109 protein-coding genes (2 of these 109 cut by a window edge) are annotated in these 109,938 nt (G+C 68.9%); 55 read left to right on the top strand and 54 right to left on the bottom strand.

From position 1 onward, the window contains the following. The 9 genes from nosP to FZ029_RS10910 form a co-directional block, all read right to left on the bottom strand. Nucleotides 1–435 carry the start of a nitric oxide-sensing protein NosP gene (gene nosP, locus FZ029_RS10950; protein WP_247892257.1) on the bottom strand. Its footprint begins 726 nt before the window's first position, so only the first 435 of its 1,161 coding nucleotides appear in the window; the start codon lies at nt 433–435; the stop codon falls past the left edge of the window. Between the two features lie 183 nt (nt 436–618). Continuing rightward, complete coding sequence (locus tag FZ029_RS10945; RefSeq protein WP_149198708.1) at nt 619–996, bottom strand: DUF779 domain-containing protein; 378 nt, start codon at nt 994–996, stop codon at nt 619–621. Nucleotides 997–1,088: 92 nt separating this feature from the next. Then, nucleotides 1,089–2,609: an aldehyde dehydrogenase gene (gene adh, locus FZ029_RS10940; protein ID WP_149269266.1), complete on the bottom strand. Its 1,521-nt coding sequence runs from the start codon at nt 2,607–2,609 to the stop codon at nt 1,089–1,091. Between the two features lie 168 nt (nt 2,610–2,777). Continuing rightward, the gene (locus FZ029_RS10935; protein ID WP_149269265.1) at nt 2,778–3,764 is read right to left on the bottom strand and encodes a formate dehydrogenase subunit gamma; all 987 of its coding nucleotides are present in this window, start codon (nt 3,762–3,764) and stop codon (nt 2,778–2,780) included. 178 nt (nt 3,765–3,942) lie between these two features. Continuing rightward, nucleotides 3,943–4,578, bottom strand: a complete 636-nt coding sequence (fdh3B, locus tag FZ029_RS10930) for a formate dehydrogenase FDH3 subunit beta (RefSeq protein WP_149269264.1) — start codon at nt 4,576–4,578, stop codon at nt 3,943–3,945. Between the two features lie 22 nt (nt 4,579–4,600). After that, nucleotides 4,601–7,513, bottom strand: a complete 2,913-nt coding sequence (locus FZ029_RS10925) for a formate dehydrogenase subunit alpha (protein WP_149269263.1) — start codon at nt 7,511–7,513, stop codon at nt 4,601–4,603. A gap of 19 nt (nt 7,514–7,532) precedes the next feature. Beyond that, nucleotides 7,533–7,757, bottom strand: coding sequence for a hypothetical protein (locus FZ029_RS10920; protein WP_149269262.1), 225 nt, complete (start codon nt 7,755–7,757; stop codon nt 7,533–7,535). After that, on the bottom strand, nt 7,754–8,362 hold the full coding sequence (locus tag FZ029_RS10915) for a molecular chaperone TorD family protein (protein ID WP_149269261.1): 609 nt from the start codon (nt 8,360–8,362) through the stop codon (nt 7,754–7,756). The genes FZ029_RS10920 and FZ029_RS10915 overlap by 4 nt, the downstream gene beginning before the upstream one ends. 151 nt (nt 8,363–8,513) lie before the next feature. Next, nucleotides 8,514–8,702 carry a hypothetical protein gene (locus tag FZ029_RS10910; protein ID WP_149269260.1) on the bottom strand — a complete coding sequence of 63 codons (189 nt, stop codon included), beginning with the start codon at nt 8,700–8,702 and terminating at the stop codon, nt 8,514–8,516. Between the two features lie 170 nt (nt 8,703–8,872). Here FZ029_RS10910 and nadA point away from each other — a divergent pair, with 170 nt between their 5' ends. From nadA to nadC, 3 genes are all read left to right on the top strand, one after another. After that, nucleotides 8,873–9,883, top strand: a complete 1,011-nt coding sequence (gene nadA / locus FZ029_RS10905; protein WP_149269330.1) for a quinolinate synthase NadA — start codon at nt 8,873–8,875, stop codon at nt 9,881–9,883. A 181-nt stretch (nt 9,884–10,064) separates the two neighbouring features. Next, nucleotides 10,065–11,726 (top strand): L-aspartate oxidase, encoded by a 1,662-nt coding sequence (locus tag FZ029_RS10900; protein ID WP_149269259.1) that lies wholly within the window; start codon nt 10,065–10,067, stop codon nt 11,724–11,726. Beyond that, nucleotides 11,711–12,544, top strand: coding sequence for a carboxylating nicotinate-nucleotide diphosphorylase (gene nadC, locus FZ029_RS10895; RefSeq protein ID WP_149269258.1), 834 nt, complete (start codon nt 11,711–11,713; stop codon nt 12,542–12,544). The genes FZ029_RS10900 and nadC overlap by 16 nt, the downstream gene beginning before the upstream one ends. Nucleotides 12,545–12,810: 266 nt before the next feature. Here nadC and FZ029_RS10890 read toward each other — a convergent pair whose 3' ends face one another. The 3 genes from FZ029_RS10890 to FZ029_RS10880 form a co-directional block, all read right to left on the bottom strand. After that, entirely contained in the window at nt 12,811–13,365 is a 555-nt protein-coding gene (locus FZ029_RS10890) for a carbonic anhydrase (protein WP_149269257.1), read from the bottom strand. Nucleotides 13,366–13,620: 255 nt separating this feature from the next. Then, nucleotides 13,621–13,800, bottom strand: coding sequence for a hypothetical protein (locus tag FZ029_RS32965; protein ID WP_188051897.1), 180 nt, complete (start codon nt 13,798–13,800; stop codon nt 13,621–13,623). A 133-nt stretch (nt 13,801–13,933) separates the two neighbouring features. Next, a complete protein-coding gene (locus FZ029_RS10880; RefSeq protein ID WP_149269256.1) occupies nt 13,934–15,106 on the bottom strand; it encodes a mandelate racemase/muconate lactonizing enzyme family protein in 1,173 nt (390 codons plus the stop codon). A gap of 179 nt (nt 15,107–15,285) precedes the next feature. Here FZ029_RS10880 and FZ029_RS10875 point away from each other — a divergent pair, with 179 nt between their 5' ends. The 3 genes from FZ029_RS10875 (at nt 15,286) to FZ029_RS10865 (ending at nt 17,337) form a co-directional block, all read left to right on the top strand. Further along, nucleotides 15,286–16,290 (top strand): LysR family transcriptional regulator, encoded by a 1,005-nt coding sequence (locus FZ029_RS10875; RefSeq protein ID WP_149269255.1) that lies wholly within the window; start codon nt 15,286–15,288, stop codon nt 16,288–16,290. Between the two features lie 146 nt (nt 16,291–16,436). Next, complete coding sequence (locus tag FZ029_RS10870; RefSeq protein ID WP_149198721.1) at nt 16,437–16,667, top strand: hypothetical protein; 231 nt, start codon at nt 16,437–16,439, stop codon at nt 16,665–16,667. Nucleotides 16,668–16,782: 115 nt separating this feature from the next. Then, complete coding sequence (locus FZ029_RS10865; protein ID WP_149269254.1) at nt 16,783–17,337, top strand: hypothetical protein; 555 nt, start codon at nt 16,783–16,785, stop codon at nt 17,335–17,337. A 169-nt stretch (nt 17,338–17,506) separates the two neighbouring features. Here the strand turns inward: FZ029_RS10865 and FZ029_RS10860 are convergent, their stop codons facing one another. Next, nucleotides 17,507–17,941, bottom strand: a complete 435-nt coding sequence (locus FZ029_RS10860; RefSeq protein WP_109150424.1) for a flagellar export protein FliJ — start codon at nt 17,939–17,941, stop codon at nt 17,507–17,509. Then, complete coding sequence (gene fliI, locus FZ029_RS10855; protein WP_149269253.1) at nt 17,938–19,275, bottom strand: flagellar protein export ATPase FliI; 1,338 nt, start codon at nt 19,273–19,275, stop codon at nt 17,938–17,940. Before fliI ends, FZ029_RS10860 begins: the two co-directional genes overlap by 4 nt. Nucleotides 19,276–19,529: 254 nt before the next feature. Here fliI and FZ029_RS10850 point away from each other — a divergent pair, with 254 nt between their 5' ends. The 4 genes from FZ029_RS10850 to FZ029_RS10835 all read left to right on the top strand — a co-directional run bounded on the left by FZ029_RS10850 (nt 19,530) and on the right by FZ029_RS10835 (nt 21,357). Beyond that, nucleotides 19,530–20,270: a response regulator transcription factor CtrA gene (locus tag FZ029_RS10850; protein ID WP_109150426.1), complete on the top strand. Its 741-nt coding sequence runs from the start codon at nt 19,530–19,532 to the stop codon at nt 20,268–20,270. Nucleotides 20,271–20,527: 257 nt separating this feature from the next. Beyond that, complete coding sequence (locus tag FZ029_RS10845) at nt 20,528–20,737, top strand: cold-shock protein (RefSeq protein ID WP_012977930.1); 210 nt, start codon at nt 20,528–20,530, stop codon at nt 20,735–20,737. Between the two features lie 113 nt (nt 20,738–20,850). Then, nucleotides 20,851–21,084, top strand: a complete 234-nt coding sequence (locus tag FZ029_RS32960; RefSeq protein WP_188051896.1) for a hypothetical protein — start codon at nt 20,851–20,853, stop codon at nt 21,082–21,084. A gap of 48 nt (nt 21,085–21,132) precedes the next feature. Then, on the top strand, nt 21,133–21,357 hold the full coding sequence (locus FZ029_RS10835) for a hypothetical protein (RefSeq protein WP_149198725.1): 225 nt from the start codon (nt 21,133–21,135) through the stop codon (nt 21,355–21,357). A 130-nt stretch (nt 21,358–21,487) separates the two neighbouring features. Here FZ029_RS10835 and FZ029_RS10830 read toward each other — a convergent pair whose 3' ends face one another. From FZ029_RS10830 to FZ029_RS10810, 5 genes are all read right to left on the bottom strand, one after another. After that, nucleotides 21,488–22,327 (bottom strand): protein-glutamate O-methyltransferase, encoded by an 840-nt coding sequence (locus FZ029_RS10830; protein WP_149198726.1) that lies wholly within the window; start codon nt 22,325–22,327, stop codon nt 21,488–21,490. Beyond that, nucleotides 22,324–23,487, bottom strand: a complete 1,164-nt coding sequence (locus FZ029_RS10825; RefSeq protein ID WP_149198727.1) for a chemotaxis response regulator protein-glutamate methylesterase — start codon at nt 23,485–23,487, stop codon at nt 22,324–22,326. Before FZ029_RS10825 ends, FZ029_RS10830 begins: the two co-directional genes overlap by 4 nt. Nucleotides 23,488–23,576: 89 nt before the next feature. Then, complete coding sequence (locus FZ029_RS10820) at nt 23,577–23,942, bottom strand: response regulator (protein WP_045583532.1); 366 nt, start codon at nt 23,940–23,942, stop codon at nt 23,577–23,579. An 86-nt stretch (nt 23,943–24,028) separates the two neighbouring features. Beyond that, entirely contained in the window at nt 24,029–24,529 is a 501-nt protein-coding gene (locus FZ029_RS10815; RefSeq protein ID WP_109047908.1) for a chemotaxis protein CheW, read from the bottom strand. Beyond that, on the bottom strand, nt 24,526–27,333 hold the full coding sequence (locus FZ029_RS10810) for a chemotaxis protein CheW (protein WP_149269252.1): 2,808 nt from the start codon (nt 27,331–27,333) through the stop codon (nt 24,526–24,528). Before FZ029_RS10810 ends, FZ029_RS10815 begins: the two co-directional genes overlap by 4 nt. A 204-nt stretch (nt 27,334–27,537) precedes the next feature. Between FZ029_RS10810 and FZ029_RS32955 the strand changes: the two genes are divergently transcribed. Further along, nucleotides 27,538–27,711 (top strand): hypothetical protein, encoded by a 174-nt coding sequence (locus FZ029_RS32955; protein WP_174757062.1) that lies wholly within the window; start codon nt 27,538–27,540, stop codon nt 27,709–27,711. A gap of 184 nt (nt 27,712–27,895) precedes the next feature. Here the strand turns inward: FZ029_RS32955 and FZ029_RS10805 are convergent, their stop codons facing one another. Continuing rightward, nucleotides 27,896–28,579, bottom strand: a complete 684-nt coding sequence (locus tag FZ029_RS10805) for a histidine phosphotransferase family protein (RefSeq protein ID WP_149269251.1) — start codon at nt 28,577–28,579, stop codon at nt 27,896–27,898. A gap of 124 nt (nt 28,580–28,703) precedes the next feature. Between FZ029_RS10805 and FZ029_RS10800 the strand changes: the two genes are divergently transcribed. From FZ029_RS10800 to FZ029_RS10795, 3 genes are all read left to right on the top strand, one after another. Continuing rightward, nucleotides 28,704–28,883 carry a DUF3553 domain-containing protein gene (locus FZ029_RS10800; RefSeq protein ID WP_174757102.1) on the top strand — a complete coding sequence of 60 codons (180 nt, stop codon included), beginning with the start codon at nt 28,704–28,706 and terminating at the stop codon, nt 28,881–28,883. A 113-nt stretch (nt 28,884–28,996) separates the two neighbouring features. Further along, nucleotides 28,997–29,119 carry a hypothetical protein gene (locus FZ029_RS33920; protein WP_281399533.1) on the top strand — a complete coding sequence of 41 codons (123 nt, stop codon included), beginning with the start codon at nt 28,997–28,999 and terminating at the stop codon, nt 29,117–29,119. Nucleotides 29,120–29,260: 141 nt separating this feature from the next. Beyond that, nucleotides 29,261–31,057: an ATP-binding protein gene (locus tag FZ029_RS10795; protein ID WP_149269250.1), complete on the top strand. Its 1,797-nt coding sequence runs from the start codon at nt 29,261–29,263 to the stop codon at nt 31,055–31,057. A gap of 6 nt (nt 31,058–31,063) precedes the next feature. Here the strand turns inward: FZ029_RS10795 and FZ029_RS10790 are convergent, their stop codons facing one another. Next, the gene (locus FZ029_RS10790; RefSeq protein ID WP_149269249.1) at nt 31,064–31,987 is read right to left on the bottom strand and encodes a DMT family transporter; all 924 of its coding nucleotides are present in this window, start codon (nt 31,985–31,987) and stop codon (nt 31,064–31,066) included. 104 nt (nt 31,988–32,091) lie between these two features. Next, nucleotides 32,092–33,138 carry an esterase-like activity of phytase family protein gene (locus FZ029_RS10785; protein ID WP_149269248.1) on the bottom strand — a complete coding sequence of 349 codons (1,047 nt, stop codon included), beginning with the start codon at nt 33,136–33,138 and terminating at the stop codon, nt 32,092–32,094. A gap of 221 nt (nt 33,139–33,359) precedes the next feature. Between FZ029_RS10785 and FZ029_RS10780 the strand changes: the two genes are divergently transcribed. Then, on the top strand, nt 33,360–34,085 hold the full coding sequence (locus tag FZ029_RS10780; RefSeq protein WP_149269247.1) for a sensor histidine kinase: 726 nt from the start codon (nt 33,360–33,362) through the stop codon (nt 34,083–34,085). Between the two features lie 173 nt (nt 34,086–34,258). On the opposite strand, the gene FZ029_RS10775 is transcribed toward FZ029_RS10780, so the two are convergent. Next, the gene (locus FZ029_RS10775; RefSeq protein WP_149269246.1) at nt 34,259–34,636 is read right to left on the bottom strand and encodes a NifB/NifX family molybdenum-iron cluster-binding protein; all 378 of its coding nucleotides are present in this window, start codon (nt 34,634–34,636) and stop codon (nt 34,259–34,261) included. 249 nt (nt 34,637–34,885) lie between these two features. Between FZ029_RS10775 and FZ029_RS10770 the strand changes: the two genes are divergently transcribed. The 3 genes from FZ029_RS10770 to phaZ all read left to right on the top strand — a co-directional run bounded on the left by FZ029_RS10770 (nt 34,886) and on the right by phaZ (nt 39,460). Next, nucleotides 34,886–37,174 carry a VTT domain-containing protein gene (locus FZ029_RS10770; RefSeq protein ID WP_149269245.1) on the top strand — a complete coding sequence of 763 codons (2,289 nt, stop codon included), beginning with the start codon at nt 34,886–34,888 and terminating at the stop codon, nt 37,172–37,174. Continuing rightward, nucleotides 37,171–37,980 (top strand): endonuclease/exonuclease/phosphatase family protein, encoded by an 810-nt coding sequence (locus FZ029_RS10765; RefSeq protein WP_149269244.1) that lies wholly within the window; start codon nt 37,171–37,173, stop codon nt 37,978–37,980. The genes FZ029_RS10770 and FZ029_RS10765 overlap by 4 nt, the downstream gene beginning before the upstream one ends. A 253-nt stretch (nt 37,981–38,233) precedes the next feature. Next, on the top strand, nt 38,234–39,460 hold the full coding sequence (phaZ, locus tag FZ029_RS10760; protein WP_149269243.1) for a polyhydroxyalkanoate depolymerase: 1,227 nt from the start codon (nt 38,234–38,236) through the stop codon (nt 39,458–39,460). A gap of 176 nt (nt 39,461–39,636) precedes the next feature. Here phaZ and eat read toward each other — a convergent pair whose 3' ends face one another. From eat to FZ029_RS10745, 3 genes are all read right to left on the bottom strand, one after another. After that, nucleotides 39,637–41,049 carry an ethanolamine permease gene (gene eat / locus FZ029_RS10755; protein WP_149269242.1) on the bottom strand — a complete coding sequence of 471 codons (1,413 nt, stop codon included), beginning with the start codon at nt 41,047–41,049 and terminating at the stop codon, nt 39,637–39,639. A gap of 65 nt (nt 41,050–41,114) precedes the next feature. Beyond that, the gene (eutC, locus tag FZ029_RS10750; RefSeq protein ID WP_149269241.1) at nt 41,115–41,879 is read right to left on the bottom strand and encodes an ethanolamine ammonia-lyase subunit EutC; all 765 of its coding nucleotides are present in this window, start codon (nt 41,877–41,879) and stop codon (nt 41,115–41,117) included. Further along, nucleotides 41,879–43,270, bottom strand: coding sequence for an ethanolamine ammonia-lyase subunit EutB (locus tag FZ029_RS10745; protein WP_149269240.1), 1,392 nt, complete (start codon nt 43,268–43,270; stop codon nt 41,879–41,881). Before FZ029_RS10745 ends, eutC begins: the two co-directional genes overlap by 1 nt. A 497-nt stretch (nt 43,271–43,767) precedes the next feature. Between FZ029_RS10745 and FZ029_RS10740 the strand changes: the two genes are divergently transcribed. Continuing rightward, nucleotides 43,768–43,956: a hypothetical protein gene (locus FZ029_RS10740; protein ID WP_149198742.1), complete on the top strand. Its 189-nt coding sequence runs from the start codon at nt 43,768–43,770 to the stop codon at nt 43,954–43,956. A gap of 27 nt (nt 43,957–43,983) precedes the next feature. Here FZ029_RS10740 and FZ029_RS10735 read toward each other — a convergent pair whose 3' ends face one another. Then, on the bottom strand, nt 43,984–44,652 hold the full coding sequence (locus FZ029_RS10735; protein ID WP_247892256.1) for a DUF1194 domain-containing protein: 669 nt from the start codon (nt 44,650–44,652) through the stop codon (nt 43,984–43,986). Nucleotides 44,653–45,163: 511 nt separating this feature from the next. Between FZ029_RS10735 and FZ029_RS10730 the strand changes: the two genes are divergently transcribed. The 4 genes from FZ029_RS10730 (at nt 45,164) to FZ029_RS10715 (ending at nt 51,412) form a co-directional block, all read left to right on the top strand. Further along, entirely contained in the window at nt 45,164–47,032 is a 1,869-nt protein-coding gene (locus tag FZ029_RS10730) for a hypothetical protein (RefSeq protein WP_247892255.1), read from the top strand. Nucleotides 47,033–47,177: 145 nt separating this feature from the next. Further along, on the top strand, nt 47,178–47,813 hold the full coding sequence (locus tag FZ029_RS10725) for a LysE family transporter (protein WP_149269238.1): 636 nt from the start codon (nt 47,178–47,180) through the stop codon (nt 47,811–47,813). A gap of 500 nt (nt 47,814–48,313) precedes the next feature. Then, entirely contained in the window at nt 48,314–50,380 is a 2,067-nt protein-coding gene (locus FZ029_RS10720) for a GGDEF domain-containing phosphodiesterase (protein ID WP_149269237.1), read from the top strand. A gap of 99 nt (nt 50,381–50,479) precedes the next feature. After that, entirely contained in the window at nt 50,480–51,412 is a 933-nt protein-coding gene (locus FZ029_RS10715) for an EamA family transporter (protein ID WP_149269236.1), read from the top strand. On the opposite strand, the gene FZ029_RS10710 is transcribed toward FZ029_RS10715, so the two are convergent. Then, nucleotides 51,409–52,818: a nucleobase:cation symporter-2 family protein gene (locus FZ029_RS10710; RefSeq protein WP_149269235.1), complete on the bottom strand. Its 1,410-nt coding sequence runs from the start codon at nt 52,816–52,818 to the stop codon at nt 51,409–51,411. The two genes, FZ029_RS10715 and FZ029_RS10710, sit on opposite strands and share 4 nt — an antisense overlap. Before the next feature lie 239 nt (nt 52,819–53,057). Here FZ029_RS10710 and FZ029_RS10705 point away from each other — a divergent pair, with 239 nt between their 5' ends. Next, nucleotides 53,058–53,396: an acyl carrier protein gene (locus FZ029_RS10705; protein WP_085091864.1), complete on the top strand. Its 339-nt coding sequence runs from the start codon at nt 53,058–53,060 to the stop codon at nt 53,394–53,396. Between the two features lie 2 nt (nt 53,397–53,398). Further along, nucleotides 53,399–54,730, top strand: a complete 1,332-nt coding sequence (locus tag FZ029_RS10700) for a GH1 family beta-glucosidase (protein WP_149269234.1) — start codon at nt 53,399–53,401, stop codon at nt 54,728–54,730. Here FZ029_RS10700 and FZ029_RS10695 read toward each other — a convergent pair. The 7 genes from FZ029_RS10695 to FZ029_RS10665 form a co-directional block, all read right to left on the bottom strand. Next, on the bottom strand, nt 54,727–55,311 hold the full coding sequence (locus FZ029_RS10695) for a HutD family protein (RefSeq protein ID WP_149269233.1): 585 nt from the start codon (nt 55,309–55,311) through the stop codon (nt 54,727–54,729). The two genes, FZ029_RS10700 and FZ029_RS10695, sit on opposite strands and share 4 nt — an antisense overlap. Before the next feature lie 58 nt (nt 55,312–55,369). Next, nucleotides 55,370–56,068, bottom strand: a complete 699-nt coding sequence (locus FZ029_RS10690) for a hypothetical protein (protein WP_149269232.1) — start codon at nt 56,066–56,068, stop codon at nt 55,370–55,372. 226 nt (nt 56,069–56,294) lie between these two features. Beyond that, nucleotides 56,295–56,483 carry a hypothetical protein gene (locus FZ029_RS10685; RefSeq protein ID WP_149269231.1) on the bottom strand — a complete coding sequence of 63 codons (189 nt, stop codon included), beginning with the start codon at nt 56,481–56,483 and terminating at the stop codon, nt 56,295–56,297. Nucleotides 56,484–56,759: 276 nt separating this feature from the next. Continuing rightward, on the bottom strand, nt 56,760–57,809 hold the full coding sequence (locus FZ029_RS10680; RefSeq protein ID WP_149269230.1) for a YihY/virulence factor BrkB family protein: 1,050 nt from the start codon (nt 57,807–57,809) through the stop codon (nt 56,760–56,762). Nucleotides 57,810–57,822: 13 nt separating this feature from the next. Next, complete coding sequence (locus FZ029_RS10675; RefSeq protein WP_149269229.1) at nt 57,823–58,692, bottom strand: DUF3618 domain-containing protein; 870 nt, start codon at nt 58,690–58,692, stop codon at nt 57,823–57,825. Nucleotides 58,693–58,790: 98 nt separating this feature from the next. Beyond that, nucleotides 58,791–59,432, bottom strand: a complete 642-nt coding sequence (locus FZ029_RS10670; protein ID WP_149269228.1) for a YjbE family putative metal transport protein — start codon at nt 59,430–59,432, stop codon at nt 58,791–58,793. 219 nt (nt 59,433–59,651) lie between these two features. Further along, nucleotides 59,652–60,266 carry a HupE/UreJ family protein gene (locus tag FZ029_RS10665; protein WP_149269227.1) on the bottom strand — a complete coding sequence of 205 codons (615 nt, stop codon included), beginning with the start codon at nt 60,264–60,266 and terminating at the stop codon, nt 59,652–59,654. Between the two features lie 266 nt (nt 60,267–60,532). On the opposite strand from FZ029_RS10665, the gene FZ029_RS10660 reads away from it, so the two are divergent. The 6 genes from FZ029_RS10660 (at nt 60,533) to FZ029_RS10635 (ending at nt 66,770) form a co-directional block, all read left to right on the top strand. Further along, nucleotides 60,533–61,645, top strand: a complete 1,113-nt coding sequence (locus tag FZ029_RS10660; RefSeq protein WP_247892254.1) for a nickel-dependent hydrogenase large subunit — start codon at nt 60,533–60,535, stop codon at nt 61,643–61,645. An 81-nt stretch (nt 61,646–61,726) separates the two neighbouring features. Further along, on the top strand, nt 61,727–62,716 hold the full coding sequence (gene hypB, locus FZ029_RS10655) for a hydrogenase nickel incorporation protein HypB (protein WP_149269225.1): 990 nt from the start codon (nt 61,727–61,729) through the stop codon (nt 62,714–62,716). A 16-nt stretch (nt 62,717–62,732) separates the two neighbouring features. Further along, on the top strand, nt 62,733–62,957 hold the full coding sequence (locus FZ029_RS10650; RefSeq protein ID WP_136701240.1) for a HypC/HybG/HupF family hydrogenase formation chaperone: 225 nt from the start codon (nt 62,733–62,735) through the stop codon (nt 62,955–62,957). 208 nt (nt 62,958–63,165) lie between these two features. After that, nucleotides 63,166–64,212, top strand: a complete 1,047-nt coding sequence (gene hypE, locus FZ029_RS10645; RefSeq protein WP_149269224.1) for a hydrogenase expression/formation protein HypE — start codon at nt 63,166–63,168, stop codon at nt 64,210–64,212. Nucleotides 64,213–64,345: 133 nt separating this feature from the next. After that, nucleotides 64,346–65,068: a sugar transferase gene (locus FZ029_RS10640; RefSeq protein WP_246457327.1), complete on the top strand. Its 723-nt coding sequence runs from the start codon at nt 64,346–64,348 to the stop codon at nt 65,066–65,068. A gap of 274 nt (nt 65,069–65,342) precedes the next feature. Then, nucleotides 65,343–66,770: a S41 family peptidase gene (locus tag FZ029_RS10635; protein ID WP_149269223.1), complete on the top strand. Its 1,428-nt coding sequence runs from the start codon at nt 65,343–65,345 to the stop codon at nt 66,768–66,770. Between the two features lie 128 nt (nt 66,771–66,898). Here FZ029_RS10635 and FZ029_RS10630 read toward each other — a convergent pair whose 3' ends face one another. After that, nucleotides 66,899–67,693 (bottom strand): 4'-phosphopantetheinyl transferase superfamily protein, encoded by a 795-nt coding sequence (locus FZ029_RS10630; protein ID WP_149269222.1) that lies wholly within the window; start codon nt 67,691–67,693, stop codon nt 66,899–66,901. A 103-nt stretch (nt 67,694–67,796) separates the two neighbouring features. Between FZ029_RS10630 and FZ029_RS10625 the strand changes: the two genes are divergently transcribed. From FZ029_RS10625 to FZ029_RS10610, 4 genes are all read left to right on the top strand, one after another. Beyond that, nucleotides 67,797–68,777, top strand: coding sequence for a phosphoribosylaminoimidazolesuccinocarboxamide synthase (locus FZ029_RS10625; RefSeq protein ID WP_149269221.1), 981 nt, complete (start codon nt 67,797–67,799; stop codon nt 68,775–68,777). A gap of 16 nt (nt 68,778–68,793) precedes the next feature. Further along, complete coding sequence (locus FZ029_RS10620) at nt 68,794–69,747, top strand: D-2-hydroxyacid dehydrogenase family protein (protein ID WP_149269220.1); 954 nt, start codon at nt 68,794–68,796, stop codon at nt 69,745–69,747. A 100-nt stretch (nt 69,748–69,847) separates the two neighbouring features. Continuing rightward, nucleotides 69,848–70,525: a phosphatase PAP2 family protein gene (locus tag FZ029_RS10615; RefSeq protein WP_247892253.1), complete on the top strand. Its 678-nt coding sequence runs from the start codon at nt 69,848–69,850 to the stop codon at nt 70,523–70,525. Between the two features lie 111 nt (nt 70,526–70,636). Then, on the top strand, nt 70,637–71,149 hold the full coding sequence (locus tag FZ029_RS10610; RefSeq protein WP_149269219.1) for a hypothetical protein: 513 nt from the start codon (nt 70,637–70,639) through the stop codon (nt 71,147–71,149). Nucleotides 71,150–71,361: 212 nt separating this feature from the next. Here FZ029_RS10610 and FZ029_RS10605 read toward each other — a convergent pair whose 3' ends face one another. Genes FZ029_RS10605 through exbB form a run of 3 tightly spaced genes read right to left on the bottom strand, consistent with a single transcriptional unit; the run spans nt 71,362 to nt 73,576 of the window. Continuing rightward, nucleotides 71,362–72,231 carry an energy transducer TonB gene (locus tag FZ029_RS10605; protein WP_149269218.1) on the bottom strand — a complete coding sequence of 290 codons (870 nt, stop codon included), beginning with the start codon at nt 72,229–72,231 and terminating at the stop codon, nt 71,362–71,364. After that, nucleotides 72,228–72,659, bottom strand: coding sequence for a TonB system transport protein ExbD (gene exbD / locus FZ029_RS10600; protein WP_149269217.1), 432 nt, complete (start codon nt 72,657–72,659; stop codon nt 72,228–72,230). The genes FZ029_RS10605 and exbD overlap by 4 nt, the downstream gene beginning before the upstream one ends. A 5-nt stretch (nt 72,660–72,664) precedes the next feature. Next, the gene (exbB, locus tag FZ029_RS10595; protein ID WP_247892252.1) at nt 72,665–73,576 is read right to left on the bottom strand and encodes a tonB-system energizer ExbB; all 912 of its coding nucleotides are present in this window, start codon (nt 73,574–73,576) and stop codon (nt 72,665–72,667) included. 381 nt (nt 73,577–73,957) lie between these two features. On the opposite strand from exbB, the gene FZ029_RS10590 reads away from it, so the two are divergent. From FZ029_RS10590 to FZ029_RS10580, 3 genes are all read left to right on the top strand, one after another. After that, nucleotides 73,958–74,161 carry a hypothetical protein gene (locus FZ029_RS10590; RefSeq protein WP_149269216.1) on the top strand — a complete coding sequence of 68 codons (204 nt, stop codon included), beginning with the start codon at nt 73,958–73,960 and terminating at the stop codon, nt 74,159–74,161. Nucleotides 74,162–74,264: 103 nt separating this feature from the next. After that, nucleotides 74,265–75,056 carry an SDR family NAD(P)-dependent oxidoreductase gene (locus FZ029_RS10585; protein ID WP_149269215.1) on the top strand — a complete coding sequence of 264 codons (792 nt, stop codon included), beginning with the start codon at nt 74,265–74,267 and terminating at the stop codon, nt 75,054–75,056. Next, nucleotides 75,053–75,514, top strand: a complete 462-nt coding sequence (locus FZ029_RS10580) for a nuclear transport factor 2 family protein (protein ID WP_149269214.1) — start codon at nt 75,053–75,055, stop codon at nt 75,512–75,514. The genes FZ029_RS10585 and FZ029_RS10580 overlap by 4 nt, the downstream gene beginning before the upstream one ends. Here FZ029_RS10580 and FZ029_RS10575 read toward each other — a convergent pair. The 4 genes from FZ029_RS10575 to FZ029_RS10560 are packed head-to-tail and all read right to left on the bottom strand — an operon-like array spanning nt 75,477 to nt 79,712. Next, nucleotides 75,477–76,019, bottom strand: coding sequence for a DUF3833 domain-containing protein (locus FZ029_RS10575; RefSeq protein WP_149269213.1), 543 nt, complete (start codon nt 76,017–76,019; stop codon nt 75,477–75,479). The genes FZ029_RS10580 and FZ029_RS10575 overlap by 38 nt on opposite strands. A 17-nt stretch (nt 76,020–76,036) precedes the next feature. Continuing rightward, nucleotides 76,037–77,299: a cyclopropane-fatty-acyl-phospholipid synthase family protein gene (locus tag FZ029_RS10570; protein WP_149269212.1), complete on the bottom strand. Its 1,263-nt coding sequence runs from the start codon at nt 77,297–77,299 to the stop codon at nt 76,037–76,039. Beyond that, nucleotides 77,296–78,297 carry a DUF1365 domain-containing protein gene (locus FZ029_RS10565; RefSeq protein ID WP_149269326.1) on the bottom strand — a complete coding sequence of 334 codons (1,002 nt, stop codon included), beginning with the start codon at nt 78,295–78,297 and terminating at the stop codon, nt 77,296–77,298. Before FZ029_RS10565 ends, FZ029_RS10570 begins: the two co-directional genes overlap by 4 nt. Beyond that, nucleotides 78,297–79,712, bottom strand: coding sequence for an FAD-dependent oxidoreductase (locus tag FZ029_RS10560; RefSeq protein WP_149269211.1), 1,416 nt, complete (start codon nt 79,710–79,712; stop codon nt 78,297–78,299). Before FZ029_RS10560 ends, FZ029_RS10565 begins: the two co-directional genes overlap by 1 nt. A 217-nt stretch (nt 79,713–79,929) precedes the next feature. Between FZ029_RS10560 and FZ029_RS10555 the strand changes: the two genes are divergently transcribed. Further along, nucleotides 79,930–80,604, top strand: a complete 675-nt coding sequence (locus FZ029_RS10555) for a sigma-70 family RNA polymerase sigma factor (protein ID WP_149269210.1) — start codon at nt 79,930–79,932, stop codon at nt 80,602–80,604. After that, nucleotides 80,601–81,317 (top strand): ChrR family anti-sigma-E factor, encoded by a 717-nt coding sequence (locus FZ029_RS10550; RefSeq protein WP_149269209.1) that lies wholly within the window; start codon nt 80,601–80,603, stop codon nt 81,315–81,317. The genes FZ029_RS10555 and FZ029_RS10550 overlap by 4 nt, the downstream gene beginning before the upstream one ends. Before the next feature lie 19 nt (nt 81,318–81,336). Here FZ029_RS10550 and FZ029_RS10545 read toward each other — a convergent pair whose 3' ends face one another. Together FZ029_RS10545 and FZ029_RS10540 are read right to left on the bottom strand one after the other, a co-directional pair. Beyond that, complete coding sequence (locus FZ029_RS10545) at nt 81,337–82,047, bottom strand: hypothetical protein (protein WP_149269208.1); 711 nt, start codon at nt 82,045–82,047, stop codon at nt 81,337–81,339. A gap of 134 nt (nt 82,048–82,181) precedes the next feature. Then, on the bottom strand, nt 82,182–83,207 hold the full coding sequence (locus FZ029_RS10540) for a DUF4118 domain-containing protein (protein WP_149269207.1): 1,026 nt from the start codon (nt 83,205–83,207) through the stop codon (nt 82,182–82,184). Nucleotides 83,208–83,513: 306 nt separating this feature from the next. Here FZ029_RS10540 and FZ029_RS10535 point away from each other — a divergent pair, with 306 nt between their 5' ends. From FZ029_RS10535 to FZ029_RS10505, 7 genes are all read left to right on the top strand, one after another. Then, complete coding sequence (locus FZ029_RS10535) at nt 83,514–84,548, top strand: amino acid ABC transporter substrate-binding protein (RefSeq protein WP_149269206.1); 1,035 nt, start codon at nt 83,514–83,516, stop codon at nt 84,546–84,548. Nucleotides 84,549–84,683: 135 nt separating this feature from the next. Next, nucleotides 84,684–85,841, top strand: coding sequence for an amino acid ABC transporter permease (locus tag FZ029_RS10530; RefSeq protein WP_149269205.1), 1,158 nt, complete (start codon nt 84,684–84,686; stop codon nt 85,839–85,841). Then, nucleotides 85,838–87,040: an amino acid ABC transporter permease gene (locus FZ029_RS10525; protein WP_149198782.1), complete on the top strand. Its 1,203-nt coding sequence runs from the start codon at nt 85,838–85,840 to the stop codon at nt 87,038–87,040. Before FZ029_RS10530 ends, FZ029_RS10525 begins: the two co-directional genes overlap by 4 nt. 21 nt (nt 87,041–87,061) lie before the next feature. Next, on the top strand, nt 87,062–87,805 hold the full coding sequence (locus FZ029_RS10520) for an amino acid ABC transporter ATP-binding protein (RefSeq protein WP_085091901.1): 744 nt from the start codon (nt 87,062–87,064) through the stop codon (nt 87,803–87,805). A 46-nt stretch (nt 87,806–87,851) separates the two neighbouring features. After that, nucleotides 87,852–88,559 carry a response regulator gene (locus FZ029_RS10515; RefSeq protein WP_149269204.1) on the top strand — a complete coding sequence of 236 codons (708 nt, stop codon included), beginning with the start codon at nt 87,852–87,854 and terminating at the stop codon, nt 88,557–88,559. A 749-nt stretch (nt 88,560–89,308) separates the two neighbouring features. Then, nucleotides 89,309–91,522 carry a HAMP domain-containing methyl-accepting chemotaxis protein gene (locus FZ029_RS10510; RefSeq protein WP_149269203.1) on the top strand — a complete coding sequence of 738 codons (2,214 nt, stop codon included), beginning with the start codon at nt 89,309–89,311 and terminating at the stop codon, nt 91,520–91,522. A 66-nt stretch (nt 91,523–91,588) separates the two neighbouring features. Beyond that, entirely contained in the window at nt 91,589–92,617 is a 1,029-nt protein-coding gene (locus FZ029_RS10505) for an amino acid ABC transporter substrate-binding protein (RefSeq protein ID WP_247892251.1), read from the top strand. A 153-nt stretch (nt 92,618–92,770) separates the two neighbouring features. Here the strand turns inward: FZ029_RS10505 and FZ029_RS10500 are convergent, their stop codons facing one another. From FZ029_RS10500 to FZ029_RS10480, 5 genes are all read right to left on the bottom strand, one after another. Beyond that, nucleotides 92,771–93,496 carry an ABC transporter ATP-binding protein gene (locus FZ029_RS10500; RefSeq protein WP_149269201.1) on the bottom strand — a complete coding sequence of 242 codons (726 nt, stop codon included), beginning with the start codon at nt 93,494–93,496 and terminating at the stop codon, nt 92,771–92,773. Beyond that, nucleotides 93,486–94,241: an ABC transporter ATP-binding protein gene (locus tag FZ029_RS10495; protein ID WP_149269200.1), complete on the bottom strand. Its 756-nt coding sequence runs from the start codon at nt 94,239–94,241 to the stop codon at nt 93,486–93,488. The genes FZ029_RS10500 and FZ029_RS10495 overlap by 11 nt, the downstream gene beginning before the upstream one ends. Then, a complete protein-coding gene (locus FZ029_RS10490; RefSeq protein WP_149269199.1) occupies nt 94,238–95,260 on the bottom strand; it encodes a branched-chain amino acid ABC transporter permease in 1,023 nt (340 codons plus the stop codon). The genes FZ029_RS10495 and FZ029_RS10490 overlap by 4 nt, the downstream gene beginning before the upstream one ends. Beyond that, entirely contained in the window at nt 95,257–96,126 is an 870-nt protein-coding gene (locus tag FZ029_RS10485) for a branched-chain amino acid ABC transporter permease (protein ID WP_149269198.1), read from the bottom strand. Before FZ029_RS10485 ends, FZ029_RS10490 begins: the two co-directional genes overlap by 4 nt. Before the next feature lie 271 nt (nt 96,127–96,397). After that, nucleotides 96,398–97,582: an ABC transporter substrate-binding protein gene (locus FZ029_RS10480; protein ID WP_149269197.1), complete on the bottom strand. Its 1,185-nt coding sequence runs from the start codon at nt 97,580–97,582 to the stop codon at nt 96,398–96,400. Nucleotides 97,583–97,935: 353 nt separating this feature from the next. On the opposite strand from FZ029_RS10480, the gene FZ029_RS10475 reads away from it, so the two are divergent. From FZ029_RS10475 to pcaG, 8 genes are all read left to right on the top strand, one after another. Continuing rightward, the gene (locus FZ029_RS10475) at nt 97,936–98,796 is read left to right on the top strand and encodes a CoA transferase subunit A (protein WP_149269196.1); all 861 of its coding nucleotides are present in this window, start codon (nt 97,936–97,938) and stop codon (nt 98,794–98,796) included. Next, on the top strand, nt 98,796–99,608 hold the full coding sequence (locus FZ029_RS10470; protein ID WP_149269195.1) for a CoA-transferase subunit beta: 813 nt from the start codon (nt 98,796–98,798) through the stop codon (nt 99,606–99,608). The genes FZ029_RS10475 and FZ029_RS10470 overlap by 1 nt, the downstream gene beginning before the upstream one ends. 4 nt (nt 99,609–99,612) lie before the next feature. Then, nucleotides 99,613–100,812: a 3-oxoadipyl-CoA thiolase gene (gene pcaF, locus FZ029_RS10465; protein WP_149269194.1), complete on the top strand. Its 1,200-nt coding sequence runs from the start codon at nt 99,613–99,615 to the stop codon at nt 100,810–100,812. Nucleotides 100,813–100,968: 156 nt separating this feature from the next. After that, entirely contained in the window at nt 100,969–101,766 is a 798-nt protein-coding gene (gene pcaD / locus FZ029_RS10460; RefSeq protein ID WP_149269193.1) for a 3-oxoadipate enol-lactonase, read from the top strand. A 14-nt stretch (nt 101,767–101,780) separates the two neighbouring features. Further along, nucleotides 101,781–102,179, top strand: coding sequence for a 4-carboxymuconolactone decarboxylase (gene pcaC / locus FZ029_RS10455; protein ID WP_149269325.1), 399 nt, complete (start codon nt 101,781–101,783; stop codon nt 102,177–102,179). Nucleotides 102,180–102,198: 19 nt separating this feature from the next. Next, nucleotides 102,199–103,572, top strand: coding sequence for a 3-carboxy-cis,cis-muconate cycloisomerase (locus FZ029_RS10450; protein WP_149269192.1), 1,374 nt, complete (start codon nt 102,199–102,201; stop codon nt 103,570–103,572). A 25-nt stretch (nt 103,573–103,597) separates the two neighbouring features. Next, nucleotides 103,598–104,320, top strand: coding sequence for a protocatechuate 3,4-dioxygenase subunit beta (gene pcaH, locus FZ029_RS10445; RefSeq protein ID WP_149269191.1), 723 nt, complete (start codon nt 103,598–103,600; stop codon nt 104,318–104,320). A 5-nt stretch (nt 104,321–104,325) separates the two neighbouring features. Then, entirely contained in the window at nt 104,326–104,883 is a 558-nt protein-coding gene (gene pcaG / locus FZ029_RS10440) for a protocatechuate 3,4-dioxygenase subunit alpha (RefSeq protein ID WP_149269190.1), read from the top strand. A gap of 170 nt (nt 104,884–105,053) precedes the next feature. Here the strand turns inward: pcaG and FZ029_RS10435 are convergent, their stop codons facing one another. From FZ029_RS10435 to FZ029_RS10420, 4 genes are all read right to left on the bottom strand, one after another. Then, complete coding sequence (locus tag FZ029_RS10435) at nt 105,054–107,138, bottom strand: methyl-accepting chemotaxis protein (RefSeq protein ID WP_149269189.1); 2,085 nt, start codon at nt 107,136–107,138, stop codon at nt 105,054–105,056. Between the two features lie 293 nt (nt 107,139–107,431). Beyond that, a complete protein-coding gene (locus tag FZ029_RS10430) occupies nt 107,432–108,451 on the bottom strand; it encodes a TRAP transporter substrate-binding protein (RefSeq protein ID WP_149269188.1) in 1,020 nt (339 codons plus the stop codon). Nucleotides 108,452–108,506: 55 nt separating this feature from the next. Continuing rightward, nucleotides 108,507–109,784: a TRAP transporter large permease subunit gene (locus FZ029_RS10425; protein WP_149269187.1), complete on the bottom strand. Its 1,278-nt coding sequence runs from the start codon at nt 109,782–109,784 to the stop codon at nt 108,507–108,509. 39 nt (nt 109,785–109,823) lie between these two features. Then, nucleotides 109,824–109,938, bottom strand: partial view of a TRAP transporter small permease gene (locus FZ029_RS10420; protein ID WP_149269186.1) — the final stretch only. It continues 467 nt past the right edge of the window; 115 of the gene's 582 nt are visible here — the last part of the coding sequence; the start codon falls outside the window, past its right edge; its stop codon occupies nt 109,824–109,826.

Here is a 109,938-nt window from a genome sequence, read left to right as displayed (position 1 = left end):
GATCAGCAGCATGGCGAAGCTGCGGGCATCCTCGCCCAGCGGCACCGGCCGGCTCGCCATCGCCCGGTCGCGGCGCGACAGCAGCGAGCGCGCGATGGCGGTGCTGTCGGCGATCTCGAAGCGGTCGACATGGTCGACCAGCGCGGTGACGATGGTGAAATCCTCGCTCGGGAAGCCCACAGCCACCAGGGCGTTGGTGGTGTAGCCGCCGGGCCCGATCTCCCCCGCCGTGGTGCAGCCGATGACCGGCACCATGCCGAACTCCCGCGCCAGGGCATCGGCCAGGGCGTCGCGGTCATAGCTGGGCGCGCAGAACACCACCACCAGTTCCAGCGCCGCCTCGCCCAGCCCGGCGCGCAGTTCCCTCGCCGCCTCGTCGGGGCGTTCGGCATGGGTCACGGCGCGCGGCATGCCGTCGCCGGACGCGGGTTTCACCGGGCCGTCCGTGGAGGGGCCGTCTGCGGAGATCTCCCGTGTGGACATCGATGCCGCTTGCGCCTCCCTCTCCGTGCGCGGATGCGATCCGGCAAGGGTACTCCAGGGATGGCGGCGGGCAAGACCAATCCGCGGACCGGTGAAGGAGGACATGATGCGGGGCGGCTCCTGAAGATGCTCGGCCTAGATACTCTCTGCCGGCTGCGGATCGGGCAAGCCGGCCAATTCCTCGTCGGTGAACAGACGGGCCTTGGCGGTGAAGCGGACGCCGTCCGGCGCCTCGATCGAAAAGCCGCCGCCGCGCGCCTGGATAACGTCCAGGATGACCTGGGTGTTGCGCCACCATTGGAAGGTGTCGTCGGACATGCAGAAGGGCGCGCCGGCGACCGTGCCGATCCACAGGTCGCGCCCGCCCATGCGGAACTCCCCCTTCGGCAGGCAGAGCGGTGCCGACCCGTCGCAGCAGCCGCCCGACAGATGCAGCATCAGCGGCCCGTGCTTCGCGGCAAGGCGGTCCAGCAGCGCGATGGCTTCAGGGGTGGCGATCACGCGGTCGGTCATGGCGGTCCTTTATCACGAAACCACGCGGAGAAAGAAAAAAGGCCGGGGGACGCGCCCCCGGCCCAGGTTTGCCCGATAGGGAGGAGCAGGGCTCAGAAGAAGCCGAGCGCTTTCGGGCTGTAGCTGACCAGCAGGTTCTTGGTCTGCTGGTAGTGGTCGAGCATCATCTTGTGCGTCTCGCGACCGATGCCGGACTTCTTGTAACCACCGAAGGCGGCGTGCGCCGGATACAGGTGGTAGCAGTTGGTCCACACGCGGCCGGCCTGGATGCCGCGGCCCATGCGGAAGGCGCGGTTGCCGTCACGGGTCCAGACGCCGGCGCCCAGACCGAACTCGCTGTCGTTGGCGATGGCCAGCGCCTCTTCCTCGGTCTCGAAGGTCGTCACGGCGACGACCGGGCCGAAGATCTCCTCCTGGAAGATGCGCATCTTGTTGTGGCCTTCCAGGATGGTCGGCTGGACGTAGTAGCCGCCTTCCAACTCGCCGCCCAGATGGGCGCGCTCGCCGCCGATCAGCACCTTGGCGCCCTCGGCCTTGCCGATCTCGATGTAGGAGAGGATCTTCTCCATCTGCTCCTGCGACGCCTGGGCGCCGATCATCGTGCCGCCGTCCAGCGGATGGCCCTGTGCGATCTTGGCGACGCGCTCGACCGCCAGCTTGATGAAGCGGTCGTAGATCGACTTCTGGATGAGGACGCGGCTCGGGCAGGTGCAGACCTCGCCCTGGTTCAGCGCGAACATCGCGAAGCCTTCCAGCGCCTTGTCCAGGAACTCATCGTCCGAGGCCATGACGTCTTCGAAGAAGATGTTCGGCGACTTGCCGCCCAGCTCGACGGTCGACGGGATGATGTTCTCGGAGGCGTACTGCAGGATCAGGCGGCCGGTCGAGGTCTCGCCGGTGAAGGCGATCTTCGAGATGCGCTTGCTGGTGGCGAGCGGCTTGCCGGCCTCGATGCCGAAGCCGTTGACGACGTTGATGACGCCCGGCGGCAGCAGATCGCCGATCATCTCCATCAGGACCAGGATCGCCATCGGGGTCTGCTCGGCCGGCTTCAGCACGATGCAGTTGCCGGCGGCCAGCGCCGGGGCCAGCTTCCAGGCGGCCATCAGCAGCGGGAAGTTCCAGGGGATGATCTGGCCGACGACGCCCAGCGGCTCATGGAAGTGGTAGGCGTAGGTGGTGTGGTCGATCTCGGCGATCGAGCCTTCCTGGGCGCGGATGCAGCCGGCATAGTAGCGGAAGTGGTCGATGGCGAGCGGAACGTCGGCGGCGCGGGTCTCGCGGATCGGCTTGCCGTTGTCCAGCGTCTCGGCCAGCGCGATGATCTCCAGCCGCTCTTCCATGCGGTCGGCGATCTTCAGCAGGATGTTCGAGCGCTCGGTCGGCGAGGTGCGGCCCCAGGCGTCCTTGGCCTTGTGGGCGGCGTCCAGCGCCAGCTCCACGTCGGCGGCCTGGGAACGGGCGACCTCGCACAGCGGCTTGCCGGTAATCGGGGTCAGGTTGGTGAAGTATTGGCCGTCCACCGGCGCAACCCACTGGCCGCCGATAAAGTTGTCGTAGCGGGGGCGGAGCGCGATCTGCTTCTGGAGCGTTTCGAGAGCCTGGTGGAGCATTTGGGCCGTTCCTCTCAGTGTGGTGAACCGGTCAGGTCTCCGGTCCAACGCGTTTGTCGGGGCCATTCAGCCACTCTGAGAGGGGAAGGGTAAATTGTACTATGGAAGGAGACGGTGCGGGGGTGGGATTGTTCGCATCCCACCCAATGACGGTGGTTGCGGTGAGCCTCACTCCGCCGGCTGGCGCCCTTCGACATAGCCCTTGCGCAGCTGTTCCTGATACCAGCGGCGGTGGTGCTCCATCGCCCAGTTCTCGTCGACCTCGCCGGAGCCCATGGCGTCGAAGGCGCCTTCCATGCCGATGGTGCCGATGTAGATGTGACCGATCACCGCGGCGATCAGCGCCGCCGCCAGCAGCCCGTGGATGACATGGATGGTCTGCATCCCGCCGATCCCGGTGAAGGCGAAGGGCACCATCAGCAGATAGCCGGTGGCCGCCATCACGACACCGCCCAGCACGATGCTCCAGAACACCAGTTTCTGGCCGGCATTGAAGCGCCCGGCTTCCGGATGATGGCCGGCCTTGGAGAAGAGCCCGCCCGCCGACTTGATCCAAATCCAGTCGGCCTTCTCCGGAATATTGTCGCGCAGCCACAACGCCATGATCATCAGCAGCCCGACGACGAAGGGCACGCTGACGAAGTTGTGGATCGACTTCGAATATTCCGCCAGCGGCGTGAAGGCCTGATGGCCGATCAGCGGGATCAGCAGCGGCCGGCCGAAGGTCAGGATCACGCCGGTCAGCGCCATGGTCAGGAAGCTGACCGCCGTCGTCCAATGGGCGAAGCGGTCCAGCCCGTTGAAGCGCAGCACCAGCCGCCCCGCCTTGCCGCCATGGATGCGGATCGTGCCGCGATAGAGGAAGAAGATCGCCAGCACCACCGTCATGCCGATGGCCAGCCCGCCGATGGCCAGCCGCAGCGTGTGGGTGCGCCACTCCCGCCATTCCCGCCCTTCCGGCTGGACCAGCACCGCCAGCTTCTCGTCCGGGATGCTGACGCGGCCGACGACCTTGTCGTCCTGCGGGACGTAGAGCGGCACCTGCTCCTTCGTGGTGGGGGAGTTGGCGCCGGGCACCTGGGTGAGTTGCGCTTGTGCGAAAGTCGGAGCGGCCAGCAGGACGATCAGCAGCAACAGGGCGGAGAGGGGGCGCATGGGTTGGTCTCCCGGTATGGTCTCTCATCTGGGAGGGCGCCGGTCGCCCCCTCCCTAACCCTCCCCCGCTAACGCGGGAGAGGGGACTGCCGCCGCTCCGCGCAAAACTCTGCCAAGCATCCTGCCCCCTCTCCCGCGGAGCGGGGGAGGGATGGGGAGGGGGCGACCGGCGCGACGCTCACGCCCCTCCCGTCCCCGGCGCGCCGGGCGTGAAGGGGGAGCCGCGCTCATTCCGCCCATAGGCGGTGGACCAGCCCGGCGCACCGGAGCCGTAGCCGCGCCGCAGCGACCGTTCCTGATAGATGTCGGCCAGGATGGCGCCGTCGCCGGCCATCAGCGCGCGGGTGGAGCACATCTCCGCGCAGAGCGGCAGCTTGCCCTCGGCCAGCCGGTTGGCGCCGTATTTCTGGTACTCCTCGACGCTGCCGTCCGGTTCGGGACCGCCGGCGCAGAAGGTGCACTTGTCCATCTTGCCGCGGCTGCCGAAGTCGGTGGTGCGCGGGTATTGCGGCGCGCCGAACGGGCAGGCGTAGAAACAATAGCCGCAGCCGATGCACAGATCCTTGCTGTGCAGCACCACGCCGTCGGCGGTCTGCAGGAAGCAGTCGACCGGGCACACCGCGGCGCAGGGCGGGTCGTTGCAATGCATGCAGGCCATGGAGATCGACCGCTCGCCCGGCTTGCCGTCGTTCAGCGTGACCAGCCGGCGGCGGTTGATGCCCCAGGGCACCTCATGCTCGTTCTTGCAGGCGGTGACGCAGGCGTTGCATTCGATGCAGCGTTCCGAATCGCACAGGAACTTCATCCGGGCCATCGTTCTACTCAGCTCCTGCACGTCATGCCGGTTCGACCCGGCAGAGGGTGACCTTGGTTTCCTGCATGAAGGTGACGGGGTCGTAGCCGTAGGTCGTCACCCCGTTGGCCGGCTCGCCCAGCACGATGGGGTCGGTGTCGGGCGGGTAGTTGCCGCGCAAGGACTCGCCCTGCCAGAAGCCGGAGAAGTGGAAGGGCATGAACACCGTGCCGCCGCCGACGCGGTCGGTGACCAGCGCCCGCACCTTGGCCTTGCTGCCGTCCTCCGGCCCATAGACCCAGACCCAGGCGCCGTCCCGGATGCCCAGTTTTTCGGCGTCCCTGGTGTTGATCTCCGCGAACATCGACTGCTGCAGTTCGGCCAGCCAGGGGTTGGACCGGGTTTCCTCGCCGCCGCCCTCATACTCGACCAGCCGGCCGGAGGTCAGGATCATGGGGAAGCGCTGGCGCAGGTCGCTGTCGGCCACCTTGAACTGAAGCGAGCGGGCAAGCTGGACCAGACGGAAGTCGCGCCGGTCCTCGATGGCCGGGAAGTCCTTCACCAGATCGGGGCGCGGGGAATAGATCGGCTCGCGATGGATCGGCACCGGATCGGGCAGGTTCCAGGCGACGGCGCGCGCCTTGGCGTTGCCGTGCGGCACGCAGCCATGCTTCAGCGCCACGCGGATGATGCCCATCGACAGGTCGGTCTGCCAGCTGACATTGTCCACCTCTGCCCCGCCGCCGCCGATGGCCTGGATGACCCGCATCTCGTCGGGCGTCAGATCCTTGTCCCAGCCCAGCTTCTTCAGCACGGCCATGGTGAATTCGGGATAGCCGTCCTCGATCTCCGACCCCTTCGAATAGGAGCCGTCGGCCAGCAGCGAGACGCCGTTGCGCTCCACCCCGAAGCGGGCGCGGAAGACGCCGCCGCCGTCCATCACATGCTTGGAAGTGTCATACAGCACCGCCGATCCGGGATGCCTGATCTCCGGATGGCCCCAGCTGGGCCAGGGCAGGCCGTAATAGTCGCCGGCGCAGGGGCCGGAGGAGGCGCGCATGGTGATCTTGTCGAAATCGGCCTGATGCTTCATGTGCATCTTCAGCCGTTCCGGCGACTGGCCGGTGGCGCCGATGGACAGGCAGCTGCGGTTCATCTCGCGCAGGATGTCCTCCGGCACCGGCCGGGTGTCCTCCACCGTGATGTGCTTGAACATCCGGTCGGCGAAGCCCAGCTTGCGCGCCAGCAGGTACATGATGGTGTAGTCGTCCTTCGATTCGAAGATCGGCTCCACCACCTTTTCCCCCCACTGCATCGAGCGGTTGGAGCAGGTGCGCGACCCGTCGGTCTCGAACTGGCTGCAGGCCGGCAGGATGTAGGTGCCGTTGCGCCGCTCCTTGATGGCGGCGAAGGTGGTCGGGTGCGGGTCGGCGATGACCAGCAGGCTCAGCTTCTCCAGCCCCTTCACCATCTCCGGCATGCGGGTGACGGTGTTGCCGCCATGGCCGAAGCACATCATGGCGCGCAACGGGCTGGGCTGGTCGATGTCGCCCGGCTTGGCCAGCACCGCGTCGAACCAGCGCGTGGTCGGGATGCCCTTGGCCTCCATCAGCTCCTTGGAGGCGAAGCGGCCCTTCAGATAGTCGTATTCGACGTCCCAGGCGCGGGCGAAATGCTTCCACGCCCCTTCGGCCAGCCCGTAATAGGCGGGCAGCGTGCTGACGTCGAGGCCGAAGTCGGTGGCGCCCTGCACGTTGCAGTGGCCGCGATAGATGTTGGCGCCGCCGCCGGCCACGCCGATGTTGCCCAGCGCCAGTTGCAGGATCGACAGCGCGCGGACGTTGGCGGTGCCCACCGTGTGCTGGGTGACGCCCATGCACCAGATCACGGTGCTGGGCTTGTTCTTCGCTATCACCTCCGCCACCCGGCGAAGCTGGGCGCCGGGAACGCCGGTCACCCGTTCGACCTCCTCGGGAGTCCACTTCTTCACCTCGGCGCGGATCTCGTCCATGCCGTAGACGCGCTGGCGGATATAGTCCTTGTCCTCCCAGCCGTTTTCGAAGATGTGCCACAGCAGGCCCCAGGCGATCGGGATGTCGGTGCCGGGACGGATGCGGACATATTCGGTGGCGTGGGCGGCGGTGCGGGTGAAGCGCGGGTCGATGACGATGAAGGGCGCGCGGTTGTGCTCCTTGCCGCGCAGCATGTGCTGCATCGACACCGGGTGCGCCTCCGCCGGGTTGCCGCCGACGATCAGCAGCGCCTTGGAGTTCTGGATGTCGTTGTAGCTGTTGGTCATGGCGCCGTAGCCCCACGTGTTCGCCACCCCGGCGACCGTGGTGGAATGGCAGATGCGCGCCTGATGATCGACGTTGTTGGTGCCCCAGAAGGCCGCCAGCTTGCGGTAGAGATAGGCCCCCTCGTTGGAGAATTTCGCCGAGCCCAGCCAGAACACCGCGTCGGGACCGGACGCCTGCCGGATCTCCAGCAGCTTGTTGCCGATCTCCTCGATCGCCTGGTCCCAGGTGATGCGTTGCCAAACCCCATCCACCAGCTTCAGCGGGTATTTGACCCGGCGGGTGCCCTTGGTCAGTTCGCGCACCGAGGCGCCCTTGGCGCAGTGGGTGCCCTGGTTGATCGGGCTTTCCCAGCCCGGCTCCTGCCCGACCCAGACGCCGTTCTGCACCTCGGCGATCACCGTGCAGCCGACCGAGCAGTGGGTGCAGACGTTCTTGCGCGTCACCACCTCGACATTCGGCAGGATGGGACCGGCCTCCGCCTTGCGGATCATCGCGCCCGGCAGCGCGCCGACCGCGGCGATGCCGCCCGCGGCAAGGCCGGAGCGGCGCAGGAAGCCGCGGCGGCTGACACCCGATTCCAGGCTGTCGGCCAATGCCGCGACCAGTCCCGACCGCTTTGCGCCTGCCGTTTTCGCCGAGCTGCGTTTGACCAGCATGGACTCCCTCCGGATCGCCCTACAGGCGGTTCAGCGCATAGAAGCGCTTGACGTGTTCGGTTTCGCGATAGCGGGTCTTCAGTTGCTCCTGCGGCGATTCCATCGCCTGCGCCGCGTCGCCGGCCGGCAGCACGGCGGCCGCGGCGGCGCCGGCCGCACCCAGGCCCAACGTCTTCAGGATGTCGCGGCGCTGCAGCGGATTGCCGGGCGGGGGATTGCGCGGGGGTTCTGGCGGCGTCTTCATGCGTCGGCCTCCTCCAACTGGTCGGTCTGTCGGTTGAGAGCTACCCGTTCGATCTCCAGGAACAGGCGGCCGATGGTGCCGACCGGGCGGTAGAGGCCGGCCGTCTCGGCCCCTTCCAGATCCTGGAAGAAGCGCCCGGCCCAGGGCATCAGATGGCTGTCCAGCATATGGCGCTGCACCGCCGGGTCGGCCTCCTCGCGGATCAGCACCGCCATCACGTCGCACAGGGCGGCGATGTGGTCCTCCGGCTCCGACACGCCGGGCACGCGCTCCAGCCCCAGCGCCTGAAGGTCGGCGCGCAGGGCCGACAGCGGCCGGTCGGTCAGGAAACCCGTGCGGTAGTAGGAGGCGTAGGGGACCAGCTCGCCCTGGACGACGCCGATGAACAGCGCGTTGAACTCGCGCTCCACCGCTTGGGGGCCGGTGGCACGGGCGCGGGCAGCCAGATCGTCGAAGGCGCGGCCGATCGGCGTCGCATCGCCGGAAAGGCCGCCCAGCAGCGCCAGCAGGTCGGCGCCCGGCGGGGCCGCCAGCGTCAGCGCCAGCAGCCGGTAGACGTCGGCGCGCAAGCCATCCGCGCCGCTTTCCGGATCATGAACCGTCATCACACTCCCGCAAGCCGCTCCGGAACCCTCAACGAAGGCCATGGCTGGCCTGAATAGGAACAACGCCGGGCAGGACCAAAGGTTGCCTTACCCGGTCGGAGCTACCCGGCCGAGGTCATCCCTTATTCCCGCCTTGTTCCCGACTGAGGGGTCATTCCTTGCGGTCGGTCTGCGGTCGGCCGGAGAAGTTGCGGTGCTCGACCGACGCCTCCTCCCCCACCCGCGCGCCCACAGAGGCGAAAGTCTCGTCGGCGCTGCGGGCGAACAAGGTCGGCAGGACCGCCCAGGCGCCACCCGCCAGGACGAGGATGGCGACGAGCGCGGCAAGGAAGGCTTTCATCGGCAAATCTCCGGACAGCGCTGACCGGAACGAAGCCGCGCTGCCGGCTCCGCCCACGTTACGCACAACGCCGCCAAAGCCCGATTGTTTCCGTCCGATCTTTTCCGCTTGATATGCTCTGATCGAGCACATATGGTTTTGCTCAGAACGAGCATAGAGCGGAGCACATGATGCCCGAGGTCGCCGAACTCGCCTACACCCCTGCCGTCGCTGCGGCGACCGCGCCGATCTATGAGCGGATGAAACGCGTCGTGCCGGCCATCGAATGGCCCTTCCACGCGCCGCTGGTCCACGCCATCAACGAGCTGAAGCGCGAGCGCAACGCCGTCATCCTGGCGCACAACTACCAGACGCCGGAGATCTTCCACGGCGTGGCCGACATCGTCGGCGACAGCCTGGCGCTGGCCGCCAAGGCGACGCAGACCGACGCCGACGTCATCGTGCTGGCCGGCGTGCATTTCATGGCGGAGACGGCGAAGCTGCTGAACCCGGCCAAGACGGTGCTGATCCCCAGCCGCAACGCCGGCTGCTCGCTGGCCGACAGCATCACCGCCGCCGACGTCCGGCTCCTGCGCGAGGCGCATCCCGGCGTGCCGGTGGTCGCCTATGTCAACACCTCGGCCGAGGTGAAGGCGGAGGTCGACATCTGCTGCACCTCCGGCAACGCGGTGGAGGTGGTGGAATCGCTCGGCGTCGACCGGGTGATCTTCCTGCCCGACGAGTATCTGGCGAAATACGTCGCCACCCAGACCAAGGTCGAGATCATCGCCTGGAAGGGCCATTGCGAGGTGCATGAGCGCTTCACCGGCGCCGAGATCGAGGAGTTCCGCCGCCGTTTCGACCGGCTGACCGTGATCGCCCATCCCGAATGCCCGCCCGACGTGCTGGACGCGGCCGATTTCGTCGGCTCCACCGCCCGCATGATCGATTTCGTCGGCAACGAGAAGCCGCCGCGGGTGCTGATGGTCACCGAATGCTCGATGAGCGACAACGTCGCCGCCGCCTCGCCCGAGACGGAGTTCGTGCGCCCCTGCAACCTCTGCCCGCACATGAAGACGGTGACCCTGTCGAGCATCCTGGAGTCGCTGCAGACCCTGGAGCCGCGCGTCGAGATCCCCGACGCGCTCGCCGCCCGCGCCCGCCGCTCGGTGGAACGCATGCTGGCGGTGAAGCCGAAGTGAGCGCGTAGAAACGCCCTCTCCCGCCCCGGGAGAGGGAGGGGACCCGCGCCGGGGGCGGGGGGAGGGTGAGGGGCGATCCGGACATGGATCCCTGATCCTCACCTCCCCCCTCACCCTTCCCATGCTGCGCATGGGCCCCTTCCCTCTCCCGGGGCGGGAGAGGGAGAATCAGGAGTCCCCCATGACCTCCAGCACGCCTTACGATGTCCGCGATGCCGAGGTGATCGTCGTCGGTTCCGGTCTTGCCGGGATGACCGCCGCCCTGCAACTCGCCCCGCGCGCCGTCACCCTCATCACCAAGACCACCGGCCTGCCCGGCGGCTCCAGCCTCTACGCCCAGGGCGGAATCGCCGCCGCCGTCGGTCCCGGCGACCGGCCGGAGGACCATGCCGCCGATACCGTCGCCGCCGGGGCCGGGCTGGTCGACGCCGCGATGGCGGCCCTGCTGACCCGCGACGGCGCCGCCCTGGTCCGCCGCCTGCTCGACGACGGCCTGCCCTTCGACCGCGCGCCCGACGGCTCGCCGCTGCTGGGCCGCGAGGCCGCCCATGGCGCCGCCCGCATCGTCCATGCCGGGGGCGACGCCACCGGACGGACGCTGGTCACCGCCCTGGCCGACCGCCTGCGCACCACCCCGTCGGTGCGGGTGGAGACCGACGCCTTCGCCGTCGATCTCGTGCTGCGCAACGGCCGGGTCTGCGGCCTGCTGGCCTGCCATCCGGAGGGTTGGGTGCTGCACCGCGCGCCCCGCGTGATCCTGGCGACCGGCGGCATCGGCGCCACCTTCGCCCGCACCACCAATCCGGCGGAGGCCACCGGCGACGGCCTCGCCATTGCCGCGCGGGCCGGGGCCCGGCTGGCCGACCTGGAGTTCGTGCAGTTCCACCCCACGGCGCTGGCCGTCGACGCCGACCCGGTGCCGCTGCTGACCGAGGCGCTGCGCGGGGCCGGCGCCGTCCTGCTCGACCGCCAGGGCCACCGCTTCATGCCCGACGAGCATCCGCTGGCGGAACTGGCGCCGCGCGACGTGGTCGCCCGCGCCATCGGCCGCCGCGTCTCGGCGGGGGAGCCGGTGTTCCTCGACCTGCGCCCGGCGCTGGCTGCCAAGCCCGACGGCTTCCCCACCGTGCTGGCGCTTTGCGCCGAGCATGGGCTGGATCCCTTCGCCGAGCCGATGCCGGTGGCGCCGGCCGCCCACTATCATATGGGCGGCGTGGTCACCGACGCCGACGGGCGCACCAGCCTGGAGGGGCTGTGGGCCTGCGGCGAGGTCGCCTGCACCGGCGTCCATGGTGCCAACCGTCTGGCGAGCAATTCCCTGCTGGAGGCGCTTGTCTTCGGCGCCCGCGTCGCCCGCGACGTGGCGGAGCGCCCCCTGGCGCCGCTGCCGCCCTTCGCCCTGCCCCGTCCGCCGGCGGTCGCCGCCGATGTGAGCCATATCCTGCTCGACGCCATCGGGGCGGAGGCGCGCACCGCGCTCTATGACGGCGCCGGGCTGGTGCGCGACGGGCTGGGACTGCTGGCCGCCCGGCGCAAGCTCGACCGGTTGGCGGCGGCCCTGGACATGCTCCGGTGCGAGGAGGATGACGCCCACGAAGACGCCAAAGCCCCGCCGGACATCGTCCGCCTGTGGGGCGAGGCGCGCAACCGGCTGCTGGTCGGCCGGCTGGTCGTCCATGCCGCGCTGGCGCGGGAGGAAAGCCGCGGCGCCCATTGCCGCAGCGACCATCCCCTCCCCAACCCCATCCATGGTGATGGGGCAACCACCCGCACCCTGACCCTCAGCGATCTGGCCGGCACCGCCGGTCCCCTGTCCGGAGACGCCGCATGCTGCATCCTCTGACCGTCGAGCCCATCGTCCGCGCCGCCCTGGTGGAGGATCTCGGCCGGGCCGGCGACATCACCACCGACAGCATCATCCCGGCCGACGCGGTGGCGACCGCCCGCATCGCCGCCCGCAAGGACGGCCGCGTCGCCGGGCTGGAAGCGGCGCTGATCGCCTTCCGCCTGCTCGATCCCGACATCGCCGTGGCGCTGGAACGGATCGACGGCGAAGACGTCCCCCCCGGCGGCACCATCGCCACGCTGACCGGCAAGGCCCGCGCCCTGCTGACGGCGGAGCGCACGGCGCTGAACCTGATGGGCCGGCTGTCCGGCATCGCCACCGCCACCCGCGCCCTGGTGCGCGAGGTGGAGGGCACCAATGCCCGCATCGTCTGCACCCGCAAGACCACCCCGGGATTGCGCGTTCTGGAAAAGCATGCGGTGAAGCTGGGCGGCGGCTTCAACCACCGTTTCGGGCTGGATGACGCCGTCCTCATCAAGGACAACCACATCGCCGTTGCCGGCGGCGTGCGCCCGGCGGTGGAGCGCGTCCGCGCCGCCATCGGCCACATGGTGAAGGTGGAGGTGGAGGTCGACACGCTCGACCAGCTGGACGAGCTGATGGGCCTGCCGGTCGATGTCGTCCTGCTCGACAACATGGACCCGGACACGCTGCGCCGCGCCGTGCGGATGGTCGACGGCCGCCTGCTGACCGAGGCGTCGGGCAACGTCACGCTCGCCACCGTCCGCGCCATCGCGGAAACCGGCGTCGACATGATCTCCTGCGGCTGGCTGACCCACAGCGCCCCGAATTTGGATCTGGGGCTGGATATGTGAGGGGGAGACTTGGAAAGGAACTCCTCTCCCCGGGGGGAGAGGCTACGGAATGCACAGATCTCGCGGACCAACAAGGCACTGGACTCAAGAACTTCGTCGGCCGTCATTCCCGCGAAGGCGGGAATCCAGTTGCTTCAGCCGCTTGATTGCGAAGTTTCCTGGATCCCCGCCTTCGCGGGGATGACGCAAAGTCTCTTTGATTCCAAATGAATAACGTCACTTGGCGATCTGTGCATGCCGTTGCGGCGAAAGGGTTTCCTCCCCCCTTACGCCGCCAGCTTCTCGACCTTGCCGTCGAGGCCCATCAGCAGCAGTTCGACCTCGAGGTCCGGGTGGCGTTCCTTGACCATCGCCTTCAGCTTGGTCAGGTACTGGCCATGCACCTCGGCCTCCTTGGCCGGATCGGGCGACAGGTCCATGCCCAGGAAGACCTTGTAGGCGCCGCAGTCGCGGTGATCCATGACGATCACGCGCTTGATGTGGTGCAGTTCCTTGGCGACCGCGACATGGTCCCAGAACGCCTCGCCCCAGGCGGGCTTCTTCTCGGTCAGCGCACCCAGGCTGGCGCCGGCCAGGATGACGTGGTCGTAGTTCGCCTGCATGTTGCGGGCGTTCATGTAGCTGGCGACATGGCCCATCAGGCGATAGTCCATGCAGGACAGCAGAAGCGTGTCGACGCTGCCGGCCAGGGCCGGGCGGCTCATCATCATCGGCGCCATCAGCGTCACGCCGGCACCCAGCGTCGCCAGCTTCAGGAACCCGCGGCGCGAGCTGTGTTCGCCCTGGCAGCAGCCATGGTGATGACCGGTCGAATGATCCATTGTGCCCTCCCAACACGCCCCGAACCCGTATCGGGGGTTTCACGCGCGATGGTGGCAGCTAAGTATTAAAAATTCCAATACATGGGCTTCCACAGTGCGGAAAAGCAACGATCGCTCACCTCTGTGGTATTTTTCGGATAGATCGACCCACAACCCGATTTCATTGCATTTTTAACCGGAAAAGAAAACGGGCCGCCCCGGTTGGGGACGGCCCGTTTCCATGCATGGATGTTCCTGGTCGTCAGCGTTCAGCCATCACCCGCCGCGCGTGGTGCTGGGCGCCGGCGTGCCGGCCGACCCGACGGTGCTGGAGGCCGGCGGCGGCGAGGCGCTTGCGCTGTGGGTGGACGAACAGTCCGCGTTGGCGATCCCCGCCGTCAGGAGAGTGGCGAGACCGAACAATGCGGCGACGACCGGACTGGCTCCATGAGACATTGGATCACCTCCTTTCTGAAACGTTGCGACCACCAACAGATTGCCGCAGCGCGGCACTCGGTCAATGGCCGATTCGAACAATCGCGATGCCGTCTCCCAATGGAACAGGTTCTGATCGTAAGCTTGAGCAGCGTTATCGGGTTTCCAGCAGCCCGCTCATCGTCGCGAACAGCTCCGACTTCGCTTCGAATCCGACGCCCGGCAGGTCGGGCAGGCGCACCCGGCCATCCTCGACCGCGATACCGTCGGCGAAGCCGCAGAAGGGCTTGAAGACGTCGGGGTAGGATTCGTTGCCGCCCAGATGCAGGCCGGCGGCGATGTTCAGCGACATCTGGTGCCCGCCATGCGGAACCACCCGCCGGCTGGACCAGCCATTGTCCTTCAGCATGTCGAGCGTACGCAGATACTCCACCAGCCCATAGCTCAGCGCACAGTCGAACTGCAGCCAGTCGCGGTCGGCCCGCATGCCGCCATGGCGGATCAGGTTGCGGGCGTCCTGGTGGGAGAACAGGTTCTCGCCGGTCGCCATCGGGCGGTCATAGTGGTTGGCGAGTTCGGCCTGCAGCGCATAGTCCAGCGGGTCGCCGGCCTCCTCGTACCAGAACAGGCCGTAGGGCTTCAGCGCCTCCGCATAGTTTATGGCGGTGTCGAGGTCGAAGCGGCCGTTGGCGTCGACGCACAGGTTCTCACCCGACCCGACCACTTCCAGCACCGCGTCGATGCGGCGCAGATCCTCCGCCAGCGGCGCACCGCCGATCTTCATCTTCACGACCTTGTATCCGCGGTCGCGGTAGCTGCGCATCTCGTCCTGAAGCGCCGTCACGTCCTTGCCGGGATAGTAGTAGCCGCCGGCGGCATAGACCCAGACGCTGTCGTCGGCCACCCCGCCACGGAAACGGTCGGCCAACAGGCGGTAGAGCGGCACGCCGGCGATCTTCGCCACGGCATCCCACACCGCCATGTCGATGGTGCCGACGGCGACGGAACGCTCGCCATGACCGCCCGGCTTCTCGTTGGTCATCAACCGCGCCCAGATGCGGAACGGGTCGAGGTTCTCGCCGCTGTCGTCCAGCAGGCTGTCGGGCGCGGCCGACATCAGCCGGGGAATGAAGCGCTCGCGCAGCAGCCCGCCCGCGGCATAGCGGCCGTTCGAATTGAATCCGTAGCCGATCACCGGCTTGCCGTCGCGCACCACGTCGGTGACCACCGCGACGACGCTGCACGTCATCTGGCTGAAATCGATGAAGGCGTTGGCGATGTCGGACTTGATGCCGGCGGTCTGCTCACGGATTTCGACGATGCGCATGGCGGTTCCCCTTGCAACGTGGTGGCGTGTTCGATGCCGGCACTGTAGGGATGAGGCGGGCCGCCGGGCCAATGCCAAGGTCGGAACGCATCATGCGGGTTCGGCATGGGCGCCGGAAAGCCGGCCCGCCAGACGTAACGAAAATCCCGCGACGAAGATTCCGTGACGAAGATTGGGCGATGGAACTCTCCTGGCTCGACGATTTCCTGGCGCTGGTCGATTGCGGCAACTTCTCCCGCGCCGCCGACGCACGCCACCTGACCCAGCCGGCCTTCAGCCGCCGCATCCGCGCGCTGGAGGATTGGGCCGGCACCCCGCTGTTCGACCGCAGCGCCCAGCCGGTGACGCTGACGGAGGCCGGGCGCCGCTTCCGCCCCTTCGCCGACGAGACCGTGCGCCGCCTGCTGCAGGGCCGCGAGGAGGCCCGGCTCGCCGCCCAGTCGGAGGCCGCGACCCTGCGCTTCGCCGCCACCCACGCGCTGTCGCTGACCTTCTTCCCCTCCTGGCTGCGGGCGCTGGAGGCGCGGGCGAGGTTGGGCGCCATCACCCTGTCGTCCGACAGCATGGAGGCCTGCGAGCGGCTGATGCTGGCCGGCCAGGCGCAGTTCCTGCTCTGCCATGCCCACCCGGCGGCGGCCGGCCGGCTGGACGCGGAGTCATTCCGCTCCGTCGTGGTCGGCGGCGACCGTCTGCTGGCGGTGACCGCCCCCGATGCCGCCGGCCGGCCGCGCCATCTGCTGGCGGATGGGGAGAGCAAGCCGCTGCCGCACCTGTCCTACAGCCGCGAATCCGGCATGGGCCGCATCCTGGAGGCGGTACGGGCGGTGCAGCCGCTGACCAATGCGCTCGACACCGTCTTCACCTCCCACCTCGCGGCGGTGCTGCGCACGCTGGCGCGCGACGGGCGCGGGGTGGCATGGCTGCCGGAAAGCCTGATCGCCGAGGATATGGCGCGCGGCACCCTGGTGCGCGCCGGGGTGCCGGCCGGCGACGAGCGCTGGACCGTTCCGGTGCAGATCCGGCTGGTCCGCCCCCGCGCCCGCCAGAGCAAGGCGGCCGAAAGCTTCTGGACGCTCGCGGTCGAAGCCGCCCTGTGGCGCAACGCCGAGTCGCCGACGGAATCAGCCACATCGGTGGCCGCCCCGGTTGCCGGAGCGGAACCGGTCACGGAAAAAGAGTTGTGACCGTTTGACCGCAAGTCACTTTGATCGTTGACATTCTCGACAAAGGCTGTCCAACCGCGCGATTTCGCTGGCGCTAACCCTTCCGATCGGGCAAAATTTGCCTAGTTGGTTTAGGAAGCGTCGCATCAGCGACCGGAGGAACGATCATGGGCGTCAGCAGCATTGGCGGTATCGGCGGCTATCAACAGCAGCCCTACGCCACCCCGCTCAGCAGCGGCCCGGCCGCGGCGCAGCGGTCCACCTCCCCCGTCGAATCCGCGCAGGAAGACCAGACCGAGCGCACCCGCCGCCAGCAGGAGGCGCAGACGGTCCAGAGCGGTTCCAGCGGCGGCAACACCACCCCCACCCGCGGCCAGAATCTCAATATCTCGGTCTGAACCGGATCGGGACGGGTAGCGGGAACGGCTGGGAGAGCGAAGCGGGGCGGCACCCGGCCGGGGGCTGTCTCAACGGCAACGCCTGGAAAGCGGGCAAGAAGCGCGGGAGGCACCGATGGATATCCGTGGCGTTTCCAGCACGACGGCGATCCGACCGACGGCTTTCCAGCCGACGGAGGCTGGGTCCGCTTCGGCATCGCCTGCCGCCGACAGCACCGGCGGCACCGCCGATGGCGGGACGGACAAGGCTTCGGGCCCCGGCTATATCAGCCCCTTCCTGCGCTATGACCAGGGCGCGCGGGTGGCCGTTCTGTATTTCCGCGATTTCGACACCGGCGAAACCCAGGACCAGATCCCCTCCCAGCGCGTGGTCGAGGAATACCGCCGCACCGCCAGCCGCCTTGCCCAGGAGGACGAGCGGAAATCGGCCGCGGCGAAGACGGAAACCAGCGGATCGACGGACGGCTCCAGCAGTGGAACGGCGGTCTCGTCGGGCAGTGCCTATACCCCGGCGGCGAGCGACTCCGGGTCGTCCGGTGCGTCGATCGGCGTTTCGTTCGCAAGTGCTTCGGGCGGCGGCGGGACGGCAGCGGGGACCAGCGCTGCGGCGCCGACAACCGGCGGGCCTAGCGGTGGGTCGCCGGGTGGGCTGGTTTCGGTGACGGTTTGAAGGGCGACGTTGTCGCTCAATGCCCCCTCCCCATCCCTCCCCCGCGTTCCGCGGGAGAGGGGGCAGGATGCTTGTCGGCGTAACTGATTTGGGGTGCGGCGGCAGTCCCCTCTCCCGCGCAGCGGGGGAGGGTTAGGGAGGGGGCAGCAGAACCCCACACTCCCAAACCTCACCCCCCGGCCGCCTCCTCCTCCGCCTGCCGGCGCCTGAACCCGACCAGCGCGGTTTCGTCCAGCATCGCGGCCTCCTTGCGCTTCTGCTTGTCGCGCTCGCGCTTCAGCCGCTCCTCTTCCGCCAGTTCATAGCGCTTCAGTTCCTGGAACGCCTCGGCCATCTCGTCGGTGGCGATGTTGATCTGCGCCTCAACCTGGCCCAGGGATTCGCCAAGCTTGCGGCCGCGCTCCAGCGCCGCCTGGGCGAAGTTGGAATAGGTGAAGGAGACGGAGAAGTCGTCGCGCACCGTTTCCTGTTCGTGCGCGATCTCCTGCTTCACCTTCTCGATCTCGTTGCGCAGCCGGTCGGCCAGCGTGTGGAGTTCCGCCAGGACCCGACGCTTCTCGTCCAGTTGCAGCTTCTGCAGGCGGATGATCGTTTTCAGGCTCATTGCGGCCACTGCACCCCAAAGATTTCAGCGAGCATGGCGTAGCTGGTCTCCAGATCGGTGGCCTCGCGCTTGCCCTGCTTCAGGAAGGCTTCCAGCGCCGGCTGGTAATGGATCGCCTCGTCCACCTGCGGGTCGGTGCCGCGGCGGTAGGCGCCCAGCCGGATCATCTCCTCCATGTTGTCGTAGGAGGACAGCAGGCGCCGGGCATAGCCGACCAGTTCATTCTCGTTCGCCGTGTTGCAACCCGGCATGGTGCGCGACACGCTGCGCAGGATGTTGATGGCGGGGTAGCGCCCGCGCTCGCCGATTTTGCGTTCCATCACGATGTGGCCGTCCAGGATGCCGCGCACGGCGTCGGCGATCGGTTCGTTGTGATCGTCGCCGTCGACCAGCACGGTGAACAGGCCGGTGATGGTGCCCGACCCGACCACCCCCGGCCCGGCGCGCTCCAGCAGGCGCGGCAACTCGGCGAAGACCGTCGGCGGATAGCCCTTGGTCGTCGGCGGCTCGCCGGCGGACAGGCCGATCTCGCGCTGGGCCATGGCGAAGCGGGTGACGCTGTCCATCATGCACAGCACGTCGCGGCCCTGGTCGCGGAAATGCTCGGCCACCGCCAGCGTCATGTAGGCCGCCTGCTTGCGCATCAGCGGCGCCTCGTCCGATGTCGCGCAGACGACCACGCTACGGGCAAGCCCCTCCTCGCCCAGATCCTCGGTGATGAACTCCTGCAATTCGCGTCCGCGCTCGCCGATCAGGCCGATCACCGCGACCTCGGCGGCGGAAAAGCGCGCCAGCATCGACATGACCGACGATTTGCCGACGCCCGATCCGGCGAAGATGCCCATGCGCTGGCCGCGGCAGCAGGTGAGAAAGGCGTTGATGGCGCGGATGCCCAGGTCCAGCTTGCCCCCCACGCGGGCGCGGGAATGGGCGTTGGGCGGGTTGTTGCGGATCGGCGTGCCTTGCGGTCCCTTGGGCAACGGCCCCTTGCCGTCCACCGGTTCGCCCAGCGCGTTGACGACACGGCCGAGCCAGGCGTCGGTCGGGTGGATCATCGCCTGGTCGCCGGCCACCAGCGCGCGGCAGCCCAGGCCCACCCCGTCGAGCGCACCGAAGGGCATGGCGAGCGCCCGCCCCTGCCGGAAGCCGACGACCTCGCACGGAATGCGGCGGCGGTCGCGCGTCTCGACGATGCAGCGGCCACCGACAGACAATTCCTTTTCGATCCCGCCGACCTCGACCATCAGGCCGGACACGGCGGTGACGCGGCCGTAACGGCTGCGGTCGGGAATCTGGTCGATGTCGCGGATCAACTGATCGATATCGAACGGCATGGATCGGATACCGGCGTTCCCAAGACGGAACGCGCTCCTATTAAGTGGTAGTTCTGTGGACGGAGGCGACGTTAACCACCATGATCGCATCTTGCGATGGAAGGATTAACGTTGTGTAAGCGCTTGGCGCTGGCGTTAAGCTGAATCGTCTGTTAACTTGTGTAAACGGGATGGTTGAAATCGATCATCAAGGATCGGGGACCATTACCAGAGTCGGGTAGCGAAAGCGCGCCATCAAACGTCGGGATATCGCCATGAGGGTTCTGCTGGTTGAAGACGATTCCTCCGTCGCCAAAAGCATCGAGTTGATGCTGAACACGGAAGGATTCATCGTCGACTCTACCGACCTGGGTGAAGACGGGCTGGAGATCGGCAAACTCTATGATTACGACATCATCATTCTTGATCTGATGCTGCCGGACATCGACGGGTACGAGGTTCTTCGCCGCCTGCGCGCCGCGCGCGTCACCACCCCGATCCTGATCCTGTCCGGCCTGACCGAGATGGACAACAAGATCAAGGGGCTGGGTTTCGGCGCCGACGATTACCTGACCAAGCCGTTCGACAAGCGCGAGCTGATCGCCCGCATCCAGGCCATCGTCCGCCGGTCGAAGGGCCATTCCGACAGCATCATCCGCACCGGCCGCCTGACCGTCAACCTCGACACCCGCACGGTGGAGGTCGACCAGTCGCCGCTGCACCTGACCGGCAAGGAATACGGCATCCTGGAGTTGTTGAGCCTGCGCAAGGGCACGACGCTGACCAAGGAGATGTTCCTGAACCATCTCTATGGCGGGATGGACGAGCCGGAACTGAAGATCATCGACGTCTTCGTCTGCAAGCTGCGCAAGAAGCTGGCCGCCGCCACCCAGGGCGACAACTACATCGAAACGGTGTGGGGCCGCGGCTATGTGCTGCGCGACCCGCACGAGGAAGTCGCCGAGGGCAATCCCCCGCCGCCGCCGCGCGTGCCGCAGCAGCAGGCCGCCGGCTGACATCAGGCCCGCATTTCTTTTTCGTCCGCCCATCGAACGCCCGGCCGTCTTTCACCTTGAAAGCGGGACCGGGCGTTCCCATGTCTGACTGGTCATTCTGCTTCGGACTGCGGGGCGTTCAAACGCCCCCACGCTCAGCCCCTCTTTTTTCGCCATCGCGATCATGCCTTAGCGGGCATTTGGGGGCCGCCATTCCCACACCCAGTCTGATGCGCCGCACCGGTGGTGCGGCGCCCTTCGCGTTATGGGAGACAGACATGCCCGTCGGCACCGTCAAATGGTTCAACAGCACCAAGGGCTTTGGTTTCATTCAGCCGGAAAGCGGCGGCCCGGATGTGTTCGTTCACATCTCCGCTGTCGAACGCGCCGGGCTGCGCAGCCTGGTCGATGGCCAGAAGATTTCCTACGAGGAGCAGCGCGATCCGAAGCGTGGCAAGACCTCGGCGGAAAATCTGAAGGCGGTCTGACCGCCTGACCGCCGACCTGCGGAAAAAGGGGCATCGGGAAACCGGTGCCCTTTTTCCGTGTTGCACAAGTCCCTGTTGCCCAGACGCAGGGCTCTGCCCAGAGGAGAACCGCTATGGCTTTCAAACCGAATTACAACCAGCAGCGGGCCGAGCGCAACCGGGCCAAGGAACAGAGGAAGCAGGAAAAGCTTCAGCGTCGCGAGGAAGAGGTCGCCGCCCGCCGTGCCGGCAATCAGACCGACGGCGACCAGACCGATGCCGAACAGAGTGGGCAGGACGATGCGGACGCGCAGGATGACGCCGTCCCGACCGATACCGATACCAAGATCGATACCAACAATGCCTGACCGGCCGACCGCAAGCGCGGCCGACCGCGACCATACGGAGGACAGGCCATGGCCCGTCAAAAGAAACAGCCCGTCGACAACGCCTTCGCGCTCTTCGATGTGATCTACCAGGACGGTGCGCGCACCTCGAACCGCAAGGTGCCGACCGCCGACATCGACCAGTTCGATCGCGAGAACTCCATCCGCACCTTCATCGAGCAGCAGGACCGCAAGATCGCGGAAATGTCCGGCAACCCGCGCGGCCCGATCAAGTCGATCACGCCGTCGGCCTGAGAAGCAGTGCCCTTCCTGGCTGGCCGTCATCCCCGCGAAGGCGGGGATCCAGCCATTTCAAGTGCTTAAGCTGAAAGCCTGGATCCCCGCCTTCGCGGGGATGACATCCGTCAGGGCGAAGCCCCAGGGTTCACGCCACCTTGGCGCCGGCGGCGGAGAAGCCGCCCATGCTGTAGAGGCCGCGCTGGCCTTCGACCGGCTTGAACTTGTCGGTGATGCCCAGCACCGTTTCCGCCCCGCCCAGATACAGAACGCCGTCCTGCGGCATCTGGCGGGAAATCGACTCCAGCACCTTCGCCTTCGTCGGCTGGTCGAAATAGATCAGCACGTTGCGGCAGAAGACAATGTCGAACTGGCCCAGCGCCGACAGGTCGCCCAGCAGGTTCCATTCGCGGAACGACACCATCTGGCGCAGCTGCTGGCTGATCTGCCACTTGTCGCCGTTCTGCTTGAAATGCTTCACCAGCATGGTGATCGGCAGGCCGCGCTGCACCTCGAACTGGGTGTAGATGCCGGACTTCGCCCGCTCCACCATTTCCGCCGAGATGTCGGTGCCGACGATCTCGATGCGCCAGCCGGCCAGCTTCGCCGCCTCGTCGTTCAGGATCATCGACAGCGAATAGGCTTCCTGCCCCGACGAACAGGCGGCCGACCAGATGCGCAAGGACCGCTTGGCCGCCCGCGCCTCCATCAGCTTCGGCAGCACCAGCTGGCGGAACTGGTCGAAGGGCTTCTGGTCGCGGAAGAAGGACGACTCGTTGGTCGTCATCGCTTCCGTGATGTCGCGCAGCAACGCCTCGTCCTTGCGGGTGCGGACGGTGGTCGCCAGCTCCTCCAGCCCCTTCATGTTCCACTTGCGCGCCACCGGCATCAGCCGGGATTCGAGCAGGTATGCCTTGTCGCGGGTGAGGACCAGGCCGGAACGCTGCTTGAGCAGCGTGGAGAACATGTCGAAATCTTCGACTCTCATGCTGCCCTCGAAGCGAGCTTGCGGATGTGGGGACCGATTTCCTTGAGCGGCAGGATGGCGTTGCAGATGCCGGCTTGCGCCACGGCACCGGGCATGCCCCAGACCACGCTCGACGCCTCGTCCTGGGCGATCAGGGTGCCGCCGCCGTTGACCACGTCGGTGCAGCCCTTCAGCCCGTCCTGCCCCATGCCGGTCAGGATGCAGGCCAGGATCTTGCGTCCGCCGAAGGCCTTCAGGATCGACCGCATCATCGGATCGACCGCCGGGCGGCAGAAATTCTCGGGCGGATCCTTGCTCAGCGTGATCACGTTGGCCCCGCCGCGCTGCGCCACCAGCATGTGGAAGTCGCCGGGCGCGATATAGCAGCGGTTCTGCACGACCGGTTCGCCGTCCTTGGCCTCGCGCGCGTCTATCCCGCACTGGCGGCTGATGTGCTCGGCCAGGATGGTCGTGAAGGTCGCCGGCATGTGCTGGGTGATCAGGATCGGCTGGCTGACGCCGGTCTTCAGGTGCGACAGCACCTCGAACAGGGCCTGCGGGCCGCCGGTGGAGCTGCCGATGGCGATCACGTCCGGCTTCACCGCGATGCCGGCCGGGGCCGGACGGGTGGTGATCGGCCCGATCTCGCGCTTCAGCAGCCCGACCGGAGCCGCCGGGGTCAGCGGGCGGATCTCGCCGCGGCTTCGCGACCCGGCACGCCGGGCGGCGGCGCCCAGCGCCTTGACCTTGGCGACCAGCTCGCGCTTGAAGTCCTCCGCCCCGCCGATCTCGCGGGTGGAGGTCGGCTTCGGGATGTAATCGGCGGCACCGGCCGACAGGCAGCGCATCGAAACGTCGGCTCCGCGCAGCGTCAGCGTGGAGGCCATGATGATCTTCACCTGCGGCGCCACCGCCAGCAGCTTCGGGATGGCGGTCAGCCCGTCCATCACCGGCATTTCGATGTCCAGCACGATGACATCGATGGAATTGCGCTGCAGCGAATTGACCGCCATCTGCCCGTCGCCGACGGAGGTGACGACGCGGATGTCCGGGTCCCCTTCCAGCGCGCGGGTCAGCAGGCCACGGATGACGGCGGAGTCGTCCACCACCATGACCCGGACGGGATCCGGGTTGGCCGGTCGCGCGGTGGTGAGGGGGCCTCTGCCAAAACTGTCCGACATAACGGCGATTCGCCTTTCAACTCGACATGTTCAACGCGGCTTTTCCCGGGCGGCTTCTCCCGGCACCCGGGCCTGGAATGCGGCCAGGATCAGAGAAGGCCGACCTGCGCGAACTTGGTCTGGATGATGTCGCTGTCGAAGGGCTTCATGATGTACTCGTTGGCCCCGGCGGACAGCGCCTCCTGGATGTGGGCGAGGTCGTTCTCGGTCGTGCAGAACACCACCTTGGGCTGCTCGCCCCCGCTCATCTTGCGCAGCCGGCGCAGGAACTCGATCCCGGTCATCACCGGCATGTTCCAGTCCAGCAGGATGGCATCGGGCATCTGCGCCGCGCAGGCTTCCATCGCCTGCTTGCCGTCCTCCGCCTCGCTGCAGGCGAAGTTCAGCTCTTCCAGGATCTTGCGCGCGACCTTGCGGACAACGCGGCTGTCATCGACCACCAGGCAGGATTTCATTGCGGCAGGGCCTCAGGTCATCTGTTCGTCGGCAATAGCCGGCCGGCGGGACCGGCGCTCTCCATCGCGAAGAGCGCCGCGAGCCGTCAGGCCGTCTCGATGGTTGTGAAGTTGAGCAGACGGGGCACGTCCAGCACAACCATCAACTGGCCGTTCAGCCTATAAATTCCGGTCGAGACCTCCCGCCAACGCGGATCCAGCGTCGCCGGGTTGCGTTCGAAGTCCTCCTTGGTCAGGCTCAGCACCTCGCCGACCGAATCGACCATCAGGCTGTACAGCTCGCCGCGCAGGTCGACGACGATCGACATGCCCGGCTTGTCCTTGGGCCGGCCGGTCAGGCCGAGCCGCAGGCGGACGTCGATGGCGGTGACGATGCGGCCGCGCAGGTTCAGCGATCCGGCGACCTCCGGCGGGGCCAGCGGGATGCGGGTGATCCGCTGATGGCCCAGCACGTCCTGCACCTGAAGGACCGGGATGCCGAACATCTGGTCGGCGATCGTCATGGTCACAAAGTCCTGGTTGCCGGAGACGACGAGATCGTCGCCCCTCGATTTCCGGACGGTGGACGGCAGCTTGGCGTTGCTCATGCGGCACCTTTCTGTTCGGTCAGCGTCTGCTGCAGCGCGAAGAGCAGCGCGTCACGGTCGAACTTGGCGACATAGTCGTTGAAACCGGCGATCCGGCCGCGGTCGAGGTCACGGGCGCTGGCGTGGCTGGACAGCGCCACCATCGGCACACGATGCCAACGGCTGCCGTGGCGCACCGCCTCGGCGAAGTCGAAGCCGCTCATGCCCGGCATCTCGATGTCGGAGACGATGACGTCGAAGTCCTCGCCCGCCTCGCAGAGAGCCAGCGCGTCGCCGGCATTCTCCACCGCCGTCACGTCGTAACCGGCGACCGACAGCAGCGGCGTCAGCAGGTTGCGGAAGAACGGGCTGTCGTCCACCAGCAGCACGCGCTGCAGCTTCTCCTCCTCGAACCCCTCCTGGGTGGAGGAGCCGAACCAGTCCTTGTAGGCCTGGGTCAGGAAGAAGCCGGCGTCGATCACCTCGGTCGCCTTGCCGGCGATGATGGCCGAACCCATCAGGCCGGGACGCTCCGCGGCCAGCTGGACGTTCAGCTTCTCCTCGACGATGTCGACGATCTCGTCGACGATCAGGCCCATCGAGCGGTCGCCGTCGGCGAAGACCAGGACCGGCTGGCGGCCTTCGTTGGCGATGACGAAGTTCGGGTTGATCGGCACCAGCGGCATCAGCTTGCCGCGATACTGGACCACCGGCAGGCCGTTCGACAGCTCGACCGTGGCGAGATCGACGTCCTCCAGGCGGGCGACCAGCGACAGCGGCACCGCCTTGGGCGCGCCCTCGCCGGCGCGGAACAGCAGGAGCGCCATCTTGTCCTCCTGGCGCTGGGTCTGGACCGCGGTGGTCTCCTTCCCGGCGGCCTCGCCCATCGCCATCTCGCCGGTGGCCGACGCGATGCCGTTGGGGTCCAGGATCATGATGACCGAGCCGTCGCCCAGGATGGTGTTGCCCGAGAACATCTCGATGTGGCGCAGGATCGGCGCCACCGGCTTCACCACGATTTCCTCGGTGTCGAACACGCGGTCGACCATGATGCCGAAGGTGTAGGTGCCGACCTGGGTGACGACGATGAAGGTCTCGTCCTCGGTCTTGGCGGCGCCCTCGCTGTCGTCCAGCCGCAGCAGCTGCTGCAGCGACACCAGCGGCAGCAGGCGGTTGCGCAGGCGCAGCACCGGCGTGCCCTTCAGCCGTTCGATGGTGTGCTCGCTGTCCGACGCGGCCCGCACCAGCTCAACCACGCTGATCTGCGGGATGGCGAAGCGTTCGCCGGCGCACTCCACGATCAGGGCCGAGACGATGGCCAGCGTCAGCGGGATCTTGATGACGAAGGTCGAGCCCTTGCCCTGGACCGACTTGATCTCGATCGTGCCGCCGATCTTCTCGATGTTGGTCTTCACCACGTCCATGCCGACGCCGCGGCCCGACACGTTGGTGACCTTGGCGGCGGTGGAGAAGCCCGGCTTCATGATGAACTGGATGATCTGCTGGTCGGTCATCGAGGCCAGCTCGCCTTCCGACGCCATCCCGTTCTGGATCGCCTTCTGCTTGATCCGGTCGATGGCAAGGCCCTTACCGTCGTCCTGGATCTCGATGATGATGTGGCCGCCTTCGTGATAGGCGTTCAGCGTGATGCGGCCGGTCTCCGACTTGCCGGACTTCAGGCGCTCCGCCGGGATCTCCAGGCCATGGTCGGCGCTGTTGCGCACCATGTGGGTCAGCGGGTCCTTGATCAGCTCCAGCACCTGGCGGTCCAGCTCGGTGTCGGCGCCGAGCATCTGGAGGTCGATCTTCTTGTTCAGTTCGTGCGCAAGGTCGCGCACCAGGCGCGGCAGCTTGGCCCAGGCGTTGCCGATGGGCTGCATGCGCGTCTTCATGACGCCTTCCTGCAGCTCCGACGTCACATGGTTCAGGCGCTGCAGCGGGGCGGCGAACTCGCTCTCCTTCTGCGACCGCAGGATCTGCAGCAGCTGGTTGCGGGTCAGCACCAGCTCCGACACCATCGTCATCAGGTTTTCGAGCAGGTCGACGTTGACGCGGATGGTCTGCGCGGCGACCGCCGATTCCTTGGTCGCGGCCTCGGCGCCCGCATCGGCGGCACCGCCGCCGGCCGAACCGCCGCCCGAACCGCCGCCCGAACCGCCGGCGTTCGCCATCGGGGCGACCGGGGCCGGCATCTTGGCGGCCGCCGGCTCGGCGTCGGGCACGACGAGGTCCTGCGACGGGGCCGGCTCCTCGGCCGGCTCGGGCGCGCGGGTGGCGACCGCGGTGCCGGCGGCCGGGGCGGGAATGTCGTTCGGGCCGGGGGTGGAGTTCCACAGCGCCTCCAGCTCGTCCAGCGTCACCGGACGGGACTCCGACGCGGCGACCGCGGGGGCGGTCGGCGGGGGCGGCGGGGGCGGAGCGGCGGCGGCCGGAGCGGGGCCGCCCAGCTTGCCTTCGGCGCACAGGTTCAGCCGCTCGATCAGCGGCAGGTCGTCGCCCGGCGGTTCCGCCTCGGTCGCTTCCAGGACCGCCAGCAGGCTCTTGATGGTGTCCAGAGCCTGCAGGATCAGCGACACCGCTTCCGGGTTGATCGTCAGTTCGCCGTCGCGGAACTTGCCCAGCACGTTCTCGGACGCGTGCGCCACCTTCTCCAGGCGGGGCAGGCCGAGGAAGCCGCAAGTGCCCTTGATGGTGTGAACGAGCCGGAAGATGTTCGACAGCAGTTCCGGATTGTTGGGGTTCTGCTCCAACCGGACCAACTCGACGTCGAGCACCGAGAGGTTTTCGTTGGTTTCCGTCAGAAATTCGGACAGCAGATCATCCATGTCGCATTCCCCAGGCCCAATGTTTATGGTCCGCGCCGGCCTGCGGCTCGAACGGGCGGCTTTGCCGACCGCCGGTTGCGCTCCAGTCCAGGTAGGGTGGGAGCCTGTCAAACACTGATTAAGAGAACCTTACCTCTTCCGATAGGGAGTCCTCCCGGAGCTTCCACCGGTAGGATCGGGGTTCCATTGTCACAGGGAGGATCGATGACCGACGCCGAACTCGCCCAATCCGTGCGCGAAGCCGTGGAACGCCTCAACGCCGCACTGGCGGAGGCCGCGCGCCACAATCTGGCGGTCACGCTGCGCACCACGTCCCACCAGACCACCGGCGGAGTGGAGCAGGTCGTGCTGGAGCCGCGGATCTTCAAACAGCTTTAGGGGCAGCGCTCGAAGGGTCTCAGAACTTGCGATCTCTCATCGGATCTCGCTATGGGCCCCTCTCGGCCGTCATTCCCGCGAAGGCGGGAATCCAGCCGTTTCAGCCGCTTGCTTGCGGAGTTTCCTGGATCCCCGCCTTCGCGGGGAAGACGACCGATAATCGCCCCCATAAACTTACCGTCACTCACCATTCCGCGGTGAAGACCAGCCGCTCGCTGCTTTCGGTGGCGACGGCGATGCGGAAGCCGTCGCTCTCGGCCAGCCGGCCGGCGAGATAGGCGTGGATGGTGCGCGGGGTCAGCGCGTCGGCCCCTGCCGTGCCGGCCAGCGCCGCCGCGGCCTCCGGGTTGAGCGTGCCCGGCCGGCCAGCGGCGGTCACGGTGATGCGGCCGGCGGTCTCGTCGCCGTCGGCGGCGACGGAGACCAGCCCGCCATGGGTCAGCGCCTCGTCCGCCAGCATCACCAGATTCAGCACCAGCTTCACCACGCCGCGGCGCTGGGCGGTCATGTCGTGAGGCACCCGCTCCGGCCAGTCGAGCCGGGTGCGCCCGCCCTCGACATAGCCGGCTGCGGCGGCGCGGGCGTCGCCGAATCCCTTCTGGTCGCGCCCGGCGACCCCATAGGCCAGCCGGAACACCCGGAGCCGGCGGTCGGCCTGACCTGAGGAATGGTCGATCAGCTTCACCGCCTCGCCCAGGAAACCGCCGACCGCCGGGCCGCCTTCCTCTTCCTCCTGCATCTCCTCGATCAGTTCCAGGCCGTTGCGGATGGCGCCGACCGGGCTGACCAGATCGTGGCAGAGCTTCGACGCCAGCAGTTCCAGCACGCGGATGTCGACGCTGACGGGGCGGGAGGACGTTTCGGTCACAGGGCGGACTCCGGGAAAAAAAGGAACGGCGACGGCGCGGTGCCGGAGACTCTATACTCTCCGGGCGCCGCCGCACAGGCGGTCGCATTTCCTATGTAGAATAGCGGCATGGATGGGACGCGACATGGACGATTCGCTGGTGCCCGGCGCCTGGGTGCGCCACCCGGACCGGCCCGACTGGGGACTGGGACAGGTGCAGTCGGCCATCCGCAACCGCATCACGGTGAATTTCGAGCATGCGGGCAAGGTGTTGATCGATTCCGACGTCATCTCGCTGACGGTGGTCGATCCCGACGCGATCTGAGGCCCGGCATTCGAGGGTTTGGGGCTCCGCACTCCGGGAAAGCGCGGATTGCGCGGCACCGGCAGCTTTGCTTTTATGCGAATGATTTCGGACGCCTGTTTGGGAGAGACCACATGAAGGCAATGATCCTCGGCTTCGCCGCCGCGGCGGTGATCGCGCTGGGCACGGCGGCCGTGCTGAATTCCTTCGGCCATTCGACCGCGGAGCGCTATTCCAGCACGTCCGTCCGCCTCTGAAGAGAAAATCGCGCAGGCGAAAATCACGCCGCCCCGTTCCACGAAAAGGCGACTTCCGGCTGCCCGGCGCACGGTGTAGGATCGGTCGATCCATGACCGGACACGGCGGGGCATTGCTTGATCTCGCGTCTCAAAGGGGGAATGGGCGCATTCGGTGTGGCGCTGATCCTTGGCCTGAACGCCATGATCGGTTACGACCTGCTGCACCAGCGTGACCAGACCATCGCCCGGGCGCGCGAGGACACCGCGTCGATGGCGCTGGTGCTGGAACGCCAGGCGAGCGACACCCTGTCCGGCGTGTCGAAGATCCTCGCCGGCGCCGTGGAGGTGCTGGCGGTCAGGACCGACAGCTGGACCCGCGGCGATGCCGACATCCACGCCCTTCTGCGCCGTCAGGCCGCACTGTCGCCGCTGGTCCGCGCCATCCTGGTGGTGTCCGCCGACGGCAGGCTGATCCACGATACCGAAACGCTGGAGCCGGCGAACGTCGACCTGTCGGACCGCGATTACCTGATGGCCCATCGCGACCGGCTGGTTCCCGACGGCGGGATTTTCGTCGGCAATCCCGTGCGCGGCCGGACCTCCGGCACATGGTTCTTCAGCATGAGCCGGCGGCTGGACTCAAGCGACGGCAAATTCGCCGGCGTGGTGGTCGCCGTGCTGGAGCCGATGGCCTTCCGCGGCTTCTACCAGTCGCTTCCCCTCGCCGGCGACGCCGTGGTGACGCTCTATCACGCCGACGGGACGGTGATCGCCCGCTTCCCCGACCATGACGGCTTCATCGGCCGCTCCGCCCAATTCCTGCCGCTGTTCACCGACCTGCTGAAGAAGGCGCGGGCGGGGACCGCCATGCTGGACGGCACCGTCGACGGACCGCGCCGCATCCTCAGCCACCGCGCCTCCGCCGAGATGCCGTTGGTGGTGACGGTGTCCTCGTCGCAGGACGCGGTTCTGGCCCCCTGGTGGTCGAAGGCGATGACGCTGGCGGCGGCCGACCTCGCCGGGACGCTGGTGCTGGCGGCGATGACGCTGGCCCTGCTGCGCGAGGCGGAGCGGCGGGAACGGGCCATCGCCGACCTTCAGAACAGCGAGCAGGCGCTGCGCGTCAGCCAGCAGAGGCTGATCCAGGACATCGCCGCCCGCCACAGGATCGAGGCGGAGCTGATCGCCGCCAAGCAGGTCTCCGACGCCGCCAACCGGGCGAAGACCCAGTTCCTGGCCAACATGAGCCACGAGCTGCGCACGCCGCTGAATGCGGTGATCGGCTTCGCCGAGGCGCTGGAAAGCGGCATCTTCGGCGCGATGTCGGGCAAGCAGACCGAATATGTCGGCGACATCCGCCGATCCGGCCAGCATCTGCTGAGCCTGATCAACGACATCCTCGACACCACCAAGATCGAATCGGGCAAATATGTGCTACACCAGGAGGATCTGGCGGTCGGCGAGCTGATCGGCGAATGCCTGCGCCAGATGGAGCCGCTGGCGGTGGAGAAGGGCGTGACCCTGACGGCGGCCCTGCCTGTCTCCCTGCCCATCCTCCATGCCGACGCCCGCGCGGTGCGGCAGATCCTGCTGAACCTGCTCTCCAACGCGGTGAAGTTCACCCCGCCGGGCGGGCGGATCGCGGTGGAGGCCGACAGGGCGGCGCGCAGCCTGCGCCTGCGGGTCAGCGACACCGGCATCGGCATCCCCGCCGTGGAACTGGAACAGGTGATGGAGCCTTTCCATCAGGTCGACAACTCCCACACCCGCCGCTATGCCGGGACGGGGCTGGGGCTGCCGCTGGTCAAGTCGCTGGTGGAGTTGCAGGACGGCCGCTTCGTGCTGTCCAGCGTTCTCGGGCGCGGCACCACCGCCACCGTGCTGTTCCCGCAGTCGCGGCTGCGCACCTGTCACGACGACCATACGGCCCTTGGGGTGCAGGCCGCCCCGGCGTGAGCGTCTTCAGGCCCGCCGCGCCCTGCCGACGATGACCAGGGCGATGCCGCCCAGCACGGCGACCGACGACAGCGCCAGAACCGGCGTGATCCGCTCGCCCAGCGCCAGCACCGCGGCCAGCGCGGTGATGACCGGGACGCTCAGCTGGACCGAGGCGGCGCGGGCGGCGGTCAGGGCGGGCAGCGCCGCATACCAGATGGAATAGCCGACGCCCGACGCCAGCGCCCCCGACAGTACCGCATAGACCAACCCTCCCTGGTCCCAACGCACGCCACCTCCCATCGGGCCGCCGAACAGCGGACCGGCCAGCGCCGCCAGCAGGGCCAGGACCGCCGCCATCGGCGCGGCGCGCAGGAAGTTGCCGGCGGTGGTGGCGATGGGATCGCGGCTGGTGCGCCCCAGCAGGGAATAGACGCCCCAGGCCGCTCCGGCCGCCAGCATCAGCAGCGCCCCCAGCGGGTCCGGCGTCGACAGGCCGGGCGCCAGCAGCAGCGCCAGCCCGCCGAGCGCCAGCGCCAGCCCGCCCCATTGCAGCGGCACCAGCTTTTCACCGCGATAGAGCCCGACCAGGATCATGGTCGCCTGCACCGCTCCGAACAGCAGCAGCGCCCCGGTCCCCGCCGTCATGGTCAGATAGGCGAAGGAGAAGGCGGCGGCATAGGCCAGCAGCGCCGCCGCCCCGCGCCAGCTGCCGGCACCCGCTTTCGCATGGCCGGTGGCGCGGGCGATCAGCCACAGGCTGGCGGCCCCGGACGCGATGCGCACCAGGGTGAAGCCGGCCGGGTCGATGTCGGTCTGGGTCAGCGCCAGCCGGCACAGGATGGAGTTCGCGGCGAAGGCCAGCATCGCCAGCAGGGTCAGCAGCGCCGCACGTCCGGCGCTCGGCACCGTCGGTGCCGGAACGGCTCCCACCTTATCGCTCGCCGCCATGATTGTTTTCCCTGCAACCATTTCACGCCAGCTAGCCGCAGGGCCGCCGCCCTGTCAAATGCCCAGCGCCGCCGCTCCCGTCCGACTTTGGTCGGAAAGCGGGATCACGAGGACGGGGCGTGCAGGGCGAACAGCAGCAGGTAGGTGCGCTGGAGCGAGCTGAAATTGTTGTCGGAGATCAGATAGACCAGCGTTTCCCCCGCCGGCCCCGGCCGGGTGGCTAGGCCTTCGAAATTGTCGTTCACCAGCGGCGGCTCCAGCCGCCCAAGCTCCTCCCCCTCCACCACGGCGCCGGCGGTCAGCTGCCGCGGCGCCACGCGGACCAGCCGCGACGACCAGCCGCCCAGCAGCGACACCCAGCGTTCCAGCACCACAACGCCGCCGTCCGGCAGCGGGGCGACGGCGGTCGGGCGGTAGCGCGGCGCGGCAAGATAGGTGAAGGGCTGCCAGTCGGCGGCACTGCGCGGAACCCCGTCTCCCGTAACTCCCAGCTTGGTGATCCCCAACTTGGTGATCCAGGCGCGGCGTTCCCGGCGGCCGTCGTCCTTCCCCTCCTCCATGGCGAGCAGCCGTCCGTCGGGAAGGCGGGTCAGCGCCTCCAGCCCGCCATTCTCCGGCGCGCTGTCCATGCCCGGCGGCAGTGGGATCGGCGTCGGCGTACCCTCCGGCCCGCGGTCGCCGCCCTTGTAACGCAGGATTCGGTGGTCACGCTCCAGCGAGACCAGCCAGCCGCCGTCGGGCAGCCGTGTCAGATCCTCCGCATCGGTGCGGCGCTTGCTGTGGGAGGTTCCCTCCTCCACCGTCAGCGGTCGGGCATGGACATCGGACAGGCCGGTCAGCCGCCCCGCGGCATCGGTCTGCAGCCGGCCATCCGCCACCAGCCCGGTGTCGCCGATGGCGACGAAGCGGTCGCCGGCCGGGTCCACCCACAGGCCGGACAGCCCGCCGACCCGGTCGCCCCCGGCGATGTCCAGCCCGCCCAGGAAGCGCAGCGGCCCGACCGCCAGCTTGCCCGGCCGCCCGCGGTCGAGCGGAACGGCGGCGGCTTTGACCGATTCGGGCTCCCCTCCGCCGGCGCCGACCACGGCGGCGCAGCCGCCGGACAGGGCCACCAGCAGCAGGCTCCATACCACTGTCTTTCGCATCGTCATCGCGCCACTCTTGTCAGTGCAATCGAGAGACACAATCTTTCTTTTGAGGATTATTTCGTGCATATGGCCACCTGCGCCGCGACCGTTACGGCACATCCATCATACCGGCTAGGCGCGGCGGATTACTCCCTCAGAACCGGTGGGGTCGGCGGGACAAGCGCTTAGATTGACGAATGTTTTCGACGATGCCTATCCATGACGACCGAGCCGAGCCCGTTCCCATGCCGATGCTTCCGCGGTCGCAGACCGCCTATTCTCCTCCGGACCAGACCGGCGACGGCGTCGCATCCGGCGTGTCTGGCGGCGCGTCCGGCATGCCCTTGGCCGACCGGCTGGCGGCGCGCATCCAGGAGTTGGAAGCGGAGCTGCGGGAACTGCAGCACCGCGCCAAGAACAGCCTGCAGCTGGTCATCAGCCTGCTGAAGCTGCAGGCCGGCCGCATCCGCGACCCCGACGCCCGCGCCGCCTACGAGCAGACCATGGTCCGCATCGAGGCATTGGCGATCCTCTACCGTCAGTTGCATGAGAGCGGCGCCGGCACCCATGTCGACCTCGGCCGCTACGTCACCGCGCTGTGCGAGGCGGTGCGGGAAGGCACGCCCGGCGCCCTGTCGCGCGTGCCGGTGACCGTCAATTCCGACCCGATCCAGATCGGCCTGTACGAGGCGATGCCGCTCGGCCTCATCATCGCGGAGCTGGTGACGAACTGCCTGCACCATGCCTTCCCCGACGACGGCTGGATCCGCATCACCGTGCGCCAGCAGGGCGACAGCGGCCGTGCCCGCCTGACGGTGGAGGACAACGGCCGCGCGCTGCCCGCCGGCTTCGACACCACCTCGGAAGACGGGATGATGCTGGCCGAGGCGCTGGCCGGCCAGCTCGGCGACACACTGTCCACCGACAGCGATGCCGCCGGCACGACCGCCAGCGTCAGCTTCCCGGTGTGATTGGGGTTCAGCTTATAGACATCTCTGAAGACGCTTGCCGGCCGTCATTCCCGCGAAGGCGGGAATCCAGCCATTTCAGCCGCTTGATCGCGGAGTTTCCTGGATCCCCGCCTTCGCGGGGATGACGGCCGAAACAGGGTTATCATTGGTGTGGGGACAATGAGCGTCGCCCCTCAGTGCCGGTGTCCCTCACCATCGTCATGCTCGTGCGGGTGGGCCGGTTCCGGCGCCGGCTCCAGCGTGCCGGCGAGCCAGCCGCGGATGGCCCGCACCGGGTCGGTCTCCGTCGTCGTCACCGGTTCGATGCCGCGGCGTTTCATGTGGGCGACGAATCCGGCGCCGGACGAACCGGTGATGACCACCCGCACCGCGTCGATCGGGTGGGGCCGGCCGTCGCCGCAGAGGTGCAGCACCTCCTCCTCACCCAGCTCGATCCGCCCGGTCTCGACCGGGTCGGTGCCGGCCTCGGCCTCATAGACGAGGAAGCGGCGGGTGCGGCCGCCATGGGTGGCGATGGTGGCGAAATCCTTGGTACCGACGGCGATCTTCATGCTCTGCGGTCCCCTCGAAGGTGGTGCCCGGCGACGGCGCAGTCCTGCCACGCCTGATCCCCGCCCGCACTGAGCGAGGTCAATCGGCGGCCTTGCCGCCCTGAAATGCCGGTCCTCCGGCGGATTTTTCGACCGGCGGCGCGGTTCGGGTGGCTGCAATTCCCACCGGCTTTCACCAAATGGCGAAGGGCGGGGAAGGAAAGGCCTTCCCACATGTTATGACCCAGGACACGCAGCCGATCGGACCCCATGTACGCCCATTCGCCCCAGCCAATCCCGTCAGCCGGATCGCCGCCCGACCCCACCGGGGCCATCGGCGCACTGCGGCCGATCCTGGAGCCGGGGCGGACCTGCTGGCGGGTGGAGGACACGGCAAGGCTGGGCGTCATCGTCGATGCGGAGGATTATTTCGCGCTGGCCAAGGCGGCCATGCGGCGCGCCCGGCGCAGCATCTACATGACCGCCTGGGATTTCGACGCCCGCATCCGGCTGATGCCGCAGACCCGCCGCCCGCGCCGGCCCGACCGGCTGGGCACGCTGCTGAACTGGCTGGCGACGACGCGGCCCGACCTGCACATCCATGTGCTGAAATGGGACTATGCCGAGCTGTTCGACCTCGCCCGCTGGTCGCACCCCTTCATGCTGCGCAACTGGCTGACCCACCGGCGCCTGCAATACCGGCTGGACAGCGACCATCCGACCGGCGCCTGTCATCATCAGAAGATGCTGGTGATCGACGACCGGGTCGCCTTCTGCGGCGGGCTGGACATCACCGCCAACCGCTGGGACACGCGCGCCCACCATGCCCATGACCCGCGCCGGCGCCAGCCCGACGGCAAGCCCTACGAGCCGTTCCACGACGTGATGATGGCGGTGGACGGCGACGCCGCCCGCGCGCTGGGGGAGATGTTCCGCGAGCGTTGGGCGCGGGCGACCGGCGAGACGCTGACGCCCCCCGCCGCCTCGCCCGGCCGGCCGCCGCGGCGCCACCCGCTGGCCGCCGACCCCTGGCCGCCCGGCTTCGAGCCGATGCTGCGCGGCGTGCGCGTCGGCATCGCCCGCACCGACCCCGCCTGCAACGGCCGCGAAGCGGTGCGCGAGGTGGAGTCGCTCTATCTGGAGGCCATCGCCCAGGCGCGCGAGGTCATCTATCTGGAAAGCCAGTATTTCGCCTCCACCGCGGTGGCCGAGGCGCTGAAGGCGCGGCTGGCGGAACCGGACGGGCCGGAGGTGATCGTCGTCAACCCGGTGCGCACCACCAGCTGGCTGGAGAACACCGTCATGCTGGGCGCCCGCGCCCGGCTGACCCGCGAACTGCGCGAGGCCGACCGCCATGGCCGCTTCCGCCTGTTCGCCGCGCTCACCGACAACGGCGCCTGCATCACCGTCCATGCCAAGGTGATGGTGGTGGACGACCGGCTGCTGCGCATCGGCTCGGCCAACCTCAACAACCGCTCCATGGGTCTCGACACCGAATGCGACCTGGCGCTGGAGGCCGGGCCGGGGCCGGAGCATGCGGACACCCGCCGCGCCATCCGGCACACCCGCGACGACCTGATCGCCGAGCATCTGGGGTCCACGGCGGCGGCGGTCGCGGCGGCGCACCGGCGGCTGGGGTCGCTCACCGCAGCCATCGAGTCGCTGCGCAAGCCGATCGGCCGGACGCTGGAACCGCTGCACGACCCCGAACCCGACGGGCTGGCCGCCGCCGTCGCCGACGCCCGTGTCTTCGATCCCGAACATCCGGTCGGCGCGGTGGACATCGTCCGCCGGGTGCTGCCGTCTCGCATTCCGCGCACCCGCCACTGGCTGATGCTGGCCGGCGTCCTGGCCATGCTGGGGCTGTGGGGCATGTGGCGCTACACGGCACTGCGGGAATGGGCGACGCTTGACGCCGTGCTGACCGTCTTCCACAGCCTTGGCGAGAGCCCGCTGGCGCCGCTGTGGCTGATGCTGGCCTATGTCGCCGGCGGCTACGTCATGTTCCCGCTGACCGTGATGATCGCCGCGACCGCCATCGTCATGGGGCCGTGGTGGGGCTTTCCCACCGCGATGGCCGGGGCGGTCGCCTCGGCGGTGGCGATGTTCTGGACCGGGCGGATGGCGGGACGCGACCTGCTGGACCGCCATGGCGGCCCGCTGATCGCCCGCATCAACGAGAAGCTGGCCGACAGCGGCATCGCCGCGGTGGCCGGCGTGCGCGCCGTGCCGGTCGCACCCTATACGGTGGTGAACCTCGCCGCCGGCGCGTCGAAGCTGCGCTTCGGCGACTATGTGATCGGCACCATGGTCGGTCTTGCGCCCGGCATCCTTGCCTTCAATCTGCTCGGGCACCAGCTTGAGCGCACCATCACCAACCCCGGGGCCGGCGACATGGCGCTGCTGGTGGGGATGGCGGCGGTGGCGATCGGGCTCGGCTGGGTGACCAGCCGCCTTCTCGGCCGTTCCGGACGGGACAACGGTCCGGGCAAGGGCAAGCAGGACCGGCAAGACGACAGGTCAGACGAAAGGCCAAAGGGAAGGAATTTGGAACCGTGATCCGTTTCAGCCGTGACCGTGTCCAGCGCATCGCCGCCGCGTTGCGCGCCGCCCGCGCCCGCCGTCCCCGCCGTGCCGACCGCCGCAGCAACCCCATTCCGGACGGCATGGCGGCGCTCAGCGTCGCCACCTGGAACATCCACAGCTGCGTCGGGCTCGACGCCCGATTCGCCCCCGACCGCATCGCCCAGGTGATCCGCGATCTCGACGTCGACCTGATCGGCCTGCAGGAGGTCGGCTGGCACCATCGCGGCGAATCGGGGATGGACCAGTTCGCCTTCCTGGAACGCAGCACCGGGCTGAAGGCCTATGCCGGCCCGACCAAGCACAGCGAGCGCGCCCATTACGGCAACTGCCTGCTGACCCGCCTGCCGGTGCGGTCGATGGAGACGATGGACCTGTCCGTCGGCAAGCGCGAGCCGCGCGGCGCCATCGACGCGGTGGTGGAGGTGCAGGGCCGCCCCGTCCGGGTGATCGTCGCCCATCTCGGCCTCGACCCCTGGGAACGGGCCAAACAGGTTGGTGACATAGTGTCGCGGGTGGAAAGCCGCCCGGAGTTGCCCACCCTGTTCATGGGCGACCTGAACGAATGGACGCCCAGCTCCCCCCGGCTGCGCCAGCTGGCCGATTCCTTCGCCGACGTCGCCAATCCGCGCAGCTTCCACGCCCGCATGCCCACCCTGCGGCTCGACCGCATCTATGTGACGGGAGGCTTGCAAATCCCCGCTTTCGAGGTGGTCCGCACCATCCTCACCCGTCGGGCATCGGACCATCTGCCGGTCCGCGCGGTGCTCGCCGTCCCCTGATCGTCAGCGGTCATTCCAGAACGTCAGTATGACCAACGGAGTCACGCGCCTTGGTCATAGCGGGATTGTTGCGGTTGATAATTTTTTGTGCAGCGCAATGTTCTTTTAACAACAGAGCTTTGCAAATGCGAAGAAGCTCTTGACCTATACGCGACCCCTGACGAAGGATATGGTTGGTAATACGATCAATAAGCTGATCGAAGGTATAACCGACCCTGGCCGACCGGGGGCAGCCGTGACGTGAGGATCTGATTTGCTGTACCATCTGTACGACATGCAACACGCCGCCATGCGGCCGATGCGTTTCTGGGCCGAGGCTGCCCAGCACACCTTCCAGAACCCGCTGATGCCATTGTCCTACACCAAGCTTGGCCGGGCGGTCGCCGCCGGGGCCGAGCTGATGGAGCGGACGACCCGACGCTTCGGCAAGCCGGCATTCGGTCTGGCGGAGACGGTGGTCGATGGGCAGACGGTGCCGGTTACCGAGCGTTTCGTCTGGCAGTCCCCTTTCTGCAAGCTGCTGAACTTCGCCAAGCCGGAAGGCACGCCGCGCCAGCCCAAGGTGCTGCTGGTCGCCCCGATGTCGGGCCACCACGCCACGCTGCTGCGCGGCACCGTGGAAGCGCTGATTCGCGACCATGACGTCTACATCACGGACTGGATCGACGTGCGGCTGGTGCCGATGTCGGCCGGGCGCTTCGACCTGGACGACTACATCGACACGGTGGCGGAGCTGATCCGCTTCCTCGGGCCGAACACCCACGTCATCGCGGTGTGCCAGCCGGCGGTGCCGGTGATGGCGGCGGTGTCGCTGATGGCGGCGGCGGACGAGCCGGTGCAGGCGCGCAGCATGACCCTGATGGGCGGCCCGATCGACCCGATGGCCAACCCGACGGTTCCGGTCAAGCTGGCGATGGAACGCCCGCTGAAGTGGTTCGAGCGCAGCGTGATCACCACCGTCCCGGTCTATTATCCGGGCGCCTTCCGCCGCGTCTATCCCGGCTTCATCCAGCTGTCGGGCTTCATGTCGATGAACCTCGACCGCCACATCAACGAGCATGTCGGCCTGTTCCGCCACCTCGTCCGCGGCGACGGCGATTCGGCCGAGCAGCATCGCCGCTTCTACGACGAATATCTGTCGGTGATGGACCTGTCGGCGGAGTTCTACCTGCAGACGATCGAGACGGTTTTCCAGAAGCACGCCCTGCCCGAAGGCACCATGGTGTCGCGCGGCCGAAAGGTGGAGCCGGCGGCGATCGCCAAGACGGCGGTGATGACGGTGGAAGGCGAGTTGGACGACATCTCCGCCCCCGGCCAGACCATCGCGGCGCAGCGCCTGTGCTCTTCGTTGCCGGACGAGATGCGCAAGACGCATTTCCAGAAGGGTGTCGGCCATTACGGCATCTTCAACGGCCGCCGCTGGCGCGAAGCGATCCTGCCGGAAATCCGCAGCTTCATTCAAAGCCACGACGGCGAGTGAGGGGATTGGGGGCGCCGGCTACGGGTGCCCCCTCCCTCCCGCTCTTGCGAGCGGGTCCCTCCCTCCCCCGCTTCGCGGGAGAGGGGAGAGTTTGCATAGCGGCGGCAGTTCCCTCTCCCGCGGAACGCGGGGGAGGGTTAGGGAGGGGGCACCCGTCAGGCACCCCCCGCCACACCTCAATCCACCATCGTCCGCGCCTCGGTGAACGCATCCATGTGCCCCAGCCCCGACGCGCCGCCGGCCTTCACCCGCATGCCGGCGGTGGCGACGTGGAACAGGTAGCCAAGCGCGAACAGCGCCACGAACAGCCCGAAGACCAGGGCGTTGTAATAGACCATGGTCACGAGGGCCAAGACCGCCAGCACCAGCGAGATCGCCGGGAACACCGGATAGAAGGGCGCGCGGTACGGCCGTTCCAGCGCCGGTTCGGTGGTGCGCAGGCGGAACAGCGCCGCCATGCTCATGATGTACATGACGATGGCGCCGAACACCGACATGGTCACGATGTTGGCGGTCAGCGGCTGGCCGCCGATCTTGATCAGCTCGTCGGAATAGATGGCGGCGATGCCGATCACGCCGCCGGCCAGGATGGCCCAATGCGGGGTCTTGCGGGTCGGGTGCAGGCGGGCCAGCACCGGCGGCAGGAAACCGGCGCGCGACAGCGCGAAGATCTGGCGCGAATAGCCCATGATGATGCCGTGGAAGGAGGCGATCAGCCCGAACAGGCCGATCCACACCAGCATGTGCAGCCAGCCGCTCGATTCACCGACCACCGCCTTCATCGCCTGCGGCAGCGGGTCGTTGATGTTCGACAGCGCGTTCCAGTCGCCGACGCCGCCGGCGAAGATCATGGTGCCGAAGGCCAGCACCACCAGCGTCAGGATGCCGCCGATATAGGCGCGCGGCACGGTGCGCTTGGGATCCCTGGTCTCCTCCGCCGCCATCGCCGCGCCCTCGATCGCCAGGAAGAACCAGATGGCGAAGGGGATCGCGGCGAAGATGCCGCCGAAGGCATCCGCGCTGAAGCTGGGCGACCCGGCCCAGCCGTTGGCGGTGAAGTTGGCCCAGGAGAAGCCGGGATAGACGACGCCCATGAACACCACCAGCTCGATGATCGCCAGGATGGTGACGAACAGCTCGAAGGTGGCGGCGATCGACACGCCGGCGATGTTCAGCCCCATGAAGACGATGTAGGCGCCGACCGCCGCCGTCTTCGGGTCCAGGCCCGGAAACTGCACGTTCAGATAGGCGCCGATGGCCAGCGCGATGGCAGGCGGCGCGAAGACGAACTCGATCAGCGTGGCGAAGCCGGCGACGAAGCCGCCGGTCGGCCCGAAGGCGCGGTAGCTGTAGGCGAAGGGACCGCCGGCATGGGGAATGGCGGTGGTCAGCTCGGTGAAGCTGAAGATGAAGGTGGTGTACATCGCCGCGATCAGGATCGTGGTGACGAGGAAGCCCAGCGTCCCCGCCGCCGCCCAGCCGTAGCTCCAGCCGAAATATTCGCCGGAGATGACCAGCCCCACGGCGATCCCCCACAGATGGAGCCCGCTCAGGCTCTTGCTCAATTCAGGCTTCGTGTTCCCAGACATGTTGCCTCCTGCCCCTGTTCAAAGGCTTTGAAAGTCACGGCATTGGTGCCGATGGCGGCGCTCTCTCACGACCGGTCGGTCAGTTGCTTTTTGTCGTTGTCCGGACCGGCAAGGGACGGGGCGTCCTCCTTCAGGGCGACCCCCGTCAGCTTCAGCCGCGCCGCCTCGGTAGCGAGCCAGCACAGCTTGTCGGCGGCCGTCTGGATCGACAGGCCGCCGGCATGGATGTTGGAAATGCAGTTGCGTTCGGAATCGGCGCGGCCGGGCTTGGGATCCCAGGTCAGATAGGCGCCCAGCGACTCCGCGGCCGACAGGCCGGGCCGCTCGCCCACCAGCAGCGCCACCAGCCGGGCACCCATGGCCGATGCCACCTCGTCGCCCAGCGCCACCCGCGCCTGTCCGGCCAGCACCACCGGCCCGATCCGCAGATGCCCCAGCCGCGCCACGCAGGCATGGACCAGCGGCGCGGCATTGACCTGCACCGCGGCGGCCGACAGCCCGTCGGCGATCACGAACAGCAGGTCCCACTCCCCCGCCGGCAGCCCGGCGGCGCTGGCCGGATCCAGCCGCCGGCCGAGATCGGGACGGCGCAGATAGGTCGGGCGGTCGGGCGCGGCGCTGTGGACGCGGATGCTCTCCAGCGGCGACAGGTCGGCGGCCAGCCGGTCGAAGTCGACGGCGCTGTGCACCGCATCGCGGGCGCGGGCATGGGCGAGCTGGAACTCCAGCAGAGCCTTGGTCGGCAGGGCGTCGCCGCTGCGGCCGAGCGCGATGCGGGCACGGGTGGCGCTGCGGAAGCGCGCCCACGGATCTTTAGGGGTCTCGCTCATCAGGCCGCACTCCCCAGCAGGGCGGAGACGACGAGGCTCTGGTCGGGCCAGGGCGGCAGGCGGCGCTGCTCGTCGAGCCAGCCGGCCTTGTCCAGCCACGCCTCGAACTCCGGCGCCGGCGGGCGTTTCAGCAGGTGCCGCAGGCCGAGCACGTCGTGATAGGACAGGCTCTGGTAATTCAGCATGACGTCGTCGGCGCCGGGCACCGCGATCAGGAAATTGACGCCGGCGGTCGCCAGCATCGTCATCAGGACGTCCATGTCGTCCTGGTCGGCCTCGGCATGGTTGGTGTAGCAGACGTCGCAACCCATCGGCACGCCCAGCAGCTTGGCGCAGAAATGGTCTTCCAGCCCGGCGCGGGTGATCTGCTTGGCGTCATAGAGATATTCGGGGCCGATGAAGCCGACCACCGTGTTGACCAGCAGCGGGTCGAAGGCGCGGGCGACGGCATAGGCGCGGGTTTCCACCGTCTGCTGGTCGACGCCGAAATGGGCGTCGGCCGACAGGGCGGACCCCTGCCCCGTCTCGAAATACATGACATTGTCACCGATGGTGCCGCGCTTCAGCGATTTCGCGGCCTCCTGCGCCTCGGCCAGCAGCGACAGGGTGACGCCGAAGCCGGTATTGGCCTTTTCGGTGCCGGCGATGGACTGGAAGACCAGATCGACCGGCGCGCCCCGCTCCATCGCCTGCATCGTCGTGGTCACATGGGCCAGCACGCAGGACTGCACCGGGATGTCGAAGCGGGTGCGCACGGCGTCCAGCATCTCCAACAGAGCGATGCAGGCCGGCACATTGTCGGTCGCCGGGTTGATGCCGATCACCGCGTCGCCGATGCCATACAGCAGCCCGTCGAGCGTGGAGGCGGCGATGCCGGTCGGGTCGTCGGTCGGGTGGTTGGGCTGCAGCCGGCTCGACAGCCGCCCCGGCAACCCGACCGTGGTGCGGAAACGGGTGACGACCGAGCATTTGGCGGCGACGCAGACCAGATCGTGGTTGCGCATCAGCTTGGACACCGCCGCCACCATCTCCGGCGTCAGGCCGGGGGCGAGCGCCGTCAGCGCCGCGGTGTCGGCGTCATAGGACAGCAGCCAGTCGCGGAACTGCCCGACCGTCATGTGCGCCACCGGCCGGAAGGCCTCGGCATCATGGCGGTCGATGATCAGGCGCGTCACCTCGTCGGTTTCGTAGGGGACCAGCGCCTCGGTCAGGAAAATCTTCAGCGGCAGGTCGGCCAGCACCATGCGCGCCGCCACCCGCCGTTCGTCGCTGTCGGCGGCGATGCCCGCCAGTTCGTCCCCCGACCGCCGCGGCGAGGCGCAGGCCATCACCGCCTTCAGATCGTCGAAACGGTGGCGCTGCCGCCCCAGATCGCGATGGTACCCAGCCATGCCGGCCTCCCGCCCGTCTCATCCTGGGACGAGAGTGGCACGGGCAACGCGGAGGGCAGTTGACCGTAGAACACAAAATGCGGGTGGGCTTCGATGCCCCGCCGGGTTCCCTCTCCCCCCGGAGCTAGGGCATTCACACAATTCCAAGTATTGCTAAGCATCTGGAACAAAAGGAACTTTTCGTCATCCCCGCGAAGGCGGGGATCCAGGAAACTCCGCAGATCAGCGGCGGATGTGGCTAGATTCCCGCCTTCGCGGGAATGAAGGCCGACAAAATTGTTTTATTCCAACGTCTTACGTGACACTGAGATGTTTGCATCCCCTCGCCCCCCGGAGAGGGAGACTTAACTCCTCCGCTCACGCCCCAAGCCCAAGCGGAAGCGTCAGCGGAGCAATCGGCTAGGCGGCCGAACCCGAGGCCCGGCCATGCCGTTCCCTATCGCACCGCAGCGCGCCGCCCGTCAGCGGACGCCGCGCGCCACAAGAAGGAGACCGTCATGTTGACGCTGTTGCGCACTGCCGTCCTGGTCCTGCCGCTGGTCGCCGTGGCCGCCTGCCACAAGGACGGTCCGGCCGAGCGGGCCGGCGAGTCCATCGACAACGCCGGCCAGCGCGTGAAGGACGCCATCGACCCGCCGGGTCCGGCGGAAAAGGCCGGCCGCGCCATCGACCGGACGGTGAACTGAGGTCCTTATCGAAACCGGACGGCCCATTCAGCGGGCGGCGAGGTCCCGCCCCCGCTCCATCGGCCGGACGCCCGACACCTCCAGCAGCAGTTTGCTGAGAATCGCGTCGGCGAAGGCGTCGAAGTCGCGGGCGGGCACCAGGAAGGCGCCGGGGCCGCCGATGACATGGTCGCGGTAATAGCCCTCCAGGTCGTTCGGCGCCGCGCCGCCCCAGGGGTTGGGCCGGTCGTTCAGGATCGGCAGCCCGTTGATGGTGATGCCGCGGGCGACCGCGGCGTCGCGCGCCTCCTCCACCGGGCGGCCGCGGTTGTTCTCGCCGTCCCCGGAAATGTCGATGACCCGCCGCATGCCCTCGAACCCGTTGTTGTCGAACAGCGGGACGGCATAGTCGATGACGGCGCTGATCGAGGTCCATTGCTCCGTCATCATCGGCGCCTCCGCCACCATGGCGGCGAAGCGCTCCACGCTGACCGGATCGCTCAGTTCGGTCCAGGCGACGACGATGTGCTGATGGCTCTCGCCCGCCCATTCCACATAGGTGGCGGCGACCCGGCCGAAGGGGCCGCCGCGGATCGCCGCCTGCACCTTCGGGTTCAGCAGGGCCTGGACATAGCCGTTGCGCTGCAGCTTTGCCTCGTCCGGGTCGACGCTGCCGGACACGTCCACCGCCAGGATCAGTTCCAGGTCCACCGGCATCTGCGCCGCTGCCGGAACCGCGGATAAGCACAAGCATAAAGGAGCGACGAAAAGCAGGGAGGCGAGGAAGCAGGCACGGCTATGGGCCAAGAGACGGTATGCACGCATACGCACCCTCCTTCTCGCCACCGGTGTCCTGGCTGCCACGCCGGAAGAAGGGCCGCGCCGGACGAAGGATTGAGGATTGGTATGCGAAGCTTCTCTGTCCATGCCCCGCCGGGCTATTCCGGCGGTTGTGAACAGCCAGTGCGGGGTACTCCACGCCGCCCGCCGGACTTGCGGCCCGGCGGCAAACCGCAGCGGCCGGGGGCTTCGCACCGATAGGGAGGTGACAAAACGCCGATTGCCTGCGTAGCTTACCCCCTAAGGGGTAGCCCGTAAGGCAGCGCCTTGCCGTCCGTCCCCCTCCCATTCCATGTTCCGAGCAGCCACAGACGTGCCTCCTGCCCGCTTGCTCCCCGGCCATACCGCCGCACCGGTTCCGCACCGGTGGGCTGGCCGGCTGTCATGGTTGACCGGCGCGGCGCTGGCGGCCGGCTGGACCGTCATGGCGACGGCCCAGACCCTGCCCCCGCCGCTGCAGTCCGCCGGGCTGACCGTACCCGCTCCGCCGAAGCCGAAAGCCCCGGCCAGGCAAACTCCGGCTGGGCAAACTCCGGCTGGCCAAACTCCGGCCGGACAGACTCCAACTGGACAGGCTCCGGCCGGGCGCCCCGCCGACGCTCCCGGCACCTGCGCGGATCACGAACCGGCGGGCCAGGCCGTCCTCGATGCCCTGTCCGGCGGGGACGAGGCATTCGCCGAACTGGCCCGCCGGTCGCCGGCGGACGCCTTCCGCTGTTCCAGCCTGTTCCCCGGCGAGGCGGCGCTGGCCGCCCTGCGCGGGGCGGCGGCTCTGGCGCCCTTCGACGCGGTCGGAGCCGCGGACCAGATGATCGGCCGTCCCGGCGGCGCGGAGATCGTCGCCCTCGCACTGGACCTCGGGCCGCTGTCGCGGGCGCTCGACACCGGGCTGCCCTTCTACGAAACGCGGCATGAACTGCGCAAACGCCTGGGCAAGCCCGAGCTGCGGGCGCTTGAGAGCCAGGCGTCGAAGGCGCTGGCCGCCTCGCTCGCGCGCGATCCGGCCGCGATGGCGCCGAAGATCGGCGCGCTGCTCGACGACATGGTGGACGATCCGCCGGCCGACCGCTTCCGCATCGCCATGGCGCTGTCGGCGGAGGATCTGCTCGGGCTGATCGCGCGGATCGGGCCGCAGCTCTACACCTCCTCGCTCGACGGGCTGGTCAACATCCTGCAAATCCAGCTCAAGCAGGAGCGGCGGAGCCTTCTCGACCTCGCGCGCGGCGAGCGGACACGGCCGCTGTGGGCCGACTTCTTCGTGGCGACGGTCGGCGGCGGCCGGGCGGCCAGCCTGTTCGGCACCAATCCCGCCACCGCGCGGGAGCTGATGCGCGAGAGCCTGCGGGCTCTGCTGCCGGCCCAGGACGCGCCGGTGCCCGGAGCCGACGCCGCCATGGTGATCGGCGCGCTGGCCGACGCCATGGACCTGGACAACCGCGCCGTCCGCGCCGCCCTGGAGGACGAGCTGGCGGCCTGGTACCGCGGAACCGGCGAGACGCCGGCCCGGACCATGGCCGGACTTGCCGGCAGCCTGCATGCGATGCGCCTGTCGGGCCACCCGGCCACCCCGGCTTTCGAGGCCGAACGGTTCCTCCAGCGCCATCCGCCGGCCGCCCTGCCCGTCCTGACCGGGCAGCGCCTGTTCCGCAACGGCATCAACGTCCAGCGGATGACCTTCTACGACGACCCTGACGGGCGGGCCTCCTTCCGCGGCTTCCTGCGGCAGCACCGTGCCCAGGGCTGGGCGCTCCACAGCCAGTCCGGCTTCACCGTCGCCGTCAGCCCGGACCGCCACGGGCGCCGGATCGTCATCGTCGCCGACGAGCCCGGCGCCCACGATGCCGGCCGTGCCGCCGCCTGGGACTGGATGGCGCGCGAAGGGCTGACCCCGTCCATCGTCATCCATCGCGGCCACAGCTATCACGAGGACTCCACCATGACGGAGATCGCACCGGCCACGGCGCTGGTCTTCTGGGGGTCCTGCGGCGGGCACACGCGGTTGCGCGCCACGCTGGAACGCGCGCCCGACGCGCTGGTGCTGGCGACGCAGAACATCGGCGTGTCGACCGTCAACGAAGCCCTGCTGGGCATCATCGAAAACCGGCTGCTGGCGGACGGCGCCATCGACTGGAACGGGGTATGGCGCGAGGCGCAGGGCCGCATTCGCGACCGCCGCTTCGCCTCCTACAAGCGGCCGGACCAGGATTCGGCGAACCTCGCCTTCCGTGCCTGGCAGGTGCGGGCGGCGGCGCCCTGAGCGGGAACGCCCGGGCCGGCCGTCCTCGCCGCCGAGCATGGCTGTGTTTCGCCGGAGCCGCTTGCGGCGGAGCCGGGCACATGCTGCTGTGGTGCGGCAGATTGCTGCACGCCCCCGGCATCCCCGCTCTTGAGGCTTCCCAATCATGATGTGGCAGACGCTCGCCTTCTTCTTCGCCACCGCCTTCGTGATCTCGGCGACGCCGGGGCCGAACATGCTGCTGGCGATGAGCCTCGGCCTGCGCTTCGGCGCGAAGCGTGCCGCCTGGGGCGGCGCCGGGATGTGCGCGGCGCTGGCGGTGATGGCGGCGCTGTCGGCCTTCGGGCTGGGCGCCCTGCTCTCCACCTCCGTCCTGGCCTTCGAGATCGTGCGCTGGGCCGGCGTCGCCTACCTCACCTGGCTCGGCATCGCCGCATGGCTGGCGCCGGTCGAGCAACCCGGCGAGCGTGACGCCGCGGCCGCCGCATCGGGAGAGGGCACGCCCGTCCGCCTGTTCCTGCGCGGTGCGCTGGTCGCCTTCAGCAATCCGAAGGCGCTGGTGTTCATGGGCGCCCTGTTCCCGCAGTTCATCGACGCCGCCGCCCCGCTGGCGCCGCAGCTGATGGCGCTGGTCGCCACCATGGTGGTGATCGAGTTCGGCTGGATCATGGCCTATGCCACCGGCGGCGACCGGCTGGCGGCGAAGCTGACCACCGTGTCGGCGGCCAAGTCGCTGAACCGTCTGACCGGCGGCCTGATGATCGGCGCCGGCGGCCTGCTGGCGCTTGCCCGCCGGGTCTGAGAGTCTGCAAGATTCTTCGTGCGATTATCGGTCTTCATCCCCGCGAAGGCGGGGAACCAGGAAGCTCTGCACCTAAGCCACTGGAAAAGCTGGATTCCCGCCTTCGCGGGAATGAGGGCTGAGAATGGTCTATGATGGGGCCCAAAGTCTACGGACTCTGATTCACCCCTTTCCTCCCGCTCAAAGAAAAAGGGCCGCGCAATCGCGCGGCCCTATAGTTTAGGGAGGAAACGCCCCGAGAATGGGCAAGGCCAAGATATGCTGCGGCGCACACGAACTGGTATTACCAATGCTGAATGGTAGCCATGCGCCGCAGGAATGGGCCCATGCAGCAATATGCATTCTCAGCAATAGAGTGCGTCCCCGGTTACAAAAATTTCACGGAACCGCCGCGCCGCGGTCATCGCCCATCCCACTAATGCTTCGGTTCGCCGCCTCTGCCGAAAGGCTTACCCCCGACGTGGGCGGCGGTGCGAAACATGCGGCCGAGGAACGGTGCGATGGCGATCCCAGTCCTGCGCAGCCTGACGCTGAAGCAGGCGATTCACGCGGTTCTCGCCGCCTTCGTCATCGGCCTGACCATCACCGCGGCCGAATTCGCCTGGACCGCCACCCGTGAGCGGACCGTGGCCCTGGCCCAGGTGGCGGACGCCGTCGCCCTGGTCGATGGGCCGGCCGCCAGTGCCGCCTGGCTGATCGACGCGGAGCTGGCCGGGCAGGTGCTGCAGGGCATGGTCCGCGCCAACGCCGCCTGGGCGGAGATCCGGCTGGGCGACGGCACCCTGCTCGCCCGCCGCGAACGCCCGGCCGGACCGGCGAGCCTGCTGGAGCGCGCGGCGACGGCGCTGCTGTTCATCGACCGGCCGGTGGTGACCCATGACCTGACGACTCCGGCGAGCGCGCCGAAGGTCGCGGACAGTCCCCGCATCGGCACGCTGATCGTCGGCATCGACACCGGGCGGGCGGCGTCCGGCTTTCTCGCCTATGTCTCGGCGGCGCTGGTGGCGGGGACCCTGCGCAACCTGCTGATCGGGCTGGCGATGGCGGCGGTGTTCCACCGGCTGCTGACCCGGCCGCTGCTGCAGATCGGCCGGGCGGTGGCGCGGATCGACCCGGAAAAGCCCTATGGCCAGCCGCTGGCCGTGCCGCGCGGCCATGCCGACGACGAGTTGGGCTTCGTCATCGCCCGCTTCAACCACACCCTGACCCTGCTGGAACGCGAGCATGACGAACTGCGGCGGCTGGCGACGCGCTGCCCGCTGACCGGGCTGGCCAACCGGGCGCTGCTGCTCGACCGGCTGGACCACGCCATCGAACTGGCGACCCGCGCCCGCGAACCGGACGCCGGCCGGCTGGCGGTGCTGTATGTCGACCTCGACCGCTTCAAGCGGGTCAACGACAGCCTTGGGCACGGCGTCGGCGACCTGCTGCTCTGCCGGGTGGCGGAGCGGCTGGGCGCCAGCGTGCGCCGCTGCGACACCGTCGGCCGGCTGGGCGGCGACGAGTTCCTGGTGGTGCTGGAGCGCGTCGCCGACCGCGACGAGGCGGCGATGGTGGCGCAACGGCTGCTCGACGGCCTGTCCTCCCTGCGCGAGGTGGGGGAGCATCGCGTCCATCTCACCGCCAGCATCGGCATCGCCGTCCATCCCCTGCAGGGCAACGGCGAGTCGCCCGACAGCACCGGCCTGATGCGGATGGCCGATTCGGCGATGCAGGCGGCCAAGACGGCGGGCGGCGACCGTTTCGTCTTCTACACCCGCGACATGACCGACCGCGCCGAGACCCGGCTGCGGCTGGAATCCGGCCTGCGCGAGGCGGTCGCGGCGCGGGCCTTCGAGCTGGTCTATCAGCCGAAGATCGAGGCGGCGAGCGGCCGGCTGACCGGCTTCGAGGCGCTGATCCGCTGGCGGCACGAGGGGGCGGCGATCTCCCCCGCCGACTTCATCCCGGTGGCCGAGGACACCGGCCTCATCATCGAGATCGGCCGCTGGGTGCTGGAGGAGGCCTGCCGCACCGCGACCCGCTGGGCGCTGGACCATGGCCCGGTGCCGGTGGCGGTCAACGTCTCCGCCCGCCAGCTCGCCGACCCCGGCTTCGCCCGGCTGGTCGAACAGGTGCTGCAGCGCCACGGCACCCCGCCCCACCTGCTGGAACTGGAGATCACCGAAACCGTCATCATGAAGGACGTGCGCCACCATCTGCCGACGCTGAACCGACTGCGGGCGTTGGGGGTGCGCATCGCCATCGACGATTTCGGCACCGGCTATTCCTCGCTGGCCTATCTGCGCCAGCTGCCGGTCGATGTGCTGAAGATCGACCGCAGCTTCGTCAACGACCTGCCGCACGCCCCCGACATCGCCTCCACCGTCATCGCGCTGGCGCAGCGGCTGCTGCTGTCCACCGTGGCGGAGGGGGTGGAGACCGCCGAGCAGCGGCATTGGCTGGCGGAGGCCGGTTGCGACTGCCTGCAAGGATTTCTGATCTCGCGTCCGCTGGCGGCCGAGGCGGCGGAAGCGATGGTGATGACCGCCTTCGCCCGCGACGAGGCGCTGCCCATGACGGCGTGAGGCCGGAGTTTCGGTCAATGCGTGGCGGAGGTCCGGTCAAGACAGCACTCTGCCGGCCGGTTATGGTCGCCTCCCCCGCGCAACCGACCGACACGCACCATGACCGTCTCATCCGCCCTACCCGACCGCCACTCATCCAACCGCGCCACGCTGGTCGGATTCACCGCCATCCTGCTGTGGGCGACGCTGGCACCGCTGGCGACGCTGGCCGCCATTGTGCCGCCGTTCCAGCTGGTCGCGACCTCCTTTTTCCTGGCCTTCCTGGTCGGCAGCGGCTGGACCGCCTCGCGCGGCGACAATCCCTTGCGCTATTTCCGCCAGCCGGTTGCGGCCTGGGCGCTGGGGGTGGGCGGGCTGTTCGGCTTCCACTTCCTCTATTTCATGGCCCTGCAGGCGGCGCCGCCGGTGGAGGCCAACCTGATCAACTACCTGTGGCCGCTGCTGATCGTGCTGTTCTCCGCCCTGCTGCCGGGGGAGCGGCTGCGGTCCTGGCATGTCGGCGGCGCGCTGGCCGGGCTGGCGGGCACGGTGCTGCTGATCGCGCGCGGCGGGACCGGCAACTCCATGGGCGGCTTCTCCATCGACCCGGCGCATCTGCCGGGCTATGCCGCCGCCCTGGGCAGCGCCGTCACCTGGGCCGGCTATTCGGTGCTGCGCCGCCGGCTGGGCCAGATCGGCGAGGCGCCGACCGACGCGGTCAGCGCCTTCTGCCTCGTCACCGCGATCCTGTCGCTGCTCTGCCATCTGGCGCTGGAGCGCACGGTGTGGCCGGAGACCGCCGCCGGCTGGGGAGCGATGCTGCTGCTGGGGCTGGGACCGGTGGGGGCGGCCTTCTTCGTCTGGGATTACGGCGTGCGCCACGGCGACATCCGGGCGCTGGGGGCGCTGTCCTATCTGGCGCCCTTGTTGTCGACCCTGCTGCTGGTCCTGTTCGGCCTAGCCCCCAACTCCGGCATCATCTGGGTGTCCTGCGCCCTGATCGCCGGCGGCTCGCTGCTCGCCAGCAAGGACTTGCTGCGGCGGAGGACCTAGGCCTCAACCCCCTGCGCCGCTGCAGCCACTTCATGACGGGCGCGGTCGGCACTCGCCAGGCCATTGAAGTACCAGTTCAGCGCCACGGCGGTCAGGGTACCGAGCAGGATGCCGCTGTGCAGCAGCGGCGACAGGAAGGCCGGCATCTGCGAGAAGAACTTGTCCGATACCAGCGGGATCAGCCCGACGCCGACGCTGACCGCCACGACGATCAGGTTCTCGCGCCGGCCGGCGAAATCGACCTGGGCCAGGATCCTCACCCCGGTCGCCGCCACCATGCCGAACATCACCAGTCCGGCCCCGCCCAGCACGAAGGCCGGCACCGACGCCACGATATGGGCCAGCTTCGGCAGCAGCCCCAGCAGAAGCAGGATCAGCCCGCCCGTCGCGCAGACCCAGCGGCTGCGCACGCCCGTCACCCCGACCAGCCCGACATTCTGCGAGAAGGAGGTGTAGGGAAAGGTGTTGAAGACGCCGCCGATCAGCGTGCCCAGCCCGTCGGTGCGCAGGCCGCGGACCAGATCCTCCCGGCTCACCGGGCGGCCGACCATATCGCCGACGGCCAGGAACATGCCGGTCGACTCGATCATCACCACGATCATCACCAGCGACATGGTCAGGATGGCGACCGGATCGAACACCGGCATCCCGAACTGGAAGGGCTGCACCGCCGCCACCCAGGGCGCCTCCGCCAGCCCTTTGAAGTCGACCATGCCCAGCGCCATCGCCAGCGCCATGCCGGCCACCAGCCCCAGCAGCACCGCGACGTTCCGCACGAACCCGCGGCCATGCTTCATCAGCGCCAGGATCGTCAGCAGCACGAAGGCAGCCACGCCCAAAAAGGCCGGATCGCCGAAGCGCGGGTTGCCGACCCCGCCGCCGGCCCAGCCCACCCCCACCCGCATCAGCGAAATGCCGATGATGGCGATGACGCTGCCGGTCACCACCGGCGGGAACAGCGGCAGCAACCGGCCGACCAGCGGCGCCGCCAGGATGGCGAAGATGCCCGACCCGATCACCGCGCCATAGATCCCCAGCAGACCCAGCGACGGGTTGGTCGCCATCGCCACCATCGGCCCGACCGCGGCGAAGGTGACGCCCATCATCACCGGCAGGCGGATGCCGAAGCGCCAGACCCCCACCGCCTGGATCAGCGTGACCACGCCGCAGGCGAACAGGTCGGCATTGATCAGCATGGCGATCTGGTCCTTCGGCAGCTTCAGCGCCCCGCCGACGATCAGCGGGACCGCGATGGCCCCGGCATACATCACCAGCACATGCTGCAGCCCCAGCGCCAGCAGCCGCCAGGGCGGCAGGACCTCGTCGACGGGATGGACGTCAGGAGTGATGGCGGCGCTTTTCATGGCGGAAGCCTTGCTGTCCGGTGGATCGGCTTCGTTCTGCATGGGGCGTGCCGTTCCGGTCCGCCCCGGATCGAGCCCAGGCTCCGGCCGCGGCTCCGTCCGATCCTGCACAATGTCTGGGCACACTCCGGCGATCCCTGCCCGCGGAGGTGGCAAATCCCGCGCGGTTTTTTGCCGCGCCCGGCGGGAAACCCCGATGCTGACTGCTTTATTCTTTAACGATCGGTGCGTACAGTCGCTGTTGCCTACCCCTTTCGCGCAACCCGAAGCCGAGCGTCGCGATGAGCAAGTCGATCGAGGGTGTATCCAACTGGATGCACATGTTCCGCTGGATCGTGAAGCTGATCCGCGACGAATATGGGGTCGACGAGGCTCTGCTGACCCGCAATGCGACCCTGGAGACCGATATCCAGCTGTCGATCGATCAGGTCGAGCAGGTCCTGGAATACATCTCCGAGAGCTTCGCCATCCGCTTTCCCGAAGGGACGCTGGACGAGCTGGTGAAGCTGGAGGAACTTTGCCTGCTGGCGAGCTGGATCAAGGGCTATTACAAGCGCCCCGAATTCATCTCCGACGCGTTCGAGGCCCGCTGCCGCAGCATCAACCAGATCGCAGCCTGACCATGACCGACCGGACTTCCACTTATCCACCCGGCTTTACGTGGGGCGTTTCCACCTCCGCCTACCAGATCGAGGGCGCGGCGGCCGAGGATGGGCGCGGCGCCAGCATCTGGGACGTCCGCTGCCGCACCCAGGGCGGGGTGGTGAACGGCGACACCGGCGACATCGCCTGCGACCACTACCACCGCATGCCGGAGGATGTGGCGCTGATGAAGGGGCTGGGCGTCGACGCCTACCGCTTCTCGGTCTCCTGGCCCAGGGTGATGCCGCGCGGCAAGGGCGCGGTGAACGACGCCGGGCTGGACTTCTACGACCGGCTGATCGACCGGCTGCTGGAGTCCGGGATCGAGCCCTGGCTGTGCCTCTACCATTGGGATCTGCCGCAGGCACTGCAGGATCTGGGCGGCTGGGCGGCCCGCGACTGCGCCGGCTGGTACGCCGACTATGCCGCGCTCTGCGCCCGGCGCTACGGCGACCGGGTGAAGCGCTGGATCACCTTCAACGAATTCTCGGTCTTCACCCTGTTCGGCTACGCCATCCCCTGGGCGGCGCCGGGAATCGTCGACCGGGCGCAGCATCTGCGCGCCATCCACCACGTCAACCTCGCCCATGGCGCCGGGGTGGACGTGCTGCGCGACATGGTGCCGGGCGCCTCCATCGGCGCCATCCACAACCGTCAGGTCGTGATCCCCGAGACCGACACGCCGGAGAACCGCGCCGCCGCGGCGTTGCTGGACGAGCATTGGAATCTGGTCTTCTGCGATCCGCAGATCCTGGGCCACTACCCGCCGCAGACCGCCGCCGCCATCGAACCCTATGTCCAGCCCGGCGACATGGCGCGCATCGCCCGGCCGGTGGACTGGTTCGGGCTGAACCATTACGGCCCGATCTTCGCCAAGGCCGACCCGGCCCGGACCTGGGGCTATGGCTGGGGCGACGCGCCGCCCGATTCGCCGACCCACGGCGTCGGCTGGGCGATCTTCCCCGACGCCTTCCGCGACGAGCTGCTGACCATCCAGCGCCGCTACCGCCTGCCCATCGTGGTGACGGAGAACGGCTGCGGCGGCAGCGACACCGTCAGTCCGGACGGCAGGGTCCACGACCCGCACCGCATCAACTACCTGACCATCTACAACGCCGCGATGCGCGACGCGATGGCCCAGGGTGCCGACGTGCGCGGCTATTTCGTCTGGTCGCTGCTGGACAATTTCGAATGGGGCAGCGGCTATGGCCAACGCTTCGGCATCGTCCACGTCGATTTCCAGACCCTGGTCCGCACGCCGAAGGCCTCTGCGCGCTGGTATGCGGAACTGATCCGGGCGGCGAAGGCTTAGCGCCGCCGCACTTCCGCGCAGACGCCCTCCGCCCCGTCCGGTGCCTCCACAAGCGCCGCCGCGTCGCGCAGAAGCAGGCTGTGGCCGGCGGGAACCGTCAGCGCCTCGCCACCGTCCGGGATGACGGTCAGCGTTCCGGCCAGCGCATGGACCAGCAGCACGTCGCCGGCGGCCCGGTGGCCGGCCTGTCCCGCCAGCAGCGTCAGGGCGCCGGTGGCCGACGCGCGGTCGAGCATCAGGTTCACGTCGCGGATCGGGCCGGCGGTCGGTTCGCACCAGACCGATGCATCGCCGGGAAAGGCGAAGGCGGGATCCAGGCGGCGGCGTTCGACCGGCGGGGCGCCATCGACCGACAGGCGCATGCCGTCGCCCTCCACCACCGCGATCAGCCGGTCATAGCCGGGAAAGGCGGAGAAGGGGCCGGGTTCGACCACGTCGGCGATGCTGACGCGCCAGACGAATCGCCCGTCGGCGGCCGGTTCCACCGCCAGTTCGGTGGTGACGCCGCCGCCATTCTTCCAGGGAACGCGGCGATGGTCGGCCGGGGTCAGGCGCGTGATGGACGGGTTTTTGGACTGCAAGGGTCTGCTCCGGAACGGATCGGCTCCGCCCGGTCATAACACAGCCGACAGCCCGGCTTCACACGAACAGGCTGAAGCTGCCCATCAGTTTCTGCGTGCCGGTCTGGCCGGTGGGGATGGAGTTCATGCTGCCGATGGCCTGATTCAGCCCGTCGAGCGTGGCCTGCTGGCCGGTGGTGAGCGTCAGGCCGGTGTCGCCCTTGGCCGGCTGCTTGGCAACGGTGTCGTAGTCCTGGCTGTAATTGCCCATGACCAGCTGCATGGCGTAGTTCTTGGGGTCCTTGTCGGACTGCCCCTTGTCGCGGGTGACGCGCAGGGTGTAGTCGCCCTTGTCGACCGACAGATTGCCGGCCTGCAGCTTCTTGAAGGCGGTATAATTGTCGCCGGCCTTCGGGTCGCTGTCGGCCATCACCCGGCCAAGCCGGTTCATCAGCTGGACATGCACGCCGTCGTCGCCGACCTGCCCCATGGTCAGTTCGCCCTTGCTGACCACCTTGAACTTGTAGAAATCGACCTTGTCGTTCGCGGCCAGCGTGCTGGCGACGTTCAGGCGGGTGGTGTTCTTGGAAATCACACCGATGTCGGTCGCGCCGGCATTGGTGTTCAGCGCCGACTTCTTCACCGTCTTGGAGTATTCCTTGACGTCGCCGACCGCCTGATTGCTCTGCGACTTCTTGATCGCCTCGACCGCATTGTTGATCGAGGCGTTGAGGCTGGACACCAGGGAGTTGACGCTTGAGAGAGCATCATCCGCCATGATCAGTCATCCTTCTTCCGATCCGATCCCCACGCCCGAAAAACCGATCCGAACGCCGTTCGAGGAGCACCAAACAAGAGGTACGGCCGGCTGAGCCGTAACCCGGACACATCTGCCCTAAGGGAGTATACGACAACAGCCGGCGGAACATAGGCAGGATTCGTGATTTTTTGGTCGAAAGTCCGGATGCGAGGCCTGCACGCCACGGTCGGCGGCCCCATCCGGCTCAGGACCGCGGTTTTTCCCCCTTGTCCGGCAGCGACTCCGACCGGGTGCTTCCGGCCGTGGCAGCCACGGCGGCCGGCCGCGGGGACGACTCGGCGGCCCCCGATACGGCAGAGTCTTCTGCGATCAGATCGGCGATCGGGCAGTGGGGCGGCTGGGTGGGGCCGGTGACGACATCGAAATCGAACATGACAACCTCTCTTGCGGATGGTGAGGCCGCCCGGGTCGCCCGTGTTCGGATTTTCAGGATGTGAGGCCCATCAAGGGCCGGGGTCACAAACACGAAAGCCGCCGCGGGTCGGTCCGGGCGGCTTCGGGAGTGAGCGACAGATGCGCGTTCCTAGGCCGCCGAACGAAACCAGCGGCCAAAATATCGGGAACGTCCAATGGACGTGATGGAAAGCGTCTGTTGCATGGGGGCGACCATAACGCGCGGCTGCCGCCCCGCCAAGGGATATTTTGCCGGTCAGCCCGCCTTCCGCTCGCCCACCGTGTCGGCGACATAGGCGTCGCGCCGGCCCATCGGACGGGCGGAGCGGCCGTCGCGGGCGGTGGTGTCGCGGGCGGTCTGGTGCTCGATCTCCGCGTTCAGCTCCGCCCCCATCAGCACGACGTAGGAGGTCAGGTTGAACCACAGCAGCAGGATCACGACGGCGCCGACCGAGCCGTAGGTCTCGTTGTAGCTGCCGAAATTCGACACATAGATCGAGAAACCCAGCGACCCCAGCAGCCAGACCGCGGTCGCCACCGCCGATCCCCAGCTGACCCAGCGCCATTGCGGCTCGCGGCGGTCGGGGGCGTAGCGGTAGAAGACGGCAAGTGCCAGCATGATCGTCACCGCCAGGATCGGCCAGCGGGCGAGGCTGGCGATCCAGCCGATCGGCGTGTCCTTCAGCCCGATGATGTTGATGGCGGCCGGAACGGCGACGATCATCGTCATGGCGAGAATGACGAACAGCAGGCCCGCCACCGTCAGCCCCATCGACAGCATCGCCAGCTTGATGAAGCCGCGCGTTTCCTTCTCGCCATAGGCGATGTTGAGTGCGGACACCATCGAATTGGTCCCGCGCGAGGCGCTCCACAACGTCAGCAGCAGGCCGAAGATCAGGCCGAAGCCCAGCCCCTGCGACGGGGTGGTCGCCACCTTGCGCGCCTGGTCGCTGACGATGGACAGCGCCTCCGGCGGCAGCAGGCTGCCCAGCTGGTTCAGCTGGTTCTCGATCATCGACGGATCGGCGACGAGGCCGTAGATCGACACCAGCGCCGCGACGGCGGGGAAGATGGCGAGCAGGGCGTAATAGGCGACGCCGGCCGCCAGCATCGACACGTTGTCCTTGCTCTGCTCGTCCCACACCCGCAGCAGGATGTCCTTCCAGCCACGCTTGGGGATGTCCGACGGGCTGTCCGCCGACCGGCCACGGCCGTCCCCGGCCCCCCCGCCGCCGCCGTCATTCGCGGCTTGTCCGCCCGCACGGTTCCGGTGCTCGTAGTAATGGCGTCGGCTCAGCCCCAGCATGCCCCCGCCCTCCTCAGACCACGGCTTCGCGCAACGCGCCGACGCGATGGCGCGCCGTTTCGATGGCGTGGAATTGGGCACCGATGACGACTTGCAGATGGTCGTCCGGCGCATCGCGCAGGGCGTCGCGGAACAGCGAAAGCGTGCCGTCCAGCCCGCCTTCCAGCCGGGCCAGCAGGTCGCCGCGCGCCCCCGGCCCGCCGGCCCCGGCCATCACGCTGCGCGCGCTGGCCTCGGCCAGTCCATGCATGGGCGACCAGACGCGCCCCCCATCCCCGGCGGTTTCGATCCGGCCGCCGCCGGTGCGCAGTTCGGCGTCCAGCGCCATGGCGCTGCGGTCGAGCTGGTCGGCCAGATCCTCCAGACGGGCGGACAGGGCCGTATCGGCGATGGTCATGTCGGCGCGGCGGAAGGCTTCGGCGCCGTCGCGGCAGGCGGCGATCAGGTCGGTCAGCAGATGCCGGCTGCGCGGGTCGAGGTGGCGGCCATGGGGATCGTAATCGTCGAACCCAGTGGTCGATTCCGGCGTGCGGGCGACCGCCACGGCAAGCCAGAGGGCGCCGACGCCCATCAGCGCCACCGGGATCGGGTTGGCGCGCACCGCGCGGGCGATGCGGCCGGACAGGCCGTCGCCGCCACCCTGGATCACGTCGCGCACCACCTGCACCACGCCGCCGGACATCTGGCCGGGCGACAGGCGGAACTCGATCTCGTCGATCACCGAGTCCATGCGGGCGCGGATCGACTGGATCTCGTGCTCGATCTCTTCCGGCCGGCGGCCTTGGGGGGAGGTGGCTGTGGCGGGCGGAACCCCGGCGGCGGGATCGCCGCCGGCCGCATGGGACGGAGCGGCGGACGGAATGGCGTCGTTGTGATGGGTCATGCCGGGCGTCTCCTGTGGGGGCTGCCGGCTTGCAACACCAGGAGACGCCGATTGTTCCGGCCGCGCCGGCCCGGAACCCGCCCGGTCGGCCCACCCGATCAGGTCACATGCTGGGCGAAGGCCATGACCTCGGTGCTGCCCTGCCAGATCATGCGGATGGCAACATAGACGATGACCGCCAGCCCCAGATAGGCGATCCAGTGGAAGCGGTTCAGCAGCCGCGCGATCACCGTCGCCGCGGCGCCCATCAGCGCCACCGACAGCAGAAGGCCGATGGCCAGCACCCACAGATGCTCGCGCGCCGCACCCGCCACCGCCAGCACATTGTCGAGCGACATCGACACGTCGGCGACGATCACCTCCCAGATGGCGGTGCTCACCGCCTTGCCGCCCCCGGCGGGTGCGGCGGCATCGTCGCCGTCCTCGCCCATCAGGGCGGCGGCCTCCGCCTCCTCGCGCTGGCTGCGCAGCTCGCGGAACAGCTTCCAGCACACCCACAGCAGCAGCAATCCGCCGGCCAGCGTCAGCCCGATGATGTCCATCAGCCGGGTCGCCGCCAGCGCGAAGCCGATGCGCAGGACCACCGCGGCGGCGATGCCCCAGAAGATCACGCGGGCGCGATTCTCCCGCGCCACCCCGGCGGCGGCCATGCCGACGACGATGGCGTTGTCACCGGCCAGCACCAGGTCGATGAACACCACCTGGGCAAGCGCGATCAATTCCGGAATCAGCGAGTCCACGGTCTGTCCGTCGATTTTCAGTTGAGGAGATGCGGGCGGGGAAGGCCTGCCCTATAGCGCGTGAACACGCGGCGGCGCAACATTGTCTCCCGGCGCAGGTGGAAAAATGTCGCGGTGCCGCATGGGTCGGCCGCTGAATGCGCGGCAAATGCACAGCAAAAAGGCCGGACGGTCTCCCGCCCGGCCTTCCTCATGAACTTGGGGTCGCAAGGCCCCGGATCAGACCAGCGCGGCCAGCGCCACGCCGCCCAATCCGACACCAGCCAGGCCGATGGCCGCACCCAGGCCGCGCAGGGCGAGGGCCGCCCCGGTCCCGCGGGCGATCCCGCGCAGCGACAGGGCCGCAGCGACGCCGGCGCCATGCAGCAGCGCGGTCGCCAGCGCGAAGCCAAGACCATAGAGCAGCGGCTGCGCCGCCTCCGGCATCTCGGCGCCATGGGCATGGCCGTGGAACAGGGCGAACGCCGCGACCACCGCCATCGACAGCGGCAGCGACAGGCGCGACTGCGCGGCGACCAGGGCGCCCAGCGCGATCACCGACCCGGCGATCCCCAGTTCCACCGCCGGCAGGGCGATGCCCGTCATGCCCAGCAGGCCACCGCCGATCATGGCGGTGACGAAGGCGGCCGGCAGCGCCCACAGGGCGGCACCGCCGCGCTGCGCCGCCCACAGCCCGACCGCGACCATCGCCAGCAGATGGTCCCAGCCGCCGACCGGATGCAGGAAGCCATGGGCGAAGCCGGCGTCATGGGCACCGAAGGTGTGGGCGTCGGCGACCGCGGGCAGCACCAGCCCGGCCAGCAGCACGGCCGAGGCGAGGGGGAAACGTTTCATGGACCGGTATCCTCTGATGTCGTGTCGCGCTGTCGCGGCGAAGTGTAGCAGAAAGCGTCAGCCCGGCCATGGCCGGGACAGCGGTTCCACCCCGCCGGACCTACGTCGTTTGACGCAGGTCAATGTGTTGCACCCCCGATCCGTCACGATGCGCTCCCCCGTCGCCACAGGAATCCTCGATGTCCGCAGCCACGCTTCCCGGAGAGGGTTCGGTATCCGTCCGGCTGTGGCTCGGCGGAGGTGGGGATGGGGGCGGAAAAGACGGAATGACCATCCGCCGGGCCGAGGTCGCCACCCGCCGTCCGCGCGCCGTCGCAGCATTGGTCGGCCGCAAGGCGGAGGAGGCTGTGCGGCTGGCACCCCTTCTGTTCAGCCTGTGCGGCAGCGCCCAGGGGCTGGCGGTCGCCCGCGCCTGCGAGGCGGCCTTGGGGATCGACGCGAGCGCCCATGAAACCGCCCGCACCCTGCTGACCGATGCGGAGGCGCTGGACAGCCATGGCTGGCAGGCTGTGGTCGAATGGCCGGCGCGCCTCGGCGCCCCACCCCGGCCGGCGGCGGCCCTGCGCGATCTGCGGGCGGCGGTGTCCGCGGTCATGCCGGCGCTCTACCCAGCCAAGGACGGGCTGCGGCCCGGCGGCGGCGTGCTGCGGCCGGACACGGCGGCCCTGCGCGAGGCGCTGGCACGCATGGCCGGCTGGCTGGAGACGACCGTCTTCGCCGGCCCGCCGCCGCAGGATGCCGTCGACCTCGCCCGCTGGGCGGCACGCGGCGGCAGCGACGCGGCGCGGCTTGCCGCCCGGCTGCTGTCGCCCGATCTGGCCGGCTGGGGTGCCTGCGGAACGCCGCTGCTGGCTGAGCGGTCGCCCGGCTGGTACGCGACGGCGCTGAGCGGCGACCGGTCCTTCGCCGCCACCCCCCGGTACATGGATAGCCCTGCCCTGACCGGCCCGCTGGAGCGGCAGGCCGACCACCCGCTGGTCGTCTCGGTGACGGAGCGGTTCGGCGACGGGCTCGCCCGGCTGTTCGCGGCGCGTCTCGCCGATCTGGTGGAGTTGCCGCGGCGAATGGAGGCGGCAATCGCGGAGCTTCGCCCTGCCGAGCCCGCCGTTGCCGGATCGTCGGCTCCCGGCGAAGGCTGCGGCGTGGCGGAGACGGCGCGCGGACGGCTGGCCCACTGGCTGCGGCTGGACGGCGACGGACGGCTGGCCGACGCCCGCATGGTGGCGCCGACCGACTGGAACTTCGCCGCCGGCGGCCCGCTGGCGCGCGGGCTGGCGGGGGCCGCGGTGCGCGACCGCGACGACGCGGTGGAGCGGGTGCGGCTGCTGGTCGCGATGCTGGACCCCTGCGTCGCCTGCGGCATAGAAGTACACGAATGACGAGCGCTTGCCCAAGCCTGCGGGCAGGCCGATGATGGGCAGGGCGGACGGATTGCGGATCGATGAGCGGGAGAGCGCGTGATGTGCACGGTTTGCGGATGCGGCGAGGGCGAGACCCGGATAGACGGCAAGGCCGCCGATGCCGGGCATGAGCATATCGGCCCCGACGGCAAGGTCTATCGCCACCATCATGGCGAGGCGCACCACCATGCCCATCACCACCATGACGACACCCACGAGCATGTCGCCCCCGACGGCACGGTGTTCCGCCACAGCCATGACGAGCATGGGCACCATCATCACGATCACCACCTCCCCGACCGTGCCGACGCCATCGACGGCGGCGCCGCGCTGAACCAGCCGCGGCTGGTCACCATCGAACGCGACATCCTGGCGAAGAACGACGGTCTGGCCGCGGTCAACCGCCGCCGCTTCGCCGAGCGCGGGGTGTTCGTGCTGAACCTGATGTCCAGCCCCGGATCGGGCAAGACCACCCTGCTGACCCGCAGCCTGACCGACCTGAAGGGCCGTTTCCCCGTCGCGGTGATCGAGGGCGACCAGCAGACCAGCTTCGACGCCGACCGCATCCGCGCCACCGGCACCCCGGCGGTACAGGTCAACACCGGCAAGGGCTGCCACCTCGACGCCTCCATGGTGGCGCAGGCCGCCGACAGGCTGGCGGCCGAGGGCCAGTTCGCCGGGGACGGCGTTCTGTTCGTCGAGAATGTCGGCAATCTGGTCTGTCCCGCCGGCTTCGACCTGGGCGAGACCCACCGCGTCGTCGTCCTGTCGGTGACGGAGGGAGAGGACAAGCCCTTGAAATACCCGGACATGTTCGTCCGCGCCGACCTGCTGGTGGTCAACAAGATCGACCTGCTGCCGCACCTGAGCTTCGACGTGGAGCGCATGATCGGCTACGCCCAGCGCCTGAACCCGTCGCTGGCGGTGATCCAACTGTCGGCCACCACCGGCCAGGGGCTGGAGGAGTGGTACGACTGGATCGCCGACGGTCTGGCGGAGGCCCGCGCCTCCCACGCCGCCACCGCCGTCAACGCCACCGCAGCCGTCTGACCGGAGGACCACCGCCATGTGCCTTGCCGTCCCTGCATTGGTCACCGCCCTGCTGCCCGACGACCGCGCCACCGTCAGCCTGGGCGGTGTCACCTCCACCTGCTCGCTGGAGCTGGTGGAGGACGTTGCCGTCGGCGACTACGTGATCGTCCATGTCGGCTACGCCCTGTCCCGCCTGGATGCCGAGGAGGCCGAGCGAACGCTCGCTCTGCTGGCCGAAGTCGCGGACGCCGCTGCCTGACGCTGGTCTCCCGTGCTCCGACAGAAATCCGCACCCGCAAACAAGCACGTCATCCCCGCGAAGGCGGGGATCCAGGAAGCTCCGCAGATAAGCCGTTGAACCGGCTGGATTCCCGCCTTCGCGGGAATGACGGCGTACAAAACACAAGGGCTCCCGCACCGCTTCCGCGGGGGCTCGTCTTCCAACCGACCACCCGGACCCCACGCCCATGACCGACCGCCGCCTCTTCACCCGCAAGCTCGACATCGCCCGCGGGGCGTTGGATATGACCCACGGGTCGGGCGGCAAGGCGATGGCGCAGCTGGTGCGCGAGCTGTTCGCCGCCGCCTTCGCCAACCCGTATCTCGACCAGGGCAACGATCAGGCCGCTTTCGACGTGCCGGGCGGACGCATGGTGATGACGACCGACGGCTTCGTCGTCTCGCCGCTGTTCTTCCCCGGCGGCGACATCGGGTCGCTGGCCGTCCACGGCACGGTGAACGACGTCGCGATGGCCGGTGCGGTGCCGCTGCACCTGACCGCCGGCTTCATCATCGAGGAAGGCTTCCCGCTCGCCGACCTGAAGCGGGTGGTCGATAGCATGGCCGCCGCGGCGCGCGAGGCCGGGGTCGCCATCGTGTCGGGCGACACCAAGGTGGTGGAGCGCGGCAAGGGCGACGGCATCTTCATCACCACCACCGGCATCGGCATGGTGCCGCCGGGCGTCGCCCCGTCGGGCGACCGGGCGCGGCCGGGCGACGTGATCCTGGTCAGCGGCACCATGGGCGACCATGGCGTCGCCATCATGTCGACCCGCGACAATCTGGGCTTCGAGACGGCGATCCTGTCCGACAGCGCGGCGCTGAACGGGCTGGTCGCGGCGATGGTGGCGGCGGTGCCCGACGTGCATGTGCTGCGCGATCCCACCCGCGGCGGGCTGGCGACGACGCTGAACGAGATCGCCCACCAGTCCGGCGTCGGCATGCGGCTGCGCGAATCGGACATCCCGGTGCGGGCGCAGGTCGCGGCGGCCTGCGAATTGTTGGGGTTGGACCCGCTCTATGCCGCCAACGAAGGTAAGCTGATCGCGATCTGCGCCGAGGAGGAGTGCGACCGTCTGCTCTCCGTCATGCGCGACCACCCGCTGGGACGGGACGCCGCCCGCATCGGATGTGTGGTGGAAGACCCCCACCGCTTCGTTCAGATGGAGACCCGCTTCGGCGGCCGCCGGATCGTGGACTGGCTGACCGGGGAACAGCTTCCCCGGATCTGCTGACCCGTACCGGCGGGCTAACTCACCCTTTCCAAACGTCCCGTCCCTTTGGCGGGACCCCTTTCGCGCGCTGGCCGTTGCCTCTCTCGGATGGTCCTATGCTCTGACCAGAGACGATCAGCGACGAGAGAATATAATGGCGTTGTCCAACATCGCCCTTCTGGGCGCTCCCCGGCTGGACCCCGGCCGGATGGCCGGAACCCGGTCGGCGATGCAGGCGATGGACCGGCTTCCCGGTTGCCCACCCTTGCACAGGCACCGCGTGAAACGCGCCTTCGACATCGTCGGCGCACTGGGTCTGCTTGCCGTTTTCGGGCCGTTGATGCTCGTGCTCGCCTGGATGGTGGCGCGCGACGGCGGCCCGGCGGTGTTCGGCCACCGGCGCATCGGCGCCGACGGGCGCCCCTTCACCTGCCTGAAATTCCGCTCCATGGTGGTCAACTCGGCCGAGGTGCTGGAACGGCTGCTCGCCACCGACGAGACGGCGCGCGCCGAATGGCTGGCGACGCGCAAGCTGCGCAACGACCCGCGCATCACCCCGGTCGGCCGCTTCCTGCGCAAATCGAGCCTGGACGAGCTGCCGCAGCTCATCAACGTCCTGCGCGGCGACATGAGCCTGGTCGGCCCCCGCCCGATCATCGACGACGAGGTGTCCTATTACCACGCCTGCTTCCCCTTCTACACCCGCTGCCGCCCCGGCCTGACCGGGCTGTGGCAGGTCAGCGGCCGCAGCGACGTCGATTACGTGCGCCGCGTCCAGCTCGACACCGCCTATGTCGTCGGCTGGAACTTCTGGGCCGACATCGGCATCATGCTGCGCACGGTGCGGGTCGTGGTGAAGGGCAGCGGCGCCTACTGACACCCGCCCTCTCCGAAAGCGCTCATCCGTTCAGACAGGTCGCGCGCTCCCTTGGGGCGCGCGACATCGCCGTTTGCACTCCCTATTTGTGGAGTCCGCCCACTTGCGCGGTTCGGCCGATCCGTCTCGGACATGACCCTCTTGCCGAAATCGGGATGGATTTTGAGAATGGGCGGACGACGTGCTAGGGTCGCGGCAACCGGCGAAACACTGGTATAAGTGAACGATGCGCGTAAGACCGCCGGCCGGATCGGCCAGTCAAGAGGGTCCAAGGATGGCGAAGCTGCTGGCTGCCTTGCTGCTGATGATGGTGGCGATCGGCCCCGCCTGCGCCGTCGCCCCCACCAGCCGTGCCGACACCGTCGCGGCGCTCGACCGCTACCGGACGGATTTCGCGAAGATCCGCGGCTATGGATCGCTGTCCACCGCCGACCGCAATTACGTCCTCTTCTCCGACGCCATGCGCCGCGTCCTGACGGAGCATGTGAAGGCCTATGATCCGCAGGTGCTGATCGACAAGGCCGAGGACGGGCTGAAGAAGAAGAAGGCGGAGAACCCGAAGGCCAGCGACCGCATGCTGACCGAGGCGGCACTGGACAGCATGCTGGGCTCGCTCGACCCCTATTCCAGCTTCCTCGACGCCGAGCGCTACCGCTATCTGCGCGAACAGACGCAGGGCGAGTTCGGCGGGCTGGGCATCGAGGTGACGATGGACGAGGAAAGCGGCCTGATCAAGGTCGTCTCCCCCATCGACGGCTCGCCGGCCGCCCGCGCCGGCCTGCGCAGCGGCGACCTGATCGCCCGCATCGACGACGTGGCGGTGAAGGGGCTGAACCTGCACGACGCCGTCGCCCGCATGCGCGGCCCCGTCGGCAGCTCCGTCGCCCTGTCGATCCGCCGGCCGCCGGCGACCGAGGCCAACACCCGCGTCTCGCTGACCCGCGCCATCGTGAAGATCCAGCCGGTGCGCTACCGGCTGGAGGGCAACGTCGCCTATGTCCGCATCGCCACCTTCAACCAGTCGACCTCCTCGTCACTGGACTCGGCGATCGAGGCCATGCGCCGGCAGGCGAAGGGCCGGCTGACCGGCGCCGTCATCGACCTGCGCAACAACCCCGGCGGCCTGCTGGAGCAGGCGGTGCAGGTGGCCGACCGCTTCTTGGAAACGGTGGACATCGTCTCCGTCCGTGGCCGCGATCCGGAGGAATCCCGCAACTACCGCGGCACCCCCGGCGACCTGCTGGCCGGGCTGCCGGTGGTGGTGCTGATCAACAGCGGCTCGGCCTCGGCGTCGGAGATCGTGGCCGGCGCCCTGCAGGACCATCACCGGGCGCTGCTGTTCGGCTCCCGTTCCTACGGCAAGGGGTCGGTGCAGACGATCTCCTCGCTCAGCGTCGACACCGGCATCCGCCTGACCACCGCCCGCTACTATCGCCCGTCGGGGGCGCTGGTGGACTGCTTCGGCGTCTCCCCGAACCTGGAGGTCAAGCCGACCCACGGCAGCACCGAGGAAACCCACCCCGACCCCGCCACCTGCGACCCCAACGCCCCGGTCCCGCCGAAGCCGCAGGTGTGGCTGGCCCAGGACATGTGCCCCGACGTGATGGACAAGGCCCCCAAGCCCGACGACGACCGCCCGCTGGAATGCGCCGTCTCCGCCATCCGCAACCGCCTGACCGGAACATTGGCCGGCGGGGAGTGAAACGCCCGATGCCGGAAAATCCCCTCTCCCCCCCGGGGAGAGGGTTAGGGTGAGGGGGAAGCGCGGCGAGGATTTTCAAAAGCCGAGCACTCTCCCATTCCCCAATGAATCCACCCGATGCCTCCCCCTCACCCCGCCCCTCTCCCCAGGGGGGAGAGGGAGGCATCCATCACCCGCGTCTCCACCGTCCAACCTGTCCCATGGGCCGCGATGGCGGCGATGGTGCCGGGCAGCACCCGGCGGTCGAACAGGCTCCAGTCCGCCGGAACCCCGACATCGCCGCGCAAGCTCCCGTCGATCTCCAGCAGGGCCGGCGGCGCACCGGGCGTCACCTCCACCGCGAACTGGTCGAGCGGCATCGACAGCCCGACGCCGGCCGCCTTGATGAAGGCCTCCTTCCGGGTCCAGGCCAGCAGGAAGCCCTCGTCCCTCTGCTCCGGACCCAGCGTCTGCAAGGCGGCGCGCTCGGTCGCGTGGAAGAAGCGGTCGGCGATGCCGTCGGCGCTTTCGATCGGGCGAAGCCGCTCGATATCGACGCCGATCCGCCCTTCCGCCGCTACGGCGATGGCCAGCGCATCCTCGCTGTCGCTGAGGTTGAAGGCCGGGCCGCCGGCCAGCCCCGGCTTGCCGTGCGTGCCGTAATCGAAGACCAGGCCCGCCGGGTCACGTCCGGTGCAGCGCCCCAGCAGCAGCCGCAGCAGCCCGCGCCGCAGGATGAAGCGGTCGGTCAGCCGTTCCATCATGAAACGGTCGGCGCGCTCCACCTCGTCGGCGGACAGCAGGGCACGCATCGCCTCTCTGTGAGCCGACAAGGCTGCCAGATCGGCGAACCAGACGCGGACGACTCCGGGCGCCGGATCATAGTCCCCGGCCCCCTCCTTTGCGGTCCCGGCGGCGGCCTCCGTGATGGTCCCGTCATGCATCGGACAGCGATCCTCCCTCTCAATTTAGCGCCCTGGCTCCGGCAAGGGTTTCGGGTATCATGCGCGCCTCTCGCATCCGCCCCTGCATCCGGACCAGGATCCCATGGTTGACACCGCCCTGCTCGCCCCGCACCTGACCAACGTTCTTCGCGACGCCTTCATCCCGGAGCTGCCCAATCATTACCGCGGCAAGGTGCGCGAAAACTACGACCTTCCGGACGGCAGGCGCATCCTCATCACCACCGACCGGCTGTCGGCCTTCGACCGCGCCCTGACCGCCATCCCCTTCAAGGGGCAGGTGCTGACCCAGACCGCCCGCTTCTGGTTCGAGGCGACGAAGGACATCTGCGCCAACCATGTGCTGGAATACCCCGACCCCAACGTGGTGGTGGCGAAGCGCCTGACCATCATGCCGGTCGAGGTCGTGGTCCGCGATTACATGGCCGGCACCACCGGCACCTCGATCTGGTCGATGTACAAGCAGGGCCGGCGCGAGATGTACGGCCACATCTTCCCCGACGGGCTGCGCCAGAACCAGAGGCTGGAAACCCCTATCATCACGCCGACCACCAAGGCCTTCGACGCCGGCCATGACGAGGAGCTGACCGCCGCCGAGATCGTGGGCCGCAACCTGCTGACCCGCGCCCAGTGGGACGAGGTGTCGGACAAGGCGCTGGCCCTGTTCGCCCGCGGGCAGAAGATGGCGGCCGACCGCGGCCTGATCCTGGTCGACACCAAGTACGAGTTCGGCTTCGACGAGGACGGCAACATCCTGCTGGCCGACGAGATCCACACCCCCGACAGCTCGCGCTACTGGTTCGCCGCCAGCTATCAGGAGCGGTTCGAGGCCGGCGGGAAGCCGGAAAGCTTCGACAAGGACTTCGTCCGCAACTGGGTCGTCGCCCGCTGCGATCCCTATACCCAGGACATCCCGGAGATCCCCGGCGACGTGGTTCTGGAAGCGGCCCGCGTCTACATCGAAGCCGGCGAGACCATCACCGGCCGCCCGTTCGAGGTGCCGGCCACCGCCGTGCCGATCCTCGACCGCATCCGCGCCAATCTGGCGCCCTACTTCACCAAGTAAGCGGGGGCCGGGCTCCATGCGCGTCGCCGTCCTCGACGATTACCAGGGGGTCGCCCGCGACCTCGCCGACTGGTCGCAGCTGCCGCCGGGCAGCGACCTCACGGTCTTCGAGCAGCCGCTCGGCGATGCCGACGCGGTGGCGGCGGCGCTGGAGCCCTTCGACGTGCTGGTCATCATGCGGGAACGCACGCCGTTCCCAGCAAGCCTGATCGACCGGCTGCCGAACCTGAAGCTGCTGGTCACCACCGGCGCCCGCAACAACGCCGTCGATCTTGCGGCCTGCGCCGCCCGCGGCATCCCCGTCTGCGGCACCCGCATGGTCGGGGCGCCGACGGCGGAACTGACCTGGGGCCTGATCCTGGCGCTGGCCAAGCGCATCCCGGCCGAGGAGCGGGCTCTGCGCGAGGGCCGCTGGCAGACCGGCCTGACCGGCGATCTCGGCGGCAAGCGGCTGGGGCTGGTCGGCCTGGGCAAGCTCGGCAGCAAGGTCGCCAGGGTGGGTCAGGCCTTCGGCATGGAGGTGGTGGCCTGGAGCCCCAACCTGACCGACGAGCGCGCCGCCGAGGCCGGCGTGACCCGCGTCGAAAAGCGCGACCTGTTCGCGACCTCCAACGTGGTCAGCGTCCATCTGGTGCTGAGCGAGCGCACCCGCGGCGTGGTGGGGGCGGCGGAGATCGGCGCGATGAAGCCGACCGCCTTCCTCGTCAACACCTCGCGCGCCGGGCTGGTGGACGAGGCGGCGCTGGTCCATGCGTTGCGGCACGGCCATATCGGCGGCGCCGGCATCGACGTCTTCCCCATCGAGCCTCTGCCGAAAGACAGCCTTTGGCTTGACCTTCCCAACACCGTGCTGACGCCCCATCTGGGCTACGTGACGCGGGAGAATTACGCGGTGTTCTACCGCGACGCCCTGGAGGACATCCTGGCCTGGACGGCCGGCTCACCGGTGCGGCTGCTCTCTCCCGCCTGAACGGGCAACTGGATGGAGGGTGCGGGTGAGCCGGAACAATATGGTCGGGGGCAGCAGCAGAAGCGGTTTTTGGGCGAAGCTGAGCCGGCACCAGTTGGGCATGCTCGTCAGCCTCTCGGCCATCGCCGGCCTGCTGTTCGGCTTCGTCGAACTGGCCGGCGAGGTGATGGAGGGCGAGACCACCGCCTTCGACAAGCACATCCTGCTGGCGCTCCGCGATCCGTTGAATCCCGACCTGCCCGGCGGCCCCTGGTGGCTGGCCCGGATGGCGCGCGACATCACCTCGCTCGGCAGCACCACCATCCTCGCCATCCTCACCGCCGCCACGCTGGGCTTCCTGCTGCTTCTGCACAAACGGGCGGCGGCCCTGCTGGTGCTGGTGGCGGTCGGCGGCGGCGGGGCGCTCAGCACCGTGCTGAAGATGCTGTTCGACCGTGCCCGTCCCGATCTGGTGCCGCATGGCGATCAGGTGATCTCCGCCAGCTTCCCCAGCGGCCACGCCATGCAGTCCGCCGTCGTCTACCTGACGCTGGGCGCCCTGCTGACCCAGTTCGTCGAGGGCCGGCGCACCAAGGCCTATCTGCTGAGCTGGGCGATGGTGCTGACCCTCATCATCGGGGCGAGCCGCGTCTATCTGGGCGTCCATTGGCCGACCGACGTTCTGGCGGGCTGGAGCGTCGGCGCGGCCTGGGCGGCGCTGTGCTGGATGGTCGCCGAATGGCTGCAGCGCCGCGGTGCGGTGGAGCAGGACCGGCCGGAAGCGACGGCGGGACGATAGGGGGCCGGACGGTAATCGCGGTGCGTCGCACAAAAGGTTAACAAGCGGCTTGAATACGGACGCTTGCCCGCCGATAGTGTCGACCCTACCCCTTTCGGATCAGGCCGCACCATGCCTCAGGGCACCCTCGACCGCGAAACCCTGGAAGCCGTCGGCGTCCTCGCCCGCGCGGTGGAGCGCGAGCGGGTGCCCGGCGTCCTGGAATGCCGCCTGCTGGCGAACGCCCTGAAACGCACTCTGGACAGCGGCCGGGAACGCGAACTGACCGAGGCGTCGCGCGTGTTCCGCACGCTGGACGTGGACCTGCGCGAACGCATCGTCGCCCGCGCGCGGGTGGAAGCGCAGCAGGCCCGCGCCCAGGCGAACAAGGCCGCGGCACCGGACACCGCCATCGACCGGGAGGAGGTCACGCAGGAGATACCGGCGCTGCCCGCCTGGCGTGTCTCCGAACCGAAGGGCCGCGAACAGAAGGCGCGCGCCGGCACCAATTTCCTGGCCGCCCTGAATGGCCTGCGCCCGGCGGCCGCCAACGGCTCCAGCCGGGGCGCGGCCCGCGACCGCCTGCGCGCCGCCGTCGATTCCCAGCGCCGCGTCGGCCAGCGGGCGGAGCCGACGCTGGACTGAGAGCCTGTGAGTTTTAGGCGCATTTTTGGCCGTCATCCCCGCGAAGGCGGGGATCCAGGCTGATCGGCAGCTAATCCTTTGGAAAACCTGGATTCCCGCCTACGCGGGAATGACGGTCGAGAGAAGCTCGTGATCGGATCCGATGCGAAGCGGTTCAAACTTCAAGCGTCTCTCAGCAGGACCCATAAAAACTCACAGACTCTGAGACGGATTCAGCGGATGAAGAACTGGACCGGGACCACCAGTTCGATGCGGTCCTTCGCCATCTCCTCCGGCGGGGCCGGCAGGGGGGAGGCGCGGCGGACCATCTCCACCGTTTCCTCGTCGAGCGACGGCACGCCGGAACTGCGGTCGAGCCGGACCGACAGCACGTTCCCGTCGCGGTCAATGGTGAAGCGGACCTGGGCGACCCCTTCCTGCCGGCGGGCCTGGGCGGCGCGCGGATAGCGCTTGTGCCGTTCCAGATGGCTCAGCAGCCGTCCCTGCCAGCTGGGAACCGCCCGGCTGGGCGCGGCCGAGGGGGCCGGCGCCGCCGGTGCGGGAGCCGGAGCGGGCGGAGCGGCCACGGGGGCCGGCTGCACCGGCTGGGCCACCGGCCGGGGCGGCTTCGGCTTTTCCGGCTTGGGCTTCGGCGCTTCCTTCTTCACCTCGGGCTTCGGCTTCGGCGGTTCGGGCGGCGGCCTGGGAATCGGCTGGGGCAGCACCACCTCCGGCTCGACCACGGGGGGCGGCTCCGGCGGCGGCGGCGGTTCCTCGATCACCGGTTCGGGTTCGGGCGGCGGCGGCTCGGGTTCCGGTTCGATCACCGGCTCCGGCATCGGTTCCGGCAGGGGAATGTCGATGGCCGGCGTCGGCTCCGGCGGCGCCACCGGCAGCGGCGCCAGTTCCAGCAGCACGGCCGGCGGATCGGCCTCCGACGGCGTGATCGGCACATGCCAGGCGACCATCGCCACGCCGGCCGCGGCATGAACGCCCAATGCCAGCATCAGGCTGCCGCCCCAGCGGAAAGCCCCGCGCGCCGGACGCTCCGCCCCGTCGGCGGACCAGCCCCCCACCGCTTCCTGGTCGAAGGCCGCACTCATGGCGCCGGCGCCGCTTCCAGCCCGACAAGGCCGATCTTCAGATAGCCGGCGGCGCGCAGGCTGTTCATCACCTCGGTCAGCGCGCCGTAATCGACGGTCTTGTCGGCGCGCAGGAAGACGCGCTGGGTCTTGTCGCCATGGGTGGCGGCGTCCAGCGCCGCGCCCAGGGCCTCCCTGGTCGTCGTGGTCTCGCCCAGCGACAGCGTCTTGTCGGCCTGGATGGTCAGGAACAGCGGCTTGTCCGGCCGCGGCGTCGGCGTGGCGGTGGAGGCCGGCAGATCGACCGGCACATCCACCGTCGCCAGCGGGGCCGCGACCATGAAGATGATCAGCAGGACGAGGACGACGTCGATGAAGGGCGTGACGTTGATCTCATGGGTTTCGGTCAGATCGTCGTCGTTGCCGCTGGAGCCGAGGCGCGCACCCATTGCCGTTACTCCGCCGCGCGGGAATTGCTGTGGGGACGCGGCAGCGCGTGGCGGTCGATGTCGCGGCTCAGCAGGCGCAGCACCGCCGCCGACGCGTCGGTCAGCTGCGCCTTGTGGCCGCCGATGGCGCGGCTGCAGGCGTTGTAGACCACCACCGCGGGGATGGCGGCGACCAGCCCGATGGCGGTGGCCAGCAGCGCCTCGGCGATGCCCGGCGCCACCACGGCAAGGTTGGTGGTCTGCGCCTTGGAGATGCCGATGAAGCTGGTCATGATGCCCCACACCGTGCCGAACAGGCCGATGAAGGGGCCGGTCGAGCCGATGGTGGCGAGGATGCCGGTGCCGCGCGCCATGCGCCGGCCGGCCGCCGACTCGATCCGCTCCAGCCGCGAGGCGGCGCGGTCCATCAACCCGTCGCGCGACGGCGCGTCGGCCGACAGGTGGGTCTCGGCGACCACGGCGCGGACCAGCGCCGCGGCGGTGCCCTGGCTGAAGCCGACCCGCTCCGCCGCCTGCGACAGCGAGCGCGCCTCCTCCAGCATCGCCAGCGCCGTCCGCGCCTTGCGCTTCGCCGACGACAGTTCCACCGTCTTGGCGATGGCGATGGTCCAGGTGACGACCGAGGCGAGCGCCAGACCCACCATCACCGCCTGCACCACCGGGCTGGCGGTGACGAACATGCCCCAGGGCGACAGGTCGTGCGGCAGCGAGGCGAGAGCCGCGGCAGCCGCGTCCGGAACAGCCTGCGCCGCCCCCACCACTCCGCCTGCCGGTCCCTGCGCCGCGCCCAACGGCGCCGGGGCGGCGGCGGCGGGCGCGGCAGCCTCCTGCGCGCAGGAGGCGGCGCCGGCCAGCAGAGCCCCGGCACCGGCAAGTGCGGCGGTCAGCGCAGGACGGTGGCGAAACGATGTCGGCATGGCGGTCCAACTCCCCCTCGGCGCGTGTCCGGCACGCGCGCTGTCAAAATCACAAGGCAAAAATCCCGACGGCACTCCGGCGCTATGCTCCGGAGTGGATACCCCAACGCGGTTATAATGCGAATGAGTCGCACTCGCACTGAAAATCGACCGCTGCCGGCGGAGAAACGTGCGTTTTTGTGGGAATTCGCCGCGCTAAGACCGTGATTTGATTGGCCTTGCGAACAGTCTCGGGCGCCTGAACCACCACCGCGACCAAGTGCGAATAAGTCTCAGTACCATTATTGAGCCCTTCTGTCGTGGAGAATCTCGACGCCGTGCAACCATCCGGCGCTCCCGCCGGTTGAACCGCCAATCGAGACAGTGCCAGGGAGAGTGCCGATGAACCGCGTGTCGATCCTGGAGGAAAAGGGCAGTTTCCGGCTGATGGCCTGCGATGGCCGCTTCGCCGTGGTGGAGGCGCGGGCGGGACAGGTGTTCGGCCTGCCGGATGACGCGAGGGTGGCCGCGACGGCGCCTCCGACAGTCCCGACGGCATCGCCTCCGTCGCCCGCTGGACCGGCGAGGACGAGGCCCGCGCCCTGATGCGCGACCTGTCGGAGCGTGGCGACGAGCTGTCCCGCCGCATCCGGTGATCCGCCGGAACCCCGGCCGCGTACCGCCATGGAGATAGTGTGCGGAGCGCATCATGGATGGAACTGGCGGCGAAGCGGAAAGCGAGCCGGACGGCAAGCCGCCCGGCATCACCTGGATCACCGGCGCCAGCAGCGGCATCGGCCGGGCGCTGGCGATCCATCTGGCCGACGGCGGGGCACGGGTGGCACTCTCCGCCCGCTCGGTCGAGGATCTGACGGCAACGGTGCAACACAGCCCGGACCGCATGCGCATCTTCCCGCTGGACGTCACCGACCGCGTCGCCACCACCGCCACCGTCGCCGCCATCGAACGCTGGTTCGGTCCCATCGACCGGGCGGTGCTGAATGCCGGCACCCACAGTCCGATGTCGCTGGAGGATTTTTCCGCCGACACCGCCCGCCGGCTGATGGAGGTCAACTATATGGGCGTGGTCCATGGGCTGGAGGCGCTGCTGCCGCGGATGCGGGCGCGCGGGCGCGGACAGGTGGCGGTGGTCGCCTCCGTCGCCGGGTACCGCGGCCTGCCGACGGCGGCGGCCTATGGCCCGACCAAGGCGGCGCTGATCAACCTGTGCGAGTCGCTGAAGCCCGACTGCGACCGCGCCGGGATCAGGCTGCAGCTGGTCTGCCCCGGCTTCATCGACACGCCGCTGACCGCCCGCAACCCCTTCCCCATGCCGGACCTGATGCCGGTGGAGGATGCGGCCCGCCAATTGGCCGACGAGATGGAGGGCGACGGCTTCGAGATCACCTTCCCCAAGCGCTTCACCCGCAAGCTGAAGCTGGCGCGCTGCCTGCCTTATCGGCTTTACTTCCCGCTGGTGCGCAAGGCGACGGGGGCATGACGGACGACCACAGAATCCACGGGCCCAAAATCCAGGGACTGGACGCCTGGGCCGATTTCTTCGAGACGCTCAGCGTCGAGGCGCTCGACCGGCTGCCGGCGCTGACCGTGCCGGAGGTGCGTTTCCGCGACCCCTTCAACGACGCCCGCGGGCGCGACGCGGTGCGCGCGGCGCTGGTCCACACGCTGAACGGCTGCCGCGATCTGCGCTTCACCGTCACCCACCGGCTGTTCGCACCCGATCTGGCGATCCTGCGCTGGCGGTTCGAGGCGACGGTGACCGGCATCGGCCGGATGGACGTGATCGGCACCAGCGAGGTGCGGCAGGTTGCCGACGGCCGGGTGGCCGAGCACATCGACCATTGGGATTCCGGTGAACACGTCTATCTGCGCCTGCCGCTGCTGGGCGCCCCGCTTCGCCTCATTCGGCGGCGGCTGGGGGCCGCACCGCCGGATTGACGACGGTATCGGGCCGGACCATCCGGCCTTCGGGCAGGAAGAACAGGCTGACCGTGCCGATCCACAGGCCCCAGCGATAGACGTTGGCGCGGTTGATCAACGCATCGCCCGGCTGCAGCCACATCCAGTCGTCGAAGCGCACGCGCCAGCGGTCGCCGCCCACCTTCAACGCCATCTCGTAGGTCCAGTTCAGCGCGTTGCCGGCCGACCGCCCCACCGCCGTGCCGATCACGTCGTCGGCCCGCCCCTCATAATATCCCCCGTCGGCTCCCTCGGCCGTCCTGACGATGCGCCAGACCCGGCGGTCGGTCTCGCCGTCGGCATAGAGGAAGCGTTCGTCCAGCACCAGTTCCCGCCCGTCCCACTGTCCGTCGATGGCGACGGTGAAGCTGCGGCGCAGCGTGCCGAACCGGTCCTCGAACACGCCCCAGGCATGGGTGCGCCCGGCGAAATACTGCTCGATCCGCAATTCGGGCGTGTTGCCGGCGAAATCCCCGATCTTCATCAAGAGGAGTCCTCCGCTTACGGCTTGCGAAAGCGCCAGAGCCCGACATCGATGGTCCCGGCGCGGAACCCGGCCTCGCAATAGGCGAGGTAATAGTCCCACAGCCGGCGGAACCGCTCGTCGAAGCCCATCGCCGCCACCTGCGGCCCGGCTTCCAGGAAGCGGCGCCGCCACTCCGCGCAGGTGCGGGCATAGGAGTCGCCGAAAGTCTCCACATGCTCCACCACCAGCCCGGCCCGCTCCGCCTCGGCGCGCAGGGCCGACGGACAGGGCAGCATGCCGCCGGGGAAGATGTGGCGCTGGATGAAGTCGCAGCCGCGGCGGTAGCGCGGGAACCGCGCGTCGTCGATGGTGATCGCCTGGACCACCGCCGCCCCGCCGGGCACCAGCCGGTCGCGCAGGGCGGCGAAATAGCGCGGCCAATGCTCCTCCCCCACCGCCTCGATCATCTCGATGGAGACGATGCGGTCGAAGCTGCCGCCAGCATCGCGATAGTCCATCAGCCGCAGTTCGACCTGTCCGGCCAGCCCGGCCCGCTCCAGCCGCGCGCGGGCGAAGGCCAGCTGCTCCGCCGACAGGGTCAGCCCGACGACCGAGGCGCCGTGGCGGCCGGCCAGATGCTCGGCCATCCCGCCCCAGCCGCAGCCGATCTCCAGCACCCGGTCGCCGGGCCTGAGTTGCAGCAGGTCGGCGACGCGGGCGATCTTGGCCTCCTGCGCGTCCTCCAGGCCCTGCCCCTCCCGCTCGTACAGGGCGGAGGAATAGGTCATGCCGGGATCGAGCCACAGCCGGTAGAAGTCGTTGCCCAGGTCGTAGTGGAAGGCGATGTTGCGGCGGCTGCCGCGGCGGGAGTTGGCGCGGCTGCGGTGGAACAGCCGGTTGGCCGCCGCCGCCGCGACCGTGCCCCTGAAACCTCCCTCCTTGGCCCCACCGCCGATCGCCGCCTCGTTGCGGATCGCCAGTTCGATCAGTACCGGCAGGTCGCCGCTGCGCCATAGCCCGTCGCCATAGGCCTCCGCCATGCCGACCGCGCCGCCCAGCATCAGCCGCCGCGCCGCGGTATCGTCGAGCAGCGTCAGGTCGGCCCGTGGCCCCTCGGCCGGATCGCCGACGCACATCGTCCGCCCGTCGGGCAGGCGCAGGGTCAATTCACCCCGGCGGATGCCGCCGGCCATTTTCACCAGGGCGCCGGTCCACAGGTCGCGTCCAGTCACCAGCCGCAGCCACCGGGGGTGACGTCGAGGCGCGGTCGCAGCGATGTCGGTAGCGATGTCGGTCATGAATGGCCTTCTCGGAAACGGTCGGGAACGACGATGTTTTTCACGACGGTGACGGGCTGCGCCGGGGCCGGCGGGCGCGGGCGGATCGCCAGCCCCTTGCGCCACAGCTGCAGCGCCTCCCAATGGATGCCGGCCACCACCTTGGCGGTCATCAGCGGGTGGCGGGCCCAGGCGCGCAGGATGGCGCCGTCGGTCAGTTCCACACGCCTCAATGTCAGCGACGCATGCAGCACCGGCCCCCCGGCATCGGTCTGGCGGATGGCGACCGCCAGCGGCTCCCCCGCTTCGCCCATGGGCGGGCGGATGCGGAAGTGATAGGCGGTCTCCATGTCCATGAAGGGCGAGACGTAGAAGCGCTTGTCGCAACTCTGGCGCACCAGACCGTCCGGTCCGGGCGCCGCCGGGATCAGATAGGCGTGGCGCTGGCCGAAGGTGTTGGACACCTCATGGATGACGGCGGCGAGCGTCCCGTCCCGGCGGTGGCAGAACCAGACGCAGAGCGGGTTGAAGACGAAGCCCAGCACCCGCGGGAAGCACAGCAGGCGGATCGGCCCACCCCCCTCGATCCCGGCCTCCGCGAGCTGGCGTTCGGCCCACTGTTTCAAGCCTCCAAACTCCCTCTCCCCCCCGGGGAGAGGGTCGGGGTGAGGGGGATGCATGGGGTGGATTCCGTGGGAGCGGGGAGTGCGCGACTCTTGAAGATCCTCGCTACGCGTCCCCCTCACCCTAACCCTCTCCCCGGGGGGGAGAGGGGATCCATCCTCGGTGGGTAGAGGCTCCACACCACCGCCCAACGGCCCGAAATCGCGGTCGCGGAACCCGATCAGCCCGAAGCGGTTGTGGGCGAACAGCCGCAATTCGCGGTCAAGCCGGGGAAGCTCGTCCAGATCGGCCAGCAGGCTGAACACCCGGTAGGACAGGCGGTGCCGCACCGGCTTCACCCGGTGATGCATCACCGTGCCGACATAGAGGCCGGAGGCGAAGCGGGATGGCTCCATCATGCCGCCTCCAGCGCGGCGGCGCGTGCGGCCGGCGCCGGCCCGAGATGGATGCGGCCCGACGGGTTCGGCACCGTCCAGGGCCGGCGCAGGCCGCCCAGCGCCTCCGCCACCGCCAGCCCGGCCTGGGCCCCGTCCTCGTGGAAGCCGGCGCCGAAATAGGACCCGGCGAACCATGTCCGCCGCCGGCCCTGCAGGCTCCACAGCTGCCGCTGCGCCGCCAGCGCCTCCATCCCGAAGATCGGGTGGTCGTAGAGCACGCTGCGCAGGATGCTGCCCTCACGCGGCGGACGGATGGGGTTCAGCGTGACGAACAGGTCGCGCTCGCGCGGCAGGAAGCCCTGCAGCCGGTTCATCCAGTAGGTCACGCACAGGGCGTCCTGTCCGCCGTCTTGCCCGCCGTCCCGCCGCTCGGCCAGATAGTTCCAGCTCGACCACACCGCCCGGCGCTTCGGCATCAGGGCGGGGTCGCCGTGCAGGATGGCGAGGTTGCGCTCATAGCCGAAGGCGCCCAGCAGCCGGCGCTCCTCCCCGCCGGCATCCTCCAGCAGGGCCAGCGCCTGATCGGCATGGGTGGCGATCACGACATGGTCGTGGGCGCGCACGTCGCCGCGGCGGTCGCGCAGCAGCACGCGGCCCTCCTCGCGGACAATGCCCTCCACCGCGCAGTTCAGGCGCAGGGCGCCGGGCATGTCGGCCAGGATGCGGCCGACATAGCTGCGGCTGCCGCCCTCCACCGTGCGCCAGACCGGCCGGCCCTTGAGCTTCAGCAGGCCGTGGTTGTCGCAGAAGCGGATGAAGGCGGCGGCGGGATGGCCGCGCATCGAGTCCGCCGGGCTGGACCAGATGGCGGCGGCCATCGGCAGCAGATGGTCGCGGACGAAGGCGTCGGAATAGCCGCCGCGGTCCAGCACGTCGCCCAGCGTCAGCGTCTCCGCCGCAGGGCCTTGCTGCAACTCTGCCAGCAGCCCCGGCGCTTCGCGGTAGAAGCGCAGGATGTCGGCGATCATCCGCCAGAAGCGCGGGCGCAGCAGGTTGCGCTTCTGCGCGAACAGGGCGCCGGGCGTGCCGGCATACTCCACCCGCCCGCCGTCGAGCGAGGCGGAGAAGCTCATGTCCGTCGCCCGCGTCGGCACGCCCAGATGGTCGAACAGGGCGACCAGATTGGGATAGCAGGGCTCGTTGTAGACGATGAAGCCGGTATCGACCGGGGTGGCGCCCTCGGCCTCTCCCTCCACTTCCCCCTCCACTTCCACCGTGTTGGCATGGCCGCCCGGCCGGTCCTCCTTCTCATAGAGGGTGACGCGGTGCGCTTTCGACAGCAGCCAGGCCGCCGACAGCCCGGCGATGCCGGACCCGACCACCGCGATGTCGAGCGGCGCCGGTGCAGTGAGGTCGGGCGGGGAAAGCGGCATGGGGCGGTCCTTGGAGATTTTGTCGGGGGTGGAGCTTGTCGGGGGGGCTTGGCGGCGTCTGAACCCGGACCCTAACCCGAAATGGGTAGCGCCGGCCTGTGATCGAGATACGGCGACCGATCGAGGTTGGATCATCGCCACGCCCACGCTTTCCCGCCAGCGTCGAAAAGACGCGATCGGCGGTGATCCGAAGCACGGGCTGCGGCGTATCGTGGCCATGATCGCCCAATTGGCTTCCCTTCTGACGCATGCCGCCGGAGCCGACCGGACGCCGGATCCCAAAAGGATCGGACAGGCCGCCCGCGTGTCGGCCAATCCAGCGGCGGCCGATCCCGCCGCCGCAAGGCTGGCGGCCGACCAGTCGGCCGATCTGGTCGCGGTGGCGGCGGGCGACCGCGCGGCCTTCGCCCGGCTGTTCGCCCACTTTGCCCCGCGGGTGAAGGCCTACATGCTGAAGCTGGGGATGCCGGCGCAGCGGGCGGAGGATCTGGCGCAGGACACCATGCTGTCGGTTTGGCGCAAGGCCTCGCTCTACGACCCGGCGAAGGCGGAGGCGGCGACCTGGGTCTTCACCATCGCCCGCAACCTGCGCATCGACCTGCTGCGCCGGGAACGCCATCCGGAGGTGTCGGACGACGAGTTGCAGGAGCATGAGGACGACCGCCCGCGCGCCGACGAAATGCTGGACGGCGACCGCCGCGCCCGCCGCCTGCGCGGCGCGCTGGCCTCGCTGACGCCGGAACAGGCGGAGGTGGTGCAGCTGTCCTTCTTCGCCGACCTCGCCCACCCGGCCATCGCCGAACGGCTGGACGTTCCCCTGGGCACCGTGAAATCGCGCCTGCGTCTGGCCATGGCCAAGATCCGCAAGGCGCTGGGAGACGACGACCGATGACCGCCCGCCAACCCGCCGCCCGCCAACTCGTCCTGCCGAACCACCACCCCAGCGACGCCCTGCTGGTGGCCTATGGCGCGGGCAGCCTGGGAGAAGGGCTGTCGCTGGCCGTCGCCGTCCACCTCGCCCATTGCCCGGACTGCCGCGCCACCCTGGCGGAGGTGGAGGCGTTGGGCGGCGCCCTGCTGGAGGATCTGCCGCCGGCCCCGCTGGAAAGCCTGTCGCTGGCCGCCACCCTCGACCGGCTGGAGCGGGAGGAGGCGCCGGGCAATCCCTGCAAGGCCATGCGGATGCGGCCGCGATGCAGCCGCCCCGCCGGCCCTGCCGCCGCGTCCCTCCCGGGTCCGCTGCGCGCCTATGTGCCCTCCCTGGAGACCCTGTCCTGGCAGCGGCTAGCTCCCGGCGTGCGGCGGGTGGAGCTGCTGCCGCGCACGTCGTCGGGCGGCGCGGCCCAGCTTCTGCGCATCGCCCCCGGCACCGCCCTGCCCCACCACGGCCATGGCGGGCTGGAGCTGACCGTGGTGCTGAGCGGCCATTTCGCCGACGAACTCGGCCGCTACGGCCCCGGCGATCTGGCGGAGGTCGACGGCGATACCAACCACCAGCCCATCGCCGACAGCCACCGCGACTGCATCTGCCTGATCGCGACGGACGCGCCGCTGCGCTTCACCGGTCTGATGGGCCGGCTGATGCAGCCCTTCATCGGTCTATAGGCTGCGGGCTGTAGGCTGCCTACAGCAAGTCCTTGAACAGCAGCTGCGCCGGCGGTTCCTTGTCCTTGCCCCGCTTGCGCGCCTTCCCCTTCGCCTTTTCCTTCGCCACGTCGGGCGGCAGTTCGGGTGCCGATTCGGCCGGCGATCCGGCTGCCGCTTCGGGCTGCTCCACCGGCAATTCCGGCGCGGCCATCGGCATCGGCGGTTCGGCCACCGGTTCCGGCACCGGCTGCGCAGCCAATTCCTGAGCGGCCGGTTCCTGAGCGACCGGTTCCGGCGCCGTCACCGCTTCCACGGCCACCTCCGCCGCCGGCTCCACAGGCTGCGCGGCCTCGGGCGCCGCCTCGATTTTTTCCTTCTTCTTCCGGGGCGGCCGGCGCGGGGCGACGCCGACGCCTTCCTTGGCGCGCTGCTTGGCCTTGTCGCGGGCCTGGGCCTCCGGGGCCTCGGGACTGTCGGTCAGCCATTTGCGGCGCTTGATGACCTCGTTCACCCGGCCCTGGTTCACGCCCAGCTGGAAGGCGATCTCCTGCTGGGTCATGTTGGTGGTCTCGTGCAGGTGCAGGATCTCGGCAGCCAGCTCCGGCGTCATCTTGCGCCCGGTCAGGCGCCGGGCCGGCCGTACGGAGCGCTGGGAGCGGTCGCGCGCCCTCAGGGACTCAAGGATCTCCAGCGCGGCCGTGTTGCCCGCCGCCTTCAGCGCGTCCTCGAATTCCTTCAGCGTCGCCATAAGTCCCCCTCCCGCTGTCGCTGGTCCGTCCCCTGCCGGTCCCCGCAGCAACCGGCAGGATCACAGATAGTTCGCCGTCTGGCGATGGAAAAGCCACCATGGATGTCGGGGGGATGTCGGGGCAAGCGTGGCGGTCAGGCCGGAAAGCGCAACTCGATGCGCGTGCCGCTGCCGCCGGCCGCGCCATAGCTCAATTCACCGCAGAGCTGGGCCGCGAGGCTTTGGATGATCTTCCAGCCCAGGCTGGGCAGGCGCTGCACATCGAAGCCGTCCGGCAGGCCGATGCCGTCGTCCGTCACCAGCAGATGCAGTTGGCCCGGCTGGCCCGGCACCGGGTTCAGTTCGATGGTGACGGTGCCGCCGCCGCGGCCGGCGAAGGCGTGTTTCAGGCTGTTGGTCAGCGCCTCGACGATCAGCATCGCCAGCGCCAGCACCCGTTCGGGCGACTGCGGCGCTGCCCGAACGGCCACGCGGCAGGCCACGCCGGGGACGCCGGCCGCCGCCAGCATGTCCCGGCACAGCGCCTCGACATGGCTGCCGAATTCGTCGCCGGAGCGTGGATCATGCAGCCGCCGATGCAGCCGCGCCATGGTGTCGAGCCGCCGTCCCGCCTCCTCCAGCGCCGCCATCGCCCCGTCCGGCGAACGGGCGACCGACCGCCTCTGCAAATCCAGCAGGGAGGAGACGAACTGCATGTTGTTGGCGACGCGGTGCTGCAGTTCGTGGAACATGGTGGTCTGCGCCTCCAGCAGGGAGGCGGTTCGGCGGCGCTCCTCCTGCAGGCGCTCCAGCGCCACCCGCATGCCGTGGATCAGCGCGATGTCCACCCCGACCACCACCGCATAAAAGGCCAGCGCCAGTCCGACGGACGGATTCAGCGTCAGGGAGTCGTAGGGCGGAATGAAGAAGTACCAGGCCGCCAGCCCCGACAGCACCGCCGCGACCACTCCCGGCCACAAGCCGGCCATGAAGGTGGTCAGCATCACGGCCGGAAAGAAGGTCAGATAGGGAAATCCCGCGGGCAGGGCACCGTCGGCGGCAAGGCGCAGCAGCAGCGCGGCGGCAACCGTCAGCAGGGCCATGCCATAGCGCGGCACCGGACCGTGCCGCAGCAGCGGAAAACGCGCGAACCACTGCCAGACCGACCGACCGGACCCCATCTCCCCAGCATCCCCGAAATTTCCACGCACAGACATATGACCGGCACCCGCCGCTTGTAAGGTCAGGGAGAAGTCCGTGCACGCGAAATAACGTCCGCCCCCCGTGACCATCGTCGGGCGAAGCCCGGCGGCTGCCTTCGCCGCCCACGCGCCCGATTTGTCCAAAGCTGTTCACAACTCCGCCACATCCGTTCATGCCGGGCGGGCACTTTGTTCAATCCACGGAGCGATTGTGACGTTGCGCGGCGGCCGGAGCCTTCCGCCCCGGCGCCCCACGAACCACAAAGGCTGAAGGAGCCCCGCCCCGTGAAGACCCGTCTGAGCGCGCTCGCCATCGCGGCCACCCTGTCCGTCTCCGCCCTTGCCCTCTCCGGTACGGCCCAGGCCGGCGCCACCTTCGACGGCGTGAAGCAGAAGGGCTATGTCCAGTGCGGCGTCAATCTGGGCCTGTACGGCTTCTCCTCGCCCGACGACAAGGGCAAGTGGTCGGGCCTTGACGTCGACATGTGCCGTGCCGTCGCCGCCGCCATGTTCGGCGATGCCGAAAAGGTGAAGTACACCCCGCTGTCGGCGCAGCAGCGCCTGCCGGCGCTCCAGTCCGGCGAGATCGACATCCTCGCCCGCAACACCACCCGCACCCTGACCCGCGACACCGCCAACGGCCTCAACTTCGGCCCGACCAACTATTTCGACGGCCAGGGCTTCATGGTGTCGGCCAAGCTGGGCCTGAAGAGCGCCAAGCAGCTGAACGGCGCCACCGTCTGCGTCCTGCCCGGCACCACCACCGAACAGAACGTGTCGGATTACTTCCGCGCCAACAAGATGACCTTCAAGCCGGTCGTCATCGAGAAGAACGAGGAGCTGAACAAGGCCTTCTTCGCCGGCCGCTGCGACGCCCTGACCTCCGACGCCTCCCAGCTGGCCGCCATCCGCGCCGCCGAGGTGCAGAACCCCAACGACTTCGTCATCCTGCCCGAGCTGATCTCGAAGGAGCCGCTGTCCCCGGCCGTCCGCCAGGGTGACGAGGAGTGGATGAACCTGGTCACCTGGACCTTCTACGCCATGGTCCAGGCCGAGGAGAAGGGCCTGACGTCGGAGACCGTCGACGCCGCCATGACCTCTCCCGATCCGGACGTGAAGCGCCTGCTGGGCGTCACCGCCGGCAACGGCAAGGCGCTGGGCGTCGAGGAGAACTGGGCCTTCAACATCATCAAGCAGGTCGGCAACTACGGCCAGAGCTTCGAGCGCAACGTCGGCGCCGGCTCCAAGCTGAAGATGCCGCGCGGCCAGAACGCCCTCTACACCGAAGGCGGCATGATGTACGCCCCGCCGATGAAGTAAGGCCGCGTATTGCCCCCACCCTAACCCTCCCCCGCTTCGCAGGGGAGGGGATCTCTCCCTCCCCCGCCCAGCGGGGGAGGGTCGGGGTGGGGGCAAGTGTCCGCCACGCCTCACTCCCCCGCACGGAGCAACACCATGACAAACCCGGTCCAGGCGCTGAATTCCGCGCGCGTGCGGGGGTGGCTGTATCAGGCATTGTTCCTGGCCTGCGCCCTCGCCGTCGCCTGGTATCTCGTTTCCAACACGCTGACCAACCTCGCCACCCGCGGCGTCGCCACCGGCTTCGGCTTCCTGCACCGCGAGGCCGGCTTCGAGATCGGCGAGAGCCTGCTGTCCTATTCCGCGTCCGACACCTATCTGAAGGCGCTGGTCGTCGGGCTGCTGAACACGCTGGCGGTGTCGGCCGCCGGTGTCGTGCTGGCGACCGTGCTGGGCGTGCTGATCGGCATCGCGCGGCTGTCCTCCAACTGGATGGTGAACCGTTTCGCCACCCTGTATGTCGAGACGATCCGCAACGTGCCGCTGCTGCTGCAGTTGGTGGTCTGGTACACCATCATGAACCGGCTCCCCAGCCCGCGCGAGGCGCTGGAGGTGATGCCGGGCATCTTCCTCAGCAACCGCGGCATGAAGTTCCCGGTTCTGGTGGAGCATGCCGGCCATGGCTGGGCCCTGCTGGCGCTGATCGCCGGCATCGCCGCCGCCATCGCCATCGTCCGCTACGGCCGCCGCCACCGCGAGGCCACCGGCAAGCCCTTCCCCACCCTGCCGGCCGCCATCGCCGCGGTGCTGCTGCCGCCGGCCCTGGTGTTCGTCGCCACCGGCGCGCCGCTGGCCTTCGACGTGCCGGTGCTGTCCGGCTTCAACTTCGAAGGCGGCGGGTCGGTCACCCCGGAATTCACCGCGCTGCTGGTCGGCCTGTCGGTCTACACCGCCGGCTTCATCGCCGAGATCGTGCGCTCCGGCATCCTCGCCGTGCCGCATGGCCAGACGGAGGCCGGGCTGGCGCTGGGCCTGTCGCCGGGCAAGATCCTGCGCCTCGTCATCCTGCCGCAGGCGCTGCGCGTCATCGTGCCGCCGCTGACCAGCCAGTATCTGAACCTGACCAAGAACAGCTCGCTGGCCGTCGCCATCGGCTATCCGGATCTGGTCAGCGTCTCCAACACCTCGGCCAACCAGACCGGACAGGTGGTGGAGGCGGTGGCGATGATGATGGTCGTCTATCTCATCATCAGCCTCGGCATCTCCGGCTTCATGAACTGGTACAACCGCCGCGTGGCCCTAGTGACGCGATGAGGGACCCGATGAGCAAGCAGTTCCCGGCCGATCAGGCCCCCGTCTCCGCCGGTCCCATTCCCACCGGTCCCGTTCCCCCCGCCCATTGGGCCGCCTCCTACGAGGAGGAGCCGACCCAGGCCTCCGCCCCGCCCCAGGCCAACGGCATGACGGCGCTGAAGCCCTTCGGCTGGGCCAAGGACAATCTGTTCAACACGCCGCTGAACACCGTCCTGACCCTCGCCTGCCTCGGCCTGCTGTGGCTGGTGGTGCCGCCGGCGGCGAACTGGCTGCTGCTGAAGGCCAGCTGGTCCGGCTCGTCGGAGGCCTGCCGCGAGGCGGCCGGCGCCTGCTGGTCGGTGATCGTGGTCAAGCACCGGCTGATCTTCTTCGGGACCTATCCCTATGACGAGCAGTGGCGCCCCTTCCTGGCCTGCGCCCTGTTCGTGGCGATGCTGGGCGCCAGCGGCGTGCGCGCCTTCTGGCGGCCCTGGCTGGCCGGCGCCTGGGCGCTGACGCTGGTCGGCATGGGCGTGCTGATGTGGGGCGGCGTCGCCGGTCTCAGCTATGTGCCGAACGACCGCTGGGGCGGCCTGCCGATCACGCTGATGCTGTCGGTCTTCTCCATCGCCATCGCCTTCCCGCTGTCGATCCTGCTGGCGCTGGGCCGCCAGTCGTCGCTGCCGGCGATCCGCACCTTCTGCGTCGGCTTCATCGAGACGATGCGCGGCGTGCCGCTGGTCAGCGTCCTGTTCATGGCGTCGGTGATGTTCCCGCTGTTCCTGCCGGAAGGCGTCACGGTGGACAAGCTGCTGCGCGCGCTGGCCGGCATGACCCTGTTCACCGCCGCCTACCTTGCCGAAGCCGTGCGCGGCGGGTTGCAGGCGATCCCCAAGGGCCAGTACGAGGCCGCCGACGCGCTGGGCCTCAGCTACTGGCAGAAGACGGTGCTGATCGTCCTGCCGCAGGCGCTGCGCATCGTCATCCCGCCCATCGTCAACCAGTTCATCAGCGCCTTCAAGGACACCTCGCTGGTCACCATCGTCGGCCTGTACGACCTGCTGACCGCCGCCACCGTTGCGACGACCGACCCCGAATGGCGCCCCTACTTCGCCGAGGTCTACGTCTTCGCCGGGCTGATGTTCTGGATCTTCTGCTTCAGCATGTCGCGCTACAGCCAGTGGCTGGAGCGTCTGGCCAACCGCTACACCCGCCGCTGACCGGCCTTCTGGAGACACGTCATGACCGAGAACGCCATCATCGAACTCCGCAAGGTCGGCAAGTGGTACAACAGCTACCACGCGCTGCGCGACGTCAGCATCAGCATCAAGAAGGGCGAAAAGGTCGTCGTCTGCGGGCCGTCGGGCTCGGGCAAGTCGACGATGATCCGCTGCATCAACCGGCTGGAGGCGCACCAGACCGGCCACATCATCGTCGACGGCATCGAGCTGACCGACGACGTGAAGGCGGTGGAGAAGATCCGCCGCAAGGTCGGCATGGTGTTCCAGAACTTCAACCTGTTCCCGCACCTGACCGTTCTGCAGAACCTGACGCTGGCCCCCATCTGGGTCCGCGGCATGGCGAAGTCCGAGATCGAGGAAATCGCCATGATGTACCTGAAGCGGGTGCGCATCCCCGATCAGGCGCACAAGTTCCCCGGCCAGCTGTCGGGCGGCCAGCAGCAGCGCGTCGCCATCGCCCGCGCGCTGTGCATGCGGCCCGAAATCATGCTGTTCGACGAGCCGACCTCCGCGCTGGACCCCGAAATGGTCAAGGAGGTGCTGGACGTGATGACCGAGCTGGCAGGCGAGGGCATGACCATGGTCTGCGTCACCCACGAAATGGGCTTCGCCCGGCAGGTCGCAGATTCTATTGTCTTCATGGCCGAGGGCTCGATCATCGAGAGCGGGTCGCCGGCCGAATTCTTCGAGAACCCGAAAAGCGAGCGCACCCGCCAGTTCCTGGGCCAGATCCTGGAACACTGAGGCGGCATCCCCGATAGGGGGGCGCGGAGAGGCGGATAAGAGGGCCATGCCGGCGACCATTGCCATCACCGACGACGACGCGGTGACGCGCGAGACGCTGAAGTCCTACCTGACGGACGAGGGCTTCGACGTCCTGCTGGCCCGAAGTGCCGAGGAGCTGAAGGAGCTGCTGACGACCGCCGCGGTGGACGTCGTGCTGCTCGACATCCGGCTGCCGCGCCAGGACGGTCTGACCCTGACCCGCGAACTTCGCGCGGTGTCGGAGATCGGCATCATCCTGGTCAGCAGCCGGGCGGAAAAGCTCGACCGCATCATCGGGCTGGAGATGGGGGCCGACGACTACATCGCGAAGCCGTTCGAGCCGCGCGAGATCCTGGCCCGGGTGCGGAACCTGCTGCGCCGGCTGAAGGCACCGGGCGACCAGCGCGACGACCGCCGGCGCAGCTTCGCCGGCTGGACGCTGTGGCTCGACCGCATGCGCCTGACCGACCCGCAGGGCAATCCGGTGCGGCTGACCGGCGCGGAGTTCGAACTGCTGTCGACCTTCGTCTGCAACCCCGGCCGGGTGATGAACCGCGACTATCTGCTGACGGCGACGACGCGGCGGAAGACGGACGCCACCGACCGCACCATCGACAGCCTCGTCCGCCGCCTGCGCCGCCTGATCGAACCCGACCCCGCCGACCCGAGGCTGATCGTCACCGTCCACGGCACCGGCTACCTCTTCGCCGGCGACGTCACGCAGGACGGGTGAGGAAATCTTCCCACCGCCCAGGATCCCCTCTCCCCCCCCGGGGGAGGGGTGGGGGGGGGGGGGGGGGGGGGGGGGGGGCCCGAGGGGGGCCCACGCCCCCCTCCCCCCCGCGACCCCCCCACGCCTCCCCCCCCCCCCCCCCCCCCCGGGGGGGGCCCCCCCGGGGGGGGGGGGGGGACCCCCCCCCCCCCCCCCGGCCCCCCCCCCCCCCGGGGGGAGGGGGTGGGGGGGGGGGGGAGGCACAGCGAGGATCCTCAAGGGTCGCACAGTCCCCATTCGCCACCGAATCCACCCCATGCATCCCCCTCACCCCGACCCTCTCCCCGGGGGGGAGAGGGAGCGCGGGGCGGGAGAAGGCTAGACACCGAACCCCGAGCAAACTCCCCCGTCGCTTCAGTCTTGCGGCGGCCACGCGCTCGGCAACCTGGGCCACGGAAATCGCGGAAATTTTTCGCGCGCTTCCGTGGCCCATTTTTTATGCATCGAAACGGGAAACCGGCTTATTCCGAAGTCAACTCACCACATCCGGTTGCTTTTCGTTTTGCAGCATTCCTCCATAGGAAAGTCATAGATCATCCGGCAGCGGGACAAACCGGTTGATGTCTTGCCCCGGCCCACCCCGATTGCCTCAAATGCAAACGAAAAGACACGAACTGTTCACAAATGAACGCTAAACCGTTCAAAGGGCCCTGCGACGATATGCGTGTAGCAATCCGTTGAAACCGTTCACTGGCGGCGGGGGTTTGGGCATGACGGCGATCTCGACGAAAACGGGCGGCACCCTGGACGACGGCGGCGCGCGCCACCGATTCTGGACCCTGCGCCGCGCCATGGTGTCGGTGGTGGGCGTGCTGGTGGCGGCGCTGATCGCCAGCCAGGCCTGGGTGTCGCAACGCTACACCGACTTCGCGCTCGAAACCTTCAACAGCAGCGCGGCGGCGACCCTGCGGGTGCTGGCCAACGACCGCATCCGCAAGAATTACACGGAGTGGCTCCAGAACCACGCCAACGAATGGAGCCGCGACGCCTTCCTGGTCGACAGCATCAACCAGAAGGACCCGGCCAAGACGATGCTGGCGCTGAAGAACATCAACGCCCGCCCGGTGGTGGTCGACCGCGAGGTTCGGCTGGTCTCGGTCGCCGTGTACGATGCCGACATGGCGCGCATCGCCGCCACCGGCGGGGAGCAGGACAGCGTCGCCACCGTCGCCCCGCTGTTCGAGGCGCTGAAGTCGCGCGACATCGCCGACAAGCGCCGCCCGGCCAGCCTGCTGTGGCGCGACGGCCAGGGCCGGCCGTTGTTCAGCATGATCGTCCCCATCGGCGGCTTCCGCGTCCTGGGCTTCCTTGAGGTGGTGACCGATCCGCTGCCGGCCCTGTCCAGTCTGGGCGCCGTTCTCGACGCCGACATCCGCTTCACCGACGGCAAGGGCGGCGTGCTGTTCGAGGCCAAGGGCAACGACCCGTCCGACCATGCCAAGCTGTCCACCACCACCGTGGCGCTCGGCGGCGACGGTGGCCTGCCGTGGGCGACCGCGGAGATCTCGCGCGACGTCGCGGATTTCGTCGGCGCGACGGAGGAGTTGCGCAACGGCGCGATGGAAATGGTCGGCGCCTTCGCCCTGGCCGTCGCCATCGCCGCCGCCCTGCTGCTGCGCGTCGCCGTCTTCGCCAACCTGCGCAAGTTCGCCCGCGCCATGGAGCAGATCGCCGCCGGCGACCTCTCCATCGAGATCCCCCGCACCGGCCGCGACGAGCTGGCGGTGATGGCGGCGGCGCTCCGCCACCTGCGCGGCAGCGTGGAGCAGGTGCTGCTGATGAAGCGGATGGTCGACAGCAGCCCGGTTCCTACCGCACTTCTGAGCACCGACGGTCAGGTCGGCTTCGTCAACCCCGCCGCCCGGACCTTCTGCGAGGCGCACGGCATCGACCCCGCCGGTCCCGACCTGCTGGCGCAGGGACCGGACTTCACCGCCGACTGCACCGATCCCACCCGCCCGCCGATCCCGCGCCGTACCCTGACGGTCGGCGAGACGACGGTGGAGGCCCATGTCGACACCGTCTTCGACGACCAGGGCAACGTGCTGGGCAAGACCCTGTCCTGGACCGACGTGAGCGAGCAGATGCGCTCCGCCGCGCTGGCCCGCCAGCTGATGGAGGACGTGCATCACGTCGCGTCCGGCGTCGCCACCCAGTCGGGCCAGCTGCGCGAGCTGGCCGACGCGCTGCGCCGCGAATCGGCCGGCACCATCGACAGCACGGTCAGCGCCGGCAGCTTCGTCGCCGAGAGCAACCGCAACGCCACCACCTGCAACGACAGCGCCGGGGCGCTGATGGACACCATCGGCACCGTCTCCAACCTCGCGACCGAGGCGGCCGGCGTGGTCGGCGCCACGCTGGACGAGCTGACCGCCGCCCGCGAGGTGGTCGGCCAGCTGGGCGAGAACACCGAGCAGATCCGCCGTATCGTCGACGTCATCACCGGCATCGCCCACCAGACCAAGCTCTTGGCGCTGAACGCCACCATCGAGGCGGCGGCGGCCGGCGTCGCGGGGCGCGGATTCGCCGTGGTGGCGGCCGAGGTGAAGAAGCTGGCGGAGGAGACCGCCAACGCCACGGTGCAGATCGCCAGCTCGGTCGGCGCCATCAACGGCAGCATCCAGAACACCGTCGGCACCTTCGCCCGCATCTCCGGCTCGGTCGAGCGCATCAACGAGGTGCAGGACCTAATCGGCGAGGCGGTGGCCCGCCAGACCGAATCCTCCACCGACATCCGCAACCGCGTCGGCGTGATCGCCGGCAATACGGGCGAGGTGGCGGCGCTGATCGACGGCGTCAGCGCCCAGGCGGCGCGCACCGGCGGCATCGCCGCCTCGCTGACCGAGACGGCGAACACGCTGGCCGAGGAAGCGGCTTCGCTGCATAGTCTGCTCGGCACGCTGCGCGCCGGGCAGGCGGCCTGACCCGCCCGCCGCAGGACGGCGGGGACTGGGGCGGGTTGGGGGGCGGGTCTGGGGATGGGTGTCGGGATGCGGCTGCTGTTGCTTCTGCTGCTGGCGATCGTGTCGGCCTCACCGGCACTGGCCCCACCGGCCCATGCGGAGGACGGCGACACGCTGGAGCGCATCCACAGCCGCGGCTTCCTGATCTGCGGCCTGCGCAGCGGGGTCAGCGGCATCTCCTTCTCCGATCCGCAAGGCCATCTCGACGGCTTCCTGGTCGATGTCTGCCGGGTCTTCGCCGCGGCGACGCTCGGCAATTCCCAGGCGATCCGCGTCGTCCGCCTGCCGGAAAAGCCGCAGGAATACCAGGCGGTGGAGAAGCACGAGGTCGACGTGGCGCTGACCACCACGACCTGGACCTTCAGCCGCGACCTGTCGAACGACATCGAATTCCTGATGCCGCTTCTGCATGACGGCCAGGGCTTCGCCATCCACAGCGACGGCGCGCCGCCGCCGCTCGACCGGCTGGGCGCCCGCACCGTCTGCGTCAAGACCGCCACCACCACCGTCCGCAACCTGGAGGACTATATCCGCAAGTCCGACCTGCCCTGGACGATCCGCACCTTCCAGACGCTGGACGAGGCGCTGCAGGCCTTCCTCGCCCATGAATGCGACCTGCTGACCACCGACCGCACGGTGCTGGTCACCTCGCTGGCCGGCTACCGCCAGGCCGGGATGGGCATCACCATCTACCCCGACGTGATCTCGCGCGAGCCGCTGACCCCCTACATCGCGCGGGGCGACCGCAACTGGTACGACATCACCCGCTGGGTCCTCCATGCCATCGTGCTGGCCGACGCCAAGGGCGTCACGTCCGCCGACGTGCAAGCCGGCCGCATCCCCGACGACCCCGAACTGCACCGCATGCTGGGCCACGCCGGCAGCGTCTCCCGCACGCTGGGCCTGCCGGACGACTGGGCTTTGCAGGTGCTGGCGCAGGTCGGGAACTACGGCGAGATCTTCGACCGCAATCTCGGCACCCCCTACGGCATGGACCGCGGCATGAACAGGCCCTGGACCCAGGGCGGCTTGCTCTACGCGCCGCCGTTTAGATAACGCACCCCGAGCCCCCCAAGATCCCCTCTCCCCCCCGGGGAGAGGGTTAGGGTGAGGGGGTCCCGGGGCGAGGATTCTCGGGATAGTCACGCGGTGCATCCCCCTCACCCCGACCCTCTCCCCGGGGGGGAGAGGGGGATTTCATCATCCCCCTCACGCCGCCAGCGCCACGCCGAGATGCCGTTCCAGCAGCGCCGCATCGGCCTTCGCCTGCGCCGCCGGCCCGGCATGCACCACCCGGCCGCGGTCGAGGAAGACCACGCGGTCGGCGAAGTCCAGCGCGCGGTCGACCTGCTGTTCCACCAACAGGATCGTCATGTCCAGCTTCGACAGCGCCGCCATCAGCGTGTCGCAGATCACCGGCGCCAGCCCCTCCAGCGGTTCGTCCAGCAGCAGCACCGTCGGCTTGCCGAGCAGGGCGCGGGCGACCGACAGCATCTGCTGCTCGCCGCCCGACAGCTCGCCGCCACCGTTGCGCCGCCGCTCGCCCAGCCGGGGGAACAGCTCGTACGCCTCCTCCAGCGCCGAGCGCGGCCGCCCCTTCAGCCCGGTGACGAGGTTCTCCTCCACCGTCAGCGATTTGAAGATGTCGCGCGTCTGCGGCACATAGCCGAGCCCCGCCGCCGCCCGCGCCGAACTGCTCATCGCGCTGAGATCCACCCCGTCCAGCCGGATGCTGCCGCCATGGCGGGTGGTCTGGCCGACCAGCGTCGCCAGCGTCGTCGTCTTCCCCACTCCGTTGCGGCCGAGCAGCGCCAGCCGCCCGCCCGCCGGCACCGCCAGCGACACGCCTTCCAGGATCAGCGTCTTGCCGTAGCCGGCGCGCAGATCCGCAACCTCGAAAGCTCCGATGGGGGCTCCGACCGGTTCAGTTGGCATTGGCGCGGCTCCCCAGATAGACCTCGCGCACGCGCGGGTCGGCGACGATCTCCTTGGCGGTGCCGCTGCACAGCAGCCGCCCTTGCGCCAGCACGACGATGGTCCTGGCGAAGCGGAAGACGAGGTCCATGTCGTGCTCGATCATCAGCACCGCCAGATCCTTGGGCAGCCGGTCGATGGCGTCGAGGATGCGCTGGCTTTCCGAATGCGGCACGCCGGCCGCCGGTTCGTCCAGGATCAGCACCTTCGGCTTCATGGCAAGCGCCAGCGCGATCTCCAGCAGCCGCTGCTGCCCATAGGCCAGCGAGCCCACCGCCGTGTGCGCCACCTGCGTCAGCCCCATGGTGTCGAGCAGCCCCGCCACCTCGTCGGCCAGCCCGGCCACCCTGGCGACGTTGGCGAACAGGCGGAAGGTGCGGCGGTCGCGCTGCAGGACGGCCAGTTCCAGATGCTCGCGCACCGTCATCGACTTGAACAGCCGCGCCACCTGGAAGCTGCGGATCAGCCCCAGCCGCACCCGCTCCGCCGCCGACAGCCGGGTGATGTCGCGCCCGTCCAGCCGGATGGTGCCGGCGCTGGGCGGGATCACCCCGGTGACGAGGTTGACGAAGGTGGTCTTGCCCGCCCCGTTCGGCCCGATCAGGGCGCAGCGGTCGCCGGAATTCAATGTCATGGAGATGTCGGACGACACCTGCAGACCGCCGAAATTCTTGGACAGCCCCTCCACTTCCAACAACGCCGTCATGCCCGGTCCTCCTTCCCGCGCAGCAGCCCACCCAGCCGCTCCACGCCAGAGGCGATGCCGCCGGGCAGGAACAGGACGATGCCGATCAGGAACAGGCCGATGAAGCCCATCCAGTGGAAGGGGTCGCTGGCCGCCAGGATATGGTGGATGCCCATGAAGGCCGCCGTGCCGATCACCGCGCCATAGAGCCGCCCGGTACCGCCCAGCACCAGCATCACCAGCGCCTCCGCCGACCAGGGGAAGCCGGCGCTGTCCAGCCCGACGATGCCGCTGGTCACCGCGGTCAGGGCGCCGGCCACCCCGGCGAACACCCCGGCCACGCCATACAGAACCACCAGATAGGATTTCGGCGAACCGCCGATGGCGGAGATGCGCAAGGGATCTTCCTTCACCCCGCGGCAGGCCAGCCCGAAGGGCGAGCGCACGATCCGCCGCGCCACCAAGAGCCCGACCACCAGCACCGCCAGCGCGAACAGGTACGATGTGCGGCCGAACATGTCGAAGCGGAACATCCCCAGCACCGGCGCCGGGTCGATGCCCGACAGCCCGTCGCTGCCGCCGGTCCAGTCGCGCGCCTTGTTGGCGACCTCCTGCACGATCTGCCCGACCGCGATGGTCAGCATCAGCAGGGTCAGCCCGCGCGCATGCAGGATCAGCGCACCGGTGACCAGCGCGATCAGCCCGCCGGCCAGCCCGCCGGCCGCCAGCATGGCGAAGGGGTCGTTGTTCCAGTTGACCGCGACGATGCCGGCGGCATAGGCGCCGGTGCCGAACATCGCCGCCTGCCCCAGCGTGGCGATCCCGCCATAGCCGAGCACGAGGTCGAGCGACAGCACGAACAGCGCCGAGGCGGCGATGCGGGTCAGCAGCGCCAGATCGTCCGGCAGCAGCCAGAAGGCGGCCAGCCCGACCGCGGCGACCAGCGGAATGCCGATCCAGTCCAGGTCGCGGCGGGCCGCCAGCGGGGTGCGTCGGGTCATCTGGCCGGCCTTGCCGTCTCGCTCCGCGACGCTCGTCATGCCGTCCTCCCTTTGAAGAAGCCGTGGGGCCAGCGGAACAGGATCAGGATCAGGGCGGCGTAGAAGAAGAACTCGCCGAAACTCGGGATCAGGTATTTGCCGGCGGTATCGACGATACCCAGCGCCAGCGCCGCCGCCGCCGAGCCGAAGATGCTCCCCGCCCCGCCGACCGCCACCACCGCCAGGAACAGCACGATGTAGCGGATGGCGTAATAGGGCTCCAGCGGCAGCAGCTCCGCCCCCAGAACGCCGCCCAGCGCCGCCAGCCCGGTGCCGAGCGCGAAGGTCGCCAGATAGAGCCGCTCCGTCCGGATGCCCAGCGCCGCCGCCATCGCGGGATCATCGACCGCCGCGCGCAGCCGGATGCCGAAATCGGTGCGCTCCAGCAGCCACCACAGTCCCAGCAGGGTCACCGCCCCGGCGGCGATCACGAAGGCGCGGTGGGTCGGGATCGCCTTCGGACCTAGCTCCACCGTGCCGGTCAGCAGGTCCGGCAGCGGGATGCGCTTCAGCGTCGGGCCGAACAGGTAATTGATGCCGGCGACGATGACGAAGGTCAGCCCGATGGTCAGCAGCACCTGCGCCAGTTCGTTGGCCGAGCCGTAGATGCGGCGGTACAGCAGCCGTTCCAGCGGCAGCGTCGCCAGCACAGTCAGCGCCACCGCCACCACCAGCGCCGCCGCGTAGGGCAGCCCGGCCTCCTGCGCCGCATAGGAGGCGATATAGCCGCCGACCATGGCGAAGGCGCCATGCGCCAGATTGACCACCCGCATCAGCCCCAGCGTCACCGACAGCCCGACGGAGATGATGAAGAGGATCATGCCGTAGGCGACCCCGTCGACGGCGATCCCGAACATGGTTTCCATGATGTCTCTCCGTCCTCCCTCTCCCGCCCCGGGGCTATGTCATGCGCGAACCTCCCATAGGCGCAAACTTGCAGGATTTTGCCTATTTCCCAATGGGCCGGCACTTTTATTGGGCGTCATCCCCGCGGAGGCGGGGATCCAGGCTTACCGATTGGTTTTGCTTGGGAAACACTGGATCCCCGCCTTCGCGGGGATGACGGTCGATAAGGAATGTGCTCGGCTTGCGACGACAATCAAACCTGCTAGTTAGCGCCTATGAGGGACAACCCCCTCACTTCGCCAACTTGTACCCATAGTCCGGCTGCTTCGGGAACGCCTGCTTCTCGACATTCTCCAATTTGCCGTCGACCTTCTCGACGGTGCGCAGATAGATCGTCTGGGTGACGTGGCGGCTGTCCGGGTCGATGGTCAGGGGTCCGCGCGGGCTTTCCCAGCTCATGCCCTTCACCGACTCCACCGCCTTGGCGCCGTCGATCTTGCCGCCGCCGTTCTTGATCATCTGATAGATGACGTGAACGCCGTCATAGGCGCCGACCGAGGTGAAGGTGACGGAGTCGTAGGACCCGAACATCTCCTTGTGCTTGGCGACGAAGGCCTTGTTCATCGCCGAATCATGGGCGCGGCTGTAGTTGAAGGTGGTGGTGATGCCCATCGCCGCGTCGCCCAGCGCCGGCAGGTCCGGTTCCTGGGTCAGGTCGCCGGGGCCGAAGAACTTGATGCCCGCAGCCCGCAGCCCGGTGTCGTTGAAGGCCTTGGCGAAGGCCAGCGTCGCCGGACCGGCCGGCAGGAAGGCATAGACGGCCTCGGCGCCCGAATCCTTGATGCGCTGCATGAAGGGGGCGAAGTCGTTGGACTTCAGCGGCATGCGGATGGTGTCCACCACCGTGCCGCCATGCTTCTCGAAGGTGGTCTTGAAGGCGGCCTCGCCGTCGATGCCGGGGCCATAGTCGCTGACCGCCGACACCGCCTTCTTGATGCCCTGCTTGGCCATGTATTCGGCCAGCGGCACCGTGTTCTGCCACAGGGTGAAGGAGGTGCGGACATAACGCGGCGACTTCTCCGTGATGGCGGAGGTCGCGGCGTTGAAGATCACGCAGGGAATATTGGCCTCGTCGATCAGCGGGGCGACGGCCAGCGCATCCGGCGTGAAGAAATAGCCGGCGAGGAAGGACACCTTGTCCTTGACGATCAGTTCCTGCGACAGCGCCTTGGACTGGGAGGGGTTCGGCTGGTCGAGGTCCTTATAGATGAACTCCACCGTGTCGTTGCCGACGGTCTTGCCATGTTCGGCCTGATAGACCTCGATGGCTTCCTTGAAGCTCTTGCCGACCACGCCGAACGGGCCGGAGAAGGGCGCCACGACACCGACCTTGATGGTGGCGGCGCCGGCCGGACCGGCCGCCAGCGCCAGACCGAACGCCGCACCCAGCAGCGCGTTGCGCAGAGTCCTCGTCATTGTCCCTCCCACATGTGACCATATGCCGGCGCCGGAATCCCAACCCCAATTCTTGGGTTCCGGTCATTGACTGTTGTGCCAACCGTACTGAGGGATGGACGAACCGTCAAGTGCGATATTTGAAGCTGCGTTCTATAATCGCACACAACCGGCCTCTTCAGTAAGATACTGAAATAGAATGTGTTTAAGTTCACTCGCGGTGTATTTCACCGCGCAAATCTCATGTTGCGGCGCAATATGGGCGATAAACGCCCTTTATATGCTCTTTTCGACCTTGACACCAAGCCGACACCATCGCCAATCTGTGCGTAAAGAAGATTGTTCGTGCGATTTTCGCACAATCAGGAGGTCATATGGCGAAGATCACGCCCCTGCGCGAGGCGGTGGCGAGCCTCGTGCAAGACGGCGACACGGTCGCCCTGGAAGGATTCACCCACCTGATCCCCCATGCCGCCGGCCACGAGATCATCCGGCAGGGCCGGCGCGGCCTGACGCTGGTGCGCATGACGCCGGACCTGATCTACGACCAGATGATCGGCATGGGCTGCGCCGCGAAGCTGATCTTCTCCTGGGGCGGCAACCCCGGCGTCGGATCCCTCCACCGCTTCCGCGACGCGGTCGAACAGGGCTGGCCGCACCGGCTGGAGATCGAGGAGCACAGCCACGCCGGCATGGCCAACGCCTATGTCGCCGGCGCCTCCAACCTGCCCTTCGCCCTGCTGCGCGGCTACACCGGCTCCGACCTGCCGAAGGTCAACCCGAACATCCGCTTCGTCGAATGCCCCTTTACGGCTGAGAAGCTGACCGCCATCCCCGCCGTCCGACCCGACGTGACGGTCATCCACGCCCAGAAGGCCGACCGCCGCGGCAATGTCCTGCTCTGGGGCATCCTCGGCGTCCAGAAGGAAGCGGTTCTGGCCGCCAGGCGCTCCATCGTCACGGTGGAGGAGATCGTCGACGATCTGGAGGCGCCGCCGAATGCCTGCGTGCTGCCGAGCTGGGCGCTCTCCGCCGTCTGTCCCGTCCCCGGCGGCGCCTATCCGTCCTACGCGCAGGGCTATTCGGAGCGCGACAACCGCTTCTACAAGGCCTGGGACCCCATCGCCCGCTCGCGCGACGACTTCCGGGCCTGGATGCAGCGCCATGTGCTGGACACCGACGATTTCGCCGGCTTCCGCCGCGTGCTGGCCGAAAGCATGAAGGAGGCCGTGTGATGAGTGCTGCCGAGACCGCCACAACGACTCTCGATTTCACCGCGACCGAGATCATGACGGTGGCGGCCAGCCGCCTGCTGAAGGACGGCACCGTCTGCTTCGTCGGCATCGGCCTGCCTTCCACCGCCGCCAACCTCGCCCGGCTGACCCATGCGCCCGAGGTGGTGCTGATCTATGAATCGGGTCCCATCGGCGCCAAGCCGACGGTGCTGCCGCTGTCGATCGGCGACGGCGACCTCGCGCTGACCGCCGACACCGTGGTCGGCACGCCGGAGATCTTCCGCTACTGGCTGCAGGGCGGGCGGATCGACGTCGGCTTCCTCGGCGCGGCCCAGGTCGACCGCTTCGCCAACATCAACACCACCGTCATCGGCCCCTATGACGCGCCCAAGGTGCGGCTGCCCGGTGCCGGCGGCGCGCCGGAGATCGCCTCCCAGGCCAAGGAGGTCTTCATCGTCCTGAAGCACAGCCCCAAGGCCTTCGTCGCCAAGCTGCCCTTCGTCACCTCGGCAGGATATCTCGACGGCTTTGAGGCGCGGGCCAGGGCTGGCATCCCCGGTGCCGGGCCGACCGCGGTCATCACCGACCTCGGCATCCTCACCCCCGACCCGGTGACGAAGGAATTGACCCTGACCAGCATCCATCCCGGCGTGACGGTGGAGCAGGTGAAGGCCGCCACCGGTTGGGACCTGAAGATTGCGCCCGATCTGAAGACCACCGAAATCCCGGACGCCGGCGCGCTCGCCGCCCTGCGCGACCTCCAGGCCCGCACCGCGGCAGCCCACGGGCAAGTCGGCGGCGGAGAAGGATAAGACCATGCGTGACGCCTTTATCTGCGACGCCATCCGCACCCCCATCGGCCGCTATGCAGGATCCCTGTCGTCGGTGCGCGCCGACGATCTCGGCGCCGTGCCGATCCGCGCCCTGATGCAACGCAACCCCTCGGTCGACTGGGCCGCGGTGGACGATGTCATCTATGGCTGCGCCAATCAGGCCGGCGAGGACAACCGCAACGTCGCCCGCATGGCAGCATTGCTGGCCGGCCTGCCCGACGCGGTGCCGGGCACGACGATGAACCGTCTCTGCGGTTCCGGCCTCGACGCGCTCGCCACCGCCGCCCGCGCCATCAAGGCGGGCGAGGCCGAGCTGATGATCGCCGGCGGGGTGGAAAGCATGAGCCGCGCCCCCTTCGTCATGGGCAAGGCCGACACCCCCTTCTCCCGGCAGGCCGAGACCTTCGACACCACCATCGGCTGGCGATTCGTCAATCCGGCGATGAAGGCGGCCTATGGCACCGATTCGATGCCGGAGACGGCGGAGAATGTCGCCGACGACTGGAAGATCGCCCGTGCCGACCAGGACGCCTTCGCCCTGCGCAGCCAGGACCGCGCCGCCCGCGCCATCGCCGACGGCAGCATGGCCCGCGAGATTGCCCCCGTCACCATCCGCACCCGCAAGGGCGAGACGGTGGTGATGACCGACGAGCATCCGCGCGCCACGACCATCGAGGCGCTGTCGGCCCTGAAGCCGATCGTCCGCCCCGGCGGCACGGTGACCGCCGGCAACGCGTCGGGCGTCAATGACGGCGCCGCCGCATTGCTGATCGCGTCCGAAGCGGCGGTGAAGCGTTTCGGCCTGACCCCGCGCGCCCGCATCCTCGGCGGCGCCACCGCCGGCGTCCCGCCGCGTGTCATGGGCATCGGCCCGGTCCCCGCCACCCGCAAGCTGCTGGAGCGTCTCGGCCGCAGCATCGCCGACATCGACCTGATCGAACTGAACGAGGCCTTCGCCGCCCAGGCGCTGGCCGTCCTGCGCGAGCTTGGCCTGCCGGATGACGCCGCCCATGTGAACCCGAACGGCGGCGGCATCGCGCTCGGCCATCCGCTCGGCATGAGCGGCGCCCGCCTGGCGACCACCGCGCTCTACCAGCTCGAACAGTCCGGCGGCCGGACGGCGCTCTGCACCATGTGCATCGGCGTCGGGCAGGGCGTCGCGGTGATGATCGAGCGGGTGTAGCCTCAGGCTTCGAATGCCCCCTCCCTAACCCTCCCCCGCCTCTGGCGGTGGAGGGGACTGCCGCCGCTTCGCAGAAGGCACCCTCTCCCGCGAAGCGGGGGAGGGTCGGGGAGGGGGCAAACGCTTCACCGATCCAAAACCGTCGATGGAATCCCCATGCCCTTCATCGAAGCCACCGGCATCACCCAGCACTACGACCTGACCGGCCCGGCGGACGCGCCGGTGCTGCTGTTCGCCAACTCCATCGGCACCAGCCTCCACATCTGGGACGCCGTGGTGCCGCACCTGTCGCAGCGCTACCGCATCCTGCGCTACGACATGCGCGGCCATGGCCTGACCCAGGTGACGCCGGTCAGCGACACCGCCGGCTATACCATGGATATTCTCGCCGACGACGCCGCCGGCCTGCTCGACGCGCTCGGCATCGAACGCGCCCATGTCTGCGGCCTGTCCATCGGCGGCATGATGGCGCAGCGCCTCGCCGTCAAGGCGCCCGGCCGCATCCGTGGCCTGATCCTGTGCGACACCGCTGGCGTCATCGGCCCGCAATCGGTCTGGACCGACCGCATCGCCGCCATCCGCGCCCGCGGCATGACCGCGATTTCCGACGGGGTCATGGCCCGCTGGTTCACCCAAGCCTTCCGCGACGGCTGCCCCGACCAGATCCGCGGCTACACCGCCATGGTCGCCCGCACCACCGAGGACGGCTATGTCGGCTGCGCCATGGCGATCCGCGACGCCGACCTCAGCGCAGCCAACGCCGCCATCACTGCCCCCACCCTGGTGATCTGCGGCGAGCATGACGTCGCCACCCCGCCCGATGCCGCCCGCGAACTGGCGGCCGGCATCCCCGGCGCCCGCTTCGAACTGCTGCCCGGCGCCGCCCACATCCCCGGCGTCGAGAAGCCGGCGGAACTGGCCGCCCTGATCGGCGGCTTCCTGGGGGACCTCTGATGGACGACCCGGAGATGAAGGACAAGGACCTCTACGACCGCGGCATGGCGGTGCGCCGCTCCGTCCTGGGCGACGCCCATGTCGACCGCTCGCTGGAGCGCGCCACCGGGTTCGACGCCGATTTCCAGGAGTTCATCACCAAGACCGCCTGGGGCCAGATCTGGACCCGGCCGGGCCTGGACATCCGGACGCGCAGCATGCTGACCATCGCCATGCTGGCGGCGCTGGGCAAGGACGGCGAGCTGAAGCTGCACATCCGCGCCACCCGCAACACCGGCGTCACCCGCGACGAGGTGAAGGAAATCCTGATGCAGGCCGCCGTCTATGCCGGCATTCCCGCCGGAAACCACGCGATAGCCCTCGCCCGCGCCGTCTATGCCGAGATGGACGAGGAAGACGCCCAAAAGGGCTGACAGCGAAGGGGTGAGCCGCATGACCGCCGACCGCTATCCCGACCCGCTGCTGGACCCGCTCTTCACCACCGACGCGGCGGCCGACGCCTTCTCGCCCGTCGCAAGGCTGCAGGGCATGCTGGATTTCGAGGCGGCGCTGGCGCGGGCGGAGGCGGCGGTCGCCGTCATCCCCGCCCGCGCCGTCCCGGCCATCGAGGCGTGCTGCAGGGCAGACCTCTACGACCTGACCGCGCTGGGGGCGGAGGCGGCGCTGGCCGGCAACACCGCGATCCCGATGGTCAGGCACCTGACCCGCGCGGTGAAGGCCGCCGACGAGGAAGCCTCCCGCTACGTCCATTGGGGCGCCACCAGCCAGGACGCGATGGACAGCGGCCTGATGCTGCAACTGCGCCGCTTCCTCGACGGGCTGGACGCCGATCTGGCCGCCCTTGCCGATGGCCTCGCCGATCTCGCCGACCGCCACCGCGCCACGCCGATGGTCGCCCGCACCTGGCTGCAGCACGCCCTGCCGACCACCTTCGGCCTGAAGGCCGCCGGCTGGCTCGACGCGCTGGGCCGCGACCGCCAGCGGATCGCCGCCGCCCGCAGCCGCCTCGCCCTGCAATTCGGCGGCGCCGCCGGCACGCTGGCTGCCCTCGGCGACGCCGGCCCGGCGGTGGCGGAGGCTTTGGCCGGCGAACTCGGCCTCCCCCTGCCTGCCCTGCCCTGGCACGCCAGCCGCGACCGCATCACCGAACCGGCCTCGGCCCTCGGCATCCTCGCCGGCACGCTGGGCACGCTGGGCCGCGACATCTCGCTGATGATGCAGATGGAGGTCGCCGAAGCCTTCGAGCCCGCCGCGCCCGGCCGCGGCGGCTCCTCCACCATGCCGCACAAGCGCAACCCGGTGTCCTGCGCGGTCCTGCTCTCCACCGCCATCCGCGCCCCCGCCCTGGTCGGCGGGCTGCTGGCGGCGCAGGTGCAGGAGCATGAACGCGGCCTCGGCGGCTGGCATGCCGAGTGGCAGGCGCTGCCCGACCTCTGCCGCCTCGTCGCCGGTGCCGCCCGTCATGCCCGCGAGACCATCGCCGGCCTGACCGTCGATGCCGAGCGCATGCGCGCCAACCTCGACCTCACCCGCGGCCTGATCCTGGCCGAAGCCGTCACCATGGCGCTGGGCGACCGCATGGGCCGGATGGCCGCCCATTCCCGCGTGGCCGAGGCCAGCCGCCGCGCCGCAGACTCCGCCCGCCCCCTGCGCGACGTGCTGGCGGAGGATGCCGAAGTGGTGCAGGCGCTGGGCGCCGACACCCTCGACCGCCTGTTCGACCCGCTGAACTACACCGGCGCAGCATCCCACTTCATCGACCGCGTTCTGACACTCCACAGATACCAACAGCGTCAGCAGAACTGACCGCTCCCAAGGAGGGACCCCCGAAATGGACACAGCCGTTCACGAGGCGGAGGGAGATTTCAGCCCCCGCGATTGGGCGCAACACCCGCCCTACCTGTCGCCGCTCTACAAATCGACGGTGCTGCGCTCGCCGTCGAAGCCGCTGATCCCGATGAAGCAGTGCCTGTCGGTGCGCAGCGGCCCGGTGTTCGGTCATGACAGCGTCGATCCGCTCGACAACGACCTGACCAAGAACGGCCGCGTCAACGGCGAACCGATCGGCGAGCGCATGATCGTCACCGGCCGCGTGCTGGACGAAAGCGGCCGGCCGGTGCCGCACACGCTGCTGGAGATCTGGCAGGCCAACGCCTGCGGCCGCTATGTCCACCGCTGGGACCAGCATGACGCGCCGCTCGACCCGAACTTCTTCGGGGCCGGCCGCTGCATCACCGACGCCGAGGGCCGCTACCGCTTCACCACGATCAAGCCCGGCGCCTATCCCTGGGGCAACCACCACAATGCGTGGCGGCCGGCGCACATCCATTTCTCGCTGTTCGGGCCGTCCTTCCTGACCCGGCTGGTCACCCAGATGTATTTCCCCGGCGACCCGCTTCTGCCGCTCGACCCCATCTACAACGGGGTGCCGGAGGGCGCGCGCGAGCTGCTGATCTCCCGCTTCTCCATCGACGTGACCGAGCCGGTGTGGGCGCTCGGCTATGAATTCGACATCGTCCTGCGCGGACGCCAGGCCACGCCGATGGAGGGCTGATCCTCATGAGCCAGATGCTGAAACAGACCCCGTCCCAGACCGTCGGCCCCTATTTCGCCTATGCCTGGACCCCGGAACTCTACGGCCGCCACCCGCTGGCGACCAACCGGCTGGCCACCCGCGACATGCCCGGCGAGCACATTCGCATCGAAGGCGTCGTCTATGACGGCGAGGGCGCGCCGATCCGCGACTGCGTGGTGGAGATCTGGCAGGCCGGCGCCGACGGCCGCCACGCCCCCGGCGCCGCCGGCTTCGGCCGCTGCGGCACCAACGACGCGGGCTATTACGTCTTCGACACGGTGAAGCCGGGCGCCTGCGACCCCGGCCACGCCCCGCACATCGCGGTGACGGTGTTCGCCCGCGGCATGCTGAGCCACGCCTTCACCCGCCTGCATTTCTCCGACGAGACGGCGGCGAATGCGGCGGACCCGGTGCTGGCGACCGTCCCCGCCGACCGCCGCGACACCCTGATCGCGAAACGCGCAGAGTTGCCTGGCGGCGTGGTCTACCGCTTCGACATCCGCCTGCAGGGCGAAGGGGAGACAGTGTTTTTTGATTGTTGAGGTGAGGTCGGCTGACGATGCCCCCTCCCTAACCCTCCCCCACCTTCGGTGGGAGAGGGGACTGCCGCCGCTTCGGCAAATGCGTCACGTCGACAAGAGTCCTGCCCCCTCTCCCGCGAAGCGGGGGAGGGATGGGGAGGGGGCAATCGAAGCCGACACCCCCAACACACTCACCCCTCGCGGATCGTCGCCACGAAGCGCTGCACTTCGGTCCGCAGCTGCGCCGACTGGTGCGACAGCGTGTCGGCGGCGGCGCGGGCCTGGGAGGCCATGCTGCCGGTCTCGCTGGCGGCACGGGTGACGCCCTCGATGTTGGTCGACACCTCGCGGGTGCCGGCGGCGGCCTGCTGGACGTTGCGGCTGATCTCGCGGGTCGCCGCCCCCTGCTCCTCCGCCGCGGCGGCGACGGCGGTGACCGTCTCGCTGATGCCCAGGATGGTGCGGCCGATGGCCTGGATGGCGCCGACGGCGCTGCCGCTGACCGACTGGATCTCGGCGATCTGGGCGGCGATCTCCTCCGTCGCCTTGGCGGTCTGGCTGGCGAGGTTCTTCACCTCCTGCGCCACGACGGCGAAGCCCTTGCCGGCCTCGCCCGCCCGCGCCGCCTCGATGGTGGCGTTCAGCGCCAGCAGGTTGGTCTGGCCGGCGATGGACTGGATCAGGTTCACCACGTCGCCGATCTTCTGCGCCGCTTCGGCCAGGCCGGCCACCGTGCCGTTGGTCTTCTCGACCTCGCCCACCGCGTCGTTCGCCATGCGCGACGAGGCGGCGATGCGCTGGTTGATCTCCTCGATGGAATGGGCCAGCTCCTCCGCCGCGGCGGCGACCGTCTGCACGTTGCTGCTGGCGACGTCGGCGGCGCTGGCGACGGCGGCGGCCTGGGCGTTGGTCTGCTCGGCGATGGCCGACAGCCCTTCCGAATCGGTGCGGATCAGTTCCGCCTGCTCGGTCACGCTGGCGACCACGCCGCCGACCGTGCCCTCGAACCGGTCGGCCATCCGGGCCAGTTCCTGCCTGCGCCGCTCGGCGGCCTGCGCTTCGTCCCGGCGGCGCTGCTCCTCCATTTCGGCGACGCGGCCGGCATTCTCCTTGAACAGTTGCAGCGCCTTGTTGATCGCCCCAATCTCGTCGGAGCGGTCGCGGTCGCGCACCTCCACGTCCTGCCGGCCGGCGGTCAGCGCCTCCACCGTCGCGATGATCCGGCGCAGCGGCGTGCCGACGATGGTCCGGGTCGACAGCCACAGCGCCAGCAGCAGGCCGGCGGTCAGCAGCACGGCGCCGACGGCGATGAAGCTGCGCAGTTCCTCCTTCGGCGCCTCGATCTGGTTCATCGGCAGATTGATCAGCACCGACCAGGGCGTGCCGGTGTCGCCGACGATGACCGGCCGGAACAGCTGCTTGACCTCGGTCTTCAGGCTGGCCGACATTGAGAAGTGGGCATACGGCTTGCCGTCGCGGATGGCCGGCAACGCCTCCTTCAGCCGTTCGTTGGTCTGCAGGATCGACTTGCCCATATGGTCGGCGTTGCTGTAGCCGGCCCACAGGCCGCCGTTGGAGATCAGGAAGACCGACCCCGTCCCGAAGGGCTTCGCCGTCTTCAGCTCGTTCCAGATCTCGTCGGTGGCGATGTCGACGCCGGCGACACCGACGAACTTGCCGCCTTCCATGACCGGAACCACCACCGACACCATCAGGACGGTCTTGCCGGCCACCGCATAGCTGTAGGGTTCGACGATCACCTCCTTACCGGTGCGCTTGGCCTGCTGGTAATAGAGGCCGTCGGGGCCGGGATCGTCATAGCCGGTCAGCGCCTCCAGCTGGACCTTGCCGCTGCCGCGGTTCCAATAGGGAATGAAACGGCCGCTGGCGTCGCTGCCGGCGCTGTTGACGAAGTCGGCATCCTTGCCGTCCAGCGCGTTCGGCTCCATGCCGATCCACACGCCGATCAGGTTGGGATTGCTCTCCAGCAGGCTCTTCAGCCAGTCGTTCAGCTTGGCGCGGTCGGCGACGCCGTTGCGCTTCAGGCTCAGCAGGGTGGTCCGCATCAGGCGGCTGATGTTCATGGCGTCGTTCAGACGCCGCTCGACGGTTTCGGCATGGTATTTGCCGAGTTCGTCCCCGACCTTGAAGGACAAGGCATCGGTATCGGCCCCGCTCCTGGCGGAGATCACGACCGTGCCGATCCCCAGCCCGACCAGCAGAACCACGCCGATCGCCAACACCAGCTTGGTCACCAATGGCAATTTCTTGAACATCTACATTCCCCGCGACATACCCGGACAAGGGCCCGACACCCCCGACCGACTGTCCCGCAGTTCCGTTAAATTCAAGTAAATTAATTGCTAATATATCTGCCATCCCAACAGATGGTGAGAACAACTCTCAAATGAATGGCGTTCAATCATACCCGGATCAACAATTCATACTTTGGGACCGGTCCGCGAATCTTTCGGGCACATACAACTTCCATTCCGTGTCCCAAAGAAAAAGGGGCGGACCGGTCGTCCCGATCCACCCCCTTCACACCGTCACGACAGGTCGCCCGTGATTACTTCCGGGCGGCGGTGATGGCGGCCTGCAGTTCCTTCAGCACCTCGGCACCGCCGTCGGCGGCGTACTTGTCGAACGCGGGCTTGACCATCTCGCGCATGCGGTCCAGCTCGGCCGGGCTCAGCTCGTTGATCTGCATGCCCTTTTCCTTCAGGTAGGCCACGCTCTGGGCCGAGGCCTCGCGGCTGTCCTTGCGCTCGAAATCGCGCGAGGCGACGGCGGCCTCGTTCAGGATCTTCTTCTCGTCCGCCGACAGGCCGTCGTACCAGCGCTTGCTGGCCAGCACGATCCACGGGCTGTAGACGTGGCGGGAGATGGTCAGGTACTTCTGGACTTCATAGAACTTGGACGACTGGATGGTGGTGACCGGGTTCTCCTGGCCGTCGACCGTGCCGGTCTCCAGCGCGGTGAACAGTTCGGAGAAGGCCAGCGGCACCGCGTTGGCGCCGAAGCGGTTGAACATGTCGATGTAGACCGGGTTCTGCATCACGCGCAGCTTGATGCCGCCCATGTCCTCGACCTTGGTGATCGGGCGCTTGCTGTTGGTCAGGTTGCGGAAGCCGTTCTCCCAATAGACCAGCCCGACCAGCCCCTTGTCGCTCAGCGACTTCAGCAGCTTCTCGCCGAACGGGCCGTCGAGGACGGCATCGGCCTCCTTCTCGTTGTTGAACAGGAAGGGCAGGTCGTAGACGCCGAAATCCTTGACGATGCCGACCAGCGTGGCGGTGGAGCCGACCATCATCTCCTGCGCGCCGCCGATCAGGGCGTTCTGCATCTGGATGTCGCTGCCCAGGCTGGCGTCGCCGAAGCCCTTCATCTTGAACTTGCCGCCGCTGCGCTTGGACAGCTCATCGGCGAAATACTTCACCGCCCGGCCCTGGTTGCTGTTCTCCGACAGGCCGTAGCCGAAGCGGATGATGCGGGTCTTCACGTCCTGGGCGGCAGCGGAGGTCGCGGCGGCGATCGGGGCGAGCAGCGCGGCGGCGATGCCGGTGGCGAGCAGCAGTTTGCGGAACATGGGTGTCGAACTCCCTTAACGTCTGGTGTTTCGTTCTGATTGGTCTTGGTAGGCGTCAGTGGAACAGGTGCAGCGGCATGGTGACGATCTCCGGCACGGCGATCAGCAGCCCGAGCAGCACGATGTAGGTCAAAAGGAAGGGCCAGATGCCCTTGGTGGCGCTTTCCAGCGAGATTCGGGCGACGCCGCACACCACGTTCAGCACCGTGCAGACCGGCGGATGGATCAGGCCCAGCGTTCCGACGAGAACGAACATCACGCCGAAATAGGCGGGATCGATGCCGGCCTTGATCGCCAGCGGGGTCAGCACCGGGCCCAGCACCAGGATGGTCGGCGTCAGGTCCATCACCGTGCCGACGGCCAGCAGCAGGCAGGCGATGGCCAACATCAGCAGCTTCGGATGGTCCATCAGCGGTGCCAGCAGCTCCGTCATCTGCTGCGGCAGGTCGGCCAGCGTCACCATGTAGGACGACACCAGCGCGGCGGCGCACAGGAACATCACGGTGCTGGTGGTGCGCGCCGCCTGGACCAGCAGCGGGACCAGCTGCGGCAGCGTGACCTGCCGGTAGACGAACAGCGCGACGAACAGCGAATAGACGGCGGCGACCACCGCGGCCTCGGTCGGCGTGAAGATGCCGCCGCGCAGGCCGCCGATGATGATGATCGGCAGGGCCAAGGCCCAGACGCCGTCGCCCAGCGCCTTCAGCCGCTCCCGCCCGCTCGCCTTCGGCTGCAGCTTCACCGTCATGTCGCGGACGACGAAGATCCAGGCGCAGACCAGACCGATGCCCATCAGCAGGCCGGGCACGATGCCGGCCATGAACAGCGCGCTGATCGAGGTGTTGGTGGTCACGCCGAAGATGATGAAGGGCATGCTGGGCGGGATGATCGGGGCGATGATGCCGCCCGACGCGATCAGACCGGCCGAACGCGGCACCGGATAGCCGTGGTCGCGCATCATCGGGATCAGCAGCGTGGCGAGCGCCGCGGTGTCGGCGATGGCCGACCCCGACAGGCTGGCCAGCATCACCGAGGCGCCGATGGTGACGTACCCCAGCCCGCCCTTGATGTGGCCGACCAGGCTGACCGCCAGGTTGATGATGCGCTGGGAGATGCCGCCGGCGTTCATCAGCTCGCCGGCCAGGATGAAGAAGGGCACCGCCATCAGCGGATAGTTGTCGGCGCCGCTCAGCATGTTCTGGGCGACCAGCTGGGCGTCGAAGAAGTCGAGGTGGACCATCAGCGCGACGCCGGTCAGCATCAGCGCGAAGGCGATGGGCATGCCGAGCAGCATGAAGCCGAACAGCGAGCCCAGGAAAATGGTGAGCGTCATGGCGGCGTCTCCGTCCGCAGGAAATCTATTGGTCTGGGCTCAATGCTTGGCGACGGCGGGGCTGCCGTGGCCGGCGGGTGCCGGCGGGGCAACCGCGGGGCCGTGCGATTCCGGATGGTCCAGGGTGGTGTCGGGGTCGCCGGGGACGCGGGCG

It is taken from the genome of Azospirillum sp. Sh1 (genome assembly GCF_008365135.1).
In the GTDB taxonomy this organism is placed as follows: Bacteria; Pseudomonadota; Alphaproteobacteria; order Azospirillales; family Azospirillaceae; genus Azospirillum; species Azospirillum oryzae.
The sequence above is the reverse complement of the archived record's forward strand: the minus strand, read 5'-3'. Positions and strand labels throughout refer to the sequence as shown.

Excerpts from the sequence above, each read along its gene's own strand:
- FZ029_RS10945 (WP_149198708.1), bottom strand. The coding sequence starts at position 996 with ATGACCGACCGCGTGATCGCCACCCCTGAAGCCATCGCGCTGCTGGAC.
- adh (WP_149269266.1), bottom strand. The coding sequence starts at position 2,609 with ATGCTCCACCAGGCTCTCGAAACGCTCCAGAAGCAGATCGCGCTCCGC.
- FZ029_RS10935 (WP_149269265.1), bottom strand. The coding sequence starts at position 3,764 with ATGCGCCCCCTCTCCGCCCTGTTGCTGCTGATCGTCCTGCTGGCCGCT.
- fdh3B (WP_149269264.1), bottom strand. The coding sequence starts at position 4,578 with ATGGCCCGGATGAAGTTCCTGTGCGATTCGGAACGCTGCATCGAATGC.
- FZ029_RS10925 (WP_149269263.1), bottom strand. The coding sequence starts at position 7,513 with ATGCTGGTCAAACGCAGCTCGGCGAAAACGGCAGGCGCAAAGCGGTCG.
- FZ029_RS10920 (WP_149269262.1), bottom strand. The coding sequence starts at position 7,757 with ATGAAGACGCCGCCAGAACCCCCGCGCAATCCCCCGCCCGGCAATCCG.
- FZ029_RS10915 (WP_149269261.1), bottom strand. The coding sequence starts at position 8,362 with ATGACGGTTCATGATCCGGAAAGCGGCGCGGATGGCTTGCGCGCCGAC.
- FZ029_RS10910 (WP_149269260.1), bottom strand. The coding sequence starts at position 8,702 with ATGAAAGCCTTCCTTGCCGCGCTCGTCGCCATCCTCGTCCTGGCGGGT.
- nadA (WP_149269330.1), top strand. The coding sequence starts at position 8,873 with ATGCCCGAGGTCGCCGAACTCGCCTACACCCCTGCCGTCGCTGCGGCG.
- FZ029_RS10900 (WP_149269259.1), top strand. The coding sequence starts at position 10,065 with ATGACCTCCAGCACGCCTTACGATGTCCGCGATGCCGAGGTGATCGTC.
- nadC (WP_149269258.1), top strand. The coding sequence starts at position 11,711 with ATGCTGCATCCTCTGACCGTCGAGCCCATCGTCCGCGCCGCCCTGGTG.
- FZ029_RS10890 (WP_149269257.1), bottom strand. The coding sequence starts at position 13,365 with ATGGATCATTCGACCGGTCATCACCATGGCTGCTGCCAGGGCGAACAC.
- FZ029_RS32965 (WP_188051897.1), bottom strand. The coding sequence starts at position 13,800 with ATGTCTCATGGAGCCAGTCCGGTCGTCGCCGCATTGTTCGGTCTCGCC.
- FZ029_RS10880 (WP_149269256.1), bottom strand. The coding sequence starts at position 15,106 with ATGCGCATCGTCGAAATCCGTGAGCAGACCGCCGGCATCAAGTCCGAC.
- FZ029_RS10875 (WP_149269255.1), top strand. The coding sequence starts at position 15,286 with ATGGAACTCTCCTGGCTCGACGATTTCCTGGCGCTGGTCGATTGCGGC.
- FZ029_RS10870 (WP_149198721.1), top strand. The coding sequence starts at position 16,437 with ATGGGCGTCAGCAGCATTGGCGGTATCGGCGGCTATCAACAGCAGCCC.
- FZ029_RS10865 (WP_149269254.1), top strand. The coding sequence starts at position 16,783 with ATGGATATCCGTGGCGTTTCCAGCACGACGGCGATCCGACCGACGGCT.
- FZ029_RS10860 (WP_109150424.1), bottom strand. The coding sequence starts at position 17,941 with ATGAGCCTGAAAACGATCATCCGCCTGCAGAAGCTGCAACTGGACGAG.
- fliI (WP_149269253.1), bottom strand. The coding sequence starts at position 19,275 with ATGCCGTTCGATATCGATCAGTTGATCCGCGACATCGACCAGATTCCC.
- FZ029_RS10850 (WP_109150426.1), top strand. The coding sequence starts at position 19,530 with ATGAGGGTTCTGCTGGTTGAAGACGATTCCTCCGTCGCCAAAAGCATC.
- FZ029_RS10845 (WP_012977930.1), top strand. The coding sequence starts at position 20,528 with ATGCCCGTCGGCACCGTCAAATGGTTCAACAGCACCAAGGGCTTTGGT.
- FZ029_RS32960 (WP_188051896.1), top strand. The coding sequence starts at position 20,851 with ATGGCTTTCAAACCGAATTACAACCAGCAGCGGGCCGAGCGCAACCGG.
- FZ029_RS10835 (WP_149198725.1), top strand. The coding sequence starts at position 21,133 with ATGGCCCGTCAAAAGAAACAGCCCGTCGACAACGCCTTCGCGCTCTTC.
- FZ029_RS10830 (WP_149198726.1), bottom strand. The coding sequence starts at position 22,327 with ATGAGAGTCGAAGATTTCGACATGTTCTCCACGCTGCTCAAGCAGCGT.
- FZ029_RS10825 (WP_149198727.1), bottom strand. The coding sequence starts at position 23,487 with ATGTCGGACAGTTTTGGCAGAGGCCCCCTCACCACCGCGCGACCGGCC.
- FZ029_RS10820 (WP_045583532.1), bottom strand. The coding sequence starts at position 23,942 with ATGAAATCCTGCCTGGTGGTCGATGACAGCCGCGTTGTCCGCAAGGTC.
- FZ029_RS10815 (WP_109047908.1), bottom strand. The coding sequence starts at position 24,529 with ATGAGCAACGCCAAGCTGCCGTCCACCGTCCGGAAATCGAGGGGCGAC.
- FZ029_RS10810 (WP_149269252.1), bottom strand. The coding sequence starts at position 27,333 with ATGGATGATCTGCTGTCCGAATTTCTGACGGAAACCAACGAAAACCTC.
- FZ029_RS32955 (WP_174757062.1), top strand. The coding sequence starts at position 27,538 with ATGACCGACGCCGAACTCGCCCAATCCGTGCGCGAAGCCGTGGAACGC.
- FZ029_RS10800 (WP_174757102.1), top strand. The coding sequence starts at position 28,704 with ATGGACGATTCGCTGGTGCCCGGCGCCTGGGTGCGCCACCCGGACCGG.
- FZ029_RS33920 (WP_281399533.1), top strand. The coding sequence starts at position 28,997 with ATGAAGGCAATGATCCTCGGCTTCGCCGCCGCGGCGGTGATCGCGCTG.
- FZ029_RS10795 (WP_149269250.1), top strand. The coding sequence starts at position 29,261 with ATGGGCGCATTCGGTGTGGCGCTGATCCTTGGCCTGAACGCCATGATC.
- FZ029_RS10790 (WP_149269249.1), bottom strand. The coding sequence starts at position 31,987 with ATGGCGGCGAGCGATAAGGTGGGAGCCGTTCCGGCACCGACGGTGCCG.
- FZ029_RS10785 (WP_149269248.1), bottom strand. The coding sequence starts at position 33,138 with ATGACGATGCGAAAGACAGTGGTATGGAGCCTGCTGCTGGTGGCCCTG.
- FZ029_RS10780 (WP_149269247.1), top strand. The coding sequence starts at position 33,360 with ATGCCGATGCTTCCGCGGTCGCAGACCGCCTATTCTCCTCCGGACCAG.
- FZ029_RS10775 (WP_149269246.1), bottom strand. The coding sequence starts at position 34,636 with ATGAAGATCGCCGTCGGTACCAAGGATTTCGCCACCATCGCCACCCAT.
- FZ029_RS10770 (WP_149269245.1), top strand. The coding sequence starts at position 34,886 with ATGTACGCCCATTCGCCCCAGCCAATCCCGTCAGCCGGATCGCCGCCC.
- eat (WP_149269242.1), bottom strand. The coding sequence starts at position 41,049 with ATGTCTGGGAACACGAAGCCTGAATTGAGCAAGAGCCTGAGCGGGCTC.
- eutC (WP_149269241.1), bottom strand. The coding sequence starts at position 41,879 with ATGAGCGAGACCCCTAAAGATCCGTGGGCGCGCTTCCGCAGCGCCACC.
- FZ029_RS10745 (WP_149269240.1), bottom strand. The coding sequence starts at position 43,270 with ATGGCTGGGTACCATCGCGATCTGGGGCGGCAGCGCCACCGTTTCGAC.
- FZ029_RS10740 (WP_149198742.1), top strand. The coding sequence starts at position 43,768 with ATGTTGACGCTGTTGCGCACTGCCGTCCTGGTCCTGCCGCTGGTCGCC.
- FZ029_RS10735 (WP_247892256.1), bottom strand. The coding sequence starts at position 44,652 with ATGCCGGTGGACCTGGAACTGATCCTGGCGGTGGACGTGTCCGGCAGC.
- FZ029_RS10725 (WP_149269238.1), top strand. The coding sequence starts at position 47,178 with ATGATGTGGCAGACGCTCGCCTTCTTCTTCGCCACCGCCTTCGTGATC.
- FZ029_RS10720 (WP_149269237.1), top strand. The coding sequence starts at position 48,314 with ATGGCGATCCCAGTCCTGCGCAGCCTGACGCTGAAGCAGGCGATTCAC.
- FZ029_RS10715 (WP_149269236.1), top strand. The coding sequence starts at position 50,480 with ATGACCGTCTCATCCGCCCTACCCGACCGCCACTCATCCAACCGCGCC.
- FZ029_RS10710 (WP_149269235.1), bottom strand. The coding sequence starts at position 52,818 with ATGCAGAACGAAGCCGATCCACCGGACAGCAAGGCTTCCGCCATGAAA.
- FZ029_RS10705 (WP_085091864.1), top strand. The coding sequence starts at position 53,058 with ATGAGCAAGTCGATCGAGGGTGTATCCAACTGGATGCACATGTTCCGC.
- FZ029_RS10700 (WP_149269234.1), top strand. The coding sequence starts at position 53,399 with ATGACCGACCGGACTTCCACTTATCCACCCGGCTTTACGTGGGGCGTT.
- FZ029_RS10690 (WP_149269232.1), bottom strand. The coding sequence starts at position 56,068 with ATGGCGGATGATGCTCTCTCAAGCGTCAACTCCCTGGTGTCCAGCCTC.
- FZ029_RS10685 (WP_149269231.1), bottom strand. The coding sequence starts at position 56,483 with ATGTTCGATTTCGATGTCGTCACCGGCCCCACCCAGCCGCCCCACTGC.
- FZ029_RS10680 (WP_149269230.1), bottom strand. The coding sequence starts at position 57,809 with ATGCTGGGGCTGAGCCGACGCCATTACTACGAGCACCGGAACCGTGCG.
- FZ029_RS10675 (WP_149269229.1), bottom strand. The coding sequence starts at position 58,692 with ATGACCCATCACAACGACGCCATTCCGTCCGCCGCTCCGTCCCATGCG.
- FZ029_RS10665 (WP_149269227.1), bottom strand. The coding sequence starts at position 60,266 with ATGAAACGTTTCCCCCTCGCCTCGGCCGTGCTGCTGGCCGGGCTGGTG.
- FZ029_RS10660 (WP_247892254.1), top strand. The coding sequence starts at position 60,533 with ATGACCATCCGCCGGGCCGAGGTCGCCACCCGCCGTCCGCGCGCCGTC.
- hypB (WP_149269225.1), top strand. The coding sequence starts at position 61,727 with ATGTGCACGGTTTGCGGATGCGGCGAGGGCGAGACCCGGATAGACGGC.
- FZ029_RS10650 (WP_136701240.1), top strand. The coding sequence starts at position 62,733 with ATGTGCCTTGCCGTCCCTGCATTGGTCACCGCCCTGCTGCCCGACGAC.
- hypE (WP_149269224.1), top strand. The coding sequence starts at position 63,166 with ATGACCGACCGCCGCCTCTTCACCCGCAAGCTCGACATCGCCCGCGGG.
- FZ029_RS10640 (WP_246457327.1), top strand. The coding sequence starts at position 64,346 with ATGGCGTTGTCCAACATCGCCCTTCTGGGCGCTCCCCGGCTGGACCCC.
- FZ029_RS10635 (WP_149269223.1), top strand. The coding sequence starts at position 65,343 with ATGGCGAAGCTGCTGGCTGCCTTGCTGCTGATGATGGTGGCGATCGGC.
- FZ029_RS10630 (WP_149269222.1), bottom strand. The coding sequence starts at position 67,693 with ATGCATGACGGGACCATCACGGAGGCCGCCGCCGGGACCGCAAAGGAG.
- FZ029_RS10625 (WP_149269221.1), top strand. The coding sequence starts at position 67,797 with ATGGTTGACACCGCCCTGCTCGCCCCGCACCTGACCAACGTTCTTCGC.
- FZ029_RS10620 (WP_149269220.1), top strand. The coding sequence starts at position 68,794 with ATGCGCGTCGCCGTCCTCGACGATTACCAGGGGGTCGCCCGCGACCTC.
- FZ029_RS10615 (WP_247892253.1), top strand. The coding sequence starts at position 69,848 with ATGCTCGTCAGCCTCTCGGCCATCGCCGGCCTGCTGTTCGGCTTCGTC.
- FZ029_RS10610 (WP_149269219.1), top strand. The coding sequence starts at position 70,637 with ATGCCTCAGGGCACCCTCGACCGCGAAACCCTGGAAGCCGTCGGCGTC.
- FZ029_RS10605 (WP_149269218.1), bottom strand. The coding sequence starts at position 72,231 with ATGAGTGCGGCCTTCGACCAGGAAGCGGTGGGGGGCTGGTCCGCCGAC.
- exbD (WP_149269217.1), bottom strand. The coding sequence starts at position 72,659 with ATGGGTGCGCGCCTCGGCTCCAGCGGCAACGACGACGATCTGACCGAA.
- exbB (WP_247892252.1), bottom strand. The coding sequence starts at position 73,576 with ATGCCGACATCGTTTCGCCACCGTCCTGCGCTGACCGCCGCACTTGCC.
- FZ029_RS10590 (WP_149269216.1), top strand. The coding sequence starts at position 73,958 with ATGAACCGCGTGTCGATCCTGGAGGAAAAGGGCAGTTTCCGGCTGATG.
- FZ029_RS10585 (WP_149269215.1), top strand. The coding sequence starts at position 74,265 with ATGGATGGAACTGGCGGCGAAGCGGAAAGCGAGCCGGACGGCAAGCCG.
- FZ029_RS10580 (WP_149269214.1), top strand. The coding sequence starts at position 75,053 with ATGACGGACGACCACAGAATCCACGGGCCCAAAATCCAGGGACTGGAC.
- FZ029_RS10575 (WP_149269213.1), bottom strand. The coding sequence starts at position 76,019 with ATGAAGATCGGGGATTTCGCCGGCAACACGCCCGAATTGCGGATCGAG.
- FZ029_RS10570 (WP_149269212.1), bottom strand. The coding sequence starts at position 77,299 with ATGACCGACATCGCTACCGACATCGCTGCGACCGCGCCTCGACGTCAC.
- FZ029_RS10565 (WP_149269326.1), bottom strand. The coding sequence starts at position 78,297 with ATGGAGCCATCCCGCTTCGCCTCCGGCCTCTATGTCGGCACGGTGATG.
- FZ029_RS10560 (WP_149269211.1), bottom strand. The coding sequence starts at position 79,712 with ATGCCGCTTTCCCCGCCCGACCTCACTGCACCGGCGCCGCTCGACATC.
- FZ029_RS10555 (WP_149269210.1), top strand. The coding sequence starts at position 79,930 with ATGATCGCCCAATTGGCTTCCCTTCTGACGCATGCCGCCGGAGCCGAC.
- FZ029_RS10550 (WP_149269209.1), top strand. The coding sequence starts at position 80,601 with ATGACCGCCCGCCAACCCGCCGCCCGCCAACTCGTCCTGCCGAACCAC.
- FZ029_RS10545 (WP_149269208.1), bottom strand. The coding sequence starts at position 82,047 with ATGGCGACGCTGAAGGAATTCGAGGACGCGCTGAAGGCGGCGGGCAAC.
- FZ029_RS10540 (WP_149269207.1), bottom strand. The coding sequence starts at position 83,207 with ATGGGGTCCGGTCGGTCGGTCTGGCAGTGGTTCGCGCGTTTTCCGCTG.
- FZ029_RS10530 (WP_149269205.1), top strand. The coding sequence starts at position 84,684 with ATGACAAACCCGGTCCAGGCGCTGAATTCCGCGCGCGTGCGGGGGTGG.
- FZ029_RS10525 (WP_149198782.1), top strand. The coding sequence starts at position 85,838 with ATGAGGGACCCGATGAGCAAGCAGTTCCCGGCCGATCAGGCCCCCGTC.
- FZ029_RS10520 (WP_085091901.1), top strand. The coding sequence starts at position 87,062 with ATGACCGAGAACGCCATCATCGAACTCCGCAAGGTCGGCAAGTGGTAC.
- FZ029_RS10515 (WP_149269204.1), top strand. The coding sequence starts at position 87,852 with ATGCCGGCGACCATTGCCATCACCGACGACGACGCGGTGACGCGCGAG.
- FZ029_RS10510 (WP_149269203.1), top strand. The coding sequence starts at position 89,309 with ATGACGGCGATCTCGACGAAAACGGGCGGCACCCTGGACGACGGCGGC.
- FZ029_RS10505 (WP_247892251.1), top strand. The coding sequence starts at position 91,589 with ATGCGGCTGCTGTTGCTTCTGCTGCTGGCGATCGTGTCGGCCTCACCG.
- FZ029_RS10500 (WP_149269201.1), bottom strand. The coding sequence starts at position 93,496 with ATGCCAACTGAACCGGTCGGAGCCCCCATCGGAGCTTTCGAGGTTGCG.
- FZ029_RS10495 (WP_149269200.1), bottom strand. The coding sequence starts at position 94,241 with ATGACGGCGTTGTTGGAAGTGGAGGGGCTGTCCAAGAATTTCGGCGGT.
- FZ029_RS10490 (WP_149269199.1), bottom strand. The coding sequence starts at position 95,260 with ATGACGAGCGTCGCGGAGCGAGACGGCAAGGCCGGCCAGATGACCCGA.
- FZ029_RS10485 (WP_149269198.1), bottom strand. The coding sequence starts at position 96,126 with ATGGAAACCATGTTCGGGATCGCCGTCGACGGGGTCGCCTACGGCATG.
- FZ029_RS10480 (WP_149269197.1), bottom strand. The coding sequence starts at position 97,582 with ATGACGAGGACTCTGCGCAACGCGCTGCTGGGTGCGGCGTTCGGTCTG.
- FZ029_RS10475 (WP_149269196.1), top strand. The coding sequence starts at position 97,936 with ATGGCGAAGATCACGCCCCTGCGCGAGGCGGTGGCGAGCCTCGTGCAA.
- FZ029_RS10470 (WP_149269195.1), top strand. The coding sequence starts at position 98,796 with ATGAGTGCTGCCGAGACCGCCACAACGACTCTCGATTTCACCGCGACC.
- pcaF (WP_149269194.1), top strand. The coding sequence starts at position 99,613 with ATGCGTGACGCCTTTATCTGCGACGCCATCCGCACCCCCATCGGCCGC.
- pcaD (WP_149269193.1), top strand. The coding sequence starts at position 100,969 with ATGCCCTTCATCGAAGCCACCGGCATCACCCAGCACTACGACCTGACC.
- pcaC (WP_149269325.1), top strand. The coding sequence starts at position 101,781 with ATGAAGGACAAGGACCTCTACGACCGCGGCATGGCGGTGCGCCGCTCC.
- FZ029_RS10450 (WP_149269192.1), top strand. The coding sequence starts at position 102,199 with ATGACCGCCGACCGCTATCCCGACCCGCTGCTGGACCCGCTCTTCACC.
- pcaH (WP_149269191.1), top strand. The coding sequence starts at position 103,598 with ATGGACACAGCCGTTCACGAGGCGGAGGGAGATTTCAGCCCCCGCGAT.
- pcaG (WP_149269190.1), top strand. The coding sequence starts at position 104,326 with ATGAGCCAGATGCTGAAACAGACCCCGTCCCAGACCGTCGGCCCCTAT.
- FZ029_RS10435 (WP_149269189.1), bottom strand. The coding sequence starts at position 107,138 with ATGTTCAAGAAATTGCCATTGGTGACCAAGCTGGTGTTGGCGATCGGC.
- FZ029_RS10430 (WP_149269188.1), bottom strand. The coding sequence starts at position 108,451 with ATGTTCCGCAAACTGCTGCTCGCCACCGGCATCGCCGCCGCGCTGCTC.
- FZ029_RS10425 (WP_149269187.1), bottom strand. The coding sequence starts at position 109,784 with ATGACGCTCACCATTTTCCTGGGCTCGCTGTTCGGCTTCATGCTGCTC.